The sequence below is a fragment of the Bradyrhizobium aeschynomenes genome (genome assembly GCF_013178945.1).
Classification (GTDB): Bacteria; Pseudomonadota; Alphaproteobacteria; order Rhizobiales; family Xanthobacteraceae; genus Bradyrhizobium; species Bradyrhizobium aeschynomenes.
In genome coordinates, this window is record NZ_JABFDM010000003.1 from 505,895 (window position 1) to 620,808 (window position 114,914).

100 protein-coding genes, 1 tRNA gene and 2 pseudogenes (2 of these 103 running past the window's edge) are annotated in these 114,914 nt (G+C 64.4%); 38 read left to right on the plus strand and 65 right to left on the minus strand.

The genetic code is table 11. From position 1 onward, the window contains the following. A protein-coding gene (locus HL666_RS11375) for a DEAD/DEAH box helicase (RefSeq protein ID WP_172181440.1) crosses the window boundary here: on the minus strand, window positions 1-1,434 show its start. 1,860 nt of this gene lie to the left of the window's left edge; the window shows 1,434 of its 3,294 coding nt (coding positions 1-1,434); its start codon is at window positions 1,432-1,434; the stop codon falls past the left edge of the window. Between the two features lie 181 nt (window positions 1,435-1,615). On the opposite strand from HL666_RS11375, the gene HL666_RS11380 reads away from it, so the two are divergent. The 5 genes and pseudogenes from HL666_RS11380 to HL666_RS34160 all read left to right on the plus strand — a co-directional run. Further along, entirely contained in the window at window positions 1,616-2,311 is a 696-nt protein-coding gene (locus HL666_RS11380) for a DUF3800 domain-containing protein (protein WP_172181442.1), read from the plus strand. 83 nt (window positions 2,312-2,394) lie between these two features. Beyond that, window positions 2,395-4,215 carry an ATP-dependent nuclease gene (locus tag HL666_RS11385; RefSeq protein WP_172181444.1) on the plus strand — a complete coding sequence of 607 codons (1,821 nt, stop codon included), beginning with the start codon at window positions 2,395-2,397 and terminating at the stop codon, window positions 4,213-4,215. Then, window positions 4,212-5,966 carry an ATP-dependent helicase gene (locus HL666_RS11390; RefSeq protein WP_172181446.1) on the plus strand — a complete coding sequence of 585 codons (1,755 nt, stop codon included), beginning with the start codon at window positions 4,212-4,214 and terminating at the stop codon, window positions 5,964-5,966. Before HL666_RS11385 ends, HL666_RS11390 begins: the two co-directional genes overlap by 4 nt. Before the next feature lie 1,038 nt (window positions 5,967-7,004). Further along, window positions 7,005-7,316, plus strand: coding sequence for a DUF736 domain-containing protein (locus HL666_RS11395; protein WP_172181448.1), 312 nt, complete (start codon window positions 7,005-7,007; stop codon window positions 7,314-7,316). A 396-nt stretch (window positions 7,317-7,712) separates the two neighbouring features. Continuing rightward, window positions 7,713-8,420: pseudogene (locus HL666_RS34160) on the plus strand (DUF932 domain-containing protein); the annotation flags it as partial. Window positions 8,421-8,634: 214 nt separating this feature from the next. On the opposite strand, the gene HL666_RS11405 reads toward HL666_RS34160, so the two are convergent. The 6 genes from HL666_RS11405 to HL666_RS11430 form a co-directional block, all read right to left on the minus strand. After that, the gene (locus HL666_RS11405) at window positions 8,635-11,442 is read right to left on the minus strand and encodes a hypothetical protein (RefSeq protein ID WP_172181450.1); all 2,808 of its coding nucleotides are present in this window, start codon (window positions 11,440-11,442) and stop codon (window positions 8,635-8,637) included. A gap of 33 nt (window positions 11,443-11,475) precedes the next feature. After that, entirely contained in the window at window positions 11,476-12,018 is a 543-nt protein-coding gene (locus tag HL666_RS11410; protein WP_172181452.1) for a hypothetical protein, read from the minus strand. Beyond that, the gene (locus tag HL666_RS11415) at window positions 12,015-12,887 is read right to left on the minus strand and encodes a hypothetical protein (RefSeq protein ID WP_172181454.1); all 873 of its coding nucleotides are present in this window, start codon (window positions 12,885-12,887) and stop codon (window positions 12,015-12,017) included. The genes HL666_RS11410 and HL666_RS11415 overlap by 4 nt, the downstream gene beginning before the upstream one ends. 128 nt (window positions 12,888-13,015) lie before the next feature. Continuing rightward, window positions 13,016-13,627: a hypothetical protein gene (locus HL666_RS11420; RefSeq protein WP_172181456.1), complete on the minus strand. Its 612-nt coding sequence runs from the start codon at window positions 13,625-13,627 to the stop codon at window positions 13,016-13,018. Between the two features lie 104 nt (window positions 13,628-13,731). Continuing rightward, window positions 13,732-14,499 carry a hypothetical protein gene (locus tag HL666_RS11425; RefSeq protein ID WP_172181458.1) on the minus strand — a complete coding sequence of 256 codons (768 nt, stop codon included), beginning with the start codon at window positions 14,497-14,499 and terminating at the stop codon, window positions 13,732-13,734. Between the two features lie 126 nt (window positions 14,500-14,625). After that, complete coding sequence (locus HL666_RS11430) at window positions 14,626-14,874, minus strand: hypothetical protein (RefSeq protein WP_246741517.1); 249 nt, start codon at window positions 14,872-14,874, stop codon at window positions 14,626-14,628. 235 nt (window positions 14,875-15,109) lie between these two features. Between HL666_RS11430 and HL666_RS34575 the strand changes: the two are divergent. Further along, a pseudogene (locus HL666_RS34575) lies at window positions 15,110-16,170 on the plus strand (transposase); the annotation flags it as partial. Between the two features lie 548 nt (window positions 16,171-16,718). Here the strand turns inward: HL666_RS34575 and HL666_RS34165 are convergent. Continuing rightward, window positions 16,719-17,024, minus strand: coding sequence for a thioesterase II family protein (locus HL666_RS34165; protein WP_246741518.1), 306 nt, complete (start codon window positions 17,022-17,024; stop codon window positions 16,719-16,721). Between the two features lie 447 nt (window positions 17,025-17,471). On the opposite strand from HL666_RS34165, the gene HL666_RS34170 reads away from it, so the two are divergent. The 6 genes from HL666_RS34170 (at window position 17,472) to HL666_RS11475 (ending at window position 25,456) form a co-directional block, all read left to right on the plus strand. Further along, entirely contained in the window at window positions 17,472-17,900 is a 429-nt protein-coding gene (locus HL666_RS34170) for a hypothetical protein (RefSeq protein WP_376698587.1), read from the plus strand. 263 nt (window positions 17,901-18,163) lie between these two features. Then, window positions 18,164-20,743, plus strand: coding sequence for an ATP-binding protein (locus HL666_RS11455; RefSeq protein ID WP_172181462.1), 2,580 nt, complete (start codon window positions 18,164-18,166; stop codon window positions 20,741-20,743). Window positions 20,744-21,038: 295 nt separating this feature from the next. After that, complete coding sequence (locus HL666_RS11460; RefSeq protein ID WP_172181464.1) at window positions 21,039-22,397, plus strand: NAD(P)H-dependent oxidoreductase; 1,359 nt, start codon at window positions 21,039-21,041, stop codon at window positions 22,395-22,397. 172 nt (window positions 22,398-22,569) lie between these two features. After that, window positions 22,570-24,030, plus strand: a complete 1,461-nt coding sequence (locus HL666_RS11465; RefSeq protein ID WP_172181466.1) for an aldehyde dehydrogenase family protein — start codon at window positions 22,570-22,572, stop codon at window positions 24,028-24,030. 128 nt (window positions 24,031-24,158) lie between these two features. Beyond that, entirely contained in the window at window positions 24,159-24,563 is a 405-nt protein-coding gene (locus HL666_RS11470) for a carboxymuconolactone decarboxylase family protein (protein ID WP_172112312.1), read from the plus strand. Then, window positions 24,560-25,456: an NAD(P)-dependent oxidoreductase gene (locus tag HL666_RS11475; protein ID WP_172181468.1), complete on the plus strand. Its 897-nt coding sequence runs from the start codon at window positions 24,560-24,562 to the stop codon at window positions 25,454-25,456. Before HL666_RS11470 ends, HL666_RS11475 begins: the two co-directional genes overlap by 4 nt. Here HL666_RS11475 and HL666_RS11480 read toward each other — a convergent pair. The 9 genes from HL666_RS11480 to HL666_RS11520 form a co-directional block, all read right to left on the minus strand. Beyond that, entirely contained in the window at window positions 25,453-25,740 is a 288-nt protein-coding gene (locus HL666_RS11480; protein WP_172181470.1) for a YciI family protein, read from the minus strand. The genes HL666_RS11475 and HL666_RS11480 overlap by 4 nt on opposite strands. Before the next feature lie 66 nt (window positions 25,741-25,806). After that, on the minus strand, window positions 25,807-26,781 hold the full coding sequence (locus tag HL666_RS11485; protein WP_172112309.1) for a sugar ABC transporter substrate-binding protein: 975 nt from the start codon (window positions 26,779-26,781) through the stop codon (window positions 25,807-25,809). 39 nt (window positions 26,782-26,820) lie between these two features. Next, complete coding sequence (locus HL666_RS11490) at window positions 26,821-27,798, minus strand: ABC transporter permease (protein ID WP_172132370.1); 978 nt, start codon at window positions 27,796-27,798, stop codon at window positions 26,821-26,823. Beyond that, window positions 27,795-28,745, minus strand: coding sequence for an ABC transporter permease (locus HL666_RS11495; protein WP_172181472.1), 951 nt, complete (start codon window positions 28,743-28,745; stop codon window positions 27,795-27,797). Before HL666_RS11495 ends, HL666_RS11490 begins: the two co-directional genes overlap by 4 nt. Continuing rightward, the gene (locus HL666_RS11500) at window positions 28,738-30,270 is read right to left on the minus strand and encodes a sugar ABC transporter ATP-binding protein (protein WP_172181474.1); all 1,533 of its coding nucleotides are present in this window, start codon (window positions 30,268-30,270) and stop codon (window positions 28,738-28,740) included. The genes HL666_RS11495 and HL666_RS11500 overlap by 8 nt, the downstream gene beginning before the upstream one ends. Further along, complete coding sequence (locus tag HL666_RS11505; RefSeq protein WP_172181774.1) at window positions 30,267-31,661, minus strand: FAD-linked oxidase C-terminal domain-containing protein; 1,395 nt, start codon at window positions 31,659-31,661, stop codon at window positions 30,267-30,269. Before HL666_RS11505 ends, HL666_RS11500 begins: the two co-directional genes overlap by 4 nt. Before the next feature lie 64 nt (window positions 31,662-31,725). Continuing rightward, a complete protein-coding gene (locus HL666_RS11510) occupies window positions 31,726-32,610 on the minus strand; it encodes an intradiol ring-cleavage dioxygenase (RefSeq protein WP_172112305.1) in 885 nt (294 codons plus the stop codon). A 15-nt stretch (window positions 32,611-32,625) separates the two neighbouring features. Beyond that, entirely contained in the window at window positions 32,626-33,549 is a 924-nt protein-coding gene (locus tag HL666_RS11515) for an NAD(P)-dependent oxidoreductase (protein WP_347339849.1), read from the minus strand. A 64-nt stretch (window positions 33,550-33,613) separates the two neighbouring features. Next, the gene (locus HL666_RS11520) at window positions 33,614-33,940 is read right to left on the minus strand and encodes a Dabb family protein (RefSeq protein WP_172112303.1); all 327 of its coding nucleotides are present in this window, start codon (window positions 33,938-33,940) and stop codon (window positions 33,614-33,616) included. A gap of 117 nt (window positions 33,941-34,057) precedes the next feature. Here HL666_RS11520 and HL666_RS11525 point away from each other — a divergent pair, with 117 nt between their 5' ends. Then, window positions 34,058-34,987: a LysR family transcriptional regulator gene (locus tag HL666_RS11525; RefSeq protein ID WP_172132374.1), complete on the plus strand. Its 930-nt coding sequence runs from the start codon at window positions 34,058-34,060 to the stop codon at window positions 34,985-34,987. A 575-nt stretch (window positions 34,988-35,562) separates the two neighbouring features. Continuing rightward, window positions 35,563-35,970 (plus strand): DUF6894 family protein, encoded by a 408-nt coding sequence (locus HL666_RS11530; RefSeq protein ID WP_172181476.1) that lies wholly within the window; start codon window positions 35,563-35,565, stop codon window positions 35,968-35,970. 60 nt (window positions 35,971-36,030) lie between these two features. Here the strand turns inward: HL666_RS11530 and HL666_RS11535 are convergent, their stop codons facing one another. Then, entirely contained in the window at window positions 36,031-39,186 is a 3,156-nt protein-coding gene (locus HL666_RS11535; RefSeq protein ID WP_172132376.1) for a chemotaxis protein CheB, read from the minus strand. Between the two features lie 460 nt (window positions 39,187-39,646). Here HL666_RS11535 and HL666_RS11540 point away from each other — a divergent pair, with 460 nt between their 5' ends. Further along, a complete protein-coding gene (locus HL666_RS11540) occupies window positions 39,647-40,651 on the plus strand; it encodes an alpha/beta fold hydrolase (protein WP_172181478.1) in 1,005 nt (334 codons plus the stop codon). A gap of 94 nt (window positions 40,652-40,745) precedes the next feature. After that, window positions 40,746-41,903 (plus strand): AI-2E family transporter, encoded by a 1,158-nt coding sequence (locus tag HL666_RS11545; RefSeq protein WP_172181480.1) that lies wholly within the window; start codon window positions 40,746-40,748, stop codon window positions 41,901-41,903. Window positions 41,904-41,945: 42 nt separating this feature from the next. On the opposite strand, the gene HL666_RS11550 is transcribed toward HL666_RS11545, so the two are convergent. From HL666_RS11550 to HL666_RS11605, 12 genes are all read right to left on the minus strand, one after another. Beyond that, window positions 41,946-42,317, minus strand: coding sequence for a signal transduction histidine kinase (locus HL666_RS11550; protein WP_172112298.1), 372 nt, complete (start codon window positions 42,315-42,317; stop codon window positions 41,946-41,948). Between the two features lie 236 nt (window positions 42,318-42,553). After that, window positions 42,554-43,363, minus strand: coding sequence for a transglutaminase-like domain-containing protein (locus HL666_RS11555; protein WP_172181482.1), 810 nt, complete (start codon window positions 43,361-43,363; stop codon window positions 42,554-42,556). A 223-nt stretch (window positions 43,364-43,586) separates the two neighbouring features. After that, window positions 43,587-43,880, minus strand: coding sequence for a hypothetical protein (locus HL666_RS11560; protein ID WP_172112296.1), 294 nt, complete (start codon window positions 43,878-43,880; stop codon window positions 43,587-43,589). Between the two features lie 333 nt (window positions 43,881-44,213). Next, window positions 44,214-46,568, minus strand: coding sequence for a PAS domain-containing hybrid sensor histidine kinase/response regulator (locus tag HL666_RS11565; RefSeq protein WP_172181484.1), 2,355 nt, complete (start codon window positions 46,566-46,568; stop codon window positions 44,214-44,216). Then, complete coding sequence (locus tag HL666_RS11570; RefSeq protein ID WP_172181486.1) at window positions 46,546-47,208, minus strand: chemotaxis protein CheX; 663 nt, start codon at window positions 47,206-47,208, stop codon at window positions 46,546-46,548. Before HL666_RS11570 ends, HL666_RS11565 begins: the two co-directional genes overlap by 23 nt. Continuing rightward, entirely contained in the window at window positions 47,205-47,588 is a 384-nt protein-coding gene (locus tag HL666_RS11575; protein WP_172112293.1) for a response regulator transcription factor, read from the minus strand. Before HL666_RS11575 ends, HL666_RS11570 begins: the two co-directional genes overlap by 4 nt. Then, window positions 47,570-47,917, minus strand: coding sequence for a hypothetical protein (locus HL666_RS11580; RefSeq protein WP_172181488.1), 348 nt, complete (start codon window positions 47,915-47,917; stop codon window positions 47,570-47,572). The genes HL666_RS11575 and HL666_RS11580 overlap by 19 nt, the downstream gene beginning before the upstream one ends. Continuing rightward, complete coding sequence (locus tag HL666_RS11585) at window positions 47,914-49,938, minus strand: chemotaxis protein CheA (RefSeq protein ID WP_172181490.1); 2,025 nt, start codon at window positions 49,936-49,938, stop codon at window positions 47,914-47,916. Before HL666_RS11585 ends, HL666_RS11580 begins: the two co-directional genes overlap by 4 nt. A gap of 121 nt (window positions 49,939-50,059) precedes the next feature. Continuing rightward, window positions 50,060-50,908 (minus strand): CheR family methyltransferase, encoded by an 849-nt coding sequence (locus HL666_RS11590; protein WP_172181495.1) that lies wholly within the window; start codon window positions 50,906-50,908, stop codon window positions 50,060-50,062. 72 nt (window positions 50,909-50,980) lie between these two features. Beyond that, entirely contained in the window at window positions 50,981-52,048 is a 1,068-nt protein-coding gene (gene cheB / locus HL666_RS11595) for a chemotaxis-specific protein-glutamate methyltransferase CheB (RefSeq protein WP_172181497.1), read from the minus strand. Further along, complete coding sequence (locus tag HL666_RS11600) at window positions 52,045-53,565, minus strand: chemotaxis protein CheW (protein WP_172181499.1); 1,521 nt, start codon at window positions 53,563-53,565, stop codon at window positions 52,045-52,047. The genes cheB and HL666_RS11600 overlap by 4 nt, the downstream gene beginning before the upstream one ends. After that, the gene (locus HL666_RS11605; RefSeq protein ID WP_246741520.1) at window positions 53,558-55,306 is read right to left on the minus strand and encodes a methyl-accepting chemotaxis protein; all 1,749 of its coding nucleotides are present in this window, start codon (window positions 55,304-55,306) and stop codon (window positions 53,558-53,560) included. The genes HL666_RS11600 and HL666_RS11605 overlap by 8 nt, the downstream gene beginning before the upstream one ends. A gap of 683 nt (window positions 55,307-55,989) precedes the next feature. On the opposite strand from HL666_RS11605, the gene HL666_RS11610 reads away from it, so the two are divergent. Beyond that, complete coding sequence (locus HL666_RS11610) at window positions 55,990-56,256, plus strand: hypothetical protein (protein ID WP_172112286.1); 267 nt, start codon at window positions 55,990-55,992, stop codon at window positions 56,254-56,256. Between the two features lie 167 nt (window positions 56,257-56,423). Beyond that, on the plus strand, window positions 56,424-56,717 hold the full coding sequence (locus HL666_RS11615; RefSeq protein ID WP_172112285.1) for a hypothetical protein: 294 nt from the start codon (window positions 56,424-56,426) through the stop codon (window positions 56,715-56,717). A 307-nt stretch (window positions 56,718-57,024) separates the two neighbouring features. Here the strand turns inward: HL666_RS11615 and HL666_RS11620 are convergent, their stop codons facing one another. From HL666_RS11620 to mobA, 7 genes are all read right to left on the minus strand, one after another. After that, window positions 57,025-57,222 (minus strand): hypothetical protein, encoded by a 198-nt coding sequence (locus HL666_RS11620; RefSeq protein WP_172112284.1) that lies wholly within the window; start codon window positions 57,220-57,222, stop codon window positions 57,025-57,027. A gap of 1,111 nt (window positions 57,223-58,333) precedes the next feature. Next, on the minus strand, window positions 58,334-58,630 hold the full coding sequence (locus HL666_RS11625) for a hypothetical protein (protein WP_172181503.1): 297 nt from the start codon (window positions 58,628-58,630) through the stop codon (window positions 58,334-58,336). Between the two features lie 792 nt (window positions 58,631-59,422). Further along, a tRNA-Ile gene (locus tag HL666_RS11630) sits at window positions 59,423-59,498 on the minus strand. Window positions 59,499-59,683: 185 nt separating this feature from the next. Further along, complete coding sequence (locus tag HL666_RS11635; protein ID WP_172181505.1) at window positions 59,684-60,649, minus strand: Bug family tripartite tricarboxylate transporter substrate binding protein; 966 nt, start codon at window positions 60,647-60,649, stop codon at window positions 59,684-59,686. Window positions 60,650-60,733: 84 nt separating this feature from the next. Next, window positions 60,734-61,969, minus strand: coding sequence for an ABC transporter substrate-binding protein (locus HL666_RS11640; protein ID WP_246739981.1), 1,236 nt, complete (start codon window positions 61,967-61,969; stop codon window positions 60,734-60,736). 156 nt (window positions 61,970-62,125) lie between these two features. Then, on the minus strand, window positions 62,126-62,716 hold the full coding sequence (locus HL666_RS11645; RefSeq protein WP_172112282.1) for a cation efflux transmembrane domain-containing protein: 591 nt from the start codon (window positions 62,714-62,716) through the stop codon (window positions 62,126-62,128). A 9-nt stretch (window positions 62,717-62,725) separates the two neighbouring features. Beyond that, window positions 62,726-63,355 (minus strand): molybdenum cofactor guanylyltransferase MobA, encoded by a 630-nt coding sequence (gene mobA / locus HL666_RS11650; RefSeq protein ID WP_172112281.1) that lies wholly within the window; start codon window positions 63,353-63,355, stop codon window positions 62,726-62,728. Window positions 63,356-63,537: 182 nt separating this feature from the next. Here mobA and mobB point away from each other — a divergent pair, with 182 nt between their 5' ends. The 3 genes from mobB (at window position 63,538) to HL666_RS11665 (ending at window position 66,806) form a co-directional block, all read left to right on the plus strand. Continuing rightward, on the plus strand, window positions 63,538-64,071 hold the full coding sequence (gene mobB / locus HL666_RS11655) for a molybdopterin-guanine dinucleotide biosynthesis protein B (RefSeq protein WP_172181507.1): 534 nt from the start codon (window positions 63,538-63,540) through the stop codon (window positions 64,069-64,071). Window positions 64,072-64,175: 104 nt separating this feature from the next. After that, window positions 64,176-64,412: a sulfurtransferase TusA family protein gene (locus HL666_RS11660; RefSeq protein WP_172133597.1), complete on the plus strand. Its 237-nt coding sequence runs from the start codon at window positions 64,176-64,178 to the stop codon at window positions 64,410-64,412. Window positions 64,413-65,150: 738 nt separating this feature from the next. Further along, a complete protein-coding gene (locus tag HL666_RS11665; RefSeq protein WP_172112279.1) occupies window positions 65,151-66,806 on the plus strand; it encodes an OFA family MFS transporter in 1,656 nt (551 codons plus the stop codon). Window positions 66,807-66,974: 168 nt separating this feature from the next. On the opposite strand, the gene HL666_RS11670 is transcribed toward HL666_RS11665, so the two are convergent. The 3 genes from HL666_RS11670 to HL666_RS11680 form a co-directional block, all read right to left on the minus strand. Continuing rightward, window positions 66,975-67,250 carry a hypothetical protein gene (locus HL666_RS11670; RefSeq protein WP_172181509.1) on the minus strand — a complete coding sequence of 92 codons (276 nt, stop codon included), beginning with the start codon at window positions 67,248-67,250 and terminating at the stop codon, window positions 66,975-66,977. A gap of 128 nt (window positions 67,251-67,378) precedes the next feature. Further along, complete coding sequence (locus HL666_RS11675) at window positions 67,379-67,663, minus strand: hypothetical protein (protein WP_172181511.1); 285 nt, start codon at window positions 67,661-67,663, stop codon at window positions 67,379-67,381. Between the two features lie 18 nt (window positions 67,664-67,681). Continuing rightward, on the minus strand, window positions 67,682-68,134 hold the full coding sequence (locus HL666_RS11680) for a hypothetical protein (protein WP_172133441.1): 453 nt from the start codon (window positions 68,132-68,134) through the stop codon (window positions 67,682-67,684). A gap of 265 nt (window positions 68,135-68,399) precedes the next feature. Here HL666_RS11680 and HL666_RS11685 point away from each other — a divergent pair, with 265 nt between their 5' ends. The 7 genes from HL666_RS11685 (at window position 68,400) to HL666_RS11715 (ending at window position 76,717) form a co-directional block, all read left to right on the plus strand. Continuing rightward, the gene (locus HL666_RS11685) at window positions 68,400-68,561 is read left to right on the plus strand and encodes a hypothetical protein (RefSeq protein WP_172112275.1); all 162 of its coding nucleotides are present in this window, start codon (window positions 68,400-68,402) and stop codon (window positions 68,559-68,561) included. Window positions 68,562-68,571: 10 nt separating this feature from the next. After that, complete coding sequence (locus HL666_RS11690; RefSeq protein WP_006614032.1) at window positions 68,572-68,661, plus strand: K(+)-transporting ATPase subunit F; 90 nt, start codon at window positions 68,572-68,574, stop codon at window positions 68,659-68,661. Between the two features lie 34 nt (window positions 68,662-68,695). Next, the gene (gene kdpA, locus HL666_RS11695) at window positions 68,696-70,399 is read left to right on the plus strand and encodes a potassium-transporting ATPase subunit KdpA (RefSeq protein ID WP_172181513.1); all 1,704 of its coding nucleotides are present in this window, start codon (window positions 68,696-68,698) and stop codon (window positions 70,397-70,399) included. 16 nt (window positions 70,400-70,415) lie between these two features. Then, the gene (gene kdpB, locus HL666_RS11700; RefSeq protein ID WP_172181515.1) at window positions 70,416-72,533 is read left to right on the plus strand and encodes a potassium-transporting ATPase subunit KdpB; all 2,118 of its coding nucleotides are present in this window, start codon (window positions 70,416-70,418) and stop codon (window positions 72,531-72,533) included. Between the two features lie 121 nt (window positions 72,534-72,654). Then, entirely contained in the window at window positions 72,655-73,260 is a 606-nt protein-coding gene (locus HL666_RS11705; protein WP_172181517.1) for a K(+)-transporting ATPase subunit C, read from the plus strand. A gap of 53 nt (window positions 73,261-73,313) precedes the next feature. Then, window positions 73,314-76,031: a DUF4118 domain-containing protein gene (locus HL666_RS11710; RefSeq protein WP_172112271.1), complete on the plus strand. Its 2,718-nt coding sequence runs from the start codon at window positions 73,314-73,316 to the stop codon at window positions 76,029-76,031. Then, a complete protein-coding gene (locus tag HL666_RS11715) occupies window positions 76,028-76,717 on the plus strand; it encodes a response regulator (RefSeq protein WP_172112270.1) in 690 nt (229 codons plus the stop codon). The genes HL666_RS11710 and HL666_RS11715 overlap by 4 nt, the downstream gene beginning before the upstream one ends. Before the next feature lie 95 nt (window positions 76,718-76,812). Here HL666_RS11715 and HL666_RS11720 read toward each other — a convergent pair whose 3' ends face one another. The 4 genes from HL666_RS11720 to HL666_RS11735 all read right to left on the minus strand — a co-directional run bounded on the left by HL666_RS11720 (window position 76,813) and on the right by HL666_RS11735 (window position 83,461). Next, window positions 76,813-78,087, minus strand: a complete 1,275-nt coding sequence (locus HL666_RS11720) for a DUF2130 domain-containing protein (protein WP_172181519.1) — start codon at window positions 78,085-78,087, stop codon at window positions 76,813-76,815. A 102-nt stretch (window positions 78,088-78,189) separates the two neighbouring features. Then, a complete protein-coding gene (locus HL666_RS11725) occupies window positions 78,190-81,267 on the minus strand; it encodes an efflux RND transporter permease subunit (protein WP_172112268.1) in 3,078 nt (1,025 codons plus the stop codon). Further along, window positions 81,264-82,340 carry an efflux RND transporter periplasmic adaptor subunit gene (locus HL666_RS11730; protein WP_172112267.1) on the minus strand — a complete coding sequence of 359 codons (1,077 nt, stop codon included), beginning with the start codon at window positions 82,338-82,340 and terminating at the stop codon, window positions 81,264-81,266. The genes HL666_RS11725 and HL666_RS11730 overlap by 4 nt, the downstream gene beginning before the upstream one ends. Then, window positions 82,337-83,461 (minus strand): efflux RND transporter periplasmic adaptor subunit, encoded by a 1,125-nt coding sequence (locus HL666_RS11735; protein ID WP_172181521.1) that lies wholly within the window; start codon window positions 83,459-83,461, stop codon window positions 82,337-82,339. The genes HL666_RS11730 and HL666_RS11735 overlap by 4 nt, the downstream gene beginning before the upstream one ends. Window positions 83,462-83,806: 345 nt before the next feature. On the opposite strand from HL666_RS11735, the gene HL666_RS11740 reads away from it, so the two are divergent. Further along, a complete protein-coding gene (locus tag HL666_RS11740) occupies window positions 83,807-84,445 on the plus strand; it encodes a TetR/AcrR family transcriptional regulator (RefSeq protein ID WP_172181523.1) in 639 nt (212 codons plus the stop codon). A 33-nt stretch (window positions 84,446-84,478) separates the two neighbouring features. Here the strand turns inward: HL666_RS11740 and HL666_RS34175 are convergent, their stop codons facing one another. The 4 genes from HL666_RS34175 to HL666_RS11755 all read right to left on the minus strand — a co-directional run bounded on the left by HL666_RS34175 (window position 84,479) and on the right by HL666_RS11755 (window position 87,782). Continuing rightward, the gene (locus HL666_RS34175; protein ID WP_246741521.1) at window positions 84,479-84,724 is read right to left on the minus strand and encodes a hypothetical protein; all 246 of its coding nucleotides are present in this window, start codon (window positions 84,722-84,724) and stop codon (window positions 84,479-84,481) included. Further along, the gene (locus tag HL666_RS11745) at window positions 84,684-85,160 is read right to left on the minus strand and encodes a hypothetical protein (protein ID WP_246741522.1); all 477 of its coding nucleotides are present in this window, start codon (window positions 85,158-85,160) and stop codon (window positions 84,684-84,686) included. Before HL666_RS11745 ends, HL666_RS34175 begins: the two co-directional genes overlap by 41 nt. Next, entirely contained in the window at window positions 85,160-85,456 is a 297-nt protein-coding gene (locus HL666_RS11750; protein WP_172112263.1) for a hypothetical protein, read from the minus strand. The genes HL666_RS11745 and HL666_RS11750 overlap by 1 nt, the downstream gene beginning before the upstream one ends. A gap of 1,141 nt (window positions 85,457-86,597) precedes the next feature. Further along, window positions 86,598-87,782, minus strand: coding sequence for a urate hydroxylase PuuD (locus tag HL666_RS11755; protein WP_172181525.1), 1,185 nt, complete (start codon window positions 87,780-87,782; stop codon window positions 86,598-86,600). A 124-nt stretch (window positions 87,783-87,906) separates the two neighbouring features. On the opposite strand from HL666_RS11755, the gene HL666_RS11760 reads away from it, so the two are divergent. Then, on the plus strand, window positions 87,907-88,212 hold the full coding sequence (locus tag HL666_RS11760; protein WP_172112261.1) for a hypothetical protein: 306 nt from the start codon (window positions 87,907-87,909) through the stop codon (window positions 88,210-88,212). Between the two features lie 17 nt (window positions 88,213-88,229). On the opposite strand, the gene HL666_RS11765 is transcribed toward HL666_RS11760, so the two are convergent. The 3 genes from HL666_RS11765 to HL666_RS11775 are packed head-to-tail and all read right to left on the minus strand — an operon-like array spanning window position 88,230 to window position 93,190. Continuing rightward, a complete protein-coding gene (locus tag HL666_RS11765) occupies window positions 88,230-89,627 on the minus strand; it encodes a nucleobase:cation symporter-2 family protein (protein ID WP_172181527.1) in 1,398 nt (465 codons plus the stop codon). Window positions 89,628-89,654: 27 nt separating this feature from the next. After that, a complete protein-coding gene (locus HL666_RS11770; protein ID WP_172181529.1) occupies window positions 89,655-92,369 on the minus strand; it encodes a molybdopterin-dependent oxidoreductase in 2,715 nt (904 codons plus the stop codon). Continuing rightward, window positions 92,366-93,190 (minus strand): FAD binding domain-containing protein, encoded by an 825-nt coding sequence (locus tag HL666_RS11775; protein ID WP_172181776.1) that lies wholly within the window; start codon window positions 93,188-93,190, stop codon window positions 92,366-92,368. Before HL666_RS11775 ends, HL666_RS11770 begins: the two co-directional genes overlap by 4 nt. A gap of 137 nt (window positions 93,191-93,327) precedes the next feature. On the opposite strand from HL666_RS11775, the gene HL666_RS11780 reads away from it, so the two are divergent. Then, complete coding sequence (locus tag HL666_RS11780) at window positions 93,328-94,674, plus strand: 8-oxoguanine deaminase (protein WP_172181531.1); 1,347 nt, start codon at window positions 93,328-93,330, stop codon at window positions 94,672-94,674. A gap of 78 nt (window positions 94,675-94,752) precedes the next feature. Here the strand turns inward: HL666_RS11780 and HL666_RS11785 are convergent, their stop codons facing one another. From HL666_RS11785 to HL666_RS11800, 4 genes are all read right to left on the minus strand, one after another. Further along, window positions 94,753-95,832, minus strand: coding sequence for a BMP family ABC transporter substrate-binding protein (locus tag HL666_RS11785; RefSeq protein ID WP_172133452.1), 1,080 nt, complete (start codon window positions 95,830-95,832; stop codon window positions 94,753-94,755). Window positions 95,833-95,913: 81 nt separating this feature from the next. Next, a complete protein-coding gene (locus HL666_RS11790; protein ID WP_172181533.1) occupies window positions 95,914-96,831 on the minus strand; it encodes an ABC transporter permease in 918 nt (305 codons plus the stop codon). After that, window positions 96,818-97,909 (minus strand): ABC transporter permease, encoded by a 1,092-nt coding sequence (locus tag HL666_RS11795; RefSeq protein WP_172112255.1) that lies wholly within the window; start codon window positions 97,907-97,909, stop codon window positions 96,818-96,820. Before HL666_RS11795 ends, HL666_RS11790 begins: the two co-directional genes overlap by 14 nt. Next, the gene (locus HL666_RS11800) at window positions 97,893-99,461 is read right to left on the minus strand and encodes an ABC transporter ATP-binding protein (RefSeq protein ID WP_172112254.1); all 1,569 of its coding nucleotides are present in this window, start codon (window positions 99,459-99,461) and stop codon (window positions 97,893-97,895) included. The genes HL666_RS11795 and HL666_RS11800 overlap by 17 nt, the downstream gene beginning before the upstream one ends. A 92-nt stretch (window positions 99,462-99,553) precedes the next feature. On the opposite strand from HL666_RS11800, the gene HL666_RS11805 reads away from it, so the two are divergent. Both HL666_RS11805 and HL666_RS11810 read left to right on the plus strand, forming a co-directional pair. Beyond that, entirely contained in the window at window positions 99,554-99,871 is a 318-nt protein-coding gene (locus tag HL666_RS11805) for a hypothetical protein (protein ID WP_172181535.1), read from the plus strand. 154 nt (window positions 99,872-100,025) lie between these two features. After that, window positions 100,026-101,147: a hypothetical protein gene (locus tag HL666_RS11810; RefSeq protein WP_172181537.1), complete on the plus strand. Its 1,122-nt coding sequence runs from the start codon at window positions 100,026-100,028 to the stop codon at window positions 101,145-101,147. 53 nt (window positions 101,148-101,200) lie between these two features. Here the strand turns inward: HL666_RS11810 and HL666_RS11815 are convergent, their stop codons facing one another. Next, window positions 101,201-101,752: a nucleoside deaminase gene (locus HL666_RS11815; protein ID WP_172133457.1), complete on the minus strand. Its 552-nt coding sequence runs from the start codon at window positions 101,750-101,752 to the stop codon at window positions 101,201-101,203. 89 nt (window positions 101,753-101,841) lie between these two features. Between HL666_RS11815 and HL666_RS11820 the strand changes: the two genes are divergently transcribed. Beyond that, complete coding sequence (locus HL666_RS11820) at window positions 101,842-102,804, plus strand: cation diffusion facilitator family transporter (protein WP_172181778.1); 963 nt, start codon at window positions 101,842-101,844, stop codon at window positions 102,802-102,804. Between the two features lie 39 nt (window positions 102,805-102,843). Here HL666_RS11820 and HL666_RS11825 read toward each other — a convergent pair whose 3' ends face one another. Genes HL666_RS11825 through HL666_RS11835 form a run of 3 tightly spaced genes read right to left on the minus strand, consistent with a single transcriptional unit; the run spans window position 102,844 to window position 105,085 of the window. Next, window positions 102,844-103,083: a DUF378 domain-containing protein gene (locus tag HL666_RS11825; RefSeq protein WP_172112251.1), complete on the minus strand. Its 240-nt coding sequence runs from the start codon at window positions 103,081-103,083 to the stop codon at window positions 102,844-102,846. Window positions 103,084-103,143: 60 nt separating this feature from the next. Beyond that, the gene (locus tag HL666_RS11830) at window positions 103,144-104,280 is read right to left on the minus strand and encodes an MFS transporter (RefSeq protein WP_172181539.1); all 1,137 of its coding nucleotides are present in this window, start codon (window positions 104,278-104,280) and stop codon (window positions 103,144-103,146) included. A 31-nt stretch (window positions 104,281-104,311) separates the two neighbouring features. Continuing rightward, window positions 104,312-105,085 carry a DeoR/GlpR family DNA-binding transcription regulator gene (locus tag HL666_RS11835; protein ID WP_172181541.1) on the minus strand — a complete coding sequence of 258 codons (774 nt, stop codon included), beginning with the start codon at window positions 105,083-105,085 and terminating at the stop codon, window positions 104,312-104,314. A 124-nt stretch (window positions 105,086-105,209) separates the two neighbouring features. On the opposite strand from HL666_RS11835, the gene HL666_RS11840 reads away from it, so the two are divergent. Both HL666_RS11840 and HL666_RS11845 read left to right on the plus strand, forming a co-directional pair. Further along, complete coding sequence (locus HL666_RS11840) at window positions 105,210-106,139, plus strand: 2-dehydro-3-deoxygalactonokinase (RefSeq protein WP_172181780.1); 930 nt, start codon at window positions 105,210-105,212, stop codon at window positions 106,137-106,139. Then, complete coding sequence (locus HL666_RS11845; RefSeq protein ID WP_172112247.1) at window positions 106,139-106,777, plus strand: 2-dehydro-3-deoxy-6-phosphogalactonate aldolase; 639 nt, start codon at window positions 106,139-106,141, stop codon at window positions 106,775-106,777. The genes HL666_RS11840 and HL666_RS11845 overlap by 1 nt, the downstream gene beginning before the upstream one ends. Window positions 106,778-106,877: 100 nt before the next feature. Here the strand turns inward: HL666_RS11845 and HL666_RS11850 are convergent, their stop codons facing one another. After that, window positions 106,878-109,532 carry a flavin-containing monooxygenase gene (locus HL666_RS11850; protein ID WP_172181543.1) on the minus strand — a complete coding sequence of 885 codons (2,655 nt, stop codon included), beginning with the start codon at window positions 109,530-109,532 and terminating at the stop codon, window positions 106,878-106,880. Window positions 109,533-109,821: 289 nt separating this feature from the next. On the opposite strand from HL666_RS11850, the gene serA reads away from it, so the two are divergent. Next, the gene (gene serA, locus HL666_RS11855) at window positions 109,822-111,069 is read left to right on the plus strand and encodes a phosphoglycerate dehydrogenase (RefSeq protein ID WP_172112245.1); all 1,248 of its coding nucleotides are present in this window, start codon (window positions 109,822-109,824) and stop codon (window positions 111,067-111,069) included. 19 nt (window positions 111,070-111,088) lie between these two features. Beyond that, a complete protein-coding gene (locus tag HL666_RS11860; protein ID WP_172181545.1) occupies window positions 111,089-111,568 on the plus strand; it encodes a TOBE domain-containing protein in 480 nt (159 codons plus the stop codon). Here HL666_RS11860 and HL666_RS11865 read toward each other — a convergent pair. The 5 genes from HL666_RS11865 to modB all read right to left on the minus strand — a co-directional run. Continuing rightward, window positions 111,477-111,899: a winged helix-turn-helix domain-containing protein gene (locus tag HL666_RS11865; protein WP_172181547.1), complete on the minus strand. Its 423-nt coding sequence runs from the start codon at window positions 111,897-111,899 to the stop codon at window positions 111,477-111,479. The genes HL666_RS11860 and HL666_RS11865 overlap by 92 nt on opposite strands. A 36-nt stretch (window positions 111,900-111,935) precedes the next feature. Beyond that, the gene (locus HL666_RS11870) at window positions 111,936-112,487 is read right to left on the minus strand and encodes a DUF2478 domain-containing protein (RefSeq protein WP_172181549.1); all 552 of its coding nucleotides are present in this window, start codon (window positions 112,485-112,487) and stop codon (window positions 111,936-111,938) included. 11 nt (window positions 112,488-112,498) lie between these two features. Beyond that, window positions 112,499-113,362, minus strand: coding sequence for a xanthine dehydrogenase (locus HL666_RS11875; RefSeq protein WP_172133465.1), 864 nt, complete (start codon window positions 113,360-113,362; stop codon window positions 112,499-112,501). Between the two features lie 207 nt (window positions 113,363-113,569). Next, on the minus strand, window positions 113,570-114,664 hold the full coding sequence (gene modC / locus HL666_RS11880; protein WP_172133466.1) for a molybdenum ABC transporter ATP-binding protein: 1,095 nt from the start codon (window positions 114,662-114,664) through the stop codon (window positions 113,570-113,572). Further along, window positions 114,661-114,914: the 3' portion of a molybdate ABC transporter permease subunit gene (gene modB, locus HL666_RS11885; protein WP_172133467.1), read on the minus strand. The gene runs 436 nt beyond the window's last position; 254 of the gene's 690 nt are visible here — the last part of the coding sequence; its start codon lies beyond the right edge, outside the window; its stop codon occupies window positions 114,661-114,663. Before modB ends, modC begins: the two co-directional genes overlap by 4 nt.

The window sequence follows — 114,914 nt, forward strand, 5'->3', positions numbered from 1 at the left end:
AATGGTCTTGTCGTCACCCTTGCGCGTGATGCGCCCGATGAACTGGAGGGTTACTGCCAGAGATTTATGGGTGTCATGCAGGGCCGCAATCTTAAGGTTTGGCAGGTCGACGCCTTCTCCCAGCATGTCGACGCACACAACAATCCTGGAACCGTCCTTGCCCCGATCGTACAGCTGCGCGAGCGCCTTTTTGTTCGCGGCATCACGACCTGGCCCGGAGTACACCAGAACAGGTTTCATTTCCGGCGCGAGCTTTTTGTAGTCACGCCAGACCTCTGCCGCACGCTCCTTGCTTTTGGTCCTGGCCATGAGGAGGTGGTCGAATCCGAATTCGTTGCGGTCTCTCCGCAGGACTGCGACGGCTTCGGCCGCAATCGCGCGGTCTCGCGCCTCCGGATCGCCGAATTCCTCGATGCTGCGGAGATTGATTGGGCGGTAGTAACCGGCCTGCTGGGCGTCTCCGAGCTTGAAATTGAAGATGATCTTGCCGTCGACCTTGCGTTCGTCGCGGCGGAAAGGGGTCGCCGTAAATTGCAGGATCTTCTTCTGCTCGAAGCGGTCCCTAATCTCCTTCCAGGTCGCTGCAGTAATGTGGTGTGCCTCATCGACCACCAGCATCGAACACCGCTTTAAAAGCCGTTCCAGTGCGTCCGGCGCAGAGGCCTTCAGAATGTCTGGTGTCGCGACGATGACATTGGACGTGTCGACGAGGCGATCAGCCGAGGCAACACTCTCGATGCCTTTAGTGATTTTCGCGACAAACGGCCGAGCGAGTTCGAGGGGAATGACGCCAGCCGCCGGCAGCACGCCCAATTTAGAAAACTTCGCCGCAATCTGCGCCCTTAGGATGGAGCTTGGGACCAAGACCAGCATCTTGCTTTCGCGGCCATAGACGTGTGTGGCCAGCATGGTTTCGGTCTTGCCGGTACCAGTGGGCAACACGACCGTGGCCGGCTCAAACTCCGAACCGACCGAGAAATGAGCTGCGATTGCGTGGAGAGCACCGACCTGTGGCAGCCGCAGTCCTGGCGCGTCGGTCTTTAAGTCTTCAACAGCGAACGTAAACCTGTTCCGCCAAGAGGCGAGCACCTTATCAGGAGCGTCGGCCCAGGTGGCGAGCTCGCCGAGCCGGTCCCATTTCAACTCCAGAGGGGAGAGGCCATTTCCATATTGTGCAGGGTCGACCGCGGTCAGAACAGGGAGTGGGCTATCAATGCGATGTACTTTCGGTGCACGGATGAGCATCTCGAAGAAGGGGGCCGACAGTCCGAGCTTGATCAGGTCGTGCCCGGGGTACTGCGAATCGAAAAATTGGGCCGATACCGTGGTCCGGGGGAAAACGGTCTGAGTAACGGCGTTTTTGCCGACGGTGATTCGTCGCTCCGCTACGGCCGGCAGAATGACCGGACGCGTCCACTTGCTAAAGAAGCTCACGCCCGGCAGTGCCCCCGGTTCTCGTTTGCGCCTGTGGTGATTCCATGGGATGACATTACTCCGGAAGAGCGAACTTGAGGAGAATGCCCGGCCAGGCTGTGGATGGCCGACGACGGCAAAAGCCGATTGTTTATGAGCCACCTGAGCTGCCGGCGGCGCCGACCAGGGCTAGTATCTGCAAATGGATTTCAGCGAATACATTGTCTATATCGACGAGAGCGGCGACCATAGCCTAACCAGCATCAACCCGGATCATCCGGTTTTTGCCCTGGCGTTCTGCGTGGTCGAGAAAGCCAAATACATCGATAAAGTCGTGCCGGCGTTTCAGCGCCTGAAGTTCGATTTCTGGGGCCACGACAGCGTCGTCCTGCGCGGCCATGAAATCCGCAAGGCGACCGGCGACTTCAACATCCTGCTCAATGCCAAAACCCGCACGTCCTTCATCGACCGCGTGACCCAGCTCATTGGAGAGGCTGAATTCACGCTCATTGCGACGGTCATAGACAAGGCCGCACACGTCAAGAAGTACAGCGCACCGGCCGACCAGTACAGCATTGCTCTAGGGTTCTGCATCGAACGTCTGCAACGCTTCCTGATCGATAAGGGGCAGACGAACCTGCAGACCCATCTGCAAGTGGAATGCCGTGGCAAGGCCGAGGACGCGAAGCTTGAGCTGGAGTTTCGGCGGATCTGCGACGGGCAGAACGCCGTCGGGAAAATGCAGAACGTTGAAATCCGCTTTATGGATAAGAAGCATAATTCGACCGGGCTGCAACTGTCCGTGGGGTATAATGGCCTGCCGCAGCGTGCGAAGGTCACCCATTTCATCAAGCATGGTGGTCTTCGGTTCGACCTCCTGGACTACTTAAGGCTGTAAATCAGACGATTATCTCGTGAGTTTAGCTCGTCAGCATGCGAAAGTGGTGGCGTTCGCCGACAGAGTTAGCGCTGGGGGATGGAATGCAGCTAAGCCGTGTTGTCATCAAGAATTATCGGTCACTCAAATTCATTGACGTCCGGGTGGCGGAGCGAACTACCTGTGTCGTCGGGGAAAATAATACCGGCAAGTCGAACCTCATTCAGGCTTTGCGCCTGTGCCTCGACGTAAACCTGTCGTCTGCGTACCGCGCCCTCGTTAAAGACGACGTGCATTGCGACGTCGACCAACGACAGCCCTTTCAGGTCTTGATTGGGGTGGAGTTCACAGGGTTTCAGGGGCGTGACAACGAAGAAGCCATGTTGCACGGCACCCAGATCGGGCCGGATCAAGCACGCCTGTTCTATCGCTTCAGGCCCAAGCGAGCCGCGCGAGAAGCCATCAGCCTGAGGACACGGCGGCCTGACACCCTCACTCTCGCGGACTACGCATGGGAGTTGGTCGGTGGCGGCAATCCCGCAGTTGAGTTGAGACAGATCGAATGGGACACGGAGAACGACGCGCTTGGCGCCACCACCGTGAGCCTTCAATACCTGCAGTCGTTTCTGGTCGTCTATCTCCATGCCTTGCGCGATGTCGAAAACGATTTGCGCCAGCCACGGCAATCCCCGTTGGCCCGGTTAATCGACGCCAGCGCGATCAGCGAGAACGAGCAGGCAGCTCTCATTGAAGCCATCCAGGCCGCGAACGATACGATCGAGGGTTCGCCCACCGTCCAAGCGATTTCGCGGGCGATCGATACGGCCCTCAAAGAGGTAACCGGGCCGGCTTTCAGCCTCGACGTGGAACTGGGTCTGTCCGCCCCTTCATTTCAATCCATTGTACGAAACCTGAACGTGCTCTTGAGCAGTACGGCCATGCAGCGGTTCGAACCCCGCCGCAACGGTCTCGGTCTCAACAATGTCCTCTATATCTCTATTCTGATTGAGTATTTCCGCAAGCGGGCTGCGATTGGCCGCTCTTCCGGCGAGCTAATCTTAATCGAAGAGCCGGAGGCGCATCTACACCCCCAGCTCCAACTTACGCTACTTGAGGCGCTGCGCGCGTTGCCGTTTCAATCATTTTTGACCACTCACAGCCCGAACATCGCGTCCAAGGCGGCGCTGAGCTCGTTCATTCTTCTGACCAACACAGGAGCGACAGCCCCGTTCGCCGGCACAATCGCTGCAAATGCTGATCTTGCGGAAGAAGATGTTGGAGACCTCGAACGCTATCTTGACGCTACGAAATCAAGCCTGCTCTTCGCGCGAAAAATTATGCTTGTCGAAGGCGCGGCCGAAGCCTTGTTGATACCGCCCCTCGTGAAGGCAATTCTAGGCGTCGACCTTGAGCGCGAGGGCATCTCAGTCGTCGCCATTCATGGCGTCCATTTCGATGTATTCGCCAAACTCTTCAGTGCGGGTTGCCTGCCGAAAAGATGCGCCATCGTCGCGGATGCCGATCTCGATCCAGCTGAAGCCAACGACGTTGCCCACGCTGGCGTCGAGGCGGACGGGGCTGACCAGGACGACGATCAGCCCGTTAGGCCGGACTTGGCCGCTCTAGAAAACGCTTATGTGAGGGTCTTTCTTGGCGATACGACCTTCGAGCGCGAAATCACAACCGACGGCAATCTCGCCATGCTCGAAGCTGCCGCGCGCGCGCTCGGCGCGCCCCGTATCGCTCGAAAAATATCTAACGCAGAGTTTTTGGGAGTCGACGAGGAGTTGAAGGACGCTGTCCTGCGAACGGCCAAACGGTTTGGAAAAGGTCGGTTCGCGCAAGTCGCGGCTCGGCATGTCGGGCAGGCGACGGAGCTTCCGGATTACATTGGAGAGGCCGTCGATTGGTTGCGTGAAGCATGAGCCTGACCATCGAACAGCGCGATGCTGTCGCGTGCGAAGATAACATCCTGCTTACAGCGTGTCCCGGCAGCGGAAAGACACGGACGATCACAGCACGCCTCGCGCAGGAGATCGAAAAGCTGCGGGGAAGCGCGCAAGCGGTCGCTTGCATCACTTACACCAATGCGGCCGTTCAGGAAATTGAGCAGCGGCTGGCCGCGCACCTGCTCGACGGTGATGAGCAACACTTTGTCGTTTCAACGATTCATTCGTTCTGCTTGAGCGAAGTGTTGCGCCCGTTTGCGTGGCTGGTGCCGGGCTTCGCCGGTTCCATGCGGGTGCTCACCCGTGACCGCCCGGAATTTGAAGAAATCGCGCGTTGGGCGGCTGAACAGGTAAACCTGCTGCAACTCCGGGCAGCTGATTTCGAGGCATTTGCTTCCCTCAGTTTAGACGTCCATGGAAACTTGATCGGGGTTGCGCTCGGCAACGAACCCGTTAGGCGTGCCGCCCCGTACTTCTGGCAAAAATGCGCTGAGCTGGGCTTCGTCGATTTCGCCAACATTATTTATAAATCGCATTGCCTTTTGCGCGATCATAGCATGATTGCTCATTCGCTTTCTTGTCGCTTTTCGAGTTTTCTTATCGACGAATTTCAGGACACGACCGAACTTCAGATCGAAATCTTGAAGCACATTCACTCCCAGGGACGGTCGCGGATTTTCGCTGTGGGCGATCCGGCTCAATCGATCTTCGGCTTCACGGGCGCGCGGCCGGAACTCATTCAGCCATTCGCTGCACATATTGGCGCAAGATCGGATTTATCGCTGACGGGCAACTTCCGATCCAGCCCGCCTATCGTGACCCACGCGGAGCGCCTTGTTCCGCGCGTACCGGCGATGCAGAGTGTCGGGCAGAACCGCACCATCCGCATCGAGCCATCCCTTATCCAGACCAGCGGAACATTTGAGGCCATCACCGAGCACTTCCTTCCGCTATTGGCGGATGAGGGGATTGAGTTCGGCGACGCAGCTATTCTCGCCCGAGAATGGGCGCCCTTGTTTCCGCTCTCTCGCCAGCTGAGAGAGTTCGGTGTGCCAGTTGTTGGCCCTGGCGCGAGGCCGTATCGCCGATCCCGTCTCTTCGCCTCGCTCGCGGAACAGCTTTGCGGCTACATCGTAGATCCCGGAGCGCACAATATCCGCCAGCTTGAGCGGGCACTGTTTCACGCGGTGCAGGATGCGACCGCGAGGGTCTGCTTCGAAATCTTTACATACGGCGGACGTGTCACGCTCGTTCGGCTGCTGCGCGAGGCATCGCGCCTAGCGCAATCAGGCGGGGCGGTCCAATGGCTTGAAGCGATGTCGCAAGCGACGGGCGATATCCTGCAGCGCGATGGACTGATCGATCAGGCACATGCTGGGTTGTTTTACGCCTCCGTTCAGGAGATGAAGGCCGACATGCGAGGCCAGAACGTTGACCTTGCCAACCTGACCATCGAGGACCTGGGTCTGTTTGCGTCGCCTGATCGGGCCGTCCGCCTGACGACGATCCATAATTCCAAGGGGCGCGAATATGGTGCAGTCGCGCTTATCAATCTACGCGAGGGCCGGTTCCCTCATTTCCGCGCGGAGGACATGGATGCTGAGAAACGGCTCTTCTATGTGGCGGTAACGCGAGCGGAACGCATCCTGATGTACGTCGCCGAGCCGGACCGTTGGGGAAATCCGCCGTCCCGGTTTCTCGGACGAGACGGCGTCGGGCTTGTTTGAAATCTCTCTATCAACTCTCCGACAACCATGGGGACACCCTGCCGTTTTGGCAACGTCGAACCAGCTAAATCGCACACTCGATCGTCGCTCTTCGCCTTAGCCTGCGGTGGGACGCAATTTGCCGTCATCGCCAATTTCGAGCGGTGTTCGCCAGACCTGGGCTAAGTAGTCGTCAGTTCTAACCAGGAACGATGCATCGCAGTGGTCTTCCGGTTTCAGTGTGGTCAAAAACATGCAGACCAGGAGCGCGTAAGCGAAACGCCTGACGAGCAAACCGGCGTGACCTATCCCACGGCTGTCGAGTGAGAAATTGCGCCGGAGCTACTCTCGCAGCTCCGGCGCCGTATTGAGATTTTCGGCCGCGCGCCTGACCGGCGCGCGGCCGAACGGTTACCGAGACGGTGTAACGCCACATCAGTGACCGCGTAACGCAATCGCCCAACCTTCGTGTGACGTGGGAACGCGAGTCCGAGCCGGCTGTTGACCGCCAGTTGGCGGAATCCAAATCGATGCCGCCCGTCTCGACCAGCGATGATTTTGTCACCTCTGGCCGGGACGTTGTCATGAATTGAGCGACACGATCGGCTGGGCAGGCAACGCCGAGTCCTCTGCAATCCGGCAGTCGTCACCAATAGTCTGGCTTGCGTTGGTTTCGAGGCGACGTGGTGGCGGTCGGTTCGCGTACGTCTGAAATCCCTCGACCGCTGCGGCCTTCGTCGTGTCCCTATGCGGCGTCAGATCCGGTCGTCATGGGTGTCTAACGTCCGTGTGTCAGTCCTGCCGCCTCCGACGCGACCTCGAATGGGCTGATCGGGCCGAGGGCCGGCCAAAGCCTCGATCGCCTGCCCGCAACGGCTACGCCGGCTTTTTTCCCCTGCCGCCAAGCGCGGCATTCCTCGCGGGAAGCCAAAAAAGCCGGCTCTCGCCGTCCTCCGCTTGCGCTTCGGGCCTGACGGCTGCGGGCCGATCGCTCCCCGGGCCAAGGACCGCCATCGAGGCCGCGATGGGCGCGGCCCAAGCAAACAGACGGAGACCACCATGGCGACCATCGGCACCTTCACCGCATCGGACAACGGCTACACCGGCTCGATCAAGACGCTGACGCTCAACATCAAGGCCAAGTTCGTCGAGTCCGAAAAGGACAGCGACAAGGCGCCCGACTACCGCATCTGGGCAGGCAGCATCGAGGTCGGTGCGGTCTGGAAGAAGACCGCCCGCGACAGCGATCGGGAATATCTCTCGGTCAAGCTCGACGATCCGAGCTTCCCGGCGCCGATCTACGCATCCCTAGTGAGGGTCGACGGCGACGACGGTTTTACGCTGATCTGGTCGCGCCGCAGCGGTGACTGATCCAACGCTGGATCATCTGCCCCGCCTCCTCGGAGGCGGGCGCCTGGGAGGAACGCCAAGGCTCATTTTTTGAAGAGGGATTGCTAATGGCTCCGCCCTCGCGCGGGCAAGGGTGAAGCACGAGACGTGCCGGCCGGAGCGGTCTCCCCGGTCTTCCGCGCCTCTCATTGATTGCAAGAGTCTCACACTGGAACGGCGCGTGCAGACGCGCGCGGGCCTCGCGCGCCCTTGTCAGGCGGGTGATCCCCTCCACTCCGGCCGCCCTTGCCCTTGCTACCCCAGGTCTCGCCGACGGGCAGGGTTGCAGCGCAGCGCTGCGCTTCAACCTGACAGGAGAGTGACAATGAACGTGATAGTTTCTCAACACGGCGGACGAAGGTTTCGGGTGGATTCCGGGTGGACATTTCGCGCGGCCAGCGCATTGGCCGGGTGTCGTCGGAGTGGTTTGCGCGTCCTGATGATGAGCGATATCTGAACCTGCCGGACCTCTATGACGCCGTGCGCAGCCGGGCTGATTGCGCCCAGGCCCGCACCGTCGAGAGCCGATCCATTCGCGTCGAAGCTGCCCGAGAGAATGTCGAGCGGCTGGCCTTGATCGTTCCCGGTCGTGACGAATCGGTCGCGCCAACGCATTGGAGCTTTGGGCAGCTCTGCACGCTGGTTGGCGCGCCAGGCGCCTATCTGCGGCAGCTGCCTGCAGCCTTGTCAGCTATCAATCTGCAACATGGGTTGCTGTCGCACCGCGCCGAACTGATCAGGACCCTGGAGGCCGACAGCGGCCGGGTCGAGCTCCGCGCCGTAACCGGGCCGGACTACGGCCGTATATGGGATCATGAGTTGGTTGCCGCCGTCATGCAGATCGCCGGCAACGGCACCGGTGACACACGGTGGAAGGTGCCGGGGGTGCTGGACTGGTCGACCATGACCCATAATCGGTTCGTGGACGTGACCAAGGACACCACCACGCTCTATGCCAGTGATCGCGACGTGTTTCTGTTTTTGGTGGATGATAACAATCCAATCGAGGCGGGGCGGCTGCCGGACGGTTCGCCGGATGTCTATTTCCGGGGCTTCTATTGCTGGAACTCCGACGCTGCAGATCGGGGTTACAGAAGGCCGCGCAACCGATGTCGCGCAACGATCTCAGCTCTTGCCTCAGACCTTGGACATACTTCAGCACCTCTGCGAGACTCGGCTGAAGCACGGCATTCGTGTCTTGCTGCGGTTGGGGCGTCTGCGCAGAGGCGCAAACAGGGACCAGGGAGAATGGGAGCGAGCAAAGTGAAGATTGCGATCCGAGACATTTATGTTCTCCTGATCATCGGCGTGAATTATACGTGCTCGAGTTAGAGGGCACAGTTGCGAAATCATCCGGAATGGGCGGCGGTCGTTGATAGCCGTCGAGACCGTTCGACCGAGCACGCGGCGCAGGCATGGTCGCGAACTCCTCACTTGGAATGGTTCTGCGTGCTCCAGCAGCCAGGAGCTCGTGTGCTTTTTCTAGCGTCACCATCTGCTCGGAGGTGGCGCCTTCCTGGTCCTTCTGATTGAGACGTCCGACGGCGTCATTCAGGGATTTCCAGTAATCGGCTGGCGACTGCCGCGTGGCCGCTGCCGTCAGGCGCTCGACAAGCGACCATCGGTCCGCACGGGCGCCCAGTTCCTTGCGAACCGTTGAAAGCGCGGCTTGGGCATCCCGTGCTTCGGACGAAGTGAGCCTTGGGCGATCGAAATCGGAGAGCCGTCCTGCACGGTCGAACGCCAGTGCGTTTGACTGCGTCGAACTTCGCTGCCATTCCCTGTAGCTCGCAACGAACGCGCCTATTCGGGCATCGCTGCTTCCAAGCAGCTCCGAGGCCTGGGCTGCGTCCCGAAGGAGCTTATCCTTCCTGGAGAGGTCCAGTCGTCCGACATCTTCCGGCTGGAGACTTGAGCGCGCTGCGACAAGGGCCTCGACGCTTCCGACGTTGGAAGGCACGAACGCGTCTGCGGCGTTTACGAACGTACGAATTCGGCTGTCGCTGCTCTGAACTCGGGTTGCGCATGTGGTCAACTTGTCGTATGCGCCTCCCGATTTTGCCTGAAGGCGTGCGATATCTGGATCCGAAAGTTGACGTCCTGCGGCCACCAACGTGTCACACGCGGAGAGGTCGCCGCTCGCTGGAATGATTGCCGAGGCTCGACGATCGAAGTCTGCAAGCCGTTTCTCGCTGTCGGCAAGCAGCGGCCTGCAAGCGCTCGCGTTTGACAGGGCTTGCTTGTGAATCGCGCCGAGGCGGTCCTGGTCGAACGCCTCGAGATGATCGACGGCAACAGCCAGGGAGGTGCAGGTGGACGGACCGAGACCTGCACTGACAAGCTGCCGTGCTGCGTCTGCGACGTTCGAGAGCCGGGTGTCGCTGTCTGCAGCGCGTCTTGCGCATGCGGAGGCTTCCGCGAGCGCGGCATTCGCCGACGCATCCAGGCGTCGCGGCTCGATCCCGGCCACCCCTCGAGCTGCCCTCGTTAGGTCGCTGCAATCCTGCGCCGACATGGCGGACGCCTGTCGTCCGGCCTGTGCCTGAACCAGATCTGCAATTTTTTGCGCCAGCTCCGCAGGTAGACGATCTCGGTTGACGAACGTTGCTGCCAAATACACCGTTGACAGCACCGCGATCGCGCCAAACGCCGCTACCATCGCCAGTGCCGCTGCCGGCATGCGAGTCTTCTTCACGTCGGTGGTCGCCGATGGGGTGGGGGGCGGCTCCGGGTTCGAAGCTACGGCTGACCGCTCGTCGGCCGAGGACGGTTTAGCTGTTTCTGGCTGGCAGAAAAGGTCTTCGAGGTCCGAGATCCGGTCCCCCGCACGGATGCGAATTCTCTTTGCATTCTGCAGGTGCTCGAGAAGCGCTTTCTCGGCATCGGAAGCCGTCCGAAGGTTGGCCGCCGGGCACACGAAGATCGCGTCCTCCGACTGCGTTCGCTCCAGAAGCTTCAGCTTCTCGAGAAAGCTGTCGACAGGCCCGATTTCTCCGGCTCTCGACCGCGTGATGACGCCGGTGGCGACGATCCGGCGTTGCTGCACCTGGTCCGCCCAGCCATAACGCGCGCTTCGATCTGCGAGAGCAGCCGCAAGTCCGAAGCTGTCGCCGCCGAAACCGCCCGGGTCGATGCGGGAATGGGTGTACAGGTTGGCCTTGGCGTGGTTGGTCTCCTCCTCCCGGGCGTCCATAATGATGCGGTAGTAGGCATCCGACCGGCCATGGCCTTCGAAGCCAATGACGCGCGACAGAAAGTCCTGCCTACTTTCGGGCTCGTAGCGGCTACATGACAGATAACCCAACTCACCATACTGGTCCGCATCGGCGCCCTCAGCCACGATCGGGAACGCAACGAGTCCGTGTCGGGGGGCAGGTATGGGCGTTCGCCGGCGTGTGCGACCTGCCTGGGCTGCCGGAGAGCCAGCAAGCGGCGTGGGAGGCGGTGTTAGCTTGGCTGCAGGGGGTGACTGGGCGATGAGCCGTTCATCGAGCACTTTCGCGACGTCCTGAAGCATTGCCCGGATTTCTGCGAGTTCATCCTGCTTTGCAGCTTGTGCGTCCGTTACCGATTGAGCTGATTCCCGGTGCTCAGAACCAGGGCTGGGGCGCGACTTCTCGATCAGGTGGTTCAAGAGCCTCTTGACGGGCTCCATGTCCTGTTCGCCGACGAGAAACCGCGCCAAAGAGATCAGGCTCTCGATATGAGCCTTGGCAAAGCCGACATCGTTTCGATCGAAGCCAGCCTTCTTGTGCGCGAGTTGGTTGCGTCCCTGGATCAGACGGAAGCACAGTCCGCGGATCGGTCCATTCTGTTTGGAGAGGCTTGAAATGGCATGGGCATTGTCGCTGAGGGCATGAAGCATCTGCAGGAAGTCCCACTCGGCCTTGCCGTTCACGACCTTGAACAGTATGCGCCCGCGAGATTCGGGATTTGTCTTCCTCTTCTCGTTGTCTGCCTGCTTCATCTTGTCGAGAATCAGCTGAGGCCATTTCGGCCCCCATTGCTTCTCGAACAGTGCTTCGACGCGAGCGCTCAGAATTTGCGCAGCAATATCCTGTGCCTCCAAGGCATATGCAGCAGGCGACAAGCTGAAATCTGGAGTCATCGCGGTCACTTTGCCCCCGAACGCTTGCCCAACTCAAGGCTCCAGGGTGAGACTAAATCTCTGCAGCCGGCTTCGCGGCGATTCCGTGCTCAGCTCCCAGACGCCGCTGATGCAGCCCTGAGAGTCCGGGCGGCCCGAGACCCACACATGGCCGCCAGTATCGCGCAAGATCACGGCCGTCGAAGGTCCGATGAGGGCGAGATATTCGGAAGCGAACTGGACCGATACCGACCATTCCGCACCAGGAATATCGTCTTTGAAGATGGTTACGGTGAAGCCGTTGCCCGCGATCTCGTCCGCATCGCCGCCGCTGGCGGCAAGGCGTCGCTCGGCCGTTCCCAGGCCGGCATCTCGCACTCGTTCCATCAGGTCGGCGCGAACCTGCCGGCGTACGGCAAGGAAGACGTCCCGCGCATCAGGCGATATCCAGATCAGTCGCCGTTCATCTCTGTTCAACGGCGGTCCGACCGTGAGCGCCTGCCGAGCGCGTTCTTCCGAAAGGATACCATCGGCCTTACGCTCGTCCTGCGTATCTAGGATCGCCGACAGAAGGCGTATGTTGTATCGCTGGGTCATCCCGACCTCCGGAATTGGAACTCCAACGAGTTCTCTATGCAGTCCCGGAGGAACGCGGCTGCCGCTTTCCACCGGGTCTCGAATGCTCGGCGCGACAAGCCGACTCTTGCCATGAAATCTTGCCGCGTTTCTTTTTCCACGTCGTCAAATGTCTCTGTTTCAACCGCCAATGCCTCCCAGAGAGCGCGATCCTTTTTCTTCAGGACATCGACGCACGGGTCCATCGCGGGCCATACGCTGGTTTCGATCTCCAGGGCGAGTATCTCGCGTTCCACCTCCTCGTAGGGAATGATCTCGCACTGCGCGCAGAATTCGTCGAAATAGGCGCGCAATGTGCCCAGCGACACGTTGACATTCTTGTTGGTCGGATATCGGTTGCGCAACTCATTCTTGACCGCCAACAGGTGCTCGTCCGAGCTGCGCGATTCCAACGGTGTGCCGAAATGTTGCCGCGCGATGTCGAGCGATACCCGGTCGATTGCTTCCCAGTTCTTCAGCCGTTGGGCGCTGCCAGGGCTCTGAGCGCGGCGAGCATTCTCCAGAAACTCGCGAAGGATCTGCAGCAGCGCCTGCAGTTGTGTCGTCCTGCCGTTCGGCGTTTTCAAGATGCCGGCCTGCTTGGCAAGGGCGTGGATCAGAGGCTCGATCTCCCCAAACAGCGGAAGGGCGAATGCCCACGAACTTGATGGGCAGGCTTCGTCGTTGCTACTTGACAGTTGTATCCGGATGGCTTGGTCCATTCTCTTCCCGATGTCGCGCGTCACATCGTCTACAAATCGTGTCGCAGCGTCGCGAGGCTCGGCGGTCACGTCCGCCAGTTCAGCGAACAGCTGCTGCGATCGATCCTTTGCCAGTTCGAATATTTGCATGCGTAGACGACGCCACCCAATGCCATACCAGTGTTCCTCGTCGTATGAGCTAGGCATCGGCTCCTCAGCTAGTTCGGATGCTTGCGGTCGGAGGTCTGAGCTTCAGTTCAGAGGCATCGATCGTCATCTCAGGGCGCAACGTGAAAAAGCTCGCCCTGCGCAAAGCTTCTAGCACTCGCGTCCATCTCGCTGCGGACGGTAATTGCATACTTGGCGCGCGTGACGTAGGGGCAACCGAAGACGTATTCCAATCGATAGTAGCCGGGATCCAGGACCATGTTGCCGACCCCGGGCGCGCCCCGCTCCCGTCCATCCGGTCCCCTTGTGCTGATCTGTGCATGGAGCACGTCTTGTCCCGAGACACGGACGAAGACGTCGCACGACGTAAACGGCACGGCTGAATCGCGGATGTCGCCGGTCACGACGAGCGTCAACGGGCCGGCGCGATCGACCTTTAGAAAAGCGCGACCATATTGAACCGTATTGCTGTTTCGAGCTGCCAGGTACTCCAACGCGTCCGGGCCAGCGGACTTCGACTGCGGACCTCGGGCCCCAAAGGACCGGATCAGGCCCCGCCCCTCCGCATCCATCCGACGTGAGTAATTGACTTCATCGACCAGCCAGCCCGAAATCCGTCGGCCTTCCGGCACCTGATCGATCGGCGCAAGCCGCTGTTGGGCATTCGAAATGGTGGTACTAGCCAAAATCCACAAAAGCACGACAATCAAATTCCGCGTCATAACAACCCCTTAAGCTGCATTGCGACCGTAAACCGTGGCGCCTAGCGGTTTCGGCGCAGTCTCTTGACCCGTCTGCTGCAGGTCAAGAGATGCTACCACCTGTTCTAGTTGTGAAGGAAGTTCTGAAACGCTTCGGCCGTGGCGCGAGGCGGATTTGCAGGGGATTTCGAGGGCGCCGCCAGGTCCCGTGTCGTTCGGATCAACTGCTCTGTCTGGCCGATGCCGGCCTCGCTGCCGCGGATGATGCCATCGATCATCGCTACGTTCGCACTGAAATCGGAGAGCGCTCGATTGGCTTTCACGAGCTGCAGCTGGCCGGGCACCATCCGTTTGGCAAGATCGATTTGTCCGGCCTGTATCATGAGCGCGTCAAGCCGATCCTTGAGCTTGCCCCGCAGTTCGCGGGCCGAGGCGAGACTCTGCTCCAGCGCGGCTTTCTCCTGATAGAGGAGTTCGAGTTGTGAGCGGAATATATTCAGGTTCGGATAGGTCTTGCCGGCAAACACGATCGGCTGATCGGGGGAGGCGATCCGGTCGCGGTACGTTGCACGCCCCTGTTCCAGGAAGGCGGTGTTCTTGCCTGCGATCAACTCCTGCTCAGAGACCAGCGAGGCAACCTTGTCGAACTCGCCCCTGATCGCCTGGATCGATTGCCCGATCGACCGCTCCAGCTGAGATAGCTTCTCGTAACGGCTGTTGAGGCATCCCTCCGCGTTAGAAACGCAAGCCGCCTCGTTCCAGCCTAGCGCGCTGTCGCGGACAAAGCTCTCGATGGTGGTCGCGGTGGTCGGTGATACGATCGTTAGTCCGGCGTAGCCGACAGCGGTCAAGCCAGCGGTGGCGACTGTGATAGCGAGTGTCTTGATCAGCATTTTGCAGCTTCCTGGTTCGGCCATCCGGCCCGTTGTCTTCAATCGTTCCTTGGGGGGAGGTCGGTGCCGTTTGCTGGGAAGCACCGAAAATTTGTTGCGCGACCTCGACGGTCGAGCCCGCTACTCTTAGCGCCGCCGGTGGTGGCGCCGGCCCTGGTGGGCAACAGTGATCAACGAGCCGTCATCTGCGATCACGGCGTAGACATCGAGCCAGCGTTCGATCGTCTTCAGTCCACGCGGTCCACCCATATCCCGCGTCAGCCGCCTGACCGCTGCCTTGTCGAAGAATAAGACGTCCGCGTGATGTGAACGCGCCGATCTGCCGTAGCGATGCAATAAATCGACCACGATGTATGGGATGGCACGTTGCTGCATGCTGCACGAAGCGTGGGACGTAAATGCCGGTCTCATCATAATCTGCTCCCCCTGTTTGCCGGTCGAGGGAGTCCTCGCCCGGTGACAGGTTTCCTGGGGGGAGGAATCGTGGGGTTTTCTTATCAAACAAACTTTTGCGCCCGAGTAGGCTCAATGCTGACCAACATCATCAGAGCAGGGACGGTCCGGACCTAAGAGCGATGGTGCACGCAGCAGGATTTGGAGGCGCGGCAACTCCGAGCGTCTGGCACAGCGCAACTGCTACCGCGGCCGGACCTGGGAGGCGCGCGCCGGTGCAGTCGAACTGCGCATCCCAAAGCTGCGCAAGGGAAACTACTTCCCGGGCTTCCTGGAGCCGCGCCGCATGGCCGAGAAGACGCTGACGGCCGTCATCCGGGAAGGGAAGCCTGCCCAAAGGGTGTCTCGACCTGATCGGTCGACGACCTCGTGCAGGCGATGGGGATGAGCGGCATCTCCAAGAGCGACGTGAGGCGGTTCTGCGGCGCGCCACGCAAACCTAGGCGGGAGAGCTTGCGCAGGCTCGCGGTCCAGAACTTTCGGGCCCTGGACGGTCCGACGTCCATGCCCAGCACCGTGCGCCGGCCGTCGCTGTTGCGTGAAGCTCGTGATCTCGGATGCTCACGAGGCATCAAGGCACGGCAGCCAAGGGTGCTCAATGCCGCCTGGCGTGGTCGCATTCACTTCGTGCGCAACGCTCTCGGCCATGCCGGTAAGAGCGGACGCCATGTGGTCTCTGCCTTCACCCGCCACAGCCTTCGCCCAGGACGACGTCGAGGGAGCCCAGGCGCAAAGTCGCCGATCAGCTCCGTCCCAAGGTGCGCAAGCTCGCCGCCGTCATGAATGAGGCAGAGCCTGATGTGCTCTCCTATATTAGCTTCCCGGTGCAACACCGCGCCAAGCTGGACTCGACCAATCCAATCGAGAGGTCTATGGCGAGATCAAGCGGCGCCCCGACGTCGTTGGCATCTCCCAAACGAGGACGCCATCGTCCGTCTCGTCGGGGCGGTCCTGCTTGAGCAGAACGAAGACTGGGCGGTCCAACGCGCCCGTTACATCAGTGGGAACAAGTTCGGTCCGCACCGGAATTACCCGGTAACCCACCATGCCAGCTACCCCTTTATGTGGGAGCTTCGATCGGTCGCTGTCTCGGTACTTGTAGCCAGATCGACGAATGCGCGCGTCTTCGGAAGTAGCGCCGAGTGGAAAGACCCGTTCATGGGCCATCGGCCGCCCAAGTTTAATTTTGGCTGTGCTTCCTTGCGATGGCAGCTTTGAAATGTAGAGGAGGTGGAAGTTCGACGCTGTCGCGAGTTCAAGCGCAGGCCTTCTAAATGAATCTCAGTGCCGGGTACGATTCCGGGTGTTCAATTAAGGGACTGAGAAATATTAAAAACATATCTCAATAGCTTAGATATCTTAATTTGGCGGACACTCTTTTTGCCGCCCTGCAATGCTTGCCGTGGAATTTCGACAACGGGTGCGACGCCCGAACCGACATGGCCACGCCGAGAAGGGCGCGCCTTCGATTTTTCTCGAAGGAGGTCGCTTTTCATCCGACCGGCAGTCCGAGGTCATTCAATATTCCTCTGTACGTGTAGAGCTGCGTTCGTCCCCAGGCTGATGAACTGCCCTATGCGTACGATTGGATGAAGTATCGTAGGTTCGCAATGTGTGGGGAAAGGCGGTAGCGCTCCCCCGCTACCAACTTTACTCGCATTCCCTTGATCGTTGCCATGACATGCCTCTCCGCAGATCAGCGGAGGCTCGGTGGATATGCGCGCGCCACCCGCGCGGCTGTCATCTCTCGACACAGGTGACCGTCCTTAGAAGTTTCGGATGGCTTCGGCAGCCTCCCTGTCGTCCGTGCACGGACGTGTCGCGGCGGCGAGCGCCGTTCGAAGGTCGAGTTGCAAGGCCGCGGCGACGGTGACGGCATGATCTCGGATGTAGAAATGATTGGCTGGAAACATCCGAACGATGCAGGAGGCCTCGGTCTCCTTGCGCCACGCGCGGAGATCGGTCGCATCGACCTCGACATCGTCGAGGCCGCCATAGGCGACGATCGGAACTGACAGCGCTCCGCGCCTCTCTGGCGCATAGGTCTCGCAGGCGCGGAAGTCGGCGCGCAAGACGGCTGGCCGATCACGCGCGCGGGACCGACGTCGCCGGCCAACTCGACTTCTGGACCTCGATCTGCCGGAATGTCCCGCTCTTGCCTGTCGACCACGCGACGGGCGCGCGCCGCGCCACGTATGGCGAGACGACGTCTCTGACCATCGATGTGCCGGCCGACGAGACCCAGGCACTGCTGACGGTCGTGCCGAAGGCCTATCACAGCCGGATCAATGACGTCCTGCTGGCCGCACTCGCAATCGCCTTGGCGGATTGGCGGGCTGCACGCGGGGCCCCGAGACTGTCGCCTCGTCTATCTCGAGGGACATGGTTGAGAGAGCATTTTCCCGACGGTCGATCTGTCTCGCACCGTCGGCTGGCTCACCACGATGTTTCCGGTTCGGCTGGATGCCGCGCAGGTCGATCTCAGGGAAGCGCTCCATGGCGGACCTGCAGCGGGCGTGGTGCTGCGGCGGATCAAGGACCACCTCCGCGAGGTGCCGCACGGTGGCATCGGCTGGGGCCTCCTGCGTTATCTGAATCCGGAAACCGTCAACATCCTGCAATTGCTGCCGCGTGCCTCGATCAGCTTCAACTATCTCGGACTGTTCGATGAGCGCGGTGCGGCGGGGTGGCGGATGGCCTCGGAAGATGCCGGTTCTTCGATTGCCGCCGAGCGCGAACGGGATCGCCCGATCGAGGTCGTGTCGGTGATCCAGGGCGGCACGTTGCTGGTCGAGTGGCGATGGTGGCCGGACGCGCATGACCGCGCTTCGATTGCAGATCTGGCCGAGCTGGAGGCAAAAGGGGCCGCCTTCGCGACTCTGATGCGGCCGGGCTTTGCACTCATGACCGCCGCCTCGAGACGAAGAGGGCAGAGCAATGCCGGATAACGCGTGAAGGCTGCGCGTGCGTCGATTCGCGCTGACGTTTTCGAGAAGGCGTCAACCATGGAAGCTCTCGGTCCATCCGTTTTGCGCCATGGGGATACCGCCCAAGATGACATCCCACTGCAAACCGTGCTATCCAGACCTCGCGATTGCGAGGCCTCGATCTCGAGAACGCCTCGGGACATGGGCTGCCGGGAGATTGCCTGACGCTCCCGCGACAATGACACCACGACAGACGGCTCGCGACCCCCTGAATTTCTGGCGCCATGTTGGACCAAACCAAAACGACTCTCGGCCATCGCGGTCTGCGGCAGGGCGGCATCATCGGCACGTTGACCAGAGAGGAGCCTGGGTCCGGGCGCGACCGGCGCTGGACTCCCCGGATCATCGTGCTGAGCGGCCTCCTGCTGGCGGTGCTTTGCGACGCCTTCGTGGCGCACATGCTCTCCGTCAACTACTGGGAGACCTATCGGACGACCGAGGCCGCGAATGGCGATCTCGCCCGTGCGCTCGAGGAATACATGCTGCGCAACATCCAGGGCGTCGACGTGCTGCTCAACACGACGATCGACAACCTGACGCGCAATCCGAATCTGCTCACCCCCGGCAATCCGGCCCTGATCAATGAATTGAAGAACAGGGTGGCGCCCTACCCCGTTGCGGGCGGAATCGTCGTTCTCGATACCGAGGGAAATCTGCTGGGGGATAGCGCCGGCAACGGCGTGCCCGGCCGCGAGAACAATTTCGCCGATCGCACCTATTTCCAGGTTCAACGGGATGACCCCGACCGCGGGCTCTTCATCGATGTTCCCGTGGCCTCGCGCGTCAACAAAGGTCTCTTCATCGCGGTGAGCCGCGCATTCATGATGAGCGGACGTTTTGCCGGCGTCGTCGTGGTGCCCGTCGACTACGAGAATCTCCGGCAGTTCTTCCTGTCGCTCAACGTGGGGCAGCGCGGCACCGTCACGCTGTACCGCGACGACGGCACGATCCTGCTTCGCACGCCGAACGCAGACGCGTTTGCCGGCCGCAACGTTCGATCGAACCGGCTGTTCACGCAGTTCCTTCCGCAAGCACCTCACGGGAGCTTCGAAGGCAGCGGTGTCACCGACGGCGTCTCGCGCAGCATCAGCTATCGGCGGGTGGCCGGCCTGCCGCTGGTCGTGACCGTGGCGCGCCATCCGATCGAATATCTGGCGGGCTGGAAGAACAATGCCGTGTATTACAGCGTCGTCGCCGCCGGGCTCAATCTGCTGATTGCCGGATTCGGTCTCGGCCTGGCGCGGCAATGGCGGCTGCGCGCGGCCTCGGAGCAGGCATTGCGCGACAATCTGGAACAGCATCAGCTCGTCACCGAAAACGTCCCCGCGCTGATCATCCATGTCGGGGCCGACGGCCAGATCCGCTATGCCAACCGCGTTGCGCGCGAATGGTATGCCGAACCATCCCCGGAAGCCATCCGCAGCCGAAGGATCGACGACTTCATCGATTCCAGCCATGTTGACGAAGCGAGGCCCAGGATCGAGGCCGTGCTGGCCGGGCGAACCATCGGCGGCGAGGAGAAGGCCGCATTTCCCGACGGCCGGGAACGCTGGTGCGAGACCATCCGGGTACCGGATTGCGGCCAGGACGGCACCGTGCGCGGCTACTTCGTGCTGTCGGTCGATATCACCGAGCGCAAGCGCATCGAGGACGAGCTGCGTCAGGCCCAGAAGATGGAAGCGATCGGACAGCTGGCCGGTGGCATCGCGCATGACTCCAACAACATGCTGGCGGCGACGCTCGGCAATCTCGATATGCTGCTCGACGCATTGCCGCCCGCCGAGGCGTCCTGTCGCGGCATGGCCGAGCGGGCGATCGAGGCGGCGGAGCGCGTCGCCGATCTCAACCGCCGCCTGCTGGCCTTCGCCCGCAAGCAGACGCTCCGGCCGCAGATCACCGACGCGAACGAGCTGGTCGGCGGCATGACGACGATCCTGCAGCGGACGCTCGGCGAGACCATCGAGATCGACGTCGCGCTGGACCCGCTGCTGTGGCGCTGCCTGATCGATCCGACGCAGTTGCAGAACGCGCTGCTCAACCTGGCGCTCAATGCGCGGGATGCCATGGCCGGCAGCGGGCGCCTGACGATCACGACCGCGAACGCGGTGCTCGACCAGCCCCTCGATGATGGCGACGAGCGCATTGCGGCCGGTGACTACGTCACGATCGCGGTGTCGGACCTGGGCGCCGGAATGCCGCCCGACATCGCGCGCCGCGCCTTCGAGCCCTTCTTCACCACCAAGGAGTTCGGCAAGGGCAGCGGGCTCGGCCTCAGCATGGTGTACGGCTTTGCCAGGCAGTCCGGGGGCACGGCGGTGATCGCGAGTCAGGTCGGGCAGGGGACCCGCGTCACGCTGTATCTGCCGAGCGCGGGACCTGGCGATGCCGAGCAGCCGCGCGCCGGCGTAACCCGACAGCCCCGACCGGACACCGGCGAGCGCATCCTGGTGGTGGAGGACAATGTGCTGGTTGGGGCCATGGCTTCCACCATGCTGACCTCGCTCGGATACAACCCCGTGGTGGTCGTCAATGCGGCCGCGGCAATCGCCGCGTTGGAGCGATCGGAGCCGGTCTCGCTGCTGCTGACCGATATTCTCCTGCCAAGCAGCATGACCGGCATCGAGCTTGCGCGGCAGGTGCGCGGCAGGTGGCCCGACCTGCCGATTCTCTTCATGTCCGGCTTTGCCGACCCCTCGCTGGTGCCAGAGGATTTTCGCGCCACCACCAGGCTCCTCGCGAAGCCATTTCGCTTGAGCCAATTGTCCGAAGCCATCGTCGTCGCGCTGGCGGGGGCCAAACGATGACGCGCATTCGCCGTCGTCGCTGCTGACTGCGCGTCGCGCCGGCCGGACGTGTTTCTCCGTCCGCGCCGTAATCCGGGCGAGGTCGCTGTCGCCCTGGCTGGACTCGTCTCGGCCTGTTCTTGCCTCGTCAGCCCGCATGTCAGCGGGCTCGGTGACGACGCCATTCTGCGTGATGGGTGGGCACGCGCGGACACGATTTTGGCGGGAACGACGTCTTGAAGTTCTCATCAAGCGTGCGCAAACAAATTGCCCGAAAACTTTAGATTCGCCCTGAACAGCCGAGGAGATCCGCCCCGTGAACCTCTACGCCAAGCTCATGGAGCGCAACGTCGCGCGCCGGCCCGTCAGGGTGGGACTGATCGGAGCTGGAAAGTTCGGCGCGATGTATCTGCATCAGGTTCTCCGGACACCCGGCATCCATCTCGTAGGCATCGCCGATCTGTCGCCGGCCCGCGCCATCGAGAACCTGAAGCGCGTGGGCTGGACCGAGGAGCGCTATGCGGCCGCTTCTCTTGATGACGCGCTCAAGCATGGCACGACCTTCCTCACCGACGACTGGGAGTCGCTGATCGGATGCGATGCGATCGACGTCATTGCCGAATGCACCGGCAACCCCGTGGCCGCGGTCGAGCACTGCCTCGCGGCGTTTGCCGCGGGCAAGCCGGTCATCAACGTCACCGTCGAGGCCGATGCCTTCTGCGGGCCGATCCTGGCGCACAAGGCGAAGCAGGCCGGCGTCATCTACAGCCTTGCCTACGGCGATCAACCGGCGCTGGCCTGCGATCTGGTCGACTGGGCACGTGCCTGCGGGTTTCCGGTGGTCGCTGCCGGACGCGGCCACAAATGGCTGCCGCAATATCGTGAGTCGACGCCGGAGACGGTGTGGGATCATTGGGGCCTGACCGCCGAGCAGGCCGCGCGTGGCGGCTTGAATCCGAAGATGTTCAATGCCTTTCTCGACGGCTCCAAGCCGGCGATCGAATCCGCGGCGATTGCGAATGCGACCGGGCTCGCAGCGCCATCGCATGGGCTCGCTTTTCCGCCTGGCTCGGTGGACGACATTCCGACCCTGATGCGTCCGCGCGCGGAAGGCGGCGTGCTGGAGGCCAAGGGGCAGGTCGAGGTCGTGTCCTGCCTCACCGCGGAGGGGCAGCCCATCCCCAATGACATCCGCAAGGGCGTGTGGGTCTGTTTCGAGGGCGACAGCGACTACATCCGCAACTGTTTCGAGGAGTACAAGGTGGTCACCGATCCGAGCGGCCGCTACATGAGCTCCTACAAGAAATGGCATCTCATCGGCCTCGAGCTCGGCATCTCGGTGGCGTCGGTGGCGCTGCGGGGCGAGCCGACCGGGGCCGCGATCTGCTTCAATGCCGACGTCGCCGCGACGGCGAAACGTGATCTCGCGCCGGGCGATGTGCTCGACGGCGAAGGCGGCTACACCGTTTTCGGCAAGCTCACGCCCGCGGAGACGTCTCTGGCGCAGGGCTATCTTCCGCTCGGGCTTGCTCACCAGGTCCGCCTGGTCCGGCCGGTCGCCAAGGATGCCTGCATCACGTGGTCGGACGTCGCGATCGACGAGACTCTGCCGGCCGTGCGCCTGCGCCGCGAGCAGGAAGCCCTCTATGCGCCGACGATGAGCCGGCATGCCTAGCAGGCGCCGGGTGCCCCGACGAGCGGCGCCGGCATCCGAGGTGATCGACGGCGAGCCGCAGAAGGTCTATCTGTCCAACGGACAATCCGGATCGCTGCCCCTGCGACCGCAGCGGGCGCGAATGGCTGCTCCAGCCGGACTGCGAGGGATCGAGAGACGTGGGAGACCTATCATGAACGCCAATGTCAAACTGCCTGCCGCCAAAGGTGTCTTCATCGACAACACATGGCAGCCCGCACGATCGGGCCGGACCATTGCGATGCTCGCTCCGGCGACCGGCCAGGTGATCGCCTCGATCGCGGCCGGCGACGCGGCCGACATCGATCTCGCCGTTGCTGCCGCGCGCCGCGCTCTCGAAGGTCCATGGGGCCGGCTGGCCGCGGTCGAACGCGGGCGCCTGCTGTCGAAGCTCGGCCGCCTCGTCGAGGACAATGCCGAGGAACTGGCGAAGCTCGAAGCGGCCGACACCGGTAAGCCGATGAAGCAGGCCAAGGCCGACATTGCCGCCGTGGCGCGCTACTTCGAATATTATGGCGGCGCCGCCGACAAGGTACACGGCGACACCATTCCCTTCCTGGACGGCTTCTTCGTCACCACGGTGTACGAGCCGCTCGGCGTCACCGGCCACATCATTCCCTGGAACTATCCGGGCCAGATGTTCGGCCGCACCGTCGCGCCGGCGCTGGCGATGGGCAATGCGACCGTGATCAAGCCGGCCGAGGAGGCCTGCCTGGTGCCGCTGCGGCTCGCGGAGCTTGCCGCGGAAGCCGGTTTCCCAGCGGGCGCGATCAACGTCGTCCCCGGCCTCGGTGAGGAAGCCGGCGCGGCACTGTCGGCGCATGACGGCATCGACTTCATCTCGTTCACCGGCAGCCCCGAGGTCGGCACCCTGGTGCAGACGGCGGCTGCGAGGAACCATATCGGCTGCACGCTCGAACTCGGCGGCAAGTCGCCGCAGATCGTGTTTGCGGACGCCGATCTCGATGCGGCATTGACATCGGTGGCGGCTGCGATCGTGCAGAATGCCGGCCAGACCTGCTCGGCCGGGTCGCGCGTGCTGGTGGAGCGTTCGATCTGGGATCGCTTCCTCGCCGACCTCACCTTGCGCTTCGAGAAGATCACCGCCGGCACGCCGGAGATGGACCTCGATCTCGGCCCGGTCATCAGCGCGGTTCAGAAGAAGCGCATCGAGAACATGCTGGCGCGGGCCGAAGGCGGCGGGGCCAGGCGGGTGGCGTCCGGCAGGATCGCCGAGGGCGTGCCCGGCGAGGGCTTCTACGTCGCGCCGGCGCTGTATCAGCATGTCGCGCGCGACTCCGAGCTGGCGCGCGAGGAGGTGTTCGGTCCCGTGCTGGCGGCGATGCCCTTCGACGACGAGGCCGATGCGATCAGGCTCGCAAATGATACGGAGTTCGGCCTGGTCGCCGGCGTCTGGTCGGGCGACGGCTCGCGGGCGATGCGCGTCGCGCGCAAGGTCAAGGTCGGTCAGATGTTCGTCAACGGCTACGGCGCCGGCGGCGGCATCGAGCTGCCCTTCGGCGGCATGAAGAAGTCGGGCCACGGCCGCGAGAAGGGCTTCGAGGCGCTTTACGAACTCGCGGCGATGAAGACCCTGATCGTCAAGCACGGCTAGACTGCGGAAATCGAATTGGGATCAATTCCGCCGGGCGGACGACGATGACCGCGTCCCCGCGGCCGCGTTGTCAGTCCGCACGGCGGCGCGCTAACACATTTCAGCCTTGCAGCAGAGGAGACGAGCGGATGAGTGACGAGAGCGAGTTGTTTGAGAAGGGTCTGAAGGTGCGGCGCGAGGTGCTCGGCGCGTCCTATGTCGATGGCAGCCTGGCCAAGGCCGACGACTTCATGATGGCGTTCCAGCACATCACCACCGAGATGTGCTGGGGCTATGCCTGGACGCGGCCGGGTCTCGACCGCCGCACGCGCAGCATCGTCAATCTGGCGATGCTCACCGCGCTCAGCAAGCCGAGCGAATTGAAGCTGCACGTCAAAGGCGCGCTCACCAACGGCGTGACCGTCGACGAGATCAAGGAGATCCTGCTGCACGCCACCGTCTATTGCGGCATCCCCGCAGGTCTCGAAGCGTTCAAGGCGGCGCATGAGGTGCTGGTCGCGGAGGGCGCCATCGCCAAGAAGGACGGCGCATGAGCGCGCCGCAGAGCATCCTGTTCGTCGGCATCGGCAACATGGGCTGGCCGATGGCCGCGCGCCTGCTCGGCGCCGGCTTCACGGTGGCCGTCAATGATGCCGTGCCGGGCCGCGGCGCCGATTTCGTCCGCCAGGTCGGCGGCGCCTTGGCGGCGGATCTCGGCGCGGCGGCAGCGCAGGCCGAGGTCATCATCACGATGCTGCCGACCAGCAAACATGTCGCCGACGCGGTCGCGGCATTGCGCGCCGGCCTGAAGCAGGACCACGTCCTCATCGACATGAGCTCCGGTGCGCCTGCGGCGACGCAGGCGATCGCGGCCGATCTCGCCCCGCTCGGCGTCATCATGCTCGACGCGCCCGTCAGCGGCGGCGTGCCGCGCGCGGTAACCGGCGAACTCGCGATCATGGCCGGCGGCGATGCGGCCGCGCTCGACCGCGTCGAGCCGCTGCTGCGCGCCATGGGCACTACGATCCACCGTATCGGCGGGCTCGGTTCGGGCCAGGCGATGAAGGCGCTCAACAATCTCGTCTCCGCCGGCGGCTTCCTGATCGGCATCGAGGCGCTCCTGATCGGCCAGCAGTTCGGTATCGACCCCGGCCTGATGACCGACGTGCTCAATGCCTCGACCGGTATGAACAATTCGACGCAGAAGAAGTTCAGGCAGTTCGTGCTGTCGCGCAAGTTCAACAGCGGCTTCGGGCTCGATCTGATGGTCAAGGACCTGTCGATCGCCCTTGAAGTCGCGCGTGCGGCCGGCGTTGCCGCGCCGTTCTCCAACCTCTGCCGCGAGCTGAGCGCCAGCGCGCAAGGCCTGCTCGGGCCGGGCCAGGACCACACGGCGCTGGCGAAGCTGAGCGAGGCGCTGGCCGGCGTCGAGCTGGGGGCCGACTAGCCCTTGCGGCGGAAGAAGCCGGTGATCGTCACCTTCTCCCAGATCCCGGCAGCGGCAAACGGATCGGCGCGGTTGAACGCCTCGGCCTCGGCGCGGCCGGGAGCCTCGACCAGGAACAGGCTTCCGATCATCGTCGCACCGTCATCCGAGACGAGCGGGCCGGACATCACGATGGTGACGGGGAGGCGGGCGCCATCCTCGAGATAGGCCTTGTGAGCATCGTAATTGGCAAGCCGCACCGGCAGCGCGTCCGGCTTGTCGAGGGCGTGAATGGCAAACAGCATGTCTCTCTCCGCGATTGACGCGGGGCGGCTGCCTGCTGCACGCCGTCCCGCAATGACGAGCCGATCCTATTTCGCGCCGAGCTTGCTGGCGTCCTCGAAGCTCGGGCAGGTGCGCTGCTCCAGCGATACGTCGAACGGCTGATAATTGTCCTTGGTGATGACGGTCGGCTTCAGCACGATCTCCGCGATGACGGGCTGGCCGCGCAGCGAGCGGATCGCCATCATGGTGCCGAGGCAGCCCTGCGCGAAGCCGTTATAGTCGCCGCTGGCCAGCAGCTTGCCGGACTTGATGGCGTCGATCGCCTCCTTCGTGCCGTTGATGCCGATCACCAGCGCCTTGCGGTTGGCGCCGTCCAGCGCCTCGATCGCGCCGACCGCCATCGCATCGTTGGCCGCGAGCACGCCGTCGATCTGCGCATTGGACTGCATCAGGTTCTCCATCACCTGCAGCGCCTGCAGCCGCTGGTAGTTGCCGGGCTGCGACGCCAGCAGCTTCGCACCGGGGTTCTCCTTCAACGCATCGTTGAAGCCGCGGACGCGGTCGACATTGGTCAGCGAGCCCTTGACGCCTTCGATGATGACCACGTTGCCCTTGCCGCCGAGCGTCTTGAGCAGGAAGCGTCCGGTCTCCAGGCCGAGGCTGTAGTCGTCCGCGCCGATGAAGGAGACGAACTTGCCGCCGGCGGAGCGGTCGGTGATGTTGACGACGGGGATCTTGGCGTCGTTGATCTTCTCGACCCCCGGAACCATCGCCTTGTAGTCCACCGGCGTGAACACGATGGCGCTCGGCTTCTTCACCACCACATCCTCGATCTGGCTGAGCTGCTCGGGGATCGAGTCCGGCTTGGTCGGGATGTAGTGCAGGATCTTGGCGTTCAGCGCCTTCGCCATGTTGTCGGCGCCGACCCGTACGGTCTGGAAGAACGGGTTGGTCTGATTCTTGGTGAACACGGCAATCGTCTCGCCGTCGGCGCGGGCCTGTGTCGTAGCCGATGCGATCAGCAGCGATAGGGCAAGATAGCAGGATTTCCGGTGGTCCATTTCGTGTCCTCCCTGGTTGTCATTCTTGTCGTTGAAAGCTCATGCCGTCGGACGCCGCGTTTTCATGTCGAGCCAGACGGCGATGATCACGATGATCCCGGTGACGAGCGGCTGCCAGTTGGCGTTGATCGACAGCAGGTTCATGCCGTTGAGCACGAGCGTCAGGATCAGCGATCCGACGAAGGTGCCGAAGATGGTGCCGACGCCGCCGAACAGCGAGGTACCGCCGATCAGCACGGCTGCGATGGCCGGCAGGGTCAGGCTCTCGCCGATATCGGCCTCGGCCGAGTTCAGGCGCGACAGGAAAATGATGGACGCCAGCCCCGCCATGGTGCCCGACACGGTGTAGACCAGCAGCAGCCTTCGGTTGACCGGAATGCCCGAAAGGCGTGCCGCCACGGGATTGGCGCCGATCGCGTAGATCTCCTGGCCCCAGGTCGTCCGTTGCGCGAAGAACGATCCGATCGCGAGAAACACCAGCAGCAGATAGACCGGGATCGGCAGCCCGAGGAAGTAGCCGCTGCCGATCTGGCGGAAGCCGGCGGGAAATCCGTGGATCGTCTCGCCGGCCATGTACCAGTAGGTCACGCCGTTCAGCACCCACAGCATGCCATAGGTGGCGATGAAGGAGGGGATGCGCATCGCCGTCACCATGACCCCGTTCATCAGTCCGACGGTGCCGCCGGCCGCGAGGCCGGTGAGGATGCCGAGCACTGGCGAGCCGGTCTGATGGATGACGGTGCCGGCGAGGCAGGCCGACAGCGCGACATTGGCGCCGACCGACAGATCGAGGCCGGCCGTCAGCACCACGAGCGTCAGGCCCGAGGCGATGAAGAAGGTGAGGCTCGCCTGTCTGAGCACGTTGAGAATGTTGCCGAGGCTCAGGAAGGACTCGCTCAGGACGCTCAGCACGAGGCAGATGAGGAAGGCGGCCAGCAGCCGGTAGAACAATTGCGCCGCATTCTGCGACAGGAACGACCACTGCGGCAGCGGCGCAGGTTTGGCGACATCGCTCATGCGCGGCTCCGCAATCCGTCGAGGAACATGGCAGCGATCACGAGCACGCCCACGCTCGCGACCTGGACGGAGGAGGGCAGCGAGATCAGATTGAGCCCGTTGCGCAGCACGCCAACGGCGAGCACGCCGAGCAGGGTGCCGAGCAGCCAGCCATTGCCGCGCTCGAACGACGTGCCGCCGACCGCGACCGCCGCGATCGCATCGAATTCGAGCCCCAGCCCCGCGGTCGGATGCCCCGAATTCATCCGCGCCGTCATCAGCAGGCCCGCAACGCCGGCCATCAAGCCGCCGATGGCGTAGACTGTGATCAGCAGCCGGGTGGGCGACAGGCCTGCATATCTGAGCGCCTCGCGGTTGCCGCCAAGCGCGAACACATAGGTGCCGAACCGGGTGTGATAGAGCAGGCCATGAAAGACGCCGTAGCTCGCGACGCCCATCAGGATCGGCACGGGAATGCCCAGCAGATGCGCCGAATAGATGTCGCGCACGCTGTGGGGAATGCCGACCACGCTCTGGCCGTCGCTGACGATCAGCGACAGGCCGTGCGCCATGCCGAGCGTCGCGAGCGTCGCCACGAAGGGCGGGATCTTGGCGATCGCCACCAGCCAACCATTGGCGAGGCCGAATACCGTCCCGACCAGCACGGCGGCACAGAGGCCCAGCAGCATGGATGTCGTGGCAAGCGAGACGATGGCGACGCATAGCGACGTCAGGGTGAGCACCGCGCCCATCGACAGGTCGATGCCCTCGGTCATGATGATCAAGGTCATCGGCAGTGCCAGCATGGTCAGGATGGTGGATTGCACCAGCACGTTGGAGAGGTTCGCGGCCGACAGGAAGCCCGGCGCGATCGCGCCGAACAGCGCGATCAGCAGCACCAGGACGATCGCCACGCCGGGCAGGCGTTGCAGCGTGCGGATCGGCGAGACGATGGCCATGTCACTCATCATGCATCCCCAGTCGCACGATATTCTCCTCGGTCAGCTCGCTGCGCGCGAGGTGCCCGGCGACGCGGCCCTCGCGCATGACATAGGCGCGGTCGCAGACGTGGCAGATCTCGATCTGCTCGGACGAGATCATCAGCGCCGCCGCGCCCTCGGCGACCAGCCGGTCGATCAGCGCGAAGATCTCGGACTTGGCGCCGACGTCGATGCCGCGCGTCGGCTCGTCGAAGATGAACAGCCTGGCACCGGCCGCCAGCCATTTGCCGATCACGACCTTCTGCTGATTGCCGCCGGAGAGCAGGCCGACCGTCTGCCGCGCCGCGGGCGTTGCGATCCGCAATTGCCTGATCAGCCCGTCCGCCGTGCGCTGTGCGCTGCGCGGATCGAACAGCCCGCTCGGAAACAGCTTCTTCAGCGCTGCGACCACGAGATTGTCGCCGACCGAGCGCAGCAGCGCGAGACCCTCGCTCTTGCGGCTCTCCGGGATCAGCGCGATGCCGCGCCGGGCGGCGACATCGGGCTCGCCGGCAATCGGCTTGCCGTCGAAGATGATCTCGCCTTCGCTGATCGGATCGGCGCCGAAGATCGCGCGCGCCACCTCGGTGCGGCCGGACCCGACGAGGCCGCACAGCCCGACGATCTCGCCGCGCCGCACCTCGATGTTGATGTCGGAGATGCCGGTCGTCGCGCTCAGCCCCTTCACCTGCAGCACGAGCTCGCCCGGCTGCTCGGCGAAATGGCGTGGATAGGTCATGTCGACATTGCGGCCGACCATCATGCGAACGAGCTGCTCTGGCGTGACGTCGGCGGGGCGGATCTGGTCGATGCGGCGGCCGTCGCGCAGCACGGTGATGCGGTCGCCGATCGCGAACACCTCGGCCATGCGGTGAGAGATGTAGACGATCGCAACACCCTCGGCCTTCAGCCGCCCGATCAGCGCGAACAGCAGCTCCGCCTCGCGGTCGGACAGCGCCGCGGTCGGCTCGTCCATCACCAGGATGCGCGCGTTCTGGCTGATCGCCTTGGCGATCTCGACCATCTGCTGCTGCGCGACGCCGAGCGTGTCGACGATGACGGAGGGATCGATGTCGAAGCCGATGCCCTCGAGCACGTGCCGTGCATCGGCCAGGATCTTGCGGCGATCGATCGTGCCGGGCAGACGGCCTTTCGGCTCGCGGCCGAGAAACATGTTCTGCGCGATGTCGAGGAACGGAACGAGAGAGAATTCCTGGAAGATGACGGCGATGCCGAGGGTCTGCGCATCGGCCGTCGAGCCGATCGTGACCTGGTTGCCCTTGTAGTAGATAGCTCCGGCGTCGGCACGATAGGCGCCGCACAGCACCTTCATCAGGCTGGATTTGCCGGCGCCGTTCTCGCCGAGCAGCATGTGGACTTCGCCCGGGTGAATCGCAAACGACACGTCGTCCAGCGCCTTGACGCCGGGAAATTCCTTGCTGATGCCGCGCAGCTCCAGCAGGGGCACGTGCGATGCCGCATCGAGCGTCGCAGCACTCGTCTCAGCGCTCATGGCAGCGCTCCGTCGGCAAGGATCTTGCCTGGATTCATCAGCCCGTTCGGATCGAGCGCGGCCTTGATGGCGCGCATCACCGCGACGGCGTCGCCGAGCTCGTCCTGGAGATAATCGACCTTGCCGAGGCCGATGCCGTGCTCGCCGGTGCAGGTGCCGTCCAGCGCGATCGCCCGCGCCACCATGCGCGCCTGCAGCGCCTTGGCGCCGGCGAGCTCGTTCGGATCGTCGGGATCGACCAGGATCAGCATGTGGAAATTGCCGTCGCCGACATGGCCGACGATCGGCGCAATGAAGCCGTTGGCATCGGCGTCCCGGCGCGTCTGCGTCAGGCAGTCCGCGAGGCGCGAGATCGGCACGCAGACATCGGTGATGACGGCGCGCGCGCCCGGCCGCACGCCAAGGCCGGCATACAGCGTGTTGTCGCGTGCGTGCCACAGCCGGCTGCGGTCCTCGGCCGCCTTCGCCCAGGCAAAGCCGCGGCCGCGATGCTCGATTGCGATCGCCTCCGCGGTCTGCGCCTGCTCGGCGACGGCCGCCTCCGAGCCGTGGAATTCCAGGAACAGGGTCGGCGTCTCCTGATAGCCGAGCCTGGAATAGGCGTTGATGCCGCGGATCATGACGTCGTCGAGGAGCTCGATCCGGGCGGCGGGAACGGCCGACTGGATCAGCGCGATGGCAGTGTCGACTGCGTCGTGCAGGGTCGGGAAGCTGCAGGTCGCGGCCGAGATCGCCTGCGGAATCGGATGCAGCTTCAGCGTGATTTCGGTGATGATGCCGAGCGTCCCCTCCGCCCCGACGAACAGCCGCGTCAGATCATAGCCGGCGGCCGATTTGCGCGCGCGCCTCGCGGTGCGGATCACCCGGCCGTCGGCCAGCACCACCTCGAGGGCGAGAACATTGTCCTTCATCGTGCCGTAGCGGACCGCCATGGTGCCGGAGGCGCGCGTCGAACTCATGCCGCCGATCGAGGCGTCGGCGCCGGGATCGATCGGAAAGAACAGGCCGGTCGTGCGCAGTTCGGCATTGAGCTGCTTGCGCGTGATGCCGGGCTGCACCACCACGTCCATGTCGGCCTCGTGCACGGCCAGCACCTTGTTCATACGGGCGAAGTCGATACACACGCCGCCCGCCACCGACGCGGCATTGCCTTCGAGCGAGGTGCCGGCGCCGAACGGCACGATCGGCGTGCCGGCCTCGGCGCACAGCCTGACGATGGCACCGACTTCCTGCGTCGTCTCCGGGAACACGACGATGTCGGGCGGCATCGCGGGGTAGTACGATTCGCTCCGGCCGTGCTGATCCAGCACGCCGCGCGCGAGGCTCGCGCGTGGCCCGATCAGGTTCGAAAGCCGCTCGGCCAATGCGCCGGTGCCGACCCGCAAATCCATCATTCCTCCCGTCCGCTTCCTCGACGATGACAGGACTCTTGACGGTCCTTGTCGTCCGCTCAGCTCAAGCCGGATCCCCGCGCTTCGCAAGCTGTTTCAGGCCGAAATCATAGTTGAGATGGAAATATCCCTCGCTCGCCATGCGGCCATCTGGCGCACGGCCCGGCGGGCCGCGCGTGAAGTCGCGGATCAGGCTGTCCTTGACGCCGAACACGACGTCGGAATCGAGATACTGGTCGCCCGCGACGAACACGTGGGTCACCAGCCGCTCGAAGCCCGGCGCCGAGATCATGAAATGCACATGCGCCGGCCGCCACGGATGGCGTCCCTGCGCCGCCAGCATGTCGCCGACCGGACCGTCGTTGGGGATCGGGTAGGCGGCGGGCTTGATCGACCAGAAATGGAAGCGCCCCTCGGCGTCGGTGCGGAAGCGCGCGCGCATCGCGAGATCGCCGATCTGCTCGAGCCGCTGCACGTCGTAATAGCCGTCATCGTCGGAATGCCAGACGTCGACAACCGCTCCGGCAAGCGGCCGGCCGTCCGCGCTCGACACCGAGCCGGTCACGAGCAGCGGATCGCCCTTCATCGGCCCCGAGATGTCGTCGCCGCTGGCGCGCTCCGGCGCGGCCTGGACGAAGAACGGGCCGAGCACAGTGGTCTCGGTGGCGCCTTCCGGCACGGGATGGTTGATGGCGTCGACCAGCATGGAGACGCCGAGCGTGTCCGACAGCAGGATGAACTCCTGGCGCTTGTCGTCGCACATCCGGCCGGTACGGGTGAGGAAGTCGATGCCGAACTCCCATTCCTGCTGGGTCGGACGGACCTCGCGCACGAAGGCATGGAGATGGCGCACCAGCGCCTCGCTGACCTGCTTGACGCGTGGATCGCTTGCCTCCGCAAGCCGCTCGAGCACGGCATCGGTGATCGTGGTCTCGTCGAAATTGCGCAACGACGCGGTCTCCTGTCAGAGGGGCTCGCCGAGCCCGGACAGTCGTTCGACATGCCGGACGGTGGCGAGGAAGTCGGTCGCCGCCTCGCCCTGTGCGATCAGCGCGGCATAGGTCTCGCGCACCTGCGCCGCCAATTGCAGCGGCACGCCGACGGCGTGGCCGGCACCGAGGATGAGATCGAGGTCCTTGGCCATCTGCGCGCAGGAGAACGTCGCGGCAAAGTCGCGGGCCAGCAGCGGCGCGGTCTTGTACTTCACCATCGGAGAGGCGACCGCGCTGTCGTGCAGCACCTGCAGAATGTCCGGCCAGGCGATGCCGCCCTTGCGCGCCAGCGCCAGGCTCTCGGCCATCATCGCCGCGGTCGTCGCGATCATCAGGTTGACGGCGAGCTTGGCGTAGCGTGCCTCTTCGGCCGCGCCGAGATAGGTCTGCGCGCGTGTGAAGCTCGCCAGCAGCGGCGTGACCCGTGCGAAAGCCTCTTTCGGCCCGGACACGAAGCAGGTCAGCTCGCCGGTGTGGGCGATGCTGGCATTGCCGGAGACCGGCGTGCGGAGATACGCGATGGCGCGGGCCTCGGCGGCAGTGGCGACCGCGTTCGACGCATCGACGCCCACGGTGCTCGTCTCGATCAGGATCGTACCGGGCGCCATGGCCGCGATCAGTCCACCGTCGCCCAGCATCGCCATGCGCAACGCGGTGTCGTCCGGCAGCGACGAGACGACCGCGGCCTGGTCGCGCACCGCCTCCGTCGCGGACGTCGCAGCGACGATGCCGAGCGCGCGCGCCTCGTCGAGCCGTTCAGCGTTGCGGTCGAAGGCGGTGACGTCGTAGCCCGCCTTGGCAAGCCGCGCTGCGATCGGCAGGCCGATCTTGCCGATGCCGATGAAGGCGAGGCGTTGGTCGGGAAGTGACATCGATGCGTCCGTTATTCGCTTGATCTGCCGCGCGCTCCGTAGCCAGGCAGGCGCGGGCGTGGCAGGTTGTGGAAGGTGAATGCCCCCGTCATGCGCCGGTCGCCGCATCGATCGGATAGTCCACCTGGAAGCGGCCGATCCTGAGGTCGCCGAGCTCCTCGCGCACGCGCAGGTGCTCGGGGTGCGAGGCATAGGCCCGCAGCGCGGCGCTGCTGGCGAATTCTGAGAACAGGACGACGTCGCAGGCATAGTCGACGTCGCTGACATCGAGACCGACCTCGATGTGGGTCAGGCCGTCGATGCGGCCCCTGAGGCCCTCGAACAGGGTCTTGACCTTGAGCCGGGCCGCCGCGCGTTCGGCGGCCGTCTCGGCACGCAGCCGCCACATCACGATGTGCCTGATCGGCCCCGTCATTCCTGCGTCCTCACCTGGGCTTTGTTCTTGGGCTTTGTTCTTGTCGGACGATTTTGCCTTGCAGGAAACGGAAATAAAGCCCAAAAATTGTAACTCTGTTTTCCGCTTGGCGTAACAATGGACCGTCTCCTCCAGCTCGAGGTGTTTTCCCGGACGGCCGAGCTGGGCAGCCTGTCCAAGGCCGCCGAGTCCTTGCGGATGTCCAACGCGGCGGCGAGCCGGCATCTCAGTGCGCTGGAGGAACGGCTGGCGGTGCGCCTGATCGAGCGCAACACGCGCCGTCTCTGGCTGACCGAGGCCGGGCAGGAGCTGCTGCAGCGCTGCGGCACGCTGCTCAACGAGCTGGCCGAGGCCGAGGACGCCGTGAGCGATCGCGCGCTGTCGCCGCAGGGCATGCTGCGCGTCACCAGTTCGCTGTCGTTCGCGACGATCTATCTTGCGCCGATGCTGCCGGCGTTCCGCGCGATGTATCCGAAGCTGAACCTGCAGATCATCGCCGCCAACCGCTATCCGGATTTCATCGAGGCGGGCATCGACGTGGCGATCCGCACCCGCGAGCATGAGCCGGACTCCGGCATCGTCGTCCGCCGCATCGGCCAGATGCGGCGCGTGCTGGCGGCGGCGCCATCCTATCTCGCGAGCCGTGGTTGCCCCGTCGTTCCCGGCGATCTCGTGCGTCACGACATGCTGATCTACAACCTCGCCAACGATCCGTATTCGCTGTCCCTGCGCAACGGCACGACGGCCCAGAGCATTCGGATCGCGCCGACGCTCGACAGCAATGACGGCCAGGTGATCAGGGGCGCTGCGCTCGCCGGACTCGGCATCCTGATCCAGCCGCTCTACATCGTGCAGGGCGACATTCTGGCCGGCCGGCTGGTGCCGCTCCTGCTCGACTGGGAGCTGCCGCTCCTGACGATGAACATCGCGTACCAGAACCGCGTCCGGCTGCCGGCCAAGATCAGGGTGTTCGCCGATTTCCTCGTCGACTACATCCGCACCCATTCCGACCCGGGGATCTGGATCGAGCCGCCGAAGCCGGACTGAGCCCTGTGCGCGGCAGCGTCATCGAATGTTCTGTAAAAAATAAACTTCTTGCTATTTTTCAGAATTCATGTTTTCATCCCTGCAACCCGCCTCGAGCAGAGGGACGTACGCGTCGTCACGAACGTTGAGGTGGGTGGCGATGGACGTGACGGCCGTGCCAGACGAGCGCGAGCCGTTGCGGACGGCGAAGTCGTGTGGTCCTGGCCTCTCGACGCTGAGGTCAAGTTCGCGGTCGTTGCTGTGACGGCACGCGCGGGCGATGGGGGCAAGAGAGCCGATCCCCAGGGAGAGCACGAAGGACACCGTAACACCATCGCGCGGGGAAGGCCGGGCCTGTCCGGCTGGACCTGTGGTACCTGCCGCCTGCATTCTTTCGAGCAGGCGGGCCACGGGCCTCAGCCGAGGTCCGGCCTTCTCCGCGCCCTCTCGCATGTCAGGAGGGACACGATCGATGCATCACTCGGGCGCGATGTGCCGCGGGATGAACGACGCTCGTGTCACAAGGTGGCTTTCATGGACACCCCCCATATATTGGCAGACATGAAGCCATGCCCGTTGATTGAAGGAGTATCTGCATGCCTCAATTCTATTTCAATTATTCATCGGGCGGTACGACGTTCACGGATGACGTCGGGACAGACTTTGCATCGCTCGAGGCCGCCTATCTCGATGCATGTGAAACCGCACTGGCCATTGCGTTCGAAAAGCTGCGGGCGCGGCAAGATCCCGCAACGGACGCGTTCGACATCGTGGATGTCGATCGGAACGTGCTGATGCAACTGCCTTTTTCTGAGGTTTTGCGGCCGGGGACCGGGACCATCATGCCGTGGAGCATGTTGCAGACCACCTCTGCGCTCGAAAACTGCAGCCGGGAGAGAGCCAGAGGCGAGAGGCTCAAAAGCGAACTCGGTGCGGAACTGGCCAGAACGCGAGAAATCTTCGCGGCCATTCGCGCCAATGTGCCCACCCGTCATCCATCTTGACCGAGGAATCTCCTGTCACGCAGGACGTTCACCTGCACGGGAACTCTTGGCTGCTACCGGTCATTTGAGCAACCGGGTAACGGGATTCCGCGCTCTGCTGGCGGGCATCTGGATGCGCCATCGTAATCCGTCCGGCGCGAGATCGATCTCGACACTGGCGCCCAGCGACTGCGTCACCATCTGCTGCATCACCCGGTGACCAAATCCCTTGTGCGTCGTCGGCTTGACGGGCGGGCCGTCCCGCTCGCGCCATTCCATTTTGAAAAGGTCGGACGGGGCGCCGCTCTCGTCCAAGCTCCAGCTCACCAGGATCTTTCCGTTCGGCACCGACAATGCTCCGTATTTCGATGCATTGGTTGCGAGTTCGTGCAGGGCCAGTCCGAGCGTCTGGACAATGTCGCTGGGCAGCGAGACGGGCGGGCCCGTCAGCCTGAGCCGCGTGGTGTCGGTGCCGAGAAACGGCGCGAGTTGAGCCTCGACCAGCTTGCTCAAGCTGACGCTCTTCCACTCCTGCTCGACGAGCAGCATGTTGGATTTTGCAAGCGCGTGCAGTCGGGCAATGAATTGCGGCTCGAAGTCTTGCAGGGATACGCTATTTCGAATTGTCTGGCGTGCCATCGACTGGACGACCGCGAACAGATTCTTGGTCCGGTGCTGCAGCTCTTTCATCAATATCTGCAGATGGTCGTGCTGCTGCTTTTGCTCCTTGATATTGATGAACGTGATGACGACGCCGGAGATGAGGTTGGCGACTGTCCGGTAGGGACGCATCCGCATGATGTAGGTTGCGCTCTCGTCCTTCAAATCGAGCTGGCTTTCGACAACGCCAAGCGTGCGCTGGACCTTCTTCACGTCGTCAAGAAGCCTGTCGTAGGACAGAAGAGACACGATCTCCGTCATCGGCCGGCCACGGTCGCTGTCGCGCAGCGAAAACACCTCGCGCGCCGCCGGCGTGAAGTTCCTGATGCAGAGATCGTCGTCGAGAAAGATGGTCGCGATCTGCGTGCTGTCGAGAAGGTTCTGCAGATCGTTGTTGGCCTGCAGCAGCTGCTCGTTCTTGCCGTGCAGTTCGCCATTGATGGTCTGCAGTTCCTCGTTGACCGACTGCATTTCCTCCTTGGCCGTTTCCAGCTCCTCGTTGGACGACTGCAGTTCCTCGTTGACCGACTGGAATTCTTCGGTCACGGACTTCATGTTCTCGATCTGGCTCTCCAGCTCGTCACTGGTCGCCTGATGACGGATTTGCAGGGCATGCAGCTCGCGTTGCAGCGTCTCGACGTTTTGCTGGATAGACGGCGACGCGATTGCGTTGGAAACCTGATCGCTCTGCTGCTGGCGCACCCGAAAGGCCACCACCAGCAAGGCCGGCGGCTTGCCGGCTTCGACGATCGGCTCGACGATCAGGTCGACCGATGGCCTGCCGTCGAGCGCCAGATTGTCTTCTTGGACCGCCTGGCCGGACGAAAACGCTGCCTCGACGGCGCGGCGCACCTGGGTGCGCAGACTTCTCGACAGGTTCGCGAACAGGTCGAGACTGGCATTGCCTTCCGACGGCTCCAGGTAGCGCCCGGTCTCGCCGCCGGAAAACCGCACGATGTTATGATGACGATCGATCACGAAATAGGCGGGAGAATGCCTAGCGATGGCGCGGCGCGCGCTCTTCTCGATCTGATCCTCGATGCGAGCCGCGCCGGGGTTCAGTGTAGGTGAGCCGCCTGGCTGAGGTAGAAAATCCGGCAGGGCTGCCCGCATGCCTTCATGTCGCTGCAGGATCCGATGCTTCTTGTCGACCGCGGTGAACAATCGCGATTCACGGCTGACGCTTTCGGATGGCCCGATGAACAGGAAGCCGCCGGGCCGCAGCGCATAGTGAAACGTTTGCATGACCCGATGCTGAAAATCGTTCTCCATGTAGATCAGGACGTTGCGGCACGAGATGAGGTCGATCCTGGAGAATGGGGGATCCCGGACCAGGTTATGCTCGGAAAAAATGCACATCTCCCGGATGGCATGAACCGGAACGACGTCGTCACCGTCCTTGACGAACCAGCGTTGCAGCCGCTCGAGAGACAAACCATCAGTGCGGCGGTACCGCGCCGCGCGCGCGAAAGCGACGGCCTGCGGATCGATATCGGTCGCGAAGATGGTGACCGCCGCCTCCATACGCCGCGCGCCCATGAACTCCTGCAGCAGGACGGCGATGGAATAGACCTCCTCGCCGGTGGCACAGCCGGCGACCCAGACACGGATCGGCTCGTCCGCCGGCCTGCCGGCAAACAGCGCGGGCAAGGCATTCGTCTTCAGCGCCTCGAAGGCATCTTCGTCGCGGAAAAACTGGGTGACCCCGATCAGCAGTTCCCGGAAGAGAGCGTCTCCTTCCGACGGCTCAGCCCGGAGATGCTCAGCGTAAGCGGGCACGGATTCGATCTGAAGCACCTGCATGCGGCGTTGAATCCGCCGCACGAGAGTATTTTGCTTGTAGCCGCTGAAGTCGTGCTTGAGCCGCCTGCGCAGCACAGCCGTGATGGCATTCAGGCTTTCCCGGATATCGTCGCGAGCGCCATCGCTCTTCTGCTCCTCGACCTTCGCCAGGTGAGCCTGGTGCTTGAGAAGCTTCGATGGCAGGCTCTCGACCGAGGACACGAGATCGACAAGTCCCGTTGCTGCCGCGCTGCTCGGCATCCCGGTCATCGCCGTTTCGTCGCGCTCGGCCTGCGCGAGCGTGAAGCCACCATGTTCCTTGATTGCCTTGATACCCAGCGAGCCATCGCTGCCGACGCCGGACAGGATGATGCCGACCGCGCAATCCTCCTGGTTCTCGGCCAGCGACGTGAAGAAAGTATCGATGGGGCGACGATATTCCCGCGCGGGCGAGGGCGTCGAAACCCTGAGGATGTCACCCTCGAGGGTCAGTGTTGCGTTTGGCGGGATCACATGAACCTGGTCGGGCATGAGCGGCGCCCGGTCCGTCGCTTCCACAACCTGCATGGCCGTATGCGGGCGCAGCAACTCGACCAGCAGGCTCTTGTGATCGGGATCGAGGTGCTGGACGAGGACAAACGCCATCCCGGTGTCGGTCGGCATGTTGTCGAAGAAAGTCTTGAATGCCGCCAGCCCGCCCGCAGATGCTCCGATGCCCACCACCAGCGAGGGCGGACGCCGACGATGCGTCACCACGGACGAAACGATGTCTTCGTTCGGCTTTTCGGAACTCATGCGGCCTCGCGGGGGAGGCGAGCCAGGACCTCAATGTCCGGACCACCCCATATTCGGCTCATATTGCACTATTCCTCGAAGCAGAGAACAGAAAAGCGGGCTCCGTTGCCGCCGGCAGCGCTGCTCGTTAGTTCCTCATCATCTCGACCACCGCGCGGTCTCGGGACTGCTCCTCATATCGGAACTGCTTCTCATAGACTGCTGCCTGCCCAGACGTCGTCGAGTTCCTCGGTCGGCGTCCCTCGTGTCTGCGCCGTCGCTCTTCGGTGTCCGCCCGCTCGACAGCCAACACGCGTCATCGCGTCCCAGGTTCGCGACGATATGGCGCGGATCGTCTGCGGGCGCACCGGGGAGTTGTCGGCACCTGCCGACAGGAACGAAGCTCAGCGACCACGGTTGGAATCGAGCTGCAACATTTCTCACTTCCGAGGCATCGTGCAGATCACGTGAGGTACTGCCGATGTCGATTCCTGCAACAAGTTCTGCTTCGCTTTGGTCCGTCAGCTGGATCGCGCTGAAGCGACATCCTGCTGTCACGGCGCTAGCTGGAGTAGCCGCCGTTGCGACGGCGAGCGCGATCATCAATTGGCAGCTCGGAAAGAAGGCAGAGCGCGACAATCCGCCGGCGGGTGAATTCATCGAGGTCGACGGGGTTCGTCTGCACTACGTGGAGCGCGGCCATGGCCGCCCTCTGGTGCTGCTCCACGGCAATGGCAGCATGATTCAGGATTTTCAATCGAGCGGCCTCATCGATCTCGCTGCGCAAAATTACCGGGTGATCGCATTCGATCGCCCTGGCTTCGGACATAGCTCGCGGCCGCGCGATGTGGTCTGGACGCCGGAGGCACAGGCAGACCTGTTCGTGAAGGCGCTCGAACGGATCAATGTGTCTCGGGCCATCGTGCTGGGCCATTCATGGGGAGCCTCGGTTGCGCTGGCGATGGCCACGAGGCATCCCTCGTTCGTGGAAGCCTTGGTGCTGGCATCCGGATATTACTATCCGACCGTCCGCGCGGATGTGGCCGCGTCGTCGATCGCGGCGATACCGGGGCTCGGCGACCTCATAACGTCCACCATCTCTCCGCTCCTGAGCCGGCTGATGTGGCCTGCGATGATGCGCAAGATGTTCGGCCCGCGGGCAATTCCGGACAAGTTCGCCGGATTTCCGAAGGCGATGGCGGTTCGGCCATCACAGATCCGAGCCAGCGCGGCGGAATCGACGCTGATGATCGCCGCCGCATTTGCATCGTCCCGCACATGCGGAGAACTCGATGTGCCGACCATCATCATCGCGGGCGAGGACGATCGGGTGATCGATATCACACGGCAATCGGTCAGGCTGCACGAGGACGTGAAACGCAGTCGCCTGCATCGGATCGCCGACGCAGGGCATATGATTCAGCAATCGGCGACACCCGAGCTCATGGCAGCCGTCGACGAGGCTGCTGCTCAGACCATCCACTAGTCGACCGGATACGACAAGCCGACGGGGCGCTCATGCCCTGGGGCTGGTTCGCCCGCCGTCGCGAGACCGCTGAGTTCTCGTCGCGCTTGGAGGAATGACGGTGGTCTCGTTTTCAGTTCCCCAAGCGCCTTCGCCGCCGAGCAGCGACGCGACTGTTCCGCCATCGGACGGTCTCCCGATCTCGGACGACGAGATTGTCGAGATGCCTCTGCCGTCCAGTCCGCAGACCTTCTTCCTCGGCAGCTTGTTGATTCTGGCCATCCTTGCGGCCGTGTATGTGGCGAGCGCAATCGTGCTCCCCGTGGTGCTCGCCTTCGTTCTGCAACTCATCCTGCAGCCGGCCGTGCAGGTCCTCGAACGCGGCGGCTTGCCCCGTGCTGTCGGAGCACTCCTGACGATCCTGGTGGTGCTGGGCTCAGTCATCGCCTTCGTCGCGGCCCTGTCGCTGCCTGCTGCGACATGGGCGGAGAAGTTGCCCGAGGGCTTGCCGCGACTGGAGGCCCACCTGGTGGTCCTCAAGCGTCCAATCGAGGCGCTGCAGAAGGTCATCCAGCAGGCGGAACACGTTGCGGACTCTCCGGACAAAAAGGGCCAGACTGTTTCGATCCGCCGGGATCTCGGATTGACCGGCCTGCTCGTAGCCGGAACGCGCGCCATCCTCGATGGTCTGTTCACGACAATCCTGGTCCTCTATTTTCTTCTGGTCGCCGGCGACATCTTCCTGCGCCGGCTTGTCGAGGTGCTGCCGAATTTTGCCGACAAGCGTCAGGCGGTCGATATCTTCCAGCAGATCGAAGCCGACATATCCGCGTATCTGCTCACGATCACCGCCATGAATGCCGCCGTCGGAATCGCAACCGCCGCGGCGATGTATTTCTGCGGGCTGGGAGACCCGTTGTTGTGGGGAGCCGCGGCCTTCCTGCTCAACTACGTCCCGATCCTCGGGCCGCTGCTGGGGACGGTGATGTTCCTGCTGGTCGGGATGTTGAGTTCGGAGAGTCTATGGTGGGCTCTGCTGCCGGCGGCGATCTATTTCGGCATTCATCTCGCCGAGGGCGAAACGCTCACTCCCATGCTGCTCGCACGGCGTTTCACCTTAAATCCAGTCCTGATCATCTTGTCGCTTGTGTTCTGGTTCTGGATGTGGGGCGTGCCGGGAGCCATCCTGGCCGTTCCAATGCTGGCGATCCTCAAGATCGTCAGCGATCGTGTGCGGACGCTCAAGGCGCTGGGGCATGTTCTTCAAGGATAGTCGCCGAGCGACTTGCCAGAGTGGGCAGAGCAGGAGAGTGGATCAGGTCAACCGATGAAACCGTGGCGGTAGCTCGTCGCGGACGAGCTCGGTGAGATTCAAGTCTTCTTCGCTCTCGGCAATGTCGGAGAAGAGAACGTCGATGAAGGGATGCTGACGATTGAAGGCGGGACCCCGCTCATATTTGGCGCTCACGATCCGCGTTAATGCCGGCAAATTCAGCTGCCCCAGCGCGTTATATTGATTCCGGAACAGGCTTTGATGGCCTCCACGATGTTCGACAGACTCCGCCCAGGTGTCCAGGACTCGCCTGCTGACGAATGCCTCGACGGGATCGTTTCCATCCTGCGCAAAGAGCCGTAGCCCGTCCATGGTGTGCGGACTCTGGTCGATCCGAAAGTGTGATAGCGGCATGAGAGAACCCTCCCTTGGTCGACGTCCGACCATAGCGGCCGAAGTGCCTACGCAAGACACAAATGTGTGCATCAGGGAGGCAAATTGCGAGCCACTCCCGTCCAAATATAAATCGTCAAAAGTGAGCAATAGAGGACAGTGCGCCGAGTGCCGATGTCGTACGAATGAGCTTTGCATAGCTTCTTATCGGCGTGGGCATCGGCAACGTCTTGTTTTGAGCAGATGTCGCAAGAGTATTATGGCGTCATCTCATCGCACCACACCTTGAAGCTGACCAGAGTGTTCGGTCCAAACGTCTGCGTAATCGGGACGTCGGCAGCATCGCGGCCCTGCGCAATCAGGATGCGTCCAATCCGCGGCACGTTGTTGCGCGGATCGAATGTGTACCAGCGGCCGCCGAGATAGGCTTCGAACCACCCGGCGAAATCGCCCGGCGGATAGGGGGGAGGCATCCCGATGTCACCGAGATAGCCGGTGCAATATCTCGCCGGGATGTTCATGCAGCGGCAGAATGTCACGGCGAGATGCGCGTAGTCGCGGCAGACGCCCTTGCCCTCGTTGAACGCGTCCGACGCGGTCTTGGTGGCACGCGCGTGCTCATAGCCGAACTGGATGTGATGGTGGACGAAATCGCAAATGGCCTGAACCCGCGGCCATCCGGGAGGCGTCTTCCCGAACAACTTCCAGGCCTGGTCGGAAAGGCGGTCTGTTTCGCAGTAGCGACTGCCAAGGAGGTAGACGAGCGTCTCGGCGGGGAGATCCTCGACGGCATGTTGGGACGCCGAGGGGACGACGGCGTCGGGCAAGCCGGTGTCGCGAACGATGCCGTCTGCGGCGAGCCGCATGCGGCCAGCCGGAGCGACAATACGGCTGCACCAGTTTCCAAAGCCGTCGCGATAAGGAGTAATTGGAACTGAGGGCTCTGTGGTCAGAAAGTCCGGGGCAATAATGTCTGACGCCCGGGTAAAGTGTACGCCCAGCACCATGATCATCGGCGTGGGCTGCGGAAATTCATATATCATCTCGTAGCCGACTCGGATTTTCACGAGCTGTCCTCCGAGCCGCCTCAGCGGGCTTCATTGCAGGATCTATGACATGTCCAACCGACGTCGTACGTGCAATCCGCCGGCAACATTTCGGTTCCAGCATGCTCAGCAAGCCGACGACGTCGATCGTCTCGCTTCTATGGCATCAATTGAATTGGTGCTTGGCGGCCGCGCGGCGTGCGCAAGCGAGACTGAACCGGCCCGGCGGCCTCGCGGGGCCGTCCTATCCTCCCGAGAGCCGTGCGAAGTCGTCCAGCAATGCCGTCACCAGCGCGCGGTGCCGCGTGTCCTCAGCAGGCAAGCTCGCGGCATAGAGGGTGAGCAGATGCTGCGCTTTGACGGCGGCCTCGGGCCACGAGGCGGCAGGGACCGTCAGCATACGATGTTCGAGATCGGCTTCCCGCTCCCGTAGTTCTTTGAGTTGAGCCTCGACTTCGGCAACCGCACGCCGCAGGTCGGTCGCCTTCTGTGCCGCCATACCTCGATGCATGTCGAGATCGACCGGTTCATCAATCATTGACGGTGTCCGTATTCGCAGCTTGCCGATTGGCAATTGCGATCTGCCCGATCAACGGCGTCGCCTTGGCTCCGCAAGCGCGGTCTACGGCGCATCATGATCTTCGTAGCGAAGCCGCGAAAGGTCAGATCGCCCTTCTGTCACTTGCCATCATGCGCCCATCGCGCCGCAATAGCCAGGACATTCGTTGGCATGTCGCGCAAGAACGGCGACGCAGCCGGTCCCCTCCGATACGTGGCGCGTTCGTGTCCGGTGCTGACGCGCGCGCAGCAATTCTGTTCAGAAGCTTCGATCGGTGAGTGAGGAGGCCGGTCCTTGCCCCGGAGGATTCGATCAGGCGGTTAGACTTCCGCAGTCAGCGAGCAGATCCCTGATGTGCTTGGCGAGGCTGTCCATGTCAAATGGCTTGGTGAGGATCGCCATTCCCTTATCCAGCCCGGGAGCGTCCATCACGGCTTTCTCGGCATAGCCCGTAATGAATAGTATCTTCAGGCTGGGACGCGCGGTGCGACTGAAATCCGCCAATTGCCGCCCGTTCATTCCGCCAGGTAAGCCGACGTCGGTGACGAGAAGATCGACACGGGCGTCGGAACAAAGAACCCGCAGTGCGCTTGCGCCATCGGCGGACTCGATCGTGCGATAACCGAGTTCAGCGAGCACTTCGCCGACGAGCATTCGCACCGACGGCTCGTCGTCCACGATGAGTACCGTCTGGCCAGCATCGGCGCGAGGCGCTTGCGAAAGCGTCGGTAGCTCGCCCTGAGGGTGTTCTTGGCCATGAAACCTCGGCAGAAAGAGATGGATGGTCGTTCCTTCTCCAAGGATGGACTCGATCCGCACCTGCCCGCCCGATTGCTTGGCGAAACCATAGATCATGGACAGACCGAGACCGGTCCCCTGGCCGAGGGGCTTGGTCGTATAGAACGGATCAAAGGCCCTCTTGACGACCTCGCTGCTCATGCCAGTTCCGGTATCCGAAACGGACAGGCGCACGTATTCGCCGGTGATCATTTCGGAAGACAACGCATTGGCACTGTCGACGAAGCTGTTGACGGTCTCGATCGTGAGCCTGCCGCCGTCCGGCATCGCGTCGCGCGCATTGATGCAGAGATTGAGCAAGGCGTTCTCAAGCTGATTGGGGTCGACGAGCGTGATCCAGAGATCCGCGCTGTCGGCGACCGAAACCGTTACGGAGGGGCCGACGGTGTTCCTGATCAGGTCGGCCATTCCGCCGACGAGCTTGTTGACCTCGGTCGCCTTGGGATCGAGCGTCTGGCGTCTGGAAAATGCCAGCAGGCGATGGGTCAACGCCGCGGCGCGGTTGGTCGCGCCCTGTGCCGTTGATATGTAGCGATCGACGTCCTTGTAGCGGCCCTGTGAAATGCGGAGCTTCAGGAGTTCGAGCGCTCCCGAAATCCCCGCCAGAAGGTTGTTGAAGTCGTGCGCCAGCCCTCCGGTCAGCTGTCCCACGGCTTCCATCTTCTGGGCATGCCGCAAGGCCTCCTCAGCCTCGGCAAGGGCATCCTGCTGGCGGCGTTGTTCGGTGACGTCGCGCGCGACGCAATAGAGCAGCCCTTCGACGTTGATCGCCGTCCATGACAGCACCCGATAGTCGTTCTCACGCGTTCGAAAGCTGCTTTCGAAATCCGCCGTCTGCTCGGCGGCCGCCAGTTTGCTGACGGCGTCACGCAGCTTCGGACGGTCTTCCGGGCGCTGCAGCCAGTCGGAGGTCCTTCCCAGGATATCGGCCGGCAGCCATCCGAGGACCTTCGTCCATGCAGGGTTGATGCTGATCCATCGGCCATCGGCGGCTGCCACGCCGAGCATATCGCGACTGACCTGCCATATGCGGTCCCGCTCCTGCGTGCGGTCTGCCACCCGCTGTTCCAGATTGAGGTTCAGGTCGCGCAGTTCCGTCACTGCGGTATGGCGTTCGTTGACGTCGCGCAGGATGGCCGTGACGAATATCCGGCCTGCGCTCGACCATTGCGATGCCGATACGTCGAGGAACGTCCTGCTGCCGTCCTTGCGCCGTGCAACCAACTCGACCGAAGGGGAAGGATTGCCGTTCAGCGCTGTCCGCCAGAGGTCCTCCCACCGACAACGTTCCTCGAACAGCCTTCCCAGCGAGAATCCCACGAGTTCGGATCGGCGATATTGCGTTTCGCGCGCCGCAGCTGGATTGGCGAACTGGACGATGCCGTTGACGTCCAGGGTGACGATGACGTCCGAAGCACTCTCGACGACGGCGTCATAGCGTGCATTCTGCCGCTCGCGGAGAACGCGCTCGCGCTGTGCGGAGACGGTCACATCGGCGATCTGCAGCAGGCAATGCGAATAGGGCGGATGCGAGCCGAGGGGACGGGCCGTCGCGTTGTGGATCAGCGGGAGCCCAGCCCGCGTCCGCAGCGGCAACAGGTCCGGATGCAGCGAATGGGTCAGAAGGGCAGAGGAGCCTAACGTAAGAGCGTCAGCGATGCAGATTGACAACTGGTCGAGCGAGGCATCTGGAAATAGCGCAGGCAGGCTTCGTCCGACGGCTTGCTCAGGCGCAATGCCGCTTGCCGATTGAAGCCAGTGGTTCCAGAAGGCGATGCGTTGATGACGATCGAGCACCACGACGCCCGAATCCAATGCGTCGAAGGCGTCGGCAAGTTGAATTCGTTCAAGTTCGCTGATTGCCAACATCGATCCCGACGCCTGTCTCTCGTTGGATGAACTCGTCAAGCAGAAGGCGCAGGGCGGTCAGTGAGGGGAGATCCATGATCATCGCGATATAGCCACTGATATCGCGCTCGCGAACCGCGAAGTTGATGAAAAGGAACATGACGACATCGCCAGCCTCCGACGTCGGCGCCAGGCTGAAGAAGGTCGAGGCATTGCCGCGCAAGACTTCCGGCAGCGACATCTTGAGACCCCGATTGAGCAGATTGGCGATCGTGGCAAGGCAACTGTTGAGCAGGATGTTGCCGGTCTCTGCGAGCGCTTCCTGCTCGAGCTCGATGATGTCCTCGAGCGGGAGATCGCCTCCCGTGATGGCGCGGACCAGTTCGAGACTCTTCGTTTCCGGGAAGATCAGAAGCGCGCGGCCGGTGATGTCGCCCTCGAAGACCTGATGCACGGCCACCAGATCGGACATTTCGCGCTTGCTGAGAACGGCGACCGCGTGAGCGCGGCTTCGTAGCGAAACCGTCGGCACCGACAGGTGTACCTGCGCACCAACCATATCTCGAAGGCTCAAGGCAGCGCGGCTGACTCCGAGATTCACAAGCTCGGTGAGCGCGTCGAGTTGCAACTCTGTCAGCAACTCGGCGGGCGCTGCGGTCATGCCTGTCCTTTTTCTAGCTTTCCTGCGGCCATCTTCAGAAATGCGCCCAGCGCCTGTTCGTTCAGTGGCTTTGGTAGAAATATAGCCCCGATGTGCTCGGCCTTCGCGACGATCTCTGTCTGATGGTTCGCCGAAACGATGGCGAGTGGCGTCGTCGGACAGAGCCTCAGCAGATCGGCGGCAAGCTGCAGGCCGTCCCGTCCGGGCATGTTGAAGTCCAGGATCGCAATGTCGAACGCCGCCTCTTTGGCGAGCGCAATCGCTTCATCGCCGTTTCCGGCCTCAACTTGCGCCCAATCCGGGTGGAGGGCCCTCAGTGCCTTTGTCGCCGCCATGCGCGCAAGCTTGCTGTCGTCGACGATCAGGAGCGTGTAAGGCATGCCTTCTCCGGAACAGCACGACATTCGGATCCGAATGCTCCGATCGGTTGTTGCATCTTCGGTGCGGCAGGGGAAGCATTTCCTCGGTCAAATGGGCCGAATGCAGGGCCTTTAAGCCCCTTCAGGAGTGTGCCGGCAGGTGGGCCGCGGAGCGGTCGCATCGCGGCCAGCAAGACCTGGATGACGGCGGCATGAGCGGTGTCGCAGTTGCGCCAATCGATGGGGGCGATCGGATTGGCCAGGAGCAGTTGCAGCAATGGTTCAGCGTCGTCGACGGAGCAGGCGCCGATCAGTTGTATCGCTCCGCTTTGGTTCAGAACGACCGTCATCCGAGCAGTTCCTCAGCATTCAGAACGATCAGGACCCGACCGTCGCCCAACAAACTGGTGCCTGCTATGCCGCGTACCCCGGCCAGCAGTCCGTCCATTGGCGTCAGCATCACGTCCATCCGCTCGCCCAGCCGGTCCACTTCCAGCCCGGCCATTTGAGTTTCCACCGACATCACGACGATCCTAGCCTCCGTGGAGGCCGATCGTTCCTGCCGAAAGCCCAGCGCGTGCGCGAGGTCGATGAGCGGCAGAGTGCGATTCCGCAGCACGACCGCGTGGCCGGATCCGATCTGAATAACCCGATCGCGATGCACGCTCGTCGTCTCCACGATCGTATCGAGTGGCAGACCGCAGACCTGACCGGCCACCTCAACCGTCATGATGGCCGTCTTCATCAGGCTGAAAGGAAGAACCAGAGAGATGCAGGTTCCGACACGGTCCCGGGTCTCGAGGACGACTCTCCCTCCGAGGCGCTCGATGTTCGTCTTCACCGTATCCATGCCGACGCCACGGCCCGACAACTCGGTGATCGCGCTGGCCGTCGAAAAGCCGGGCAGAAAGATCAGATTTGCCGCCTCGGCGTCCGCCATTGCAGCCAAGACGCCGGGTCCTGCAATCTGCCGTTCGGCAGCCACGGCGCGCACGCGAGCCACATCGACTCCGCCACCGTCGTCTCGGACATCGACCACCACGCTGTCGGCATCGCGGCGGGCCCGTAGGACGACGGTGCCCATGGCCGGCTTGCCTGCCGCTTCGCGGCTGTGCGGATCTTCGATGCCGTGATCGATCGCATTGCGCAGAATGTGCAGCAACGGCTCGAACAAAGCTTCGACGATCATGGCATCTGCCTCGGTGTCGTCCCCTTCGCTCACCAGCCTGACGCTCTTGCCGACACTGGCCGAAATTTCCTTCACCAACTTGGGAAATCGCCGAAAGACGGAGCGCAGCGGGAGAACGCGGATGCGCAGCACCGCCGTCTGTAGTTCTGTCGCCAATCGCTCGAACTGAGCGTGTTGTTGACGCAGCGACGCTGCGAGGGCTCCCGATGTCGTATCGTTCTGACTGAGCCTGGCGGAGTGTCCGAGCGCGTTCTTGAGGACGATCAATTCGCCGGTCAGCTTGACCAGGGTATCAATCCTGCTCATCGCGACGCGCAAGGCCGCGGGTGAATGAGCGGGCAGGGGCAGGTCCGCCTGGACAGAAGCAGGATCGGTTGTCATCAGCGACCTCTCGATCGCCTCGACCGCGGGCGCGGCGCTATGCTCTCCGAGCACTGTCGTCACGGCAACGCCGCCCGGTGGATCCAATTCGCGTATCTCCGTCACGCCGAGGGCGCCGGCCGCCGCTGCCCGAACGTCTTCGCCGGATGCCGCCATCACCACGACGAGATCGAGGTGGCAGCTGAACGGATTCATGATCTCGAGCGCAGCCGCCGACCCGGTGAGGCAAGCGTCGATGCTGATCACATTGGGGAGCGCAGCAACGAAGGCCAGCGGGTCGTGAGCTTGAAAGAAGGCATCCTGATCCGGAACGTATCGGAGCGCGGTACGTGGCCGGCCGATCGCCTCCAGCGCCGAGGCGTCCAACCGGTCCAGCCAATCGCCGGCTTCAGGCAAGGAGGCCTGAGCGTGCTCATCGTCATCGCGTGACGCGTGCAGGCGCGCGATCATGTCGTTGGCGTCGAGCTCTGCACCGATTGGTGTCTCGCCGCGCGCCTGCATGGCATCCAGCCATCGCGAGGTCAGGTCGAGGCAGGCGAGACACGGATCGAGCACATCCGGAGGAATCGAGGCTTCGGACGACCGGCCCGCGGCGAGGACATCTTCTGCCGCGTGCAGGAGCCGCGCCATCGCGGCGAAGTCGACGATGCCGGCGCCCCCCTTCAGGGTATGAAAAGCCCGAAGCGCGCCGTTCAGCCGATCACGATCGGCCGGATTTTGGCCGAGCGCGAGCAGATCGTCTATCGCCTGAGCGACCAGCTCGCGGGACTCCAGGAGGAACTGTTCCATGAACTCGTTCATCGGCCCTCGCCTGACACGAGAATGCTGTCATCAGCAGGCATGCGTTGCCTGATGGGCTTCCGCACGTCGTCGTCCGCGCGGATAGGGTCGTCCACGCGAGTTCGCCGTCTGGCCGGCTTGCTCACGCGCCGGCCCCATGCGGCCTTCGATAGACGATGGCGTCGGCATATCTGCAGACCTCGAAAAGCGGCGAGATCCGGCTCATCGACTCGGTATGTCCCAGGCAGATGAACCCGCCAGGCAGGAGATTGTCGTAAAGGTTCTCCGCGGCGATCCGGCGCGACTGTTCGTCGAAGTAGATCAGCATGTTTCTGCAGAAGATCACGTCGAATCCGCCTTGCGGGCGCGTCTGCCCGCTGTCGACGAGATTGACCCGCGAGAAGCGGACGGACCGCCGCAATTCGTCCAGGATCAGCCAGCGCTCGTCATCGAGCTCTTGAAAATAGCGCCGGATCAATTGGGGCGAGAGCTTCATGAGCGCTCTCCTGCCGAAGATGCCTTGCTCCGCTGCTTGAAGCGCGTCCGTATCGATGTCCGAGCCGACGATGTCGATCTCGTAGGCGTCGACGTCCTTCCAGTTTTCCAGCAGCCAGATCGCGAGGGAATAGGGTTCCTCGCCCGTCGAACACGGCGCGGACCAGATCCGGATCCTATCGCCCGGACGCTTCTCCGCCACGCGCCGTTCGAGCAGGTCTGTGGTCAGACAGGCCAGTTGATGATCCTCACGATAGAAGTAGGTTTCGTTGACGGTGAAAGCGTTGATCAGGCTCTCCGCCTCATTGTCAGCGTCGAGGCGCAGATGAGCGAAATAATCGGCGAAAGATCGGTACGACGTCGCGGACATCCGCTCGAAGACACGCCGTTCGACGTAGTAGCGCTTCGCTTCCGTAAACACCATGCCGGTCCGGCGATACAGGAATTCGGCAAGTCTGCTCAGTTCTGCTGTTGTGAGCGGCGGTGGATCAGCCATCTGTGGGCGTGCGCGGATGCGAGCGGTGGCGACTTTGATGCGGCTCGGAGCAGAGCCCGTTGACCACCTGCATCAGCCTACCAATTTTCTGAGCTGTGCCGCAATCTTGTGGAGCGGAACGACATAATCGGCGCCGCCTGCCTTCACGAGCTCGCCCGGCATGCCCCAAACCACGGCTGTCTCCTCCGCCTCGGCGATCGTTTTTGCCCCTTGCGCGTGGATCAGGGCCATCGCCTCAGCTCCGTCATTGCCCATGCCCGTCATCAACACGCCGATCAACTGACGGGGATCGAGTTGGTTCAGTGCGCTGCGCACCATCCGGTCGGTGCTGGGGTGCCAGGGGTAGCCGCTCTGCGCAGGGGCTGCCATGCCGACCAGATCGCCCGCGCGCCGGGAAATGACGACGTCCGCATCACCGCGGCCGATATAGGCACAGCCCGGCTTCAGCGCGACGGATGTCCGGATCTCCTGCACGGCGAGCTGGCTGATCCCGTCGAGACGACGGGCAAAGGCGGCTGTGAATGTCGCGGGCATGTGTTGTGCGATGACAATGGGCCATGGAAACGTTGCTGGCAGTGCCGTGAGCAGCATCTCGAGCGCAGGAGGCCCACCGGTCGACGTTCCGACCAGAACAAGGCCCTCGCCCCTTGCGGCGGGCCTTGCCTTCCTGACTGGTGCACGGAGGGCGCCGGAGGTTTGCCCCGTTCGATGTCGAACTCTTTCACGAAGCCGCAGCGAGCTCCTCAGCCTGGCACCCGCCGCGGCCCGCACCTTTTCGATCAGCGGCTGCGCCATATCGGCGATGCGGAGAGAAACCGCTCCGGTCGGTTTGGTGACGAAATCCACGGCGCCGAGACGCAGGGCCTCGAGCGTCGCTTCTGCACCGGCGGCCGTTGCTGATGACACCATGACGACCGGGCACGGATGCTCGACCATGATCCTGTCGAGACAGGCAAGCCCGTCCATTTCGGGCATGTGGACGTCCAGAGTCACGACGTCTGGACGCGCCAGTGCAATCAGCCCAAGCGCTTCGCTGCCATTGCGCGCGAACTGGATGCTGAAATCAGGCTCCGTCGCGAACATCTGGCCGATCAGCTTGCGGGCCAGGGCAGAGTCGTCGACGACGAGGAGCTTGATCACGGCCTGATTTTCCGGGACGTTTTACCGCGATCCTTGCCGAATGCATCAAGTAGATCGCGCTCGGAGCGCGTGAGAAGAGTGGAGGGGTCCAGCAACAGCAGGATCCTGCCGGACGCTTCGAGATTGATGACGGAACGCACCACGTCGTGGCTATCGCCGGCCAGGTCGGGCGAGGACGTGATCTGATTCGGGGAGCATCGAAGAACCTCCAAAACGCTGTCCACGATCAGGCCGGCCCGGTGCCTGTCGGTGCGAACCACGACCAGCCGCTTGCCGGTCGTGGCGATCGAAGACGGCATGTCGAAGCGGCGGCGCTGATCGATCACAGGCAGCACCTCGCCCCGCAGATTGATGACGCCTTCGAGGAATTCGGGCGCTTTGGGCAAACGGGTGATTTGATCGGGCACCCGCGCAACCTCGTCCACCGCGTCGATCGGAAGCGCGAACTCGTCATTGTCGAGCCGGAACACCAGGAAGCGCAACTCGACAACTTCGTCTTCCGGCGCGTGTCGCTGGGTCGACTTGATCGTGGCATCGCTTTGCGCCAAGGTCTTCATGACGTCCTCCCGCAACAAGCGGTCCGGAGCGAGGATCGCGATGAGCCTGTCGTTGGCAGCGCGATAGATCTCCTTGACCTGCGTTTCGCCGCCCAAGCGCGCTGCCAGAACGGGAGGTAGCTTCTCCAAGCGTTCCACATCGACGGAAATCACGGCGCGTATCCGGTCGGCGACGAAGCCGATCAGGACGTCGTCGAACGACACGATCAGAGCCTGTTCGCCGCGGCCGGCTGCGGCTGGCAGGTCGAGCAGGCGCCGCAGCGACAACAGGGGCAGAAGGCGATCGTGGTAGGCCACGATGCCGAGGACTGCGTCGTCGCTTCCTGGCACGATCGTCAGATGGGCGGGCGTCGCGACGATCTCCCGGATTGCGCCGAGAGGCAGCGCATACTCCTGACCCGCGACATCGAATGTCACCACACGTGCTCTCACAGTGTTCGCCAGAGCGCAGGCGGGGGCGCGTGAAACGGCACCGACATCTGCCTTTTGCAAGCTCGTTGTCCTGGCCACGAATGCAACGCGCAACAGCTCTGGAATATCGAGGATCTTGACAACGTCGGATTTGCTTTCGAACACGCCTTGAAGACGTTCGCCCGTGCTCGCGGCGACGTCGGCTTCCGCCGTTCTGATGGCTTCATGCGCGATTCGCACGAGGTCGGAGACCTCGTCTACTGCCAAGGCAACCGGCGATGTCCCCTGGAGTACAATCAGGCGGGAGGCCGGGGTGGCAGCCGCTTCACTCCGTCCCAGCAGAGCCCGCACGCTCGCCACGGGAAGGACCGACCCGCGCAGATTGGCCAATCCCATCAGGCTTTGCGGCGCCTGAGGCACGCGGGCGATGGCCGGCAGCCGCATGACTTCCGACACCGAATCTGCCGGCACCGCGTAGAGATGTCCTGCGCTCCTGAAGGTCAGAAACCGCGGGTCACGAGCTGCGCCAGACGTTCTGAACTCATCCATTCTGCCTCTTCAACTCGTCAGACAACGAAGCGATGTCTTCGACGGCCGCCGCGAGATTTTCCGCCCCTTGGGCTTGTTCGGCCGAAGCTGCCGCAGCCTGGCGGGATGCGGAGCTGGCTTCCTCCGCTGCGGTCGCGATCTGGCGTGCTGCGGTGGTCGTTTCTCCGATCGCAGCGAGGATCGTGTGCGCGCCCTGTTGAACGTCCCTGTTTGCGCTTCCCAGAGTGATGATCTCTCCATTCATGCTTTCGAGCGCCTTGACGACTGCGCGACTCTTCGCGACCTCCACATCTCCTGCGGCAATGATCTGCTCGATGTCGCGGCGAAGGAGCGAGATGTGGTCCAGTATGCCGCGGATCGTATCCTTGATGCGCTCGACGCTCTGAGAGGCCTCGCGGGCGAGGAGGCGAATGTCGCTCGATACCAGAGCGAAGCCGCGGCCGGCATCGCCTGCGCGGGCGGCTTCGACAGCTCCGCTCACCGCAAGCATGGTGGTCTGGATCGTCACAACTGCGATCGCATCGACGTTCTTCTCGATGTTCCGGCCGACACTCTCCAACGAGAGAATGCTGTCCAGCGCGCCGCGGGTCGTGCCGAGCGTGTGCCCAATGCTATCGATCATGCGCTCGACGCCCATCCGCCCCTCCCCCAGAGTGCGTTCCATAGCAGCCGTTCGCTCCACGGCGGCCTGACCGCGGTCATGGGCGACCGTGGCGCTCTTCTCGATCTGCGCGAGCGCCGCCGATGTTTGTTGTGCGGCGGCCGCCTGCTGCTGCGATCCCCGACTGATCTGCTCAACCGCAGTCGAAATCTGGCTGGCGGCGCTGGAAAGCTCTTGAACCGTCGCCGATAGCTCTTCCGCCATGCTGGAGATGTTCTCGGCAACCAACCCTCCGGATGATCCGGCGCGCAGTTCTTCTGATGCGGAGACCAAGGCCTGGGCGGCGGCCTGGCCCTGATCGAGCGACTGCGCTTGCTGGCGGATCGCCGTCTGCGCTTCGCTTGCGGCGGAGGCCTGCTCGTCCGCAGCTCCAGCGACCAGCTCAGCGCCTCTTTGGGCCTCCTGGATCGCGCGGTCAGCCTCGATGCTTGAGGTCAAGGTCTGTTGGCTTTCTTCGGCGAGGTCGATCATGTCAGCGCGAAGCCCGGCAAGGATGTCGACGATGCTATGCCCGGATTTCACTTGCGTGATGGCCGCTGCGACCGCGGTTTTCACAATCGCGGACGTCTCCCCAACGCTGTTCTGGATTTCGAGTGCCATGGCCTTGACTTCGTGGGCACTCCTGTCTGCCGCTTCGGCGAGGGCCCTGACTTCCTCCGCGACCACGGCAAAGCCGCGGCCGTCGTCGCCAGCCCGTGCCGCTTCGATGGCGGCATTCAGTGCGAGCAGATTGGTCTGATCCGAAATCCGGCTGACGACACCGGTCACTTCTCCGATCTCCCCGGCCCGCCGCTCCAGTTCGCCGATGACCTTGCTGTTCGCAGCTTGCCGCTCGGAGTTCTTTTCGATCGACTGGATCGACGCCCCGATCTGTGCGGCGGTTTCGGCCAGCATGATCTGCGCCGTCTCCGTCCGCCGGCGCGAAGCTTCCGCGTGGCTTCGAGCTTGGGACATGTTCGCCGAGATCAGTCTGATCGACACCAGCTGTTCCTGAGAGGCGCCTGCCGCCTCCTCTGCGCCGGAACTGATGAGTTCCATCGAGCGGCGTAGCTGTTCGGCCGCCGCAGAGGCCTCCGTCATTCCACTTGCGAGTTCCTGAGTAGCCGCGGCCAGTCTATCGGACAGCTTGGTGCGTCCGGACGTCCTGTCGGGCTTCCGCATCGTGCGCGGTGTCGGACCCTTCGCCGGCCGGGACGGGGCTGCCGAGTTCCGACGTTTCGCGGCCGAACGGGCGAGTTTCGTGGTCTTAACAAGGGACATCAATGAACCCGATGAACAGCGCAGACGATGAACAGCGCAGACGGAGTGCGACGGACACAACTTACCATCGGAAAACGACAACCGCCGCGACAACGATCGCAAAGAACAGCGGTAACAGGACTGGAGGCACCAGCCACTCTCGAAGACGAAAGCGTGGAGTGTCCGACATGTCATCGCCTATCTGGTTGCGGCGAGAGCATGCGACTCCCAGTCACCGATATCGGCCGGAGAAAAGCGCGATGACTGTCAGCATATAGTGACCCCTGACCGAATATCGAGTCATTGTGATCAGAATAAATGGTGCACCAAAATGTCGGCTCTCAGCTTCAGTGTGATCATCCCACCGTGTGTCGTCAGGTAGCAGTGATTCAGATGTTTTGGCTCGCTATTCGACGCACAAGAGCGTAGACGCTGGTCATCCCCAATTGAGGACGTAGCAATTCGTCGTGGCAGATCGTGCGGCGAGCAGGCCGCGCATCTTTGCCGATATAAGGGAGTCGCCGATGACCATCCAACAAGATGAGATAGAACTGCTTGAGCAGCGAGGTAATGACGCCGAGTTGTTGAGCCTGCTCGCTTTTCATCCGGAAGCGCGGGCGCGGCATCGGGCCGTGGCTCATCGGTTCCGCCTGCGGGCGATTGAGCTCTCAAAGCGGGAAGAGGCTCCGGCGAGACGGGTGTCCGCTTCGCAACTCGACCCGCGCAGCGGTGATCTGGCAGCCGGCGTGATGCCCAGAGACTGCAACGACGTAACTCTGGCCCGTGAGTGACGATGGAAGTGGAATTGCGTCGCTGGTCGCCGTCTTCGCCACTCAAGGGCGGAACAGTCAGACAATGATATATGGCGAAACGGCTGCAGCTCGTAGCCGCTACCCGAGGTCTGGAGAGGTGACATCACAGGGCGTCAAACAGCAGGTGACCAGGGAAGGCGACGGGTATGACCGAATTCAAGATCAGAGTGGGCCGTCTGGAGATGATTGCGCCGAACCGTGAGGGCGAGGACATATGTCTGACTTTTCATTTCGATGACGGTCAGACTGAATTCGCCATCCCGATCTTCCTCAGGTCTCATGAATTCGACGATACCGAGATCGTTGAGGTCGCGCGCAGCAGGCTACACGACGTCTTCGGCCAGCTGTACCGGCAGTGCGCGGATTGGCAGTTGACCACTGAACAACGTGACGATCTGGTCAGTATCAACGTCCGGCCAAATTCAAGGGCGTCGAGTTAGTCGCGGAGACGAAGTAATCTATCAGTATATCCGCACCGGGCGTTCTCTCGTCGCTCGAGTCTCACGCAAGAAATGGGCGGCGACGCGTGCGCAGCATGCTCTTCGGGTTGGAAGCTTGCGTGGGACTGGATGACGTCTGGTCAGCTGGCGCTATCGAGATCCCGGTGATCATGGGCAGGACTGCTGCTCGATACCCGGAAGCGCTGACCAACTTCTTCGAGCCGCTTCTTCATCGTCATTCTAGCAATTGTTCTTCGACGGCTGGATCTGCCCCGGCACCCGTCCTGCGTGTTCCGTCTGAGCCCGCCTATCGTGCTTTCGCACCTTGAGGACTGATCCAGTCGTTGATCGCCACCGCGTTGTCGGCTTGGCGTGCGCGCTGAAGGGCAGCGTCCTTCTCTGGACCGATGGGCAGTCGTGATGCCAGCTTGTTCGCACATTCCGCGAAGTTAGTCAGGCGTTGATGGAGTGTGAGGGTTTGGTTGACGCGGATGCGCTCTTGCATGATAGCTCCTTGCATCGTGGGAAGGCGTGAGCGCAACTGGCGGTCTCATCACTGGTGAATGCCGCGGGCCGGACGGTGACACCTGATTATCGGCCCGATAGTTTGCGAAAGCGAGTCCGAATTATTTCGTGCAGTATGGAACAAAGCCGGTTCACCGAGTTCACTCACAGGTTGATGAGTGGGCCATCCCGCAGATGAGACGGCTCGGAGCTGTCATGGACGGCCTAGTCATCAATGATGGCGTGTGGCCGGTGGGTGCCGATTTGGAAAGGACGTACGAATTCGCATCCAATCGACGACAGGACATCGATCGAAATCGCAGGCCGCAAGTCTCGATCGAAGGGTATTGGAACGGTGCCTCGACGCGCGAATTGATGCTCCGGCGACGGCATCCTGCGCCTGCAGGACAGTGCCAGCGAAGGCCGCGCGGTGTAGTGCCCGCGCGGTCTTTGGCTTAGGGATGCTACCCCGCTTTCGAAGGCAGAACAGAGCAGAGAACGAGCGAGAGCTCGCCAGGACGGATCGTGCACACTGCGAAATAGGGGCAACCCGGAGTCTCCCTATTAGGAACAACTAGGGTAGATCTCATGCGCTGTGGATCGCGCTCGCGGAATTAGCACAGCGAAGACGCGGCGATATGCGAGTTCGGAGTCGCTGTGGCACAATCGACCTATGTCCCCGTGCGGCCATTGTTTAAGTGAGTTGCGCACACAGACGAATGCGAGGTCAGGCAAGCTCCTGAACGAAACCAATACCGAGGTCGGCCTCGTACGCCGTTCCGTCGGGACAGGGTGCCGTCGGCCGGCTGAAGTTCGCACCGATCTGCATCGGCTCACCTGGACGGTCAACCGCCAATGACCATTGGAGGCTTTCGGACGCCGGCCGCCCGAATGTGCCGCGCCGTCAATCATGCGGCCGGCATCCGAAACCCTTCACGCAGCGGCCCTTCAGCTGTCTGTGCTGGCTGGTCCGCCGCACCCCAGGAAAGCAGATATCGATGGAGCCGGCCCGATCGTTTGCCACGGGTTGCCGTGATCGGAGCATGGCCCGATGTAAATGCTCCCATCGGGCGCGTCCTTGTGGTCGATGTTGTAGACCCGAGGCGCAGACATCAGCGCTTCATGTCACAGACGTAGGTGACGCCGTTTAGCTCGAAGTCAGCTGCGCCCTGGGTGGCGGTGCAGAAATCGAAGCCCACGCCATCCTTCTCGGCGCGCCAGCCATACCTGCCGCAGTCCTCCTTGACCTTGATGCTGTAGACAGTCCCCTTCCAGGTGAGGGTGTTCTTGCTCTCGTCGATCTTGACCGGCAGCTTGCGGCCGTGATCCTGGCACAGGTAGGTGTAAGTCGGCGCCGCTTCGGCTTGGGAGGATCCAAGAACGAGAGCGATCAGCAGCAGCTTCTTCATAGTCGCACTTCCTTTGGGACGCTGCGTCCAGCGATCATTCCGAGATCGATCATGGAGCGCCTGCAATGTATTCCTTTGCATTGTGCTGGCTCCCACTGCAACCAGACCTGCACCGTCACTTCTTCTTTTCCATGGTCATGTGAATCTCGACCATAGAGGGAGCGCGCGATATCCTTCCTCGGGTCGTCCAGGCGGGGTGACGTCCTAATCAGCGTCCGTGCAGAGGACACCAAGTCGTCCTTTGTGCTCGTTGATCCAAGCCAGAACCTACTCGGTGGGGACAGCGAGATTTGCCTGACCATGCGGGGACGTCAGGGAATTTCCTCGCCTCGTGTACCAGGCTCGACCGCCCCATGGATCGCCTTGCTTTAGATCGATCTTGCCACGCTTCGGGTTCGTGTCGTTGATGGTGTCAACGCGGTACTCAAGAATGTTCCCCCGGGGTCGCACGTATCACCGCGATATCCCTTGGCTTGGCGTTTCGGTCGTCGCTGGCGAATGTGCCGGCCGGGCAAGGGGCGCCCTTGATCTTGGGGGAGCGCGGGGCGTGTCCGGGTGGAGAACCTCGAACTTGCTGCCCAGGCCGACGTCGTCCGAGGAGCAAGTCCCGCGCGCGTGAGGCGCTCGCGTCGTGGTCATCATTGTCTCTCTGTTGGTGATGCTCGGGTGAGGTCTCGCCGCACCAGAAACAAGTGAACGTACGAGGCACAGAGAGGGAAAGATCAGCTAACTGATCTTTTGCCCCAACCTGGGCCCCGGCTGTTCAGGGATCTTGTAAGCCATTGATTTCGCTGGTGGGCCCGGCAGGACTCGAACCTGCAACCAGACCGTTATGAGCGGCCGGCTCTAACCATTGAGCTACAGGCCCCGCGGCGCGGGGGTCGTGGCGGTGGCGGGCGGGGACGGGCCTGCCCGCAGCGGCGCGACGGACCCGGCGACGGTGCGGGCTTCGTTTACAGCCCCGGCGGCGATCCGGCAATGCCGCTGCCGGGTCGTTTTGGCCGGTTGCCGGCACCTCCATCGGGACCACCCGCGTCCGGGACGGCCGTGGCGCTAATCCACCGAGACGCCGGCGAATTCCACCACCTTGCGCCACTTCTCGGTCTCGTCGGCGACCAGCTTGCCGAACTCGGCCGGGGTCATGGCGCGCGGGATGCCGCCAGTCTCGCCCAGCCGCGCCACCAGCTTGGGATCCTTCAGCGCTTCGCCGACGGCCCTGTTGAGGATCTCGACGATCTCGGGCGGCGTGCCCTTCGGCGCGGAGATGCCGTAGAAGCCGACCGATTCGTAGCCCGGCACGGTCTCGGCGATCGCGGGCACGTCCGGCACGGTCGGCCAGCGCTGCGGCGACGTTACGCCGAGCGCGCGCACGGTGCCGCCACGGGACTGCTCCAGCGCCGTCGGCAGGTTGTCGAAGATCAGCTGCACCTTATTGGAGATGATGTCCGGGAAGGCCAGCGCCGAACCCCGATAGGGCACATGCAGCATGTCGCACTTCGTCATCGCCTTGAACAGCTCGGCCGCCATGTGCACCGAGGTGCCGTTGCCGGAGGAGGCGAAGGCGATCTTGCCGGGATTGGCGCGGCAGTAGTCGATGAACTCCTTGACCGTCTTGGCCGGCAGGTCGTTGCTGACCACCAGCATGTTGGTGAGCTGCATGATGCTGGCGACCGGCACGGTGTCGCGGATGAAATCATAGGGCAGCTTCTTGTAGAGCGAGGTGCTGATCGCGTTGTTCGGCGCCACGAACAGCAGCGTGTAGCCGTCCGGCGGCGAGTTGATCGCGGCGGCGGCGGCGATGTTGCCGCCCGAGCCGGTGCGGTTCTCGACCACGACCTGCTGGCCGAGGCGGTCGGACAGCCATTGCGCCATGATGCGGGCGACGATGTCGACCGGGCCGCCCGGAGCGAACCCGATCAGCCAGCGGATCGGCCGGTCCGGATAGGCGGCCGCGGCCGGTTGGACGGCGAGCCCCGCCGTGACGATCAATCCGAACAGCAGTACGCGCGCCAGCTTCATGCTCGTCTTCCCCCATGTGTTGTCGTTGTGCAACTCGAATGCGCCGGCCTGGTCGCGCCGGGCCGGCCGGCGTCCAGTTCGCCGTCACTTCTTGATCAGCGGGCAGGCCGGATCGGGCGGACCGAACGCGTCATCGCCTTTGATGGTCGCGAGGATCTTGTAGTAGTCCCACGGATATTTGCTCTCCTCCGGCGACTTGACCTGGGCCAGCACCAGATCGTGCACCATCAGATTGTCGGCCCGGAGCTTGCCGTTGCGGGCGAAGAAGTCCTCGACCGGCGTCTCGCGCATCTTGGCGGCCACCGCGAGCGGCTCGTCGCTGCCCGCGGCCTTGATGGCGTTGAGATAGTGCGTGACGGCGGAGTAGACGCCGGCCTGCCACATCGTCGGCATCCGGTTCATCTTGGCGAAATAGCGCTTCGACCATTCCCGTGTCTTGTCGTCCATGTCCCAGTAGAACGAGGTGGTCAGCAGCAGGCCCTGCGCCGCCGGCAGGCCGAGCGAATGGATGTCGGTGATCAAGGCCAGCAGCGCCGCCATCTGCTGGCCGCCCTTGAGCAGGCCGAACTCGGAAGCGGTCTTGATCTCGTTGATGTTGTTCGGCGGCCCGGCGGCGATGCCGATGATCTTGGCCTTGGAGGCCTGCGCCTGCAGGATGAAGGACGACAGATCAGGCGTCGCGAAGGGCGGCCTGACGGCGCCGACCACCTTGCCGCCATTGGCCGTGACGACGCTGGATGCATCGCGCTCCAGCGAATGACCGAAGGCATAATCGTCGGTGATGAAGAACCAGCTGTCGCCGCCGCGCTTGACGACCTCCTTCGCCGTGCCGGTGGCCAGCGCCCGGGTGTCGAACACCCATTGCATGGCGTAAGGCGAGCAGAACTTGCCGTGGAAATCGGCAGCCCCCGTCGACTGGGTGATGAACAGCTTCTTCTTTTCGTTGGCGATGGTCTGCACCGCGAGGCCGACCGCCGAGACCGGAACGTCGACGATGAGATCGACCTGCTCGGTGTCGTACCAGCGCCGCGCGAGCGCCGCGCCAATGTCGGGCTTGAGCTGGTGGTCCCCGACGATGACGCTGATCGGCTTATCGAGCACCTTGCCGCCGAAATCATCCACCGCCATCTGCGCCGCGGTGACCGAGCCTTGTCCGGTCGGCGTCGAGGCCGGTCCGTTCATGTCGCTGAGCACGCCGATCCTGACGACGTTGTCGGAAATCTGGGCTTGCGCCGCCGTCGTGGCCACCAGCGCGGCAGCGGCAAACGCCGCCGTTCTCACCAAGCTGAGCTGCAATCCGTCCTCCACCGATGTCGGCATCACGCCGTTGTCCGTCGCGGCTCTGCCGGCCGCTCCGCCTATCTGCAATCAATCCAAGCCGGCCGTCAATCGTGCCGGACGACGGAGGGGGACGGCGATCATGTGTGCTGCAACGCCAGAGGCCGTGTTTCCGAGCCGGAGCAGCGGCTCGGCGGCTCACGCCTTGGCGGCCTTGTGCTCCTCATGTGCGGCCTCCCACACCTCGCGCGCGGCATCCGCGTTCATGAGTGCGATGCCGACGCCGACGATCAAGTCGGGCCACACCGACCGCCAGAGAACGGCGGTGACGAGGCCGACGGCGATGATCGCGATGTTGGCATAGGCATCGTTGCGCGCGGACAGGAAGGCGGCGCGCGTCAGGCTGCCCTGGTGATCCCTGACCCGCGCCAGGATCAGCGCGCAGCCGAGATTGACGATCAGCGCGCCGAGACCGGTGACGGTGAGCGGCAGCGGCGCCGGCACCGCGGGCGTGAAGAACTTCTCGCCCGCGGTCCACAGTCCGGCGATGGCCGGCGCGAGCAGGATCAGCGCCAGCACCTTGCCGAGCTGGGCCCGCTTGGCCGGGCTCCAGCGCAGTGCCAGCGCGATCAGTATGTTGACCGAGGCGTCCTCGAGGAAGTCGACGCTGTCCGCGAACAGTGCAACCGAGCCGATCGCGAGCGCGACCGCGAACTCGATGCCGAAATAGCCGAGATTGAGCGCGGCGACGGCGAGCACGGCGCGGCGGACCGGGGCGGTATCATCCATCGGGCGACCTCAATCGTCGAGCGCGGCGAGCCGCTCCGCCTCGGCGAGATCGTCGGCGGTGTTGGCATTGAAGAACGGGTCGAGCGGCACCAGCGGCCAGGTCACGGTTGCGACCGCGTAGCGGGCCGTGAAGCGGGTGACCTTGCGGATGTCGTCCGTGACCAGGGCACGACGGAGATCCGTGCGCAGCCCGACCGGCCACAGGCCGATCACCGGATGGATCTGGCCGCCGGAGGCCGCCAGTGCCAGCTCACTGTGTTCCGCCGTGCGCGCGGCCACCAGGCGCGCAACGAGATCGCGCGGCAGGAATGGGCAATCGGCGGCGGCGCTGAGCATCCATTGTGTCCCCGGCATGTACGACGCCACCCAGTCGAGACCGGCGAGAATGCCGGCGAGAGGGCCCGGAAATCCGTCCACGCTGTCCGCCACGACGGGCAGGCCGGTGGATGTGAACCGTGCGGGGTCGCCATTGGCGTTGAGGATCAACCGGCTGCACTGCGGCGCCAGTCGCTCCATCACGCGCTCCAGGATGGTGCGGCCGTCGACCAGCCGCATCGGCTTGTCGCCGCCGCCCATCCGCTGCGCCAGGCCGCCGGCGAGCAGCACGCCGGGAATCGGGGTCGTGGTCATGGCTGTCATCACCGGTTCCGTTATCATGTCTTCCGCCGCAGAGTCGCGCTTTGCCTGCCGTCGCCTGGTCCGCATGTCTGCTGGCATGACACTCCCATCCGTGGATATAGAGCTTTGCGAAAGCCCATCGGGCCATCGATCGATCACGCGCCTGCCTGTGCCGAGCACCAGGGGCTGTTTGGGAGACTGCGATGAACGTCATCGGCCTCGCCGGGTGGAGCGGCGCCGGCAAGACCACGCTGCTGACGCGGCTGATTCCTCACCTCATCGGGCTGGGTCTCCGTGTCTCCGTGATCAAGCACGCCCATCACCGATTCGACGTCGACGTTCCCGGCAAGGACTCCTGGCGGCATCGCGAGGCCGGCGCGGAGGAGGTGCTGGTTGCATCCGGCACGCGCTGGGCGCTGATGCACGAACTGCGCGGCGCTGGCGAGCCGGCCCTGGCGGAACTGCTGGCAAAGCTGTCTCCCGTCGATCTCGTCGTCATCGAGGGATACAAAGCGGGGCCGCATCGCCGCATCGAGGTGCATCGCACGGCCAACGGAAAGCCGCTGCTGTTTCCAGACGATCCCGGTATCGTCGGCCTGGTCACCGACGGCGATGTCGACACGGTCTTGCCGCGGGTTCATCTCGACGATATCCCGGCGAGTGCAGCGCTGGTCCGGCGGCTCGCCATGCCGCTGGCCGACGTGCTTGCGCTCGCGGGCAAAGCTGCCGCGCCATGATGGAACTCGATCGTTCTGGCATCCCAGGAACCCGGTTCCAGCATCCTGGGCGACATCCTACGAGCCGGTTGACGTGCCCGGACTGCTTCGCCATGGTCCCGCGCATGACGATGACGAGGCTGGATTTGACGGGCCTGAAGTGTCCGTTGCCGGCGCTGAAGACCCGCAAGGCGTTACAATCGCTCCAGGCGGGGGAGCGCCTCGAAGTGCGCTGCACGGATCCGCTCGCGGTGATCGACATCCCCAACCTGATTCGGGAGACGGGGGATCGCGTCGAGATCCTGGATCGCAGCGACCGCGGCATTCTGTTCCTGATCGAGAAGGCGACGGCGGCCGAATGACGAACGCAGGAGTTTGCAGGCGCAGCGCGTGCTGCAGGTTGTTCGAACTAAGTAGCTCGTCCGCGGTTTCTCGTGCGGGGGTGGTGTCAACAGCGCGCGCCGCTTCCTATCGTCGCAGCAGCGCCGGCTCACGCTCACAACAATGCCGCGTTCTCGGTCAAAGCTTGCGCGCTGGTTGGAAGGCAAGGACAGGTTGTTCGCGCTTCACGTTTTCGAGAGCGCATGCTCGCAGCTCCGTAACCTGCAGAGCACTGATCGCTCGGCGATCTCATTAGTTGATTCTTTCAGGTATCGCCGTGGATCGTCTGGAAGTAATCGCGAGCAGAATGACTACAGCCGTGAGTGGCGACGGCGTCGGTTGCACGTGAATTTGTGTGTTTGTTAGCAACACATGGACGCTGCAGTGCAATCAATCCACGACGTTCGACCGATTATTACCATTTTACTATCGACAATTTGCCTTGGTTCTGCACCAATTGCGACGCTTCCGCGGAGGTTGCGGGAAGCAAGTCATGCCCGCTGGGGAGCGGGCCAGGTGGAACCGCGGCACGAAGATGGTCGGGGCATAACTCTCGGGTGGGGGGTGTTATGCGCATCGAGCAAGTCATCAACGTTTGTGCGTTGCGAAGCCGCTCTGGCACGTCGATAGCGGGCACGGTGAGTAAGCGTATTGATTCTGATCAAGGGGACAGAACATGACGTCGTTGCGTTGGACGGGAGTCCGTAGGGGAGGAATGCATGGCTACTATTGAAAGCGCGGGGGCTCTCCCAAACGCGCAGGCGGGGATCTTCGATCGTGAGCACACGGTCGCGAAAGCGGGATTCAACCGCTGGCTGGTTCCTCCGGCTGCGCTGTGCATCCATCTCTGCATCGGCATGGCCTATGGCTTCTCGGTGTTCTGGCTGCCCTTGTCGCGCGCGATCGGCGTGACGCAGAGCCAGGTGTGCACCGACATGACACTGGTGCAGGAGCTGTTCACCACGAGCTGCGACTGGAAGGTCGCGAGCCTCGGCTGGATGTACACGCTGTTCTTCGTGCTGCTGGGCGGCTCCGCTGCCATCTGGGGCGGCTGGCTGGAGCGGGCCGGACCGCGCAAGGCGGGTGCCGTTGCGGCCTGCTGCTGGGGCGGTGGCCTCTTGATCGCGGCGCTCGGCATCTATGTTCACCAGCTCTGGATGATGTGGCTCGGTGCCGGCGTCATCGGCGGCATCGGCCTCGGCCTCGGCTACATCTCGCCGGTGTCGACCTTGGTGAAATGGTTCCCGGACCGGCGCGGCATGGCGACCGGCATGGCCATCATGGGCTTCGGCGGCGGCGCGATGATCGGCGCTCCGCTGGCCAACCTGCTGATGAACTACTTCAAGACCCCGACCTCGGTCGGCGTCTGGGAGACCTTCGTCACGATGGGCGTGATCTATTTCGTGTTCATGATGATCGGTGCCTTCGCCTATCGCGTCGCCCCGGTCGGCTGGCAGCCCGAGGGCTGGACGCCGCCGACGGTCAAGAAGGCGATGATCTCGGACCACCACGTGCATCTCGACAACGCGCACAAGACTCCGCAGTTCTGGCTGGTCTGGTGGGTGCTGTGCTTGAACGTGTCGGCGGGTATCGGCGTCATCGGCATGGCTTCGCCGATGCTGCAGGAGATCTTCGCCGGCAAGCTGATCGGCCTGCCCGACGTCAGCTTCAACCAGCTCGACGCCACCCAGAAGGCGGCGATCGCGGGCATCGCGGCGGGCTTTGCCGGCCTGTTGTCGCTGTTCAACATCGGCGGGCGCTTCTTCTGGGCCTCGCTGTCGGACCACATCGGCCGCAAGAACACCTATTACTGCTTCTTCCTGATCGGCATCGTGCTCTATGCATTGGCGCCGACCTTCGCAGCGATGGGCTCGAAGCTGTTCTTCGTGGCGGCGTTCGCCATCATCCTGTCGATGTATGGCGGCGGCTTCGCGACGGTGCCGGCCTATCTCGCCGACCTGTTCGGCACCCAGTTCGTGGGGGCCATCCATGGCCGTCTGCTGACGGCCTGGGCGACCGCGGGCATCATCGGCCCGGTGGTGGTCAACTACATCCGCGAGTTCCAGCTCGCCGCCGGCGTGCCGCGCGACCAGCTGTACAACACGACGATGTATATCCTGTGCGCGATGCTCCTGGCCGGCCTGATCTGCAACCTGCTGATCAAGCCCGTGGATCACAAGTGGAACATGAGCGCGGACGAGGTCGCGAAGTACCAGGCCCAACTCGCCAAGAACGAGTCGGCGATCCAGCACGGGTCGTTCGGCATCGGCAAGGGTGGCCTGGATGCCAAGTCTGCCTTGTTCTGGGCCTTCGTCGGCGTTCCGCTGGCCTGGGGCGTCTGGAAGACCCTGGAAAGCGCGGTCAAGATCTTCTGATCGTGAGACGATGATGCAGCGGGGCGGCCGGATCGGCCGTCCCGTTTTTTGTCCCTGGCCTGCACGCTGACCTCGGAATGCCAGTCCTGCGCGCCACGCCTTCATCTCCCGCCTTTGATTCCCGGTGACGAGCGGGCCTTCCAAGATCTCGGATCGTGGAAGCAGTCCTCATGCGACCGGCAGCCTGCCGCTCGCGAACAACAGGCCGACCGGAGCCAGCCGGCCATCGGCATCGAGCTCGATCGTACGCGAGAGCTCGACGATGGCTTCCGGATGATGGCCGTTCTCGAACAGCGCATATTTGATCGCCTCGGCACGGCTGATGAACAGGCCGCCATAGAGCCCGTTCTGCTCCTGGGCGACCCACTGGCCGTGGCTGTTCCTGCCGATGAAGACGAGTGCGAGCCCGGGTATGTTGCGCGGTGGGAGGGCGAGGCTTTTCACGGGACTGATCCTTGGCGTTTGAGCAGGCCGATCAGAGCGGCCGGTGTTCACGGTCGGAAATATCAAGGCGAGGGGGTAGGAATTCGAGATGACGCCGCGTGCGTTCGCATAAAGGCGGCGTATGGGGCCTAGTTTCCGGCCTGCTGAATTAGCCCCATCACCGCGCAACAGAGCGCTGTGTAGCCGATCATCTCGTCCCAATGATTCAGGCTGGCGGCGAACACGCGCTCCCGGCGCAGCACCGCGAGCACGGCACACAGGATCGTCGTCATCCAGAGCAGAGCGGCGAGGCTGCGCCCGAAGCCGATGCCGCCGAAAGTTGCGAACGCGACCAGGATTGCCATTCGCAGCAGAAATCGCAGCAGCACCCTGGCCGCCGGAAGCTCCGCGGGCTTTTCGGTGGGCATGAGCATCGCGCGCGTGACGGTGAATCAGAAATTGTCGCAGCAGAGCAGGTCGCTGACTCCCGCTTCGGCCGTGACGCCGCGCCTTGCGCCCGGTGGCGAGACGCTTGGCCCGAGACGGCGCGCTTCGGCTGCGGCGTGGAGAATGGCGAGGGCGAGATCGCTGTGGTGGGCTTCAGCGCAGCGATCGAGCCAATCCGGCAATTCGCGCTGTTGCGACAATGCGCAGTACCATTCGCCGTCATCATAGGCAACGCGGCGGAGCTGCCATTGCGGCAATTGCAGCGCGATCAACTCGAGCGCGGCATCGATCCGTGCTTCGGTCTCCAGCAATCGTGCGATCCGCAGCCGGCGCCGCCCGCGCGCCGACAAGGGTGAGAGGCCCTCGTCGCCGCCAAGCAAAGCCGTGAGCATCATCGTCGTGGTCTGCGCGATCTGCGCCGGCTCCAGCACATCCGGTCGTGTCGTCAAGGCAGCCATGCTGGCCTCCCCTCGTCGGTGAGCGATGGCCCGATGGGCCCTGACCGGCAATGTGGCCGACGGCGACGTAGGAATGCGAGAGGAGTGCGGGCGGGGAGAAATAGGCGGCGCATAAAGATGTCTCCGCTCGGTGGCCGCTCATATGCGGACGCCGCCGCGGCCGCGCGATTTTGCGCAGGGAATGCTGTGGTCTTTATGAGATTCCTATAATTCCGTCGGCGGCGCCGTCTCGAAAACCTATGAGTCCCGATGCCATCTGTCCGCCATGGAACGGATCGTGGCCGCGGCGGCGCTCCCGGCCGCTCCATGTACTGCGCGCCTTCGCGCGCATGAGGAGCACACCATGCTGGACATCCTGATGCTGGCGCTGGCCGCCGGCTTCTTCGCTATCGCGATCGGCTACACCTACGCCTGCGAGCGGCTGTAGGAGGCGCGCCATGATCGTCGACTACTCCCTCGCCGGTGCGGTGTCGCTCGGCCTTCTGATCTACCTCACCTACGCCTTGCTGCGGCCCGAGCGGTTCTGACCGTCGACCGTGGCCTCTTCGAGGACAACATCCCATGACCGTGATCGGCTGGTTTCAGATCCTGCTCTACTGCGCCGTCGTCGTCGCGCTCGCCAAGCCGCTCGGCTGGTACATGACGCGCGTCTTCAATGGCGAGCGCACCTTCCTCTCACCGGTGCTGCGGCCGGTGGAGTCCGCGATCTACTGGATCGGCGGCGTCGACGAGCGGCGCGAGCAGCATTGGCTGACCTACACAATCGCGATGCTGCTGTTCCATGTCGGCGGCTTCCTGATCATCTACGGCGTGATGCGGCTGCAGGCCGTGCTGCCGTTCAATCCGGCCGGGCAATCAGCTGTGGCCGAGGATCTCTCCTTCAACACCGCGATCAGCTTCCTGACCAACACCAACTGGCAGAACTACGGCGGCGAGAGCACGGTCTCCTATCTCGTGCAGATGCTCGGTTTGACGCACCAGAACTTCCTGTCGGCCGCGACCGGCATCGTGCTCGCGATGGCGCTGATCCGCGGCTTCTCCCGCGCATCGGCGCGCACCGTCGGTAATTTCTGGGTGGATGTGACGCGCTGCACGCTCTATGTGCTGCTGCCGCTCTGCATCGTCTACACGCTGTTTCTGGTGTCGCAGGGGATCCCGCAGACGCTCGGGCCGTATGTCGAAGCGACGACGCTCGAAGGCGCCAAGCAGACCATCGCGGTCGGCCCGGTCGCCTCGCAGGTTGCGATCAAGATGCTCGGCACAAATGGCGGCGGCTTCTTCAACGCCAATGCCGCGCATCCGTTCGAGAACCCGACAGCGCTGTCGAACTTCATCCAGATGCTCTCGATCTTCACGCTCGGCGCCGCGCTCACCAACGTGTTCGGCCGCATGGTCGGAAATCAGCGCCAGGGCTGGGCGATCCTTGCTGCAATGGGCGTGCTGTTCATCGCCGGCGTCGCCATCACCTACTGGGCCGAAGCCAATGGCTCGTCGACGTTGAACGCGCTCGGCCTGACCGGCGGCAACATGGAAGGCAAGGAGGTCCGCTTCGGCATCGTCGCCTCCTCGCTGTTCGCCGTGATCACCACGGCCGCATCCTGCGGAGCGGTCAATGCCATGCATGACAGCTTCACCGCGCTCGGCGGCATGATCCCGCTGATCAACATGCAGCTCGGCGAGATCATCGTCGGCGGCGTCGGCGCCGGCCTCTATGGCATGCTGCTGTTCGTCGTGCTGGCGATCTTCGTCGCCGGCCTGATGGTCGGGCGCACGCCGGAATATGTCGGCAAGAAGATCGAGGCCCGCGAGGTCAAGATGGCGATGCTGGCGATTCTCGTCCTGCCGTTGATGTATCTCGGCTGGACCGCGGTCGCGGTGGTGCTGCCGTCGGCTGTTGCATCGATGGCCAATGCCGGCCCGCACGGATTCACCGAGGTGCTCTACGCCTTCACCTCGGCGACCGCCAACAACGGCTCGGCTTTCGCGGGCCTCACCGGCAATACGTTCTTCTACAATCTGACGCTCGCGTCATCGATGTTCGTCGGCCGCTTCTTCATGATCATTCCGGCGATGGCGATCGCAGGCTCCTTGGCCGAGAAGAAGTCGATCCCGCCATCCGCCGGCACGCTGCCGACCACAGGCGGCCTGTTCGTCGGGCTCGTCGTCGGCGTCATCCTGATCATCGGCGGCCTCACCTTCTTCCCTGCTCTCGCCCTCGGTCCAATCGTCGAGCATCTCGCGATGACCGCCGGCACCGTGTTCTGATCTCGGAGCAATCTCCATGGAAACCGTCAAACTGCAGACGCGCTCGTCGATGTCGACGATGCTCGATGCCAAGATCATGCTGCCCGCGATCAAGGCCGCCTTCGTCAAGCTCGATCCGCGGCTGATGATCAAGAACCCCGTGATGTTCGTGGTCGAGGTCGTCGCCGCGCTCACCACGGTGATCTTCCTGCGCGACCTCGTGACCAGCGGCACCAACCTCGGCTTCACCTTCCAGATCATTCTCTGGCTGTGGTTCACCGTGCTGTTCGCCAATTTCGCCGAAGCCGTCGCCGAAGGCCGCGGTAAGGCGCAGGCGGATTCGCTGCGCAAGACCCGCACCGAGAGCCAGGCCAAGCTGCTGACCGGCTCTGGGACGTCCGATCACAGCTACAAGCTCGTGGCGGGCACGAGCCTCAAGGTCGGCGACATCGTGCTGGTCGAGGCCGGCGACACCATTCCGTCCGACGGCGAGGTGATCGAAGGCGTCGCCTCGGTGAACGAGGCCGCCATCACCGGCGAGTCTGCGCCGGTCATTCGCGAATCCGGCGGCGACCGATCGGCGGTGACCGGCGGCACGCAGGTGCTGTCGGACTGGATCCGCGTGCGCATCACGGCCGCGCAGGGATCGACCTTCATCGACCGCATGATCAAGCTGGTCGAGGGCGCCGAGCGGCAGAAGACGCCGAATGAGATCGCGCTCAACATCCTGCTCGCCGGCTTGACCATCATCTTCGTGTTCGCGACGGTGACGATCCCGAGCTACGCCGCCTATGCCGGCGGCTCGATCTCGATCGTCGTGCTGGTGGCGCTGTTCGTGACGTTGATTCCGACCACGATCGGCGCACTGCTGTCGGCGATCGGCATCGCCGGCATGGATCGCCTGGTGCGTTTCAACGTGCTGGCGATGTCCGGCCGCGCCGTCGAGGCCGCCGGCGACGTCGACACGCTGCTGCTCGACAAGACCGGCACCATCACGCTCGGCAACCGCCAGGCGACTGCGTTCCGGCCGGTGAGGGGCGTCAGCGAGCAGGAGCTCGCCGACGCCGCCCAGCTCGCCTCGCTTGCCGACGAGACGCCGGAAGGCCGCTCCATCGTGGTGCTGGCCAAGGAGAAGCATGGCATCCGTGGCCGCGACATGGCCGAGCTCGACGCCACTTTCGTGCCGTTCACCGCGCAGACCCGCATGAGCGGCGTCGATGCCGGCGGCTCGACGGTGCGCAAGGGCGCAGTCGATGCGATCCTGAGCTATATCAGTGGCGGCACGACGCAGGTCGCCTCCGGCAATACGGTGCGCGCGATCCAACCGGCTGAAAGCGAGCTCGCCCGCGAGATCCGCGGGATTGCCGACGAGATCGCCAAGTCCGGCGGCACGCCGCTGGCCGTGGCCAAGGACGGCCGACTGCTCGGCGTCGTCCAGCTCAAGGACATCGTCAAGGGCGGCATCCGGGAGCGCTTCGCCGAGCTGCGCCGCATGGGCATTCGCACCATCATGATCACCGGCGACAACCCGATGACCGCGGCCGCGATCGCCGCCGAAGCAGGCGTCGACGACTTCCTGGCGCAGGCGACGCCCGAGGACAAGCTCAAGCTGATCCGCGACGAGCAGGCCAAGGGCAAGCTGGTGGCGATGTGCGGCGACGGCACCAACGACGCGCCGGCGCTGGCGCAGGCCGATGTCGGCGTCGCCATGAACACCGGCACGCAGGCCGCACGCGAGGCCGGCAACATGGTCGATCTCGACTCCAATCCGACCAAGCTGATCGAGGTCGTCGAGATCGGCAAGCAGTTGCTGATGACGCGTGGCGCGCTGACCACCTTCTCGATCGCCAACGACGTCGCCAAGTACTTTGCCATCATTCCGGCGATGTTCCTGGCATTCTACCCGCAGCTCAACGTGCTGAACGTCATGAACCTCGCCAGCCCGCAGAGCGCGATCCTGTCGGCGATCATCTTCAACGCACTCATCATCATCGCGCTGATTCCGCTGGCGCTGAAGGGTGTCGCCTACCGCGCGATCGGCGCCGGCGCGCTGCTCGGCCGCAACATGCTGATCTACGGCTTAGGGGGTATCATCATCCCCTTCATCGGCATCAAGGCGATCGATTTGATCGTGACCGCCTTGCATCTGGCCTGAAGCCTAACCGCCGTCATTGCGAGCGAAGCGAAGCAATCCAGAACTGTCTCGACCTACACGACTCTGGATTGTTTCGTCGCTTCGCTCCTCGCAATGACGGCCGAGAACTCGGAGATACACAATGCTCAAAGAAATCCGTCCCGCCATCTTCGTCCTGCTCGCCCTCACTCTCATCACGGGCCTGCTCTATCCGCTCGCCATGACCGCCGTCGCCGGCCTCGTGTTTCCGGCGCAGGCCGAAGGCAGTCTCATCACGCGCAACGGCGAGGTGATCGGCTCGGCGCTGATCGGCCAGGAGTTCAAGGACGACAGATACTTCCACGGCCGGCCGTCCGCGACCTCGACCGCCGATCCGAACGATGCCACCAAGACCGTGGCGGCGCCCTACAACGCCGCCAATTCCGCAGGCTCCAATCTCGGCCCGACCAGCAAGGCGCTCGCCGATCGCGTCAAGGAGGACGTCGACAAGCTCAAGGCTGAGAATCCCGCGCAGGCCGTGCCCGTCGACCTGGTGACCACGTCGGCGAGCGGGCTCGACCCTGACATCTCGCCGGAGGCAGCGCTGTTCCAGGTGCCGCGGGTGGCCAAAGCGCGCGGTATTTCCGAGGATCGCGTGCGGGCGCTGGTTGCGAGCACCACCGAAGGGCGGCTGATCGGGCTGCTTGGCGAACCCCGGGTTAACGTGCTTGCGCTCAATCTGGCGCTCGACGCCGCCAAGCCGCAATGAGACCGCTCTGCGCTCCGGCCTTGGCGCCGAGAGACCCCCGTCTATAATGCCGCATGGCCCAGCAACGCCGCGATCCTGACCAACGTCCCTCGCCGGAGGCCCTGCTCGAAGCGGCCCGGCGGGAGGACAGTCCTGCGGGCAAGCTCAAGATCTTCGTCGGCGCCGCGCCCGGCGTCGGCAAGACTTACGAAATGCTGTCGAGCGCGCATGCCAGGATGAGGGCGGGCGTCGACGTCGTCATCGGCTTCGTCGAGACCCATGGTCGCATCGAGACCGAGGCGCTGGTGCGCGGCCTCGAACTGATCCCGCGCAAGCGCATCACCTACAAGGACCAGGTCGTCGAGGAGATGGACCTCGACGCCGTGATCGCACGGCGGCCAAAGCTTGCGATCGTCGACGAGCTGGCGCACACCAATGTCGCCGGTAGCCGGCATCCCAAGCGCTATCTCGACGTCGAGGAACTGCTGTCGCATGGCATCGATGTCTACACGGCGGTCAACGTCCAGCACATCGAGAGCCTGAATGACGTCGTCGCCCAGATCACCCATGTGCGCGTGCGCGAGACAGTGCCGGACTCGATCCTCGACCGCGCCGATGCCATCGAGCTGATCGATCTCACCCCCGACGATCTGATCCAGCGGCTGAAGGAGGGCAAGGTCTATGTACCCAAGCAGGCCGAGCGCGCGCTGGAGCACTATTTCTCGCCCGGCAATCTGACCGCGCTGCGCGAGCTGGCTCTGCGCCGGACCGCCGAGCGCGTCGACGAGCAGCTGCTCACCCACATGCAGGCCAACGCCATCGCCGGGCCCTGGGCCGCCGGCGAGCGCATTCTCGTCTGCGTGTCGGAGGATCCGCGCGCGATGAGCCTCGTGCGCTACACCAAGCGGCTCGCCGACCGCGTGCATGCGCCATGGACCGCGGTCACGATCGAGACCCGGCGCAATCTCCAACTCACCGACAAGCAGCGCGACCGGCTCGCCGATACGCTGAGGCTGGCGGAGAGCCTCGGCGCTGAGGCGCTGACGATCCCCGGCGTCGGCCGTCGCATCGCTGACGACATCATCGGCTTTGCGCAGTCCAATAACGTCACCCAGATCATTATCGGCAAGTCCAGCCGTTCGCGCCTGTTCGAGATGATCAGGGGCTCGGTGGTGCATGATCTCGTCCGGCGCGCCGGCAACATCAGCATCCACGTCATCGCCGGCGAGGAGCATCAGGAAGCGACCAGCCCTGCCGTGCAGACCCGCGCGCGCAGCGAGCCGCTGCGGCCGCAGCCTTACGCCATGGCGCTGCTGACCACGGCGGTCGGCCTCGGCCTCGCCGAGCTGATCCAGCCAGTGTTCGGTATCGAGAACGTCGATCTCGTGTTCCTCACCGCCGTTGTCGGGGTCGCCGCGCGTTACGGCCTCGGGCCCTCGCTGCTGGCGAGCTTCGTCGCCTCGCTCTGCTACAACTTCTTCTTCCTGCCGCCGCTCTATACGTTCACGATCACCGATCCGACCAACGTCGCGGCGTTCTTCTTCTTCATGCTGATCGCGATGCTGGTGTCGAACGTCGCCGCGCGCGTGCGGCTGCAGGCCGATTCGGCCACCTTGCGCGTCCGCACGACGGAGCAGCTCTATGCCTTCAGCCGCAAGCTCGCGGGCACGGCGACGCTCGACGACGTGTTGTGGGCCACGGCCTATCAGGCGGCGCTCATGCTCAAGGTCCGCGTCGTGCTGCTGCTGCCGCAGGATGGCAAGCTCACGGTCATGGCGGGCTATCCGCCGGAGGACCAGCTCGACGATGCCGATCTCGCGGCGGCGAGCTGGGCGTGGAGCAACGACCGCGCGGCCGGCCGCGGGTCCGACACGCTACCGGGCGCCAAGCGCCTGTTCCTGCCGATGCGCACCGGCCGCGGCCTGATCGGCGTCATCGGCATAGACGATGATCGCAGCGGGCCGCTGCTGACGCCGGACCAGCGCCGGCTGCTCGACGCGCTGGTCGACCAGGGTGCGCTCGCGATCGAGCGCGTGCTGCTGGTCGAGGACATGGACAAGGTCAAGCGCGCGATGGAGCAGGACCGGCTGCGCTCGGCGCTCTTGACCTCGATCTCGCATGACCTGAAGACGCCACTCGCCTCGGTGCTTGGCGCGGCGTCCACCATGCGCGACCTCGCGACGCGGCTGTCCGACAAAGAGAAGCTGGACCTGCTCGCCACGGTCATCGACGAGTCCGAGCGGCTGAATCGTTTCATCGCCAATCTGCTCGACATGACCAAGCTGGAATCCGGCGCCATCGTGCCGAACGCGGCGCTGCATGACATCGGCGAGATCGTCGGCAGTGCGTTGCGGCGCGCGAGCAAGATCCTCGCCGGCCACCATGTATCGCTCGATATGGCCCGCGATCTGCCGATGGTCGAGGTCGATGCCGTCCTGCTCGAGCAGGTGCTGTTCAACTTGCTCGACAATGCCGCGAAGTATGCGCCAGCGGACACGTCGATCGCGATCCGTGCTACGCGGGACGGCAACTGGGTCGTGGTGGACATCCGCGATGAAGGCGACGGCATTCCCGCTGATGAGGTCGAGCATGTGTTCGACAAGTTCTATCGCGTGCAGAAGGGTGACCAGGTGCGGCCCGGCACCGGGCTCGGACTTGCGATCTCGCGCGGCTTCATCGAGGCGATGCATGGTCGCATCTCCGCCGGCAACCGCACCGACCGGCGCGGCGCCATCCTCACCATCCGCCTGCCGGTGCCGGCACAGGCGAAACCCCTGGATACGGCCGCATGACCGGAGCTCCCATCAAGGTCCTGGCGATCGACGACGAGCCGCCGATCCGCAAGCTGCTGCGGATGGGGCTCGCGACGCAGGGCTACGAGATCCTGGAGGCGCCGAGCGGCAAGGTCGCGCTTGAGAAGCTCGCCGAAGAGCCGGCTCTGATCATCCTCGATCTCGGCCTGCCCGATATCGACGGACACGAGCTGTTGCGCACCATCCGGGCGCGCAATGAGAGCATCCCGATCGTCGTGCTGTCGAGCCGCGGTGACGAGGCCGGCAAGGTCAAGGCGCTCGATCTCGGCGCCGACGACTACATCACCAAGCCGTTCGGCATGGACGAGCTGCTGGCGCGGCTGCGCGCCGCGCTGCGTCACCAGCTGCAGGCGCAGGGCGAGCGCCCCGTGTTCCGCACCGGTGATCTCTCGGTCGACCTCGTGCGCCGCATCGTCAAGCTCGGCGAGCGTGAGGTCAAGCTGTCGCCGAAGGAGTACGACCTGCTGCGCGTCCTGGTGCAGCACGCCGGCAAGGTGCTGACACATCGCTTCCTGCTCAAGGAGCTGTGGGACGAACTGACCGACGCGCAGTATCTGCGTGTCTATGTCCGCCAGTTGCGGCAGAAGATCGAAGCAGATCCTGAGCGGCCGCAATTCGTGCTGACGGAAACCGGGATCGGCTACCGCTTGCGCGCGCCGGACTGACGCTCTGCATCAGAAGGAGCAGAGCAGTTGATGCATCTTCGATTCACGCCGGCCTCCTCCCCGCTGGCGGGAGATGTCACTGAGCAAGCGCGCTTCTACTCCGCCGCCTCGCTCTTGCCCTCGATCAGCAGCACGTCGAGGCTCTCGATCTCCTGCATCGCGCGACCGGCGATGCCCTGCAAGTCGCCATAGAGTCCCGCCGTCGAATCCAGCACGCCGCGCAGCTGTTCCTCGCGCTTGGCCCAGAGTCGCATCATGGTCTTGCGCTCGCGGTCGAGGTCCGACTGCATCTCGGTGAAGCGCTCGACGATGGCGTCGATGCGGTGGCGGAATCGCGGCCCGGTGAGATAGGCGTAGACCATCTCCATCTTGGTCTGCTGGCCCTCCTGCGCGAGCTTGCTGCAGGCGACGTCGATCAAGGACTGTCGTAGGGCGAGCGACAGCGGCAGCGCGAAGCGCGGCTCGGCGACCCAGACGCCGTCGATCAGGTCGAAGCCATCGACGCCCTTGGGCAGCGCGGTAGAGACGATCAGCGCAATGTCGGCCTTGGCGGCGCGCTGGTCGTCGCGCAGCTTGACGAGCCACGCATCGCTCCAGTTCTTGGTGCGCTTGGATTCCCACAGAATCGCGCCGCAGGCCTGGCCGCCTGGGCCTACCACGCGATGGATGACGTCGCCGCCGAACTCGCCCTTCGGCACGGGCTCGACGAGGTCGCGCGGAAAGCGCGCGCGCAGCTGCGATTCCAGCTCGATCTCCAGCGCCTCGCCCTGCAGCTGCTGCGAGCCTTGTTCGGCCTTGCGGCGGAGCTCCTCGATCTGGCGCTGCATGCCGGCGATCTGGGTCTCCTTCTCGGCGACCTTGGCCTTCAGCGACTCCTCCGCCTCGAGCCGGGCCTTGTCGCGCACCGCGACGAGTGACTCCTGCACCTTGGTCTCGATGGTGAGATCGAGCTCGCGACGGGCCTCGTCGAGCTCGCGCTGCTTGCGCATCATCTCGGCCTGCGCCTTCTGCGCGTCGGCGAGCTTGGCGTCCTTGCTGACGATGGCCTCGTGCAGCTCGGCGAGCTGGCGGTCGCGATTGCCCATCTCGTCGGCGACGGCCTGGCGCGCCTTGTCGGCTTCGGCCTGCGCGATGGCCGCACGCTCGGCCTTCAGCTTGGCGGCGACCTGCTGATCGATCGCGGCCTTGGCCTGCGCGATCTGCTCCTGCGCTGCCTTGAGCTGCGCCTCGCGACGGCCGAAATCGGCTTCTTTCGCCTGGAGCTGCTTCTCGAACTGCCGGCGCGTCTCCGCGATCAGGGGCGCTGCGAGCTGCTCGGTCAGCTTGATCTCGGTGCGGCAGGAGGGGCAGACGATCTGAGGATCGGTCATGATTCGCATCTCTCCATGGAGACCGAATCTAACCGGCCGCCGCGTGGCGTTTAACCCATGCGGACGGCTTATCCCACGCAATTATCCGCGATTCGCCGGGCCTCAGGCGCCGTGCGGCGTGGCCTCGGGCGCCGCATCCTTCTCGGGGGCCTTGATGCGGAACCAGGCGACATAGAGCGCCGGCAGGAACAACAGGGTCAGCACCGTGCCGACGATGATGCCGCCCATCATGGCGTAAGCCATCGGGCCCCAGAATACCTCGCGCGCGATCGGGATCAGCGCGAGCGAGGCGGCGGCCGCCGTCAGCATGATCGGCCGCATCCGGTGCTCGGTCGCCTCCATCACGGCGTCCCACGGCGGCCGGCCCTCGTCGCGCAGATGCTCGATCTGCACGATCAGGATGACGGAGTTGCGGATCAGGATGCCGATCAGCGCGAGCACGCCGAGGATAGCGACGAAGCCCAGCGGCGCGCCGCTCGGCAGCAGGGCAGCGACGACACCGATCAGGGCCAGCGGTGCCACCGCGAACACCAGGAAGAGCCGCTGGAAGCTCTGCAACTGCAGCATTAGGATCGTGGCCATCGCGAACAGCATCATCGGCACCACCGCGACGATCGGCGCCTGGCTCTTGGCGCTCTCCTCGACGCTGCCGCCGGTGACGACCTTGTAGCCGGCCGGAAGCTTGGCGTTGAAGGCCGTGATCGCCGGCTTGAGCTGATCGACCACCGTGTTCGGCTGCACCTGATCGATCACGCTGGCTTTCAGTGTCAGCGTCGGCTGGCGCGAGCGGCGCCAGATCTCCGGCTGCTCGATCTGGTAGCGCAGGGTCGCCAGCGCCGCGAGCGGGATCGACTGGCCGTTCGATCCCGACAGCTGCAGGTCGCGCAAGGTCTCCAGCGACTGCCGTTCCTTGGCCTGGGCGCGGCCGCGGACGTCGATCAGATAGATGTCGTCGCGCACCTGCGTGATCGAGGTGCCGTCCAGCACGCTGTTCAGCGCGTTGGCGATGTCCTCGGAGGTGACGCCGAGCTGACGCGCCTTGTCCTGCAGCACGTCGACCTTCACGACGCGCGCGGGCTCCATCCAGTCGAAGATGACGGCGCCGAGATGGCTGTTGCCGCGCATCACGCCGGCAACCTCCTGGGCGATCTCGCGCACCTTCGCGACATCGGGCCCGCTGACGCGGTACTGCACGGGGCGGCCGACCGGCGGGCCGATGTCGAGCAGATGCACATAGGCGTCGGTGCCGGGGAAGGTCTTGGTCAGATAGGCCTGGAGCTTGGCGCGGGCGCGGTCGCGCGCCTCGAGGCTCTTGGTGACGACGATGATCTGGCCGAACGAGACGTCGGCCGGCTGCACGTCGAACGACAGCACGAAGCGCTGTGCGCCGGAGCCGACATAGGTCGACCAACGGTCGATGTCGGGATTGCCCTTCAGCGCCTCCTGCTCGAACTGCGCCATCTGCGCATTGGTCTCCGCGATCGAGGAATTCTGCGGCAGGTTGAAGTCGATGACGAGCTCGTTGCGGTCGGAGGAGGGGAAGAACTGCTGCTGCACGAAGCGCATGCCGAACACCGAGAGCCCGAAGATCAGCACCGTCGCGATGATCGTGGTCCAGCGATGCTGCATGCAGGCCTTCAGCATCGCACGGAACATCCGCGTCAGCCGGCCGCCCTCGGCATGATGGCTCGGCAGCGAGGCGGGGAGAATGGTGACGCCGAGCAGCGGCGTGAACAGCACGGCCACGATCCACGACACCACCAGCGACACCGCGATGACGACGAACAGCGTGAAGGTGAACTCGCCGGCGGCGCTGTTGTTGAGGCCGATCGGAATGAAGCCGGCCACCGTCACCAGCGTTCCCGTCAGCATCGGGAAGGCCGTGGAGGTGTAGACGTAGGTCGCCGCCTTGCGCAGGCTATCTCCCACTTCGAGCCGTGCCACCATCATCTCGACCGCGATCATGGCGTCATCGACCAGCAGGCCGAGCGCGATGATCAGCGCGCCGAGCGAGATGCGCTGCAGGGAAATGCCGGTATAGGCCATGACCAGGAAGGTGATCGCGAGCACCAGCGGGATCGAGATCGCGACGACGAGGCCGGCGCGCACGCCGAGGCTGACGAAGCTGATCGCGAGCACGATGATGACGGCCTCGTACAGCGCCTTGGTGAAGCCGCCGACCGCTTCCTCGACGATCTTCGGCTGATCGGAGACGAGATGCACGCCGACGCCGACCGGCAGGTCGGCGATGACCTTGGTCATCTCCTCCTTCAGCGCCTCGCCAAAATCGAGCAGGTTGGCGCCGGCCTTCATGCCGATGGCAAGGCCGATCGCCGGCTGGCCGTTGAAGCGGAACAGCGAGGTCGGCGGATCCTCGTAGCCGCGCGTGATGGTGGCGACGTCGGTGAGCGGGAAGAAGCGGTCGTTGATGCGCAGGTTGATCGCCTTGAGGCTCTCCTCCGAGGTGAACTGGCCGGAGACCCGCACCGCGACCCGCTCAGGTCCCGCCTGCAGCACGCCGGACGGCGAGACCGCGTTCTGGGCCTGCAATGCCGTCAGGATGGTGCGCTGGTCGATGCCCAGCGCTGCGACCTTGCGCGGCGAGAACTCGAGATAGATCACCTCGTTCTGCGCGCCGACGATGTCGACGCGGCCGACATTGGGCACGGTCAGCACCTTGGCGCGAACCTCCTCGACGCGGTCGCGCAGCTGGCGCTGGCTCAATCCGTCGCTGGTGAAGGCGTAGATGTTACCGAACACGTCGCCGAAGCGGTCGTTGAAGCCGGGGCCGATCACGCCCGAGGGGAAGTCGCCCTTGATGTCGTTGATGAGGTTGCGCACCTGCAGCCAGGTCGGCACGACATCGCGCGCCTTGGTCGTGTCGCGCAAATTGACGAACACGGTGGTCTGGCCGGGCACGGTCAGGCTCTTGGTGTAGTCGAGCGCCGGCAGCTCCTCGAGCTTCTTCTCGATGCGATCGGTGACCTGCCGCGTCATCTCCTCGGCGGAGGCACCCGGCCATTTGGCCTGGATCAGCATCGTCTTGATGGTGAAGGAGGGATCCTCCTCCCGGCCCAGATGCAGGTAGGAGTAGAGCCCCGCCGCCATGAAGGCGATCATGAAATACCAGACGAGAGAGCGGTGCTCGAGCGCCCAGTCGGAGAGATTGAAGGACTTCACGGCTGAGCTTCCTGATCGATGCGGACGGACTGGCCATCCTTGAGACTGTGCACGCCGGCGGTGACGACACGCTGCCCGGCCTCGAGACCGCCGGTGACGCGGACGCTGCCGTCCTCGTTGCGGGCGATGGTGATTTCCTGTCGCTTGACGGTCTTGCTGGCGGCGTCGACCAGCCAGACGAAGCTCTTGTCGTTCTGCTCGAGCACGGCCGAGCGCGGCAGCCTGATGACGGTCTTCTGCTCGGTGTCGAGCGTGGCGGTGACCGTCGTGCCGAGGCGCATGCTCTCCGGCGGATTGTCTAGCGTGATGCGGATGCGCCGCGTGCGGGTCGTGGCGTCGGCGCGCGGCGCGATCTCGCGCACCTTGCCTGCCGCGCTGATCTTCGGATCGACCTGCAGCCGCACCGTGAACGGTGTGCCCGCCTGCAAGCCGCCGGCGATGTCGTCGCCGACATCGATGACCGCCTCGCGCACATCGGGCCGCGCCACGGTGACGACGCTCACGCCCGGCGAGACGACCTGTCCGACTTCCGCGCCCACCGCGGTGACGATGCCCGCGAAATCCGCTTTCAGCTGGGCGTAGCCGAGCTGCTCTCGTGCCTTGGCGAGATTGGATTGCGCCTTGATCACCGACGCCTGTGCAGCCGCGCGCGACTGCTCGGCGCTTTCCAGTGTCGCCTTGGTCGTCGCATCGGTCTCCAGCAGGGTGCGCTGCCGTCCTTCGGTGCCGGTCGCATTGGTCAGCTGCGCCTGGCTGCGCGACACCTCTGCGGCGGAGGCGCGGACCGCGAGTTCGAGCGCGGCGGGATCGATCGCGGCCACCACCTGGTCCTGCTTGACCATGTCGCCGACGAAGACGGGCCGCGCGATCAGCCGTCCCAGCACGCGGAAGCTGAGATCGGCCTTGTAGCGCGGCTCGATCGTGCCGGTGACGGCCGAGCCGTTGGCGGCCTGCGGCTCGACCTTCATCGACAGCACCGGCCGAACCGGCTCAGGGGCGGCGGCCTTGTCGTTGCAGCCGGCGAGCAGAGCAAGTGCGAGAAGCGGAATGGCCCAACGCATCGGCGTCATCACGACCGCGTCTCCTCGTTGAATGTGATCTGTTGTCCGACGCTCAGCAGCTTGCCGCCGTCGGTGACGACACGGTCGCCCGGTTGCAGCCCGGCGGAGACGACGATGGCGCCGGTCTCATAGTCCTCGATCTTGATCGGCTTGAGTGAGACGGTCTTGTTCGCGGCGTTCACCAGCCAGACCGCCGGTGTCTTGCCGGCGGCGGTCAGCGCACTCCACGGCAGCACGATGCGCTGCTCCGGCTTGATGAAGCCGGTGGCGCTGACGGCGCTGCCGAGGGTCATCTCCGGCGGCGGATTTTCGATCGAGATCTTGACGCGGACGGTGCCGGATTTGGGATCGATGGTCGGCGAGACCTCGCGCACGGTGCCCTTGGCTGTGACCGAGGGGTCCGAGAGCAGCGCCAGCGCCACCTTGGTATCGTCGAACTTCAGCGACAGCGCCGCCTCGTAGACGTCGATCACGGCGTCACGGTCGCCGTCATGCGCCAGCGTGAACACCGACTGCGCGGCCTGGGCGACCTGGCCGACCTCGATGTTGCGCGCGGTGATGGTGCCGCTGGCGTCGGCGCGCAACTCGGTGAAGGTCAGGGCGTCCTTCGCGGTGTCGCGCTGGGCCTTGGCGGCCTCCAGCGAGCCTTCAGCCGTGCGCAGCGTCTCCTGCGCCTGGTCGAAGGTCGCGCGTGTCGTGAAGCCGCTCGAGATCAGCGTCTGCTGACGGTTGAAATTGGAGGTCGCGACTTTCACCTGCGACTCCGCAGCCGCCACGGCAGCCTCCGCGGAATCAAGGTCGGCCTGTTGCTCGGCCGGATCGATCTTGGCCAGCAGCTGCCCGGCCTTGACGTGCGCGCCGACCTCGACGAGCCGCTCGGTGACGCGACCGCTGACCCGGAACGACAGGTCGGCGAGCACGCGCGCCTGGACGTCGCCGGTCAGGGTGATCGATTGCCGCCGCTCCGACAGCTTGACCACCTCGGTTCGCACCACCCTGGCCGGAGGCGCCGTCGCGGCGGTCTTCTGCTCGCAGCCCGCCAGGAGCAGTCCGATCGCGGCGCAGCCGACGGCCGCCAGCAGGCGCGAGCTGGACGCGCGAAACGCAGGTGGAGATCGCGTGGGTGAGGTCATGGTTGCACGTTCGAGCCCAAAGCAAGGTTGGCGGTCGCAGCTCCGACCGGGGTCCGGGACCGTCGGTCTGGCGCGTCCGGACGGAGGGGACGGTTGCCGCAATCAGCCGATGAACCCGAACCGGGCGTTGCCCGTTGGGAGGTTCACGGCCGTAGGGGAACAAGCTGAGCACCATCCCCTTGACAGCACGTGAATTAGACAATCATTTCTAGAAAAAAATGTCTAGTAACATTCCTGTTGACGGGTTTAAAATAACGCATGCCAGCCAATCCGCCGGAAGGCCGGTCGGGATGACGCCTTTGCGGGAGACTCCCGCGAACTGCGAAACCAGAGTGTGAACGTGACGTGCGACGAAAAGATCTAGCGGACAAACAGGGGGCTGCGCGGGCGTCGGCGCGCGAGCCGCGCCAGGCCCGTGGACGCGAGCGCCGCGAGCAACTGCTCGATGCCGCAGCCGCCCTCATCGCGGAATCCGGCCTCGCGGCCGTGAGCATGCACGCCGCAGCCGAGCGCGCCGGCGCCTCGATCGGCTCGGTCTATCACTTCTTCCGCGACAAGGGGCAGATGCTCGACGCTCTCGCCGAGCGACACGATGCCGAGCTCCAGCCGGCGTTCGATCGCGTGCTGCAGCGGAGCGATGCGGAGTGGGCCGCCCTGTCGCCCGCCGAGGTCGTCGAGCAACTGATCGGCTGGGCGATCCGCTACTTTGTCCGTCATCCCGATGCGCTGGCCACGCTCGACCTGCACGACCAGACCATGCATGCCGAGTTCAGGGCCGTCATCGATCGCGTCATGCGCGCCAAGCTCGGGGAGGAGCTGGGTCCGCAGGCGGCCACGACGCTCGACGCCGTCGTGCTCGGCACGCTGCTGTTCACGCGTGAGCAGGACCCGCGCAGTCGCGACGTCGTCGTTGCGGCGCTGCCGGAGATGATGGCGACCTATCTGATCGCGCTGGAGGCGAAGCGGAAGCGGACGAAGCGGTGAGGTAAGGGCGGCGTATCGACGCGATCAGCGCAGCTACTTGAACAGCCACGCGTTCTTCCTCCGATGGATCGCCACCAGGTGCGGCGTCGCCGTGTCCCCAACCGGCTTGGCCGAGAGGACGATCTGATCCTCGTTGTCCCAGCGTTCGAACTCGTAGCGCCATTTGCCATCCTCCGGCGTGCGATGATGCCAGTCCTTCAGGTTCCGATCGCGTTTCGCCGGGATGACATCGATGCCGTCAGCCGGCCCCGAACGGCTCTGTCGCGACGCGACCGACACCAGCCAGCGCTTCTCCGGCGACGATGCCGATTTCATCTCCGGTGTCGCCGCGCACCAGAAGCCAGTCGACGCCATCCAGGCGGCCGCATTCGAGCAGGATGAGCCCATGATCGGGGAAATAGCCGGTGAGCTGAAACTTGACGCAGCCCTTGGCGTCACCACTTGCGCATTTGGCGTCCTGATTTCGATAGACGCGCGTGTGGCCATTGCGAAAGGTCAGCTTCAGTGCGGAGCCATTGCGTTGCGCGACGTTCGGGATCTGGGCGAGGCAGGCCGTCTCCGAGCGGTCGAGATCGCCGCGTCCTCGATCGTCGCTGCAGCGGCCGTCCTGCGATGGATGGTCGACGACGGAGAAGGCGGGCCGCTCCGCGCCCGCAGCGATGCCGCTGATCAGGCAGAGAAACGACGCCGCCGCGACGCCACGCGTCCTGCTCATCACAGACGCCCCGCCGTCGAATGCGTGTCGACATGATCTACCGTCGTGATCGGCAGCGGCTTGGAGGCCGCGATGCCGCCTGAATAGCGACGGCGGTGGCGCTGCCGCCGTTCTCCGTTCGAGTTGCGCTGCCGGGCAAGCCGTTCGACCAGCCAGGCCACGACGCCGACAACGGCGAAGCTCACCAGCAGCGAGACGAAAAGCAGCCCCAGATAGAGCTTCAGTACCGAGCCTGCGAAGCAGGCAAGCGCGATGAGCGCGGCAATGGCCAGCCGGCCTTTGACGGAGATCGACATGATGGGGCGTTTCGCTAAGAGCTGATTGTTGGCGCCACTGTAGCGTCATCATGCCTGCCGCCAAGCCGCGTCCAGATGGGTGGTAAATTTTGCCGCAAGGTCATGCCGACAATCGAACGTGCTCGAACTCATTCGTCGTCGCACGCGTAGCAGTTCAACTGCCCGTTGCGAAAATCCGGTTGTTGCAGAGTTCACTTCGCGCAACAGTCGCGAGGGGACGGAGCTGTCTCGAGCCGCGTGCGGTTGCTCGTCGTGCGTGTGTTGATTGTCGCAGACGAGGTCTGCACGGCTTCACCGCAAATGCGCGTCGCAATGACCGCGGAGAGAGCTTCATTCGTCGTTGTCATCCCGGCGACGTTGCAGCGGACGCAGAGCGTCGTCGGGTGCGAGCCGGGTCCACAGCCATCGAACGTCACGGGACGGGCCGCCGTCAGCTCGCCTGCCGGCGCAGTCGATGTCCTTGGCGGAAGCGATGCCGCCACTGCCTGCCGAGGCATCTCCATCGCGTGCGCGGCCAGGCGATTTTCGCAAATCGTTTCAGGCTGATTTGCCCTGTCCAGTCTCTCGGCGAAAAATATTCGTCTTTCGTTTTATCGGAAGATGTGGTTGTCTGTCGCCATCCCGCCTCGTGAAGAGGGACGTACGCGTCGTCACGATACGTGAGGTGGGGAGCGGTGGCCGCGAAAGGCAGCGTGTGACGATCGCTGTGGCGCGGACGCGAAATTGCGTGGTCCTGGCGCCCCGATGCTGGCGCCAAGCCCTGCGGGGATGATGATCCGCTGGGTGACGGTGGCTAACAAGCCGGACACCGAGGAGAGCGCGACATAAGCGTGAAGACCATCGCGCAGGGAGGGCCGGGTCTGTCCGGCTGTACCTGTGGTTCCTGCCCCGTGCAATTTTTTCGCACGGGGGCCACGGGCCTCAGCCGAGGTCCGGCCTTCCCTGCGCCCTCTCGTTTGATGGGGCGGACATGACGCACAACCCGGACCGATGGGCCGCGGGAACGCCGTGGTGCGACGTCTCCTTGCCGACGAACGATGTAAGTAAAGAGCGGCTGGCCTGCCGCGCGTGAGCTCGTCGCGACGCTGCACGCGGCGAGATCAGTTGTTTGAGATGTGAAGCAGGACGACAGACGACGCCGCTATTGCGCGCCGGCCCAGGCCGCGAGCACGGCGCGCTCCTCGCCGGTGATCTCGGTGATGTTGCCGGGTGGCATGGCGCTCGACCAGGCGGCGTTGCGCGCGATCAGCCGCGCGTTGCGCTGGATGTTGTCGGCGTTGTCCAGCAGCACGCCCTTGGGCGCCGCGACGATGCCGTCCCACACCGGCTCGGCGGCGTGGCACATGCTGCAGCGGGAGGTCACGATCTCCTCGACCTGCGCGAAGCTCGGCCGCGCCGTCGCGGCCGTCCTGGTATCGCGCGGACCGGCGGCCGACAGCAGCAGGATGGCGATCATGCCGGCTGCGGCCACGCCCCACACCCACCATGGCGATGGATTGCCCTTGTGGCGCTCGTTGAAGAAATGGCGGATGACCGGGCCAAGCGCCAGTATGATGGCGACGATGGCCCAGTTGTAGCGGGTGCCGAACAAGAGCGGATAGTGATTGCTGATCATCAGCACGACGACCGGCAGGGTCAGGTAGTTGTTGTGGACCGAGCGCTCCTTGCCGGCCTTGCCGAGCCTGGGGTCGGGCGCCTGGCCCGCCAGCAGCGCCGCGACGATCTTCTTCTGGTTGGGAATGATCACCGCGAACACGTTGGCGACCATGATGGTGCCGATGATGGCGCCGATCTGGTTGAAGGCGCCACGGCCGCTCAGGACATGGGTGAAGGCGTAGGTGAGTGCGACCAGGAAGACGTAGCCGCCGATGGCGAACGGCAGCTCGTGCTTCGCGAGCCCGCTGCGGCAGGCGGCCTCGTAGAGCAGCCACGCCAGTGCCAGCGAGCCGAAGCTGAACAGGCCGGCCTGGAGAGGCGTCAGATCGAGGATCGACTTGTCGACCAGGAACAGGTCGGCGTTGAGATAATACACCACGATCATCAGCACGAAGCCGGACAGCCAGGTGGTGTAGGCCTCCCATTTGAACCAGGTCAGCTCGCTCGGCATCTGCGCTGGTGCTACCAGATATTTGACGATGTGGTAGAAGCCGCCGCCATGGACCTGCCAGGCGTCACCCATCACGCCCTTCGGCAGACCTTCGCGCGGCTTCAGGCTGAGGTCGAGCGCGATGAAGTAGAACGAGCTGCCGATCCAGGCCACGGCCGCGATCACGTGCAGCCAGCGGAAGATCAGGCTCAGCCATTCCGATATGATCGAAGCCCACATCGCGCGGTCATCTCCTTGTATGTTCTACTTGCGTGCGGATCGCGCCGCTCTATGTGTTCGTTGCAGTGGACTTCCGCAAAGCGATTGCGTTCAATGAGTTTGAAAGCAAAGCGGGACGGTTGTGATGAAGAGACTGGGTCTGATGATTCTCGTGGCGGCGCAGATGGCCCTGACACACGCCGCAATGGCCCAGACCGCCCCGAAGGGCGCCGCCAAGCGCACCGATGCCTGCGCGCCGATCGGACGCACCGAGGACGGCAAGCTGGTTTACTCGATGAAATGCGAGAGCATTCCAAAGCCGGTCGCGCCCGCGTCGTCGCCGCAGGCGGCCGCGCCGCCGGCGCAGCCCGCTCCGGTCGCCGAGCCGGAGCCCGAGACCGAGCGGAGCGGCCTGTTCGGCTGGTCCTACGATCGCCGGCCGAAGCAGTAGCGCAGCCATCCCGCACCTCAGACATGCTGGGCCGAAGATGCGGCAGCCGCCGCATCGGCCTCCGCGGCCTTGCCACTGCCGAGGCCGTTGAAGAATGCATTCAGCAGCACGGCGACGACGGCGCACAGCAGGATGCCGGATTCCAGCAGCGGCTGCAGGTCCTTCGGCAGGTTGTGAAAGAAGCGCGGCGCGACGAGCGGGATCAGGCCGAAGCCGACCGAGATCGCGACGATGAACAGGTTGAAGCGGTTGGTCTTGAAATCGACATTGGCCAGGATGCGCGCGCCGGTCGCCGCCACCATGCCGAACATCACGAGGCCGGCGCCGCCGAGCACGACTTGCGGCACGGCTTCGACGAGCGCGGCCATCTTCGGCAGCAGGCCGAGCAGCAGCATGATGCCGCCGCCGGTGATCGTCACCCAGCGCGTGCGCACGCTGGTGACGGAGACGAGACCGACATTCTGCGAGAACGAGGTGTAGGGGAAGGTGTTGAAGATGCCGCCGAGCAGGGTGCCGACGCCGTCGGCGCGCAGGCCGCGCGAGAGCGCTTCGCGATCGACGGTCTTGCTGGTCATCTCGCCGAGCGCCAGGAACATGCCGAGAGATTCGATCATCACCACGATCATGACGATGCACATCGTGACGATCGGCACGAGCTGGAATTGCGGGACGCCGAACTTGAACGGGATCACCAGCGCGCCCCAGGGGGCGGCGCCGACCTTGTCGAAGTGCATCACGCCGAGCAAGGTCGCGAGTGCCGCGCCGGCGACGATGCCGAGCAGCACCGAGACGTTGGCGAGGAAGCCGGTGCCCCACTTGATCAGGCCGAGGATGAACAGCAGCACGAACAGCGCGATGCCGAGGCCCTGGAGCTGGCCGTAGTTCGGATTGGGGAAGGCGCCGGGCACGCCGTCGACGACCTTGGTGATGGTCGGCAGGCCGCCGCCGGCCCAGTTGATGCCGACGCGCATCAGCGAGATGCCGATGATCATGATGATGGTGCCGGTCACCACGGGCGGAAACAGCGGCAGCAGCCGGCTGATGAAGGGCGCGACGATGATGCCGAACACGCCGGCGGCGATCACCGAGCCATAGATGCCGAGCAACCCGACATCGGGTGAGGCGGCCATCGACAGCATCGGACCGACGGAGGCAAAGGTGACGCCCATCATGACGGGCAGGCGGATGCCGACGCCGGGAAAGCCGATGCACTGCACGAGCGTGGCAAGGCCGCAGGCGAACAGATCGGCGCTGATCAGGAAGGCGACGTCCTCCGGCGGCAGCTTCAGCGCCCGGCCGATGATCAGCGGCACCGCGACCGCGCCGGCATACATCACCAGAACATGCTGCAAGCCGAGCGCGAGCAGTTTCGGCACCGGCAGCATCTCGTCGACCGGATGAATATCCTTGCTCATGTGTCCCCCCAGGTCCCCAGAACGATCTCAGTCGCCGAACATCTCCTGCAACCGCGGAAACAGGCGGTCCGGCTTGAACGGCACGGACGTGAAGCGGATGCCCGTCGCCGCGCGCAACGCGTTGCCCAGCGCAGCCGCCACCGGATTGTACGGGCTCTCGCTCATCGACTTCGCCCCCAGCGGGCCGATGGCGTCATTGGTCGCGGCAAACAGCACCTGGGTGCGCGGCACGTCGGCATAGGATGGCAGATGATAGTCGCGGAAGCGCGGATTCACCACGCGGCCGGTGTCGTCGATCACGATCTCCTCGTAGAGCGCCGCGCCAAGCGCTTGCGCCACGCCGCCCTCGATCTGGCCGCGGCACTGCATCGGATTGGCGACGCGGCCGGCATCCGCCGCCTGCACGCTCCTGAGGATCTCGATCACACCGGTGTGCTTGTTCACGGCCACGCGAAACCCCTGGACGTTGAACGCGACCGACCGTGGCGTGCCTTGCGAATGGCCACTGGCGGCGAGGGGCGTTCCGCTGACCGTCGCGAGCTCCTTGAAGGAGAGACGACGAGCGCCGCAGCTAATCGCATCATCTGCGATCACGCAATCGGCCGGAGCGACGCTCCAGCGCTGCGCGGCGAGGCCCTTGAGCTCGGCGGCCAGCGCCTCGGCCGCAGCCTGGGTGGCGCGGCCCGCAACGAAGGTGCCGGTCGAGCCGTAGGCGCCGGTGTCGTGACCACCATGGGCGGTGTCCGACTGCTTCAGTGCGATGCGGTCGACCGTGGTGCCCAGCACGGTCGCGGCGATCTGCCGATGCACGGTGCTGGTGCCGTTGCCGAACTCGGCGGTGCCGACGGTGAGCGTGAAGGCGCCATCGTGGTGCAGGCTGATGGTGGCATCGGCGATGTGGCCGTCAGGCGGGACGGTGTCGATCATCGTCAGCGCGATGCCGTCGCCCGTGAGCCACTCGTCCGACCGCTCCGGTGCCGGCGTGGCCTCGGCCATGGCGCGCTCGACGAGATCGAGGCACTGGTCGAGTCCGTAGGAGCCGTACAGCACGTCGCTGGGTCCGGAGCCGGGCGGCGCAAGCATCGGATCGCCAGGCCTGACGATGTTGCGGCGGCGCATCTCGAAGGGGTCGATGCCGAGTTGCAGAGCGAGCTCGTCGATCGCAGCTTCGACCGCGAAGGTGGTCTGCGGCAGGCCGTAGCCGCGATAGGCGCCGGCCGGCACCGTGTTGGTGTAGACGGCGATCCCGTCGACCTTCTTGTTGGGACAATTGTAGACCGAGATCGACTCGCTGCAGGCGTGGAACAGCACGGGACCGGCGTGATTGCCATAGGCGCCGGTATTGGAGAGCACGTCGAGCTGCAGCGCAGTCAGCTTGCCATCCCGATCGGCGCCGGCCTTGACCGTCACGCGCATCGGATGCCGCGTCGACGTGGCGATGAACTGCTCCTCACGGGTGAATTCGAGCTTCACGGGGCGGCCGGTCTTCAGCGCTGCGAGCGCCAGGATGTCCTCGACGAACATCTCCTGCTTGCCGCCGAAGCCGCCGCCGACGCGCTCGCAGAACACGCGGACCTTGTCCGGGGCGAGCGCGAAGATCTCGGCGAGGGCTCGCCGCGTCAGAAACGGCACCTGGGTGCTGGAGCGGACGTTCAGCACACCCTCGCCGTCGAGCCAGGCGAGACCGCCATGCGTCTCCAGCGCGGCATGCTGGACGCGTTGCGTCGTGAACGTGCCTTCGTAGGTCACGGCGGCCGAGGCCAGGGCGGCAGCCACGTCGCCGAACTCGCCATGGGTCTCGGCGACGATGTTGCGATTGACGTCGGCGATGCGATGCTCGGTCGAACGGCCGGCGTGAATGACGGGGGCACCGGGCGCGGTCGCGGCGGCGGGATCGACGATCGCCGGCAGGATCTGGTAGTCGACGACGAGCCGTCGGCAGCCTTCCTCGGCGGCGGCCTCGCTGTCGGCGACCACGGCGGCGACCTTCTGTCCGACGAAGCGGACGACGTCGTCGAGCACGCGGGTATCCGCCGGATCCATCCAGGCCTGCTCGTGGCGCGCCGTCGAGAACAGCACGGCCGGTGCGTCCTCATGCGTCAGCACTGCATGCACGCCGGGGACTGCCAGTGCCGCCGCCTTGTCGATCCCGATGATGCGCGCATGAGCATGCGGCGAACGCAGCAGCTTGATGTACAGCAGGCCGTCGATCGCCGTATCGAACGTGTAGCGCGCCTGGCCCTGAACGAGCTCGGGGCCAGCGGGAGCGGGCAGGCTGCGGCCGAAGGCTTCGCCGGCTGCGACCTCCTCGATATGGGTCCGCCCGAGCAGCGCGTCCTCGATGGCGCGATAGCCGGTGCAGCGGCAGAGATTGCCCTTCAGCGCCGCGCCGAGATCCTTCTTCTGCGCCTGGTTGAGCGAGGCGCAGGTGACGATCATGCCCGCGGTGCAGAAGCCGCATTGAAACGCCTGGGCATCGAGGAATGCCTGCTGCATCGGGTGCAGGCCTTCATCGGTGGCGAGGCCTTCGACCGTCGTGACCGCCTTGCCATCGGCGCGGAAGGCCGGGATCAGGCAGCTGTGCACCGGCTCGCCGTCGAGCAGCACGGTGCAGGCGCCGCAATCGCCGGCGTCGCAACCCTTCTTGACGCCGAAATGGCCGGTGTCGCGCAGGAACGTCCGCAGACATTGCCCGGGACGCGGGGCGGCATCGACGGATTTTCCGTTGACGATCACGCTCATGGCCTGACGCCTGCGAGCTCGGCGCGGATCTCCTCTGCGAGGCGCAGGGTCATCGCCTTGCGCCAGGCGGGCTTGCCGTGGACGTCGTCATGATACAGCGCATCAGGAATGTCGCCGAGAATGCTGGCGCGCAGCGCGGCTTCGTCCGGCATCGTGCCGAAACGCAGCTGCAGCGGCTTGACGGTCGAACCGGTCACCGTCAGCAGCAGGTCGCCGTCGCGGCCTTGCGTGCCGATCAGCAGCGCGCCGGAGCGGCCAACCGGGCTGAGCGCGATCTGGCGGAACGCTGTCCGCCGCTTCAGCGCGGTCAAGGGAATGTCGATCTGACGCAGCAGATCGCCGGGCGCAAGCACGTTGCTATTGTTGCCCGTGACGAAGTCCACGACCGAGATGCGCCGCTCGGTGCCGTCATTCTTCCAGATCGTGCAGACGCCTTCGAGCGCGGCGAGCAGCGAGATCATCGGCCCGGCCGGCAGCGACATGCAGAGATTGCCGCCGACCGTCGCGGTCTTCCAGATCTTGAACGAGGCGAGAAATGCGCGGCAGCATTGGTCGATCAGTGGCGCCGCGATCCAGTCGGGCGGGCAGGGCAGCGCATCCAGTTCGGCCACGCTGCAGGTTGCGGCGATGCAGAGGCCCTGGTCATTGGTGGTGAGAGCCGGCCAGGCCATTTCGCGGAGATCGATCAGCCGCGACAGCTGGACCTGCGGTTCCGAGAACAGCCATGTGCCGCCGGCCAGCCAGGCATCGCCTGCCTTCCAGGCGGGCAGCCCGGCCCGCGTTGTCGGGCGCACGACCTCGGTGATGGTGTTCAGGTCCATGGTCACGCAAGCTCATCGGCGCAGCATATCGTCGGTGGAATCCTTGCAAGACCAGCGCCAACTGGCAATAGGATGATGCTGGCCCTGCGCTTGCAGGCGGACGACACGAAGGCGCAATCAGCGAGACGAGGGCAGCCATGAGCACCACGCCGATCTGGATCAAGGACCCGCTCGCCATCCTGGCCGAAGGCGCTGCGCGAGGTATCGTCGTCAGGGATAGCCGCATCGTCGAGCTGGTGCCGGCCGGTGCCGAGCCGGCGACACCGGGCGCGGTGGCCTATGATGCAAGCGCGCATGTCGTCATCCCCGGGCTGATCAACACGCATCATCACTTCTACCAGACGCTGACCCGGGCGCTGCCCGCCGCGATGGACCGCGAGCTGTTTCCCTGGTTGAAGGCGCTCTATCCGGTCTGGGCGAAGCTCTCGCCGGAAGCGCTCGATGCCGCGGTCACCCTGGCGATGGCGGAGCTGATGCTGTCGGGCTGCACCACGACGACCGATCATCACTATGTCTTCCCGGCCGGGCTCGAGGATGCCGTTGGCATCGAGGTCGCCGCAGCGAGGCGACTCGGCATCCGCGTGCTGTTGACGCGGGGCTCGATGAACCTGTCGGAGCGCGACGGCGGTCTGCCGCCGGACAGCGTGGTGCAGGACGAGGACACCATCCTCGCCGACAGTGAGCGGGTGGTTGCGGCCTATCACGAGCGCGGGCCGGACGCGATGGTGCAGATCGCGCTGGCGCCGTGCTCGCCGTTCTCGGTGACGGGCTCATTGATGCGGAAGACGGCTGTGCTCGCCGACAAGCTCGACGTGCGGCTGCACACGCACCTGGCGGAGACCGAGGACGAGAACCGCTTTTGCGAGGAGATGTTCGGGTGCCGCCCGCTCGACTATCTCGAGCAGAACGGCTGGCTCGGCCCGCGCACCTGGCTCGCACACGGCATCTTCTTCAACGCCGAGGAGATGAAGCGGCTCGGCAAGGCGAAGACGACCATTAGCCATTGCGCCTGCTCCAATCAGTTGCTGGCGTCGGGCTGCTGCCCGGTGTGCGAGATGGAGGAGGCCGGCGTCGGTATCGGCCTCGGCGTCGACGGCTCCGCCTCGAATGACGGCTCCAATTTGATGCAGGAGGTGCGTGCCGCGTTCCTGCTGCAGCGGGCGCGTTATGGTGTCACGCGCATCAGCCACAAGGATGCGTTGCGGTGGGCGACGGAGGGCTCGGCCGCCTGTGTCGGTCGGCCCGAGCTCGGTGAGATCGCGGTGGGGAAGGCCGCGGATCTGGCGCTGTTCAAGCTCGACGAGCTGCGTTTCTCCGGCGCAGGCGATCCGATCGCGGCGCTGGTGTTGTGCGGCGCGCACCGCGCCGATCGCGTCATGGTCGGCGGCCGCTGGACGGTGGTCGACGGCGCCATTCCGGGTCTCGACATCGCTGGCCTGATTAGCCGGCACAGCGCGGCAGCGAAGACAATGCGGGGAGGGTAAGACGGAGCTTACTGAGCATCGATCGCGACTGCTCTCTCCCCGCTGGCGCGGAGAGAGAGGTCACAATGGACCGGGCGCCTACTTGCCCGGCAGCTTGTCGTCGACGCCCTTGACGTAGAAGTTCATGCCGAGGATCTGGCCGTCGGCGAGATGGTCGCCGCCCTTGCACTCGACCTCCTTGCCGTCCTGCGCCACGATCGGGCACTTGAACGGATGCAGCTTGCCGGAGGTGATCGCGGCCTGCGTCTCCTCGGCCAGCTTCTTCACGTCGTCGGGCATGTTGGTGTAGGGCGCCATCTCGAACATCTTGGAGTCGAGGCCGCCCCAGGTGTCCTCGGACTTCCAGGTGCCGTCGAGCTCGGCCTTGACGCGAGCGATGTAGTAGGGGCCCCAGGTGTCGAGGATCGAGGTCAGCTGCGCCTTCGGGCCGAACTTGATCATCTCGGAATCCTGGCCGAAGGCGAGCTTGCCGCGCTCGGCCGCGACCTGCATGGCGGCCGGGCTGTCGGTGTGCTGCATGATGATGTCGGCGCCCTGGTCGAGCAGCGCCTTGGCGGCGTCGGCCTCCTTGCCCGGGTCGAACCAGGTGTTGACCCAGATGATCTTGACCTTGATGTTCGGATTGATCGACTGCGCGCCGAGCATCGTGGCGTTGATGCCGGAGACGACCTCGGGGATCGGGAACGAGCCGATATAGCCGAGCACGCCGGCCTTCGACATCTTGGCCGCGATCTGGCCCTGGATGTAGCGGCCCTGGTACCAGCGGCCCGAATAGGTCGACATGTTCTTGTCGCGCTTGTAGCCGGTGGCGTGCTCGAAATGCACGTTCGGATACTTCTTGGCGACCTTCAGGGTCGGGTCCATGTAGCCGAACGAGGTCGTGAAGATCAGCTTGTTGCCGGCGCGGACCAACTGCTCGATCGCGCGCTCGGAGTCCGGGCCTTCCGGCACGTTCTCGAGATAGGTGGTCTCGATCTTGTCGCCGAGCTCCTTGACCAGCGCTTGGCGACCGAGCTCGTGCTGATAGGTCCAGCCGAGATCGCCGATCGGGCCGAGATAGATGAAGCCGACCTTCAGCTTGTCGGCGGCATGCGCCGCGCCGGCGATGCTTCCCGCCAGCACCAGCGCTGCGGCAGCCCCCAGAAGCCTTTTCATCATCGTCAGTATCTCCAAACAGTGAGGGGAAAACCGGGTGATCCCGAGCGCCGCGCCCCATCGCAGGCGCTCTGGATGATGGCTTCAGCGGTCCGGTACGAATACGGTGCCCAGAGCCGCGGGTGCAGTCGAGCCGCCGGTGCGGGCGCGCGACAGCAGCACCAGCACGATGACGGTCGCAAGGTAAGGCAGCGCCGACATGACCTGCGAAGGAATGCCGACGCCGGCGCCTTGCGCATGCAGCTGCAGGATCGTCACCGCGCCGAACAGATAGGCGCCGATCACGAGACGGCCCGGTCGCCACGATGCGAACACGACGAGTGCCAGCGCGATCCAGCCGCGGCCTGCGGTCATGCCGGGAATGAAGAACGGCGTATAGGCCAGCGGCAGATAGGCGCCGGCGAGCCCGGCGCAGCCGCCTCCGAACAGCACGGCCAGCAGGCGGATGCGCAGCACGGGATAGCCGAGCGCGTGCGCGGAGACATGGTTGTCGCCGCAGGCGCGCAACACGAGGCCGGCGCGGGTGCGGTAGAGAAACCACCAGACGGCAATGATCAGGGCCAGCGACAGATAGACGAAGGCATCCTCGCCGAACAGGATGCGGCCGACCAGCGGGATGTCGCTGAGACCGGGAACGGAGAGTTTGGGTGCCGTGGTGATGCGCTCACCGACGAAGCGGGCGCCGATCAGGCCGGACAGGCCGATACCGAGGATGGTCAGCGCGAGGCCGGTTGCCACCTGATTGACGGCAAGTCCGAGGGTCATGAAGGCGAAGATCAGCGACATCAGCATGCCTGCGACGATGCCACAGAGCGCACCGACGACGATCGAGCCCGACATCCAGGCGCCTGCGAAGCCGCAGGCGGCGCCGACGATCATCATGCCCTCGACACCGAGGTTGAGCACGCCCGCGCGCTCGGTGACCAGCTCACCGGTGGCTGCGAGCAGCAGCGGCGTCGATGCGGCGAGCACCGACAGGATGATTGCTTCAACCAGCACCACTTTGCACCTGCCGCGAGGTGAAGACGAGCTTGAAACGATAGAGGATGAGGGAGTCGCAGGCGAGCACGTAGAACAGCAGGATGCCCTGAAAGACCTTGGTGACATCGAGCGGAATCTTCATCGTGATCTGGGCCTGCTCACCCCCAATGAAGGTCAGTGCAAGGAAAAGTCCTGCAATTAATATTCCAACCGGATTGAGCCGGCCGAGGAACGCCACGATGATCGCGGTGAAGCCGTAGCCCGGCGATATGCCCGGTTGCAGATGGCCGATGGGACCCGCGACCTCGATGATGCCAGCGAGTCCCGCCAAGGCGCCTGACACCGCGAAGGTTAGCAGGACAAGCTGATTGGCGTTGAATCCGCCGAATCGTGCGGCCCGCGGCGCGACACCGACGACGCGGATCTCGAAACCCTTGATGGTCCGGTCGAGCAGCACGAAGGCGCCGGCGACGACGACGAGCGCAATGATGCTGCCGAGATGAAGGCGCCCGCCTTCGATCAGGACCGGCACGGTCGCGACCGGATCGAACTCCGCCGTGGTCGGGAAGTTGAAGCCCGCCGGGTCACGCCACGGCCCGCGCACGAGATAGTCGAGCACGAGATCTGCGACATAGACGAGCATCAGGCTGGTGAGAATCTCGCTGGCGCCGAACTTGACCCGGCAGAGCGCCGGGATCAGCGCGTAGAGCGCGCCGGCAACGGCGCCCGCGACCAGCATCGCCGGCAGCACCCAGTGCCCGGCATCGGTGCCCTGCGTGTTCACCGCGATCCAGCTGCCGGCGACCGCGCCCATCAGGAACTGGCCCTCGGCCCCGATGTTCCAGGCATTGGCGAGGTAGCACAGCGACAGGCCGATCGCGATCATCACCAGCGGCGTCGCCTTCACCGCGATCTCCTGCAGCGAATAGCCGTCGGTCAGCGGCGCAATGAAATAGACGCCGAGCGCCATGATCGGATTCTTGCCGAGGACGGCGAACAGGATGCTCATGGTGATCAGCGTCAGCCCGATCGCGATCAACGGTGAGACCAGCGCGATGGTGCGCGAACGCTCGGCGCGTTTCTCAAGCACCAGCTGCATGCGGAGCCTCCTTCCGATCGAGATTGGCGCCGCCCATCAGCAGACCCAGTCTCTCACGCGTGGCCTCTGCGCGCGGCAGTGGCTCTGACAGATGCCCATGAAACATCACCGCGATCCGGTCGGAAATCTCGACCAGTTCGTCGAGGTCCTGGCTGGTGACGAGCACGGCGGCCCCCGCGCTGGCGAGATCGATCAGAGCCTGGCGGATGATCGCGGCGGCGCCGGCATCGACGCCCCAGGTCGGCTGGTTGACGACGAGGACCGCGGGCTTGCGCAGGATCTCGCGTCCGACGACGAATTTCTGCAGATTGCCCCCGGACAGGCTCGCAGCCTCGGGGTCGCGCTTGGCCTTGCGAACGTCGAACGTCTCGGTTGTCAGGTCGACCGTGCGCAGGGTCGCCGCTGCATCGATGAAGCCGTGCCGGACCATGGCGCTGGCGGCGTGCCCTGTCAGCAAGGCGTTCTCGGACAATCGCATGCGCGGCGCGGTGCCATGCCCGAGCCGCTCCTCCGGCACGAAGGCTGCGCCCATCTTGCGGCGCTCCGTGATCGAGCGGTTGCCGCAGGCCAGGCCGTCGAGGATGATCGTGCCGGGCTCCTTGACGAGGCGTTCACCGGACAGGGCGGCGAAGAGCTCGTCCTGGCCGTTGCCCGCGACGCCGGCAATGCCGAGAATCTCGCCGCCCTTCAGCTCGAAGGAGATATTCTGCAGGCGGACACCGTGCAATTCGGCCGGCGCAAGTGTGAGATCGTTGACCACCAGCCGCGGCACGGTCGTGCGCCGCTCGGCCGGGGGCATCACTTCCTTGATCTCCGTGCCGACCATCATGCGGGCCAGCGAGGCTGCGGTCTCGCGCTTCGGATTGCAGGTCGCGACCTTCTTGCCGCCACGCAGGATGGTGGCGGTGTCGCACAGCCGCTTCACCTCATCCAGCTTGTGGCTGATATAGAGGATGGCCCGGCCCTCGGCTTTCAGGCGCTCGAGCACCACGAACAGCTGATCGGCCTCCTGCGGGGTCAGCACCGCGGTCGGCTCGTCGAGGATAAGGAATTTCGGGTTCTGCATCAGGGCGCGCACGATTTCGATGCGCTGCCGTTCGCCGACGGACAATTGCCAGACCTCGCGCTTCGGATCGAGCGGCAGGCCGTAATCGCGCGCAACGTCGGCGAGCCGGGCGGTGATGGCCTTCAAAGGCTCCTTGCCGTCGAGCCCAAGAGCGACATTCTCGGCCACAGTGAGGTTGTCGAACAGCGAGAAGTGCTGGAACACCATGCCAATGCCCAGGGATCGCGCCTCCGCGGGGCCGGACAGTCTGATGGGCGCGCCCTGCCAGCGCAGCTCACCCGCGCTCGGTTGCACCAGCCCGTAGATGGTCTTGACCAGGGTCGACTTGCCGGCGCCGTTCTCGCCCAGCAGCGCGTGAATCTCGCGCGGGACGACCTCGAGGTCGATCTTGTCGTTGGCGAGGAAGTCGCCATAGCGCTTGGTCAATCCGATCGTCTGCAGGAGCGGATGCGTGGTGTTCGGATCGGCCGGCGCGGGGTCAGGCATCGGGGTCATGGGCAAGGAATGGAACTGCCTTAATTGTGAGCTAATTCGTGGCGGCGCGTAAGAGGCGAAAAGCGCCAATCTGTGCCCAACGCTTGCTCAGCGAAATGTCGCGCGCTGCTGAGGATTGCCGTGCGATCCCGGTTGCAGGACGGTTGCACTGCAATTTCCTGATCTCCACTCACATGTGGCAGTTCTGCGACAGTCCGCCGGAAATCCTCGGGCCGCAGCAGCATGCCCGTTGGATGAGCAGCGTCATGTCATCCTCGCCCGGGATGGTGTTCTCGCGGCTCGCGTGCTCGCGAAACACGCTCGAGATCGAAATCCGGCGTTCGGAAAAACTTCAGCAATGTGAAGCGGCAAGATCGCCTGCTGCGCCGGTGCCGCCCGCGGCCAATCGTCCCATGTTTTGAGACTGCTGCGCCACCGCAGCTCGGGCAATGCGGCCGAACCTTGATCAAACCGCGAGCAAGGCCTGGAGAAAGTTGAGGCTTCTCGCCCCGAGGCAACGGCGCAACTGTGCATGCAAGTCGGGGAATCGGTGCTTGTTAATTGGGGGTGATTGAGATGTCGTTCTACAAAACCATCGCGGCTGCCATCGCACTCGGCGCGGCAGCGCTTACGTCGGTCGGCTCCGCCGGCGCGGCTGATCTGCCTGCCAAGGCGATCGCGAAGAAGGCTCCGGCCGAGGTGCCGTTCTTCCTCGTCGTCGACAATCGCGTCAGCTACTCCTACATCTTCAACGCGGTTCAGCCGGGCGCGTGGAGCGTGAAGCCCAACGGCGGCTTCGACCCGCACACGGCCAAGCAGGTCTACTCGTTCACCCATTTCGACGTCTGGGGCTACGGCACCAACTTCTTCACGATCTCGCTGTTCAAGTCGGACCACAATGATCCGGCCGGGCCGTGCACGCAGACCGGCGGCATCGTGTCACCCAATGCTGGCTTTGCTTTCACGCCGGCCAGCTGCGCCGGTGCGACCGAGATCTATGGTCTGTTCCGCTCGACCTTCGGCTGGAACCAGATCTTCAACACCAAGGCCTTTACCATGGGCCCGCTGCAGAACATCTCGTTCGAGGTGGGCATGGATGCCAACACCGAGAACCGCTATTTCGGCGCTGCCAAGCGTGACGTGGTCGCCGGTCTGCAATTCGCGTTCAACCTGCCCTACAAGGGCTATTTCAACGTCGCTCCGTTGATGTACTGGGAGTTCGCCAACCACAACTCGTTCTCGCAGTGCGGTGCCGGATGGTCGAACCCTTGCATCGCCGATGGCAACACCTCGTTCAAGCCGACCTGGGCGGTCGAGACCAACTACTACATGGATCTCGGCTTCCTGCCTGAGAACATGCAGTTCTTCTCGATCTCGGGCCGTGCCGGCTGGTACGGCAAGAAGGGCACCGACACCGAGCCGCTCCCGGCTAGCGTCGCGAACGGCGTCTATCCGACCAAGATCGAATTCAACTCCGAGCCGATCCGTCTGACCTTCGATGCGTCGAAGGCGATGTGGGGGGAGAAGCACAGCCACATGATCGACGTCTGGGTGGCCTATCGCTACTGGCAGAACAAATTCGGCCTGGACCACAACAACGCGGTCGGCTGCTCCGTGGCTGGTGCCGGCGGTACCCGCGTGAGCACCGGGGCGTGCACCGAATCCTCGCTGTATTCGGGCGTGACGGTGAAGTTCTAAGGGAGCACCGGTCGCACGGGCGCTGCAGCTTCGGCTGCGGCGCCCGTTGCTGTTCATTTGTCCCAGACTCCGACATGCAACGCGGCGGCCTCGTCCTCCAGTAGCGGACCGATGACCTCGGTCGGGCGCTGGCCACCTGCGAACACGTCGCGGCAGGGCAGGTCCAAGGTCGGGTTTTCCGGATGGTTGCCGGTGAAGCGGCGCAGCTGCCCTTCGCTGAGGCCGTAGACGACGCGGCCGATGCCGGCCCAGTAGATGGCACCCGCGCACATCGCACACGGTTCGGCCGACGAATACAGCGTCGCCATCGCCCTGATCTCCGGAGCAATCGTCATGCAGGCCTGCGTCGCGACCAATCGCTCTGCATGCGCCGTGGCATCGCGTGCCGGCATGTAGCCATTCTCGGCCTCGATCAGCACGTGGCCGTCGGTGCCGACGAGGATGGCGCCAAAGGGATGATTGCCGTGCGCCATCGAGCGGAGCGCGACAGCGAAGCTGCGGCGCAGGAATTGCGCGTCACGCGCATCTGGGTCGGCGACATCGCTCTCGTCTGAGGGGCTCGTGCCGCTCACCGTGATCTCCACTGCTCCTTTGCTCTTGCGCATTCTGAGCTCTTCGGGTCTGCCCCGCAAGGGAACCGATGCGCTCAGCCGGCGTTGCCCGGCGCACCGAGGAGAGAGAAATGGCGGGGTCGATGGCGGCGAGCACGGATTCCAGGATTGCCGTCTACGCCGCCCTCGTCGGAAATCTGCTGGTCGCCTGCACCAAGATCGCAGCGGCGGTCTGGACAGGCAGTTCGGCGATGATGAGCGAGGCGATCCACTCGATCGTCGACACTTTCAATGAGCTTCTGCTTCTCTACGGCATGCATCGTGCGACGCGGCCGCCTGACCGCCGGCATCCGCTGGGTTACGGTCGTGAGCTGTACTTCTGGAGCTTCATCGTCGCGCTACTGCTGTTTGCGCTGGGCGCTGGCGTGTCGCTGTATGAAGGCGTTGCGCATCTGATGCATCCGCTGCCCATCGAAGATCCGACCGTGAATTACATCGTGCTTGGCCTGTCTTTCATGTTCGAAGCCGGCTCCTGGTGGGTCGCGGTCCGACGCTTCCGCGCAGCCGCCCCGGAGCTCAGTTATGTCGAGGCGTTCCGGCGCAGCAAGGATCCGCCGGCGTTCATGGTCGTGTTCGAGGACACTGCCGCGCTGGTTGGCATCCTGATCGCTGCTGCCGCCACGGCAGCTGCGGTCGCATTCGACGAGCCGTTGTGGGACGGCATCGGCTCGATCCTGATCGGGCTCCTGCTCGCGGTGACCTCGATGGTGCTCGCGCGGGAGAGCAAGAGCCTCCTCATCGGCGAGCCTGCGGACCCGGAGCTCGACCGTTCGGTTCTCGAGATCGCGCGGGGATCAAGCGGAGTCCGTGCCGCCAATGGCCTGCTCACGGTGCAGCTGTCGCCGCAGCAGGTCGTGGTCGCGCTGAGCCTCGAATTTGCCGACGATCTGCGCGCTGACGACATCGAGCGTGCGGTCGTTGCGATCGAGGCCGAGCTGCGCGCCCGCCATCCGATGATCGTGACGCTGTTCGTCAAGCCGCAGACCGGCGCTCGCTATCAGCAAATCCGCGAACGCCGGCTGCAGGGTGGCGCGGCCCCTGCCTAGGCTTCCAGTCCGTCGCCGGTGATGCGGCATCAAAGCGCCTCAGCGATAGACGACATCGCTTCGTGCAGAGGAGAGCCGCACAAGCATGCCGATCTGGTAGATCGCCGAAAGCGCGACCAGAACGTAGACGATGCGGGAGATCGGCGAGGATGTCGCGGTCTCGGCCGCGCCGTTGCCGAAGATGGCGGTAACGAGATCGAAGTCGAACAGGCCGACGAGGCCCCAATTCAATCCTCCGACGATGACGAGAACGAGCGTGATGATGTTGAGTGCGCGCATGAATCTGCTCCTTGACCGCGGCGTGTGAGGCGGGTCAAAGCGGCACCGGGCGGCTCGTTCCTATCGCGGCGACCTCGCCACCAGCGGCGCGCTCGCCAGCACGATCACGAGCAGCGCGGCAAGGATCCAGAATGCGGTCGGCAGGCTGGTGGCGGCAGCGACGAAGCCGATTCCGGCAGGCCCGAGCAGCACGCCGGAATAGCCGGCCGTCGTTACGGCGGCGACAGCCAGGCCGAGCGGCATCGCAGTCTGTGCGCCGGCTCTCCGGAACAGCACCGGCACGAGGTTGGAGGCTCCGAGTCCGATGAGGGCGAAGCCTGTCATGGCGGCGAGAATCGAGGGAACGGCGAGCAGGAACGCAAAGCCGGCGATCGCGATGGCGCTGCCCCATAGCAAGGTGGCGCGATCGCCGATCCGCGCCACGACGGCATCGCCGACGAGGCGGCCGGCGGTCATTGCGATCGAGAACATGATGTAGCCCAGTCCGGCCTGAGCAGCGGGCAGGCGGCCGGAGCTGGTGAGCAGCAGGGCGCTCCAATCGAGCATCGCGCCTTCGACCAGGAACATGATCGCCGCGAGGGCGGCGAGCAGCAGCACCGCGCCATGCGGTAGCACGAGCATGGGCCCGGACTGCTCCGGCTTGCTCGCCAGCAGCCGTGGGGCCGCGACGATCATTGCAGCCAAAGCGAGCGCGCAGCACACCAGCGTGCCGAGCAGCGGCGCGACGTCGAGCGCAAGCAGGGCGGTCATCACGCCGGAGCCCGCAAAGCCGCCGATGCTGAACTGGGCGTGGAAGCCGGACATCAGCGGTCGCTCGCTGTGCCGCTCGACCTCGATCGCCTGGATGTTCACGGCCACGTCGAGCGAGCCGAGCGCGGCACCGAAGACCAGTAGCGCGAGCGCGAGCGTGACCGGCGTCGCGGCAACCGTCAGCGGGGGCAGCAGCATGCTGAGAGCGAGGCCGCTGACGATCACCACCGGCTTACTGCCATAGCGGGCGCTCAGAAGACCGGCCGCGAGCATCGACGCAACCGACCCGACCCCGAGCGAGAGCAGCAGCAGCCCCAGCGTCGCGTCATCGACGCCGAGCCGTTGCTTGGCGAACGGCACCAGCGGCGCCCAGCAGGCAATGCCGAAGCCAGCGACGAAGAAGGCGAGGCGTGTCGCAATCCGCGACGCGCGATGGTCGAAGGTCATGTGAGAAATTCCTGATACTCTGAAAGCGCCGTCATTCCGGCGGGGCAGCCGTCGCGATGATGGCTCCTGCCCGTCGGAGCAACGCGAGCCGGGCCGCAGGCGCATCGTGTTCGACGGTGATCTGGCTGATCGACTTGGCGCTGGCGATTCGATGAGGCGCGCGTGTTTCGAGCTTCTCGTTCGTGACCATTGCGACACTGATGCGGCTCAACGACAGCAGCGTCCGCTTGAAGGCTGCGTCCGTGGGATCGACCGCGCTGATGCCGCCCTGCGCCGAGACGGCACAGGCGCCGATGAAGCAGCGGTCGATGTTGAAGCGCTGCACTTGGATGAGGGCGTCCGTGTCGACGCAGCCGCCGACCGCGGCGTGAACGGAGCCTCCGATCACGATCAGGCGCAGATCCTGCCGGTGCAGCACGGCTGCAGCGATGTCGATTCCGTTGGTGGCGATGGTGAGATCGAAGTCATCGGGCAGACGTTCGACCAGCGCAAGATTGGTGCTGCCGCTGTCGAGGAAGAGAAACTCCCCGCGCGCGATGCTGCGGGCAGCGGTCCTGGCGAGCGCCAGCTTGCGCTCCCGATCTTGGCCGATCCGCGCCGCCATCGGAATGACGCCGCCGGCCATGGGCAACGCGCCGCCATACACCCGGCGGCAGCGTCCTTCGGCGGCAAGCGCCCGCAGATCGCGCCGGATCGCATCCTCCGAGACGCCGAATTCAGTCGCGAGGGCCGCGGCGATGACGGCCTGCCCTGCGGAGAGGCGGCCGGCGATTTGGTCGCGGCGGGCCAGCGGAAGCTCTGACATGCGGCTTCCGTATCATGCATAAACAAGAGAAACAACGTGCATAAACGTGCACGATCAGTTTATTGTTTCCGCGGACCGCCGGGCATGCCATTGCGGAGCGGATCGAACTGTCCGGGAGCAGGATGTGACCACGACCGCTTCGTCAGCAACGCCGGCCTTTGTCGCCGTCGACTGGGGAACTTCCAGCTTTCGCGCCTGGCTCATGGCCGCCGACGGAACGGAGCTTGCCGAGACTCGTGGCAGCGAAGGCATGCTGCATTGTGCGACGTCGGGCTTCGCGCCGGTTCTGCATGATCATCTCGGCAAGCTCCGTGCACCGGCCGAACTGCCCGTGCTGATCTGCGGAATGGCCGGGGCACGGCAGGGCTGGATCGAGGCGCCGTATCTGCACACCCCGACACGGCTCGACGCCCTCCACGCCGGTGCCATCCGCGTCGAGACGGAGGGCGATGTCAGAATCCTGCCCGGACTGGCTCAGGCGCGTGCCGATCGGCCCGACGTCATGCGCGGCGAGGAGACTCAGTTGCTCGGCGTCACCGAGCCGGACTTTTCCGGCACCGTCTGCATTCCCGGTACCCACAGCAAATGGATCCGAATCGAGTCCGGCGCCGTGGTCGGATTCGCCACCTACATGACCGGCGAGCTGTTCGCCGTGATCTCGCAGCACAGCATCCTGATGCATGCGGTGGAGCCGAATGCCAGCTCGGAGGGCGGAGCCGCGTTCCGGGCGGGGCTCGAAACGGCGTTAGCGGCCCCGACGAGCTTGACCAACGCACTGTTCCGGGTCCGTGCTGCCCAGCTCCTTGGATTCGAGCAGCGTGCCGAGGGTGCGGCTCGCTTGTCCGGCCTTCTGATCGGCAGCGAAATCGTGGACGCCCACGCGCGCTTCGGCGCGGCTTACCCGGTCCGGCTGATCGGAGCGGGTCGACTCGGCCGCCTCTATCGTGAGGCCCTCGCCGCAAGTGGCTTCGATGTGAGTGAATGCGATGCCGAGCAGGCGTCGCGCCGCGGCCTGATCAAGGCGGCGCGGCAGATCTGGGGAGCGCGTTTCTGATGACACAGTCGGTTGCCTGGCCGCCCGTCAAGCGGTCGCTCGTTGCGATCCTGCGCGGCATCAAACCCGACGAGGCCGAAGCGATCGCCGAGGTCCTGATCGAAGCCGGCTTCGAGATGATCGAGGTTCCGCTCAACTCGCCGGACCCCTTCGTGTCGATCTCCCGCCTGGCCGCGCGGTTCGGTAATGATTGCCTGATCGGGGCCGGGACCGTCGTCAATGCGCCGGATTGCGTGCGCGTCGCCGAGGCCGGCGGGCGCCTGATGGTCAGCCCCAACGTCGATGCCGAAGTGCTGGCGACGGCGCAAGCCTATGACATGGTGACCATGCCCGGCGTGCTCACGCCGACCGAAGCGTTCCTGGCGTTGCGCTGCGGCGCTTCGGCCCTGAAGTATTTTCCGGCATCCGTGCTTGGCCCGTCCGGAATTTCGGCACAGCTGGCCGTGCTGCCGAAGGGCGTCGTGGTCGGCGCCGTCGGCGGTGTGTCGGACAAGAACCTTGCGTCCTACGTGGCAGCCGGCGTGCGCGCCTTCGGCCTCGGATCGAGCCTGTACAAGCCGGGCATGACGGCGAGCGACGTGCGCGAGACAGCGTTGGCCTCGGTGAACGCCTATGACGCGGCAGTGGCCCTGTATTAGCTGCGCCCGCCGCGAACTGCGTCCGTCCGCCGCAATCTCACCATCGCGGCCCGCAGATTTGCGGGCCGTTCCCCTATCGATCGGCCGCGGCCGCCGCCGGTCAGCTTGCCGCGGCGTTGATCTCCGGCGCGCTGCTTTCTTCCCCCGACTGCGTGAACGCCTGTAGCGCTTCGGCCATCTGCACGCGGCCCCCGACGCCTGTGATGACGACATCCACCATCGTGAGCGACGAATGGAAATGGCCGCGGGCCTTGAGCTGTCCGACCGGCACGCCGGCCGCCGCAAGCGCTTCCGCATAGGCGACGCCCTCGTCGCGCAGCGGATCGAATTCGCAGGTGACGATATAGGCCGGCGGCAGACCCTGCAGCTTGCCACGCAGAGGCGAGACGCGCGGATCGGTGCGGTCGGCCGGCGAGCAGTAAATGTCCCAGAACCAGTACATCAGTCCGCGGGTCAGGAAGTAGCCGGCCGCATTCTCGGTGTAGGACGGCCGATCGAAGCTGCAATCGGTGACGGGACACACCAGAAGCTGGCCGCCGATGACGGGACCGCCGCGGTCACGCGCCAGCTGGCAGGTGACGGCGGCGATATTGCCGCCAGCGCTCCAGCCGGCGACCAGCACCGGGCCATCGCGGCCGCCGAGCTCCGCAGCATGCTCGGCGATCCAGCGCGTCGCCGCGTAGCCGTCCTCGGCTGCAGCAGGAAAGCGATGCTCCGGCGCATGGCGATAGCCGACGCTGACGAAGATCATGTTGGAGCGGCGGCACATGTCGCGGCAGAACGGATCATCCGACTGCTCGTCGCCGAGCACCCAGCCGCCGCCGTGGAAGTAAACGACGATCGGATGTGGCCCGGGGGTCGCCGGACGATACAGCCGGTAGGCGAGGGGGCCCTCGGTGCCTTCCAGCGTGCCGTCCTTCACCTCGCCGACGGGACGTCCGGGCGGCCTTGCCACATTGAACTGCGTCACGAATTCGCGGGCTCCCGTCGCGCCCATCGATTCGATCGGCGGGAGGTTCATCTCGGCGAGCATGTTCAGCACCAGCCGGACATCCGGCTGCAGCTTCACGATCTCGCCATCGTTGCACTGGGTCGCACCGTTCGGGCCGGTCAGCCTGAAGCCGAGCATGCCGCGGCTGACGATCTCGTTGCAGATGCCGCGATAGGGGCCGACGCCACCGGTGTAAGGCATCAAGGTCTGCGGCTTGCCCGGCACGTTGGCGCCCGTGTACCAGGTGTTGGCGAGCCGGTGCAGCGTCACCGTCGAGCAATCCGCCATGTGGCGCATCCAGCCGGCCTGCGCCGTCTCGGTCGGCTCGATGGTCGTGAAGCCCGAGTCGCGCATTTCCGCGAGGCGATCGACCACGAAGTCGACATGCTGCTCGATCGATACCGCCATGTTCGACAGCACCGACGGGCTGCCCGGGCCGGTGATCAGGAACAAATTGGGGAAGCCGGCGACGGTGAGGCCGAGATAGGTCTCCGGGCCATCAGCCCAGCTGTCGTCGAGCGACTTGCCGCCGCGCCCCTTGATCGGATGCACGGCGCGGATCGCGCCGGTCATGGCGTCGAAGCCGGTCGCAAACACGATGACGTCGATGTCGAAGCTGCGCTTGTCGGTTGTGATGCCGTTGGCCGTGATCGAGGTGATCGGCTCTTTGCGCAGGTTGACCAGGGTGACGTTCGGACGGTTGAACGTCGCGTAGTAGTTGGTGTCGAGACATGGACGCTTCGCGCCGAACGGATGGTCATGCGGCGTGAGCGCCTCGGCCGTCTCGGGATCCTTGACGATCTCGCGGATCTTCTCGCGGATGAGATCAGCGAGCAGCGCGTTGCCGTCGGCATCCACACCCTGGTCGGCCCACAGCTGGGTCAGCATGCCGACGAGATCGCCGGAGGCCCACAGCTTCTCGAAGCGCTCGCGGCGCTCGGCCTCGCTCATCGCCCAGCTGAACTCGGTGGCCGGGGGGATCGGCACGCCGGTGAGCGACCAGCGCGCCTGCTCGCGCAGGCCGTTGCGATCCTTCGCCAGCTGGGCGGCGCGGTCCGCCGGCAACGGCCCGTTGTGAGCCGGAAGCGCGAAGTTCGGGGTGCGCTGGAACACCGTCAGCTGCGAGGCCTGCTCGGCAATGATCGGGATCGACTGGATGCCGGACGAGCCGGTGCCGATTACCGCAACGCGCTTGCCGCGGAGGTCGACGCCGTCATGCGGCCAGCGGCTGGTGAAGTAGATCTCGCCCCTGAAGTCGTGCACGCCGTCGATCTCCGGCGGCTTCGGCTGCGACAGGCAGCCGGTCGCCATGATGTAATGGCGGCAGGAGACGGCAGGGCCGTTGTCGGTGGTGAGCAGCCAGCGCTCCCTGGCCTCATCCCACGAGGCGCCGAGGACGCGGGTGCCGAAGCGGATGTCGCGACGGAGATCATAGCGATCGGCCACGAAGCCGAGATAGCGCAGGATCTCCGGCTGGGTGGCGTATTTCTCCGACCACTGCCAGGCGGTCTCGAGCTCGGGATCGAAGGTGTAGCTGTAGTCGACGGTCTGGATATCGCAGCGCGCGCCAGGATAGCGGTTCCAGTACCAGGTGCCGCCGACATCGTTGGCCGTGTCCAACGCTACGGTCGAGAAGCCCGCCTTGCGCAGCCGATGCAGCAGATACAACCCCGCAAATCCAGCGCCGACGACGGCGACGTCGACCGTCTGGGCTTCGCCGTGAGTCGCCTCCTGCGCGCGTGCCTCGACCATTCCGTCTGACATGCTGACCTCCCGATGATTTTGTGATTGCCGGAAAGGCTAGCTCTGCTCGCGGGGTTTGTCAGCACACAAAACAACGATCTGCGGTTGTTGCGGCGCAAGAGGCCGGGTGAATCCGGTATGCTAGGCGCTGATTTTGCATTGCCGCTGAAAATGCCGCTGCGGAGTGGACAAGGCTCTGAGAAAGCGACAGAAAGCGAACCTGCCGCGCCGCATTCACCAAGTTTCAACGCGTCGCGACTGTAACAACCGCTACACTACGCCACACCCACGATTGATTCAGGCCAGGCCCATGCCGCTCTCGCTGCCCAAGCAAAAGATCCGTGTTCTGCTCCTCGAGGGCGTGAACGACTCGGCTGTCCGCATGTTCGAGGCGAACGGTTATACGGAAGTCGAACGGCTGCCCAAGGCGCTCGGCTCGGCGGAGCTGAAGCGGATGCTGTCCGGCGTGCACATGCTCGGCATTCGCTCACGGACGCATTTGACCGAGGAAGTGCTGCAGGCGGCGGACCGGCTGATGGCCGTCGGCTGCTTCTCGGTCGGCACCAATCAGGTCGATCTCGACGCGGCTCGGCGGCTCGGCATTCCCGTCTTCAACGCGCCCTATTCGAACACGCGCAGCGTCGCCGAGCTGACCATCGCCGAAGTCGTGATGCTGATGCGGCGGATCTTCCCGCGCTCGGTGTCGGCGCATGCCGGCGGGTGGGACAAGTCGGCCAATGGCAGCCGCGAGGTGCGCGGCAAGACGCTCGGCATCGTCGGCTACGGCAACATCGGGTCGCAACTGTCGAATCTCGCCGAAACCATGGGGATGCGGGTGATCTTCTTCGATCTCACCGACAAGCTGCGGCATGGCAACACCGAGCCGGTCGAGAGCCTCGAAGAGCTCCTGGCGATGAGCGACGTCGTCTCGCTTCACGTGCCGGAGACGCCGGCGACGGCGAACATGATCGGTGAGCGCCAGATCCGTCACATGAAGGACGGGGCTTATCTGATCAACAATTCGCGCGGCACGGTGGTCGACATCGAGGCGCTGGCCAGCGCGCTGCGTGACGGCAAGCTCGCCGGCGCTGCGGTGGACGTGTTTCCGGTCGAGCCGGCGTCGAATGCCGATCCGTTCGTGTCGCCGCTGCAGGGCCTGCCCAACGTGATCCTGACCCCGCATGTCGGCGGCTCCACCGAGGAGGCGCAGGACCGCATCGGCGGGGAGGTCGCGCGCAAGCTGATCGATTATTCCGACGTCGGCTCGACCTTCGGCGCCGTGAACTTTCCGCAGGTGCAATTGCCGGCGCGCCCGACGGGCACGCGCTTCATTCACGTCCATCGCAACGTGCCCGGCGTGCTGCGCCAGGTCAACGAGGCGGTCGCGCGGCACAACATCAACATCCTTGCGCAATATCTGCAGACCGATCCGGAGGTCGGCTACGTCGTGCTCGAGACCGACGTGGTCGGCGGCGAGGGCGAGGAGCTGCTGTCGGAGCTCCGCGCGGTGGAAGGCACCATCCGCGTGCGCGTGCTGTACGACCACGACCGGCCGTGAGCGCGGAGAGCTGACGCCGATGAGCGCTCAGTCCACATCCTCGCCGGACTCAGCCGTCGTGCTCAGCACCACCGTTCCGGCGCGGGTGCTGCGGCATGATCCGCAATATGGCATGTCGACGTTGTTCTTCGCCGACGGCGAGCTGCGCGTGCCGATGGTCGATGCCGCTGTCGACGCCGGCGTGTCCGTGACCATCGAGGCCCGCGACGTGTCGATCGCGCTGTCGCGGCCGATGGATGTGTCGATCACCAACCGGCTGCCCGGCCGGATCGAGGAGATCCTGCCGCTCGATCCGCCCTATGTGCGCGTCACGTTCGATCTCGGTGCGACGAAGCTGCACGCCTTGGTCACGCTGGAGTCCGTCGAGCGGCTGGCGCTGGAGCCGGATTTGTCGGCCTGGGCGATGATCAAGAGCGTTGCGATCGGACCCGGCGCGGTTCGGCCTTCGGAGCTGCCTCGGCCGCGCCGCTGGCCCGCTTCTGATAGCGGGGATCCGTAGCCTTCTGCAACTCGGCGAGCGCCGCAGCGGTGGCCGTGCGGGTGCGTCGCTCCATCGAGCGATACAGCGCGATCAGCCGCTCGCCGAACGGCGTGATCTCGGCCCCGCCGCCCCGCCGTCCCGGATGAGTCTCGAACACCGGCGTTTCGAAGGTGCGGTTGAGCGCATCGACCATCAGCCAGCACTTGCGATAGGAGATGCCGCTTGCGCGCGCCGCGCCCAGGATCGAACGCTCCTTGCGGATGAACTCGATCAACTGCAGATCCTCGGGCGACAGGCTGCCGCCATTGCTGAAGGTGATGATCAGTTCGATCTGCGCTGCGCGCTTCATGTCCGTCCGATCTGGCGTCACATGACTCTGATCATGTCATACGCATGCCCGCGATGTCATGACCCGACGAGACCAGTCCGTCAACCAGGCGGCGCGCCGCGCGATTTCGGCTGGCACGTACTCAGCCAACCCGCCGGTATAATTTTGCCACTCACCCATCATCGCCGGCGAAACCGCGGTGATGACCGGAAGTCCGGCGGAGATCGCCGAGCCGAATGCGTCGGCGAGGCCGCTGCCCGCCGCTTCCTGTTTGCCGAACTTGCTGAGGATGACGACGTCGGTACCGCGCGCGATCGATTGCTCGACCGCGGCGCAGGCAAGCACGAGGCCTTCCGGATCGAGGTGGCAGGCCTGCGATCCCGGGCCGAGATCCTGCGAGATCGAGAACACGCTGCCATCGTCGAGGCTGCGCAGCATCATGGCCTTGCACGGCCTCGTCTTGTCGACGCTGCTCTCGATCACGCCGGAGACGCGCAGCCCCATGCCTGCGAGCCGCTTGGCAAGCTCGTCGAGCAGATCCTGGATCACACTGGACGCGGCGCCCTGCAGCGCCACGATCTGACGCGTCCCGACCTCAGCGACATCCATGGCAGTCCTCCTCACACATTGGCGGAGACGCGGCCCGCTTTCCGACCGGTTTGCATGATCTCGTGGACGGCTGAGACGACGCTCGCTGCGATCGACCGCCCGCGGTCGTCCATGCCGGTCCAGGCGGCGTGGCGGCCGCGTGGATCGATCTCCAGCAGCTTGACGTTGGCCGGCACGCGCAAACCGTCGCGCGCGATGCCGCGCAGCGCGCCATCGAGCGGCGCCAGCACCGGCGCGCCGCCGAGCGAGCCGAGCTGCAGTCCCTTGTAGACGCGGGTGCCGATGTCGAGCGGCGTATGCCAGACGGCGTCCTGGTCGGAATAGACGAAGCGCTCGCGGCCGGCGCCGCCGAGCGCGCGCGCCTTGCCGTCCGCGTCGCGCGTGGTGCCGCGCGCCACGATCGCGCCTGTCTCGCAAGGATGCGTCTCGATCGCGATGTCGCAATTGTGCCCGACCGCAAAGCGTGGCCCGATGCCGACCGCGATGCCGGCGACGCCGCGCAGATCGGGCGTGGCCAGATGCTTCTGCATCCGCGCGTCGACGATGACCGCGGGATAGCGGAACGCGATGATGTCGGTGAGATGCATCCCGGTGACGGCGACCTGGTCGGGCTCGCGATGAATGCGCACGACGTCCGCGATGCCCTCGGCCCGGCAGCCGATCACGCCGTCGATGTCGCACGCCTCACCGTAGAGGACGTCGTGAAACGCCATTCCGCGTCGGATCACCGGCGGAAAGGCGTCATGGCAGAGAACGAGCGCGAAGCGTACCTGGCTGAGCTTTGCCGCGATCGCCGAGGCGATCTCGTTGGTGCCCAGCACCAGCGCGAGCGGCTTGGGCGCGTTCGGATGCCAGGTGACGGCGGCGGCTTTCATGCGGATGACCTCGTGTTGCGAGATCGAATGAGCAAGCCGCGGGCCAGATTGTCATGCGCCGATCAACTTGTTCATTGCATTGAGGAAAAGCAAACGGGCATCGGCTCGTCTGCTTCTTAGCTATATTGTTTAGGATATAACATTGAATGCTGTATTGTCGCTTATACAACACGGCACGATGGTGCGGAGGGTGGTGGCGTGTGCCGATCAGGCGACGGGCTCTTCGCGCCGAACCAGTGCGACGCCCTTGACCTGGGCGTAGACGGCAAGCCCCGCCCGCAGGCCGAGCTCGTTCCACGAGCGTTGGGTGACCCGCGACAGCAACCGCGCACCCTGGCCGTCCTCGCCGAGGCCGAGCAGGGCGGTGACGCGGTGGTCCGACTGGCTGCGGATTTCCAGGATCTTCGCGCGCAGCACGTTGACGATGGTGCTGCGGCTCGGCGTTTCCACGGCGAGGCTGACGTCATCGGCCAGCACGCGCAGGCGGCGGCGCGTTCCGGATGCAAGCGGCTCGGCCGGCAGCACGAAATGCCCGCCCGGCACCGCAAGCGTCACCATGCCGTCGATGGCGTCGTGCTTCAGAACGGTGGCATCGAGACTCACCGCAGCATCGCGCGAGAGCGCGAGCGGCAGTGTCAGGTCGGCCTGGAGCACGGACAGCGGGCCCGAAGCCAGGACGCTGCCGTTGCGCATCAGCACCAGCTGATCGGCGAGTCGCTCGACCTCGGCGATATCGTGGCTGATGTAGAGGATCGGCAGGTCGAGCGCGGCGTGGAGCCGCTCCAGATAGGGCAGGATCTCGTCCTTGGTCATCTGGTCGAGCGCCGACAGCGGCTCGTCCATCAGCAGCAGCTTGGGCTGGCTGAGCAGAGCGCGGCCGATCGCCACGCGCTGCCGCTCGCCGCCGGACAGATGGCGCGGCGAGCGCTCCAGCAGCTTGGCAATGCCCAGCAGCGACACGACCTCATCGAAGCCGATGGCGGTGGGGCCGGTCGGGCCGGGATGCCCGTACATCAGATTGCGGCGGACGGAGAAGTGCGGAAACAGATTGGCTTCCTGAAAGACGTAGCCGATCGGGCGCTTGTGCACTGGGCGGAAGGTCTTCTCGTCCTGCCAGACGTCACCGGCCACCGAGCATCGTCCGTCCAGGCGGTTGAGGCCGGCGATGCTGCGCATGACGGCGGTCTTGCCGCAGCCGGATGGGCCGAAGATTGCGGTGACGCCGCGCGCCGGTACCTCGAACCGTGCGTTCAGCTCGAAGCGCCCGAGCGTACCGTGGAAGTCGACCTTCACGGTGCTCATGACGCGCGTCGCGTCATCTTCTTCTCGATCAGCATCATTGTCAGAATGACGCCGAACGAGAACACGACCATGCCGAGCGCCAGCACCGAGGCTTCGGTCCATTGCGAGGTCTCGACGTAGTCGTAGATCGCGACCGACAGCACCTTCGTCCTGCCGGGAATGTTGCCGCCGATCATCAGCACGACGCCGAACTCGCCGACGGTGTGGGCAAAGCCGAGGATCGCGCCGGTGAGGAAGCCGGGGCTCGCCA

What these genes read in the sequence shown, in the direction of transcription:
- HL666_RS11380 (WP_172181442.1), top strand. Translation starts at nt 1,616, where the DNA reads ATGGATTTCAGCGAATACATTGTCTATATCGACGAGAGCGGCGACCAT.
- HL666_RS11385 (WP_172181444.1), top strand. Translation starts at nt 2,395, where the DNA reads ATGCAGCTAAGCCGTGTTGTCATCAAGAATTATCGGTCACTCAAATTC.
- HL666_RS11390 (WP_172181446.1), top strand. Translation starts at nt 4,212, where the DNA reads ATGAGCCTGACCATCGAACAGCGCGATGCTGTCGCGTGCGAAGATAAC.
- HL666_RS11395 (WP_172181448.1), top strand. Translation starts at nt 7,005, where the DNA reads ATGGCGACCATCGGCACCTTCACCGCATCGGACAACGGCTACACCGGC.
- HL666_RS11405 (WP_172181450.1), bottom strand. Translation starts at nt 11,442, where the DNA reads ATGACTCCAGATTTCAGCTTGTCGCCTGCTGCATATGCCTTGGAGGCA.
- HL666_RS11410 (WP_172181452.1), bottom strand. Translation starts at nt 12,018, where the DNA reads ATGACCCAGCGATACAACATACGCCTTCTGTCGGCGATCCTAGATACG.
- HL666_RS11415 (WP_172181454.1), bottom strand. Translation starts at nt 12,887, where the DNA reads ATGCAAATATTCGAACTGGCAAAGGATCGATCGCAGCAGCTGTTCGCT.
- HL666_RS11420 (WP_172181456.1), bottom strand. Translation starts at nt 13,627, where the DNA reads ATGACGCGGAATTTGATTGTCGTGCTTTTGTGGATTTTGGCTAGTACC.
- HL666_RS11425 (WP_172181458.1), bottom strand. Translation starts at nt 14,499, where the DNA reads ATGCTGATCAAGACACTCGCTATCACAGTCGCCACCGCTGGCTTGACC.
- HL666_RS11430 (WP_246741517.1), bottom strand. Translation starts at nt 14,874, where the DNA reads ATGCAGCAACGTGCCATCCCATACATCGTGGTCGATTTATTGCATCGC.
- HL666_RS11455 (WP_172181462.1), top strand. Translation starts at nt 18,164, where the DNA reads ATGTTGGACCAAACCAAAACGACTCTCGGCCATCGCGGTCTGCGGCAG.
- HL666_RS11465 (WP_172181466.1), top strand. Translation starts at nt 22,570, where the DNA reads ATGAACGCCAATGTCAAACTGCCTGCCGCCAAAGGTGTCTTCATCGAC.
- HL666_RS11470 (WP_172112312.1), top strand. Translation starts at nt 24,159, where the DNA reads ATGAGTGACGAGAGCGAGTTGTTTGAGAAGGGTCTGAAGGTGCGGCGC.
- HL666_RS11475 (WP_172181468.1), top strand. Translation starts at nt 24,560, where the DNA reads ATGAGCGCGCCGCAGAGCATCCTGTTCGTCGGCATCGGCAACATGGGC.
- HL666_RS11480 (WP_172181470.1), bottom strand. Translation starts at nt 25,740, where the DNA reads ATGCTGTTTGCCATTCACGCCCTCGACAAGCCGGACGCGCTGCCGGTG.
- HL666_RS11485 (WP_172112309.1), bottom strand. Translation starts at nt 26,781, where the DNA reads ATGGACCACCGGAAATCCTGCTATCTTGCCCTATCGCTGCTGATCGCA.
- HL666_RS11490 (WP_172132370.1), bottom strand. Translation starts at nt 27,798, where the DNA reads ATGAGCGATGTCGCCAAACCTGCGCCGCTGCCGCAGTGGTCGTTCCTG.
- HL666_RS11495 (WP_172181472.1), bottom strand. Translation starts at nt 28,745, where the DNA reads ATGAGTGACATGGCCATCGTCTCGCCGATCCGCACGCTGCAACGCCTG.
- HL666_RS11500 (WP_172181474.1), bottom strand. Translation starts at nt 30,270, where the DNA reads ATGAGCGCTGAGACGAGTGCTGCGACGCTCGATGCGGCATCGCACGTG.
- HL666_RS11505 (WP_172181774.1), bottom strand. Translation starts at nt 31,661, where the DNA reads ATGGATTTGCGGGTCGGCACCGGCGCATTGGCCGAGCGGCTTTCGAAC.
- HL666_RS11520 (WP_172112303.1), bottom strand. Translation starts at nt 33,940, where the DNA reads ATGACGGGGCCGATCAGGCACATCGTGATGTGGCGGCTGCGTGCCGAG.
- HL666_RS11525 (WP_172132374.1), top strand. Translation starts at nt 34,058, where the DNA reads ATGGACCGTCTCCTCCAGCTCGAGGTGTTTTCCCGGACGGCCGAGCTG.
- HL666_RS11530 (WP_172181476.1), top strand. Translation starts at nt 35,563, where the DNA reads ATGCCTCAATTCTATTTCAATTATTCATCGGGCGGTACGACGTTCACG.
- HL666_RS11535 (WP_172132376.1), bottom strand. Translation starts at nt 39,186, where the DNA reads ATGAGTTCCGAAAAGCCGAACGAAGACATCGTTTCGTCCGTGGTGACG.
- HL666_RS11540 (WP_172181478.1), top strand. Translation starts at nt 39,647, where the DNA reads ATGTCGATTCCTGCAACAAGTTCTGCTTCGCTTTGGTCCGTCAGCTGG.
- HL666_RS11545 (WP_172181480.1), top strand. Translation starts at nt 40,746, where the DNA reads ATGACGGTGGTCTCGTTTTCAGTTCCCCAAGCGCCTTCGCCGCCGAGC.
- HL666_RS11550 (WP_172112298.1), bottom strand. Translation starts at nt 42,317, where the DNA reads ATGCCGCTATCACACTTTCGGATCGACCAGAGTCCGCACACCATGGAC.
- HL666_RS11560 (WP_172112296.1), bottom strand. Translation starts at nt 43,880, where the DNA reads ATGATTGATGAACCGGTCGATCTCGACATGCATCGAGGTATGGCGGCA.
- HL666_RS11565 (WP_172181484.1), bottom strand. Translation starts at nt 46,568, where the DNA reads ATGTTGGCAATCAGCGAACTTGAACGAATTCAACTTGCCGACGCCTTC.
- HL666_RS11570 (WP_172181486.1), bottom strand. Translation starts at nt 47,208, where the DNA reads ATGACCGCAGCGCCCGCCGAGTTGCTGACAGAGTTGCAACTCGACGCG.
- HL666_RS11575 (WP_172112293.1), bottom strand. Translation starts at nt 47,588, where the DNA reads ATGCCTTACACGCTCCTGATCGTCGACGACAGCAAGCTTGCGCGCATG.
- HL666_RS11580 (WP_172181488.1), bottom strand. Translation starts at nt 47,917, where the DNA reads ATGACGGTCGTTCTGAACCAAAGCGGAGCGATACAACTGATCGGCGCC.
- HL666_RS11585 (WP_172181490.1), bottom strand. Translation starts at nt 49,938, where the DNA reads ATGAACGAGTTCATGGAACAGTTCCTCCTGGAGTCCCGCGAGCTGGTC.
- HL666_RS11590 (WP_172181495.1), bottom strand. Translation starts at nt 50,908, where the DNA reads ATGGCTGATCCACCGCCGCTCACAACAGCAGAACTGAGCAGACTTGCC.
- HL666_RS11600 (WP_172181499.1), bottom strand. Translation starts at nt 53,565, where the DNA reads ATGGATGAGTTCAGAACGTCTGGCGCAGCTCGTGACCCGCGGTTTCTG.
- HL666_RS11605 (WP_246741520.1), bottom strand. Translation starts at nt 55,306, where the DNA reads ATGACGGAGGCCTCTGCGGCGGCCGAACAGCTACGCCGCTCGATGGAA.
- HL666_RS11610 (WP_172112286.1), top strand. Translation starts at nt 55,990, where the DNA reads ATGACCATCCAACAAGATGAGATAGAACTGCTTGAGCAGCGAGGTAAT.
- HL666_RS11615 (WP_172112285.1), top strand. Translation starts at nt 56,424, where the DNA reads ATGACCGAATTCAAGATCAGAGTGGGCCGTCTGGAGATGATTGCGCCG.
- HL666_RS11620 (WP_172112284.1), bottom strand. Translation starts at nt 57,222, where the DNA reads ATGCAAGAGCGCATCCGCGTCAACCAAACCCTCACACTCCATCAACGC.
- HL666_RS11625 (WP_172181503.1), bottom strand. Translation starts at nt 58,630, where the DNA reads ATGAAGAAGCTGCTGCTGATCGCTCTCGTTCTTGGATCCTCCCAAGCC.
- HL666_RS11635 (WP_172181505.1), bottom strand. Translation starts at nt 60,649, where the DNA reads ATGAAGCTGGCGCGCGTACTGCTGTTCGGATTGATCGTCACGGCGGGG.
- HL666_RS11640 (WP_246739981.1), bottom strand. Translation starts at nt 61,969, where the DNA reads ATGCCGACATCGGTGGAGGACGGATTGCAGCTCAGCTTGGTGAGAACG.
- HL666_RS11645 (WP_172112282.1), bottom strand. Translation starts at nt 62,716, where the DNA reads ATGGATGATACCGCCCCGGTCCGCCGCGCCGTGCTCGCCGTCGCCGCG.
- mobA (WP_172112281.1), bottom strand. Translation starts at nt 63,355, where the DNA reads ATGACAGCCATGACCACGACCCCGATTCCCGGCGTGCTGCTCGCCGGC.
- mobB (WP_172181507.1), top strand. Translation starts at nt 63,538, where the DNA reads ATGAACGTCATCGGCCTCGCCGGGTGGAGCGGCGCCGGCAAGACCACG.
- HL666_RS11660 (WP_172133597.1), top strand. Translation starts at nt 64,176, where the DNA reads ATGACGATGACGAGGCTGGATTTGACGGGCCTGAAGTGTCCGTTGCCG.
- HL666_RS11665 (WP_172112279.1), top strand. Translation starts at nt 65,151, where the DNA reads ATGGCTACTATTGAAAGCGCGGGGGCTCTCCCAAACGCGCAGGCGGGG.
- HL666_RS11675 (WP_172181511.1), bottom strand. Translation starts at nt 67,663, where the DNA reads ATGCTCATGCCCACCGAAAAGCCCGCGGAGCTTCCGGCGGCCAGGGTG.
- HL666_RS11680 (WP_172133441.1), bottom strand. Translation starts at nt 68,134, where the DNA reads ATGGCTGCCTTGACGACACGACCGGATGTGCTGGAGCCGGCGCAGATC.
- HL666_RS11685 (WP_172112275.1), top strand. Translation starts at nt 68,400, where the DNA reads ATGGAACGGATCGTGGCCGCGGCGGCGCTCCCGGCCGCTCCATGTACT.
- HL666_RS11690 (WP_006614032.1), top strand. Translation starts at nt 68,572, where the DNA reads ATGATCGTCGACTACTCCCTCGCCGGTGCGGTGTCGCTCGGCCTTCTG.
- kdpA (WP_172181513.1), top strand. Translation starts at nt 68,696, where the DNA reads ATGACCGTGATCGGCTGGTTTCAGATCCTGCTCTACTGCGCCGTCGTC.
- kdpB (WP_172181515.1), top strand. Translation starts at nt 70,416, where the DNA reads ATGGAAACCGTCAAACTGCAGACGCGCTCGTCGATGTCGACGATGCTC.
- HL666_RS11705 (WP_172181517.1), top strand. Translation starts at nt 72,655, where the DNA reads ATGCTCAAAGAAATCCGTCCCGCCATCTTCGTCCTGCTCGCCCTCACT.
- HL666_RS11710 (WP_172112271.1), top strand. Translation starts at nt 73,314, where the DNA reads ATGGCCCAGCAACGCCGCGATCCTGACCAACGTCCCTCGCCGGAGGCC.
- HL666_RS11715 (WP_172112270.1), top strand. Translation starts at nt 76,028, where the DNA reads ATGACCGGAGCTCCCATCAAGGTCCTGGCGATCGACGACGAGCCGCCG.
- HL666_RS11720 (WP_172181519.1), bottom strand. Translation starts at nt 78,087, where the DNA reads ATGACCGATCCTCAGATCGTCTGCCCCTCCTGCCGCACCGAGATCAAG.
- HL666_RS11735 (WP_172181521.1), bottom strand. Translation starts at nt 83,461, where the DNA reads ATGACCTCACCCACGCGATCTCCACCTGCGTTTCGCGCGTCCAGCTCG.
- HL666_RS11745 (WP_246741522.1), bottom strand. Translation starts at nt 85,160, where the DNA reads ATGAGCAGGACGCGTGGCGTCGCGGCGGCGTCGTTTCTCTGCCTGATC.
- HL666_RS11750 (WP_172112263.1), bottom strand. Translation starts at nt 85,456, where the DNA reads ATGTCGATCTCCGTCAAAGGCCGGCTGGCCATTGCCGCGCTCATCGCG.
- HL666_RS11755 (WP_172181525.1), bottom strand. Translation starts at nt 87,782, where the DNA reads ATGTGGGCTTCGATCATATCGGAATGGCTGAGCCTGATCTTCCGCTGG.
- HL666_RS11760 (WP_172112261.1), top strand. Translation starts at nt 87,907, where the DNA reads ATGAAGAGACTGGGTCTGATGATTCTCGTGGCGGCGCAGATGGCCCTG.
- HL666_RS11765 (WP_172181527.1), bottom strand. Translation starts at nt 89,627, where the DNA reads ATGAGCAAGGATATTCATCCGGTCGACGAGATGCTGCCGGTGCCGAAA.
- HL666_RS11770 (WP_172181529.1), bottom strand. Translation starts at nt 92,369, where the DNA reads ATGAGCGTGATCGTCAACGGAAAATCCGTCGATGCCGCCCCGCGTCCC.
- HL666_RS11775 (WP_172181776.1), bottom strand. Translation starts at nt 93,190, where the DNA reads ATGGACCTGAACACCATCACCGAGGTCGTGCGCCCGACAACGCGGGCC.
- HL666_RS11780 (WP_172181531.1), top strand. Translation starts at nt 93,328, where the DNA reads ATGAGCACCACGCCGATCTGGATCAAGGACCCGCTCGCCATCCTGGCC.
- HL666_RS11785 (WP_172133452.1), bottom strand. Translation starts at nt 95,832, where the DNA reads ATGATGAAAAGGCTTCTGGGGGCTGCCGCAGCGCTGGTGCTGGCGGGA.
- HL666_RS11795 (WP_172112255.1), bottom strand. Translation starts at nt 97,909, where the DNA reads ATGCAGCTGGTGCTTGAGAAACGCGCCGAGCGTTCGCGCACCATCGCG.
- HL666_RS11800 (WP_172112254.1), bottom strand. Translation starts at nt 99,461, where the DNA reads ATGCCTGACCCCGCGCCGGCCGATCCGAACACCACGCATCCGCTCCTG.
- HL666_RS11810 (WP_172181537.1), top strand. Translation starts at nt 100,026, where the DNA reads ATGTCGTTCTACAAAACCATCGCGGCTGCCATCGCACTCGGCGCGGCA.
- HL666_RS11815 (WP_172133457.1), bottom strand. Translation starts at nt 101,752, where the DNA reads ATGCGCAAGAGCAAAGGAGCAGTGGAGATCACGGTGAGCGGCACGAGC.
- HL666_RS11820 (WP_172181778.1), top strand. Translation starts at nt 101,842, where the DNA reads ATGGCGGCGAGCACGGATTCCAGGATTGCCGTCTACGCCGCCCTCGTC.
- HL666_RS11825 (WP_172112251.1), bottom strand. Translation starts at nt 103,083, where the DNA reads ATGCGCGCACTCAACATCATCACGCTCGTTCTCGTCATCGTCGGAGGA.
- HL666_RS11830 (WP_172181539.1), bottom strand. Translation starts at nt 104,280, where the DNA reads ATGACCTTCGACCATCGCGCGTCGCGGATTGCGACACGCCTCGCCTTC.
- HL666_RS11835 (WP_172181541.1), bottom strand. Translation starts at nt 105,085, where the DNA reads ATGTCAGAGCTTCCGCTGGCCCGCCGCGACCAAATCGCCGGCCGCCTC.
- HL666_RS11845 (WP_172112247.1), top strand. Translation starts at nt 106,139, where the DNA reads ATGACACAGTCGGTTGCCTGGCCGCCCGTCAAGCGGTCGCTCGTTGCG.
- HL666_RS11850 (WP_172181543.1), bottom strand. Translation starts at nt 109,532, where the DNA reads ATGTCAGACGGAATGGTCGAGGCACGCGCGCAGGAGGCGACTCACGGC.
- serA (WP_172112245.1), top strand. Translation starts at nt 109,822, where the DNA reads ATGCCGCTCTCGCTGCCCAAGCAAAAGATCCGTGTTCTGCTCCTCGAG.
- HL666_RS11860 (WP_172181545.1), top strand. Translation starts at nt 111,089, where the DNA reads ATGAGCGCTCAGTCCACATCCTCGCCGGACTCAGCCGTCGTGCTCAGC.
- HL666_RS11865 (WP_172181547.1), bottom strand. Translation starts at nt 111,899, where the DNA reads ATGAAGCGCGCAGCGCAGATCGAACTGATCATCACCTTCAGCAATGGC.
- HL666_RS11870 (WP_172181549.1), bottom strand. Translation starts at nt 112,487, where the DNA reads ATGGATGTCGCTGAGGTCGGGACGCGTCAGATCGTGGCGCTGCAGGGC.
- HL666_RS11875 (WP_172133465.1), bottom strand. Translation starts at nt 113,362, where the DNA reads ATGAAAGCCGCCGCCGTCACCTGGCATCCGAACGCGCCCAAGCCGCTC.
- modC (WP_172133466.1), bottom strand. Translation starts at nt 114,664, where the DNA reads ATGAGCACCGTGAAGGTCGACTTCCACGGTACGCTCGGGCGCTTCGAG.